The organism is Roseateles sp. P2_H4, assembly GCF_056403315.1.
Genome location: NZ_JBFUFR010000005.1, coordinates 108,621 through 221,443, shown reverse-complemented (window position 1 = coordinate 221,443; position 112,823 = coordinate 108,621). Strand labels below are relative to the sequence as shown.

Below are 112,823 nucleotides of genomic sequence, written 5' to 3'. Positions count from 1 at the left end.
GCGCTGCACACTCGTGGCAGCCACGGCGTGGCCGCGGCGATGGCGACCTTCCTGCCGGAGCGTTAAAGAGGCGCGTCGGCCTTCACTCGCATTGCACGGGCAGCGGCTCGGTGTAGCGGACGAACTCGTCCAGCTTGCCTGCGGCGTTCACGAACTGCAGGCGCGCGCCCATCATGCGAATGGGGATGGCCTCGTCGAAGGTCTTGTCGCCAATGGTGGTCTTCAGGCGCAGCTTGCCGTCCTTGGACAGGCTCCAGTCGCCCGGGATGAACAAGGTCTCGCCGCGGGCCTTCAGGTCGTCGCGCCGCGACCCGCAGGGGGCGTGCAGCCGGAGTTCGTGATCGGCCTGGAATTCGAGGATGGAGTCATTGCGCTTGGGTTCCACCACCTCCTTGCCACCCGGCCCCTTGGTGAGGGTGACGGCCTGCCACCCGCCCACCAGGCGCAGCTCGCTGGGCGCGCCGGAGGCAGGACTGGCAGGATCGGCCGCCAGGCAGAACAAGGGAGAGGTCAGCAGGCAGGCGGCGGCAAGGTGGTGGGAAAGCTTCATGGAGGGCAGGTGAAGGGTGGTTTTCGAGTCTATGGCTCGAAACCCGCACCCCGGGCCCGACCAAGGTAAGGCTGAGGTAAAACCGCGAAGCGCCGCTGGAAGGCGCAGGGGGGCGGACCAGGGCCATGGGTCGAATGAAAGCAGACGAGTTGCCGCCGGAACAGCGCGAGCTGATGTTTCCGCCGCCGCTGCCGGCCGCGGATCTCGCCCGTATCGCCCGGTTTGCGCAGCCGCGCTCCTTCAAGGCCGGCGAGTTGCTGAGAAAGGCGGGGCAGGCCCCGGAGGGCATGTTCGTGCTGCTCAGCGGCCACGTGGTGCTGCACCGGCGCAACCTGCAGGGCACGGTCGAGCACCTCGTCGAATGCCGCGCGGGGGAATACATCGGCGAGGTGGGCCAGCTGGCCAACGTGACGTCGCTGGTGGACGCCGAGGCCATGGAGGACACCGAGACCCTGCTGGTGCCCACCGAAGGCCTGCGCGCCCTCATCATCAGCGAGGCGGAACTGGGCGCACGCATGATGCGCACGCTGATCCAGCGCCGCATGATGATGGTGGAGTCCGGCTTGAGCGGGCCGGTCGTCGTCGGGCGCCTCGGCGCGCCCCAGGTGGTGAGGTTGCAGGGCTTCCTGCGCCGCAACGCCCAGCCGCACCAGCACCTCGCGCCCGACGACTCCGACGCGACGTGGACGCTGGTGCAGCGCTACGGCGGCAGCGCCGACGACGCGCTGGTGATCTGCCCCGGCGGCGCCGTGCTGCTGAACCCGTCCGAGGCCGAGATCGCCCGCGCCATCGGCATGGTCGACACGCGCGACCGCAGCGAAGTCTTCGACGCCCTCATCGTGGGCGCCGGCCCCGCAGGCCTGGCCGCGGCCGTGTATGCCGCGTCCGAAGGCCTCAAGGTCGTCGTGCTGGACAGCCGCCACCTCGGCGGCCAGGCCGGCGCCAGCGCCCGCATCGAGAACTATCTGGGCTTCCCCAGCGGCGTCTCGGGCGAGCAACTGGCCGCACTGGCCAGCGCACAGGCTCTGAAATTCGGCGCCGAGGTGATGGTGCCCGTGGAGGCGCGGTCGCTGGACTGCTCCCACGCCAACCCGCAGCAGGCCCTGCGCGTGCAACTGGCCGACGACCGCTGGCTGCAGGCACGCGCCGTCATCGTCGCCAGCGGCGCCCGCTACCGCCGCCCGCCGCTGGCCGGCCTGCGCGAGCTGGAGGGCCGCAGCGTCTGGTACTGGGCCTCCGCCAGCGAGGCGGGCCTGTGCGCCGGCCAGGAGGTGGCCCTGGTGGGCGGCGGCAACTCGGCCGGCCAGGCTGCGGTGTACCTGTCGCAGTTCGCCTCCCGGGTGCGCATGCTGGTGCGCGGCGAGAGTCTCGCCGCCACCATGTCGCAATACCTGATCGAGCGCATCGCCAATCAGGCCAACATCGAGGTGCTGACGCACACCGAGCTCACCGCGCTGCACACCGGCGACGGCGGCGGCCTCGTCGAGGGCAGCTTGCGCGACCGCCACAACGGCGACACGCGCAGCTGCCCGATGCGCCACCTCTTCCTCTTCGTCGGCGCAGACCCCGAGACCGCCTGGCTGGAAAGCTGCGGCGTGCGGCTGGACGACAAGGGCTTTGTGCTGACCGGCACCGAGGCTGGCGGCGAGGCGCTGGCGATGGAGACCAGCGTGCCGGGCGTGTTCGCCGTGGGCGACGTGCGCTCGGGGTCGGTCAAGCGGGTGGGCGGGGCGATCGGCGAGGGGGCAGCGGTGGTGGCGACATTGCATCGCTACCTGACGAAGGATTTTTCCTGATCGGCCCGCACTGAAGGATGGGTTGCCATTGAATTCCTGACCCATGAGCCAGCCCCGAGTCATCCACATCCACCCCGACGCGCCACCCAAGCCGGCGCTGGGCCAGCCCTGCAACGGCTGCGGCGTCTGCTGCCTGGCCGAGCCCTGCCCGCTGGGCGTCATCCTGAGCCGGCGCACCCAGGGCGCCTGCGTCATGGTGCGCTGGGACGGTGCACGCTATGTGTGCGGCGCACTGACCGCCCAACCCAGTGGCGTGCGTGGCTGGCTGGTGCGACGCTGGATCGCGGCCGGCGCCGGTTGCGATTGCTCACTCGAACCCGCGGGCAAGCCCTAGCGGACACCCCCGGGGGCAAGGCTACATTTTTCGGCTTCTGCAGTCCCTAGGAAGCCGCATGAAATCCCTGCTCCGACTCCTGCCCCTGCTCGCCGCGCTGACGCTGGGCTCGGCCACCGCCGTCCCGTTGCGCTGGGCGGCGCAGAACGACATCCTGACGCTGGACCCGCACTCGCAGGACCACAACACCTCCAATGCCATCGGCACCCACATCTACGAGGGGCTGACGCGCCTGGGGCAGAACTACCGCCCCGAGCCGTCGCTGGCCACCAAGTGGACCTATCTCTCCCAGACGCAGGTGCGCTTCGAACTGCGCAAGGGCGTCAAGTTCCACGACGGCTCGCCGTTCACGGCCGACGACGTCGTCTTCAGCTTCGGCCGCATCACCCAACCGCAGGGCACCAAGCAGACCTATGTATCGGGCATCAAGGAGGTCAAGAAGGTCGACGACCACACCGTCGACCTGCTGCTGGAGGCGCCCACGCCGATGCTGCTGCAGAACATCATCAGTTTCCCCATCATGAGCAAGGTCTGGTCGACCAAGAACAACACGACCAACACCCAGGACTACAAGGCCAAGGAAGAGAACTACGCCTCGCGCAACGCCAACGGCACCGGCCCCTACAAGCTGGTGAGCTGGCAGCCCGACCAGGCCGTGAAGATGGTGGCCAACAAGGACTGGTGGGACAAGAACCCGAGCAACGTCACCGAGCTGAGCTATCTGCCGATCAAGTCCGCGCCGACGCGCGTGGCGGCGCTGCTGTCGGGGGATGTCGACATCGTCACCGACCTGCCGCCGCAGGACTTCTTCAAGCTCAAGGAGGAAGGCAAGGTCAAGCTGCTGGAAGGCTCCGAGATCCGCACCGTCTTCTTCGTCATGGACCAGGGCAGCGAAGAGCTGCGCGAGTCGAGCGTGAAGGGCAAGAACCCGTTCAAGGACAAGCGCGTGCGCGAGGCGCTGAACCTGGCGCTGGACCGCGAGGCCATCAAGCGCAGCATCATGCGCGGCCTGTCGGTGCCGGCGGCGCTGATGATCGCGCCGGGCGTCAACGGCTATGACGCGGCGCTCGATGCACCGCTGAAGCCCGACCTCGACAAGGCGCGCAAGCTGCTCGCCGAGGCCGGCTACCCGCAGGGCTTCGAGGTGCCGCTGCACTGCCCCAACAACCGCTACGTCAACGACGAGCAGGTCTGCCAGGCCGCGGTGTCGATGTGGGCCAAGATCGGCGTCAAGGTGCGCCTGATCGGCGCCCCCTTCGCCACGCACAGCCAGACCTTCCAGCGCGGCGAATCGCCCTTCTACATGCTGGGCTGGGGCGTCTCCACCTACGACGCGCTGTACGGCATGCAGGCCTGGGGCCACACGCGCACCAATGGCGCCGACGGCAACTTCAACTTCGGCAAGGTCAGCGACGCGACGCTGGACGGCCTGATCCAGAAGATCAAGTTCGAACCCGACGTGCCCAAGCGCAATGCCCTCATCAAGGAGGCCCTGCTGCGCATCCGCGACGAATACCTCTTCGTGCCCATCCACCACCAGATCCGGCCCTGGGCGATGAAGCCGGGCGTGGACACCCTCCACCGCTCCAACGACTACTTCGAGGCCCGCTACACCACCGTGAAATGAGGCTCGCCGCCCTCCTGGCCTGCGGGCTGCTCACCGCGCTGTCGGTGAGCGCGGCGCCGCTGCGCTGGGCCGCGCAGAACGACGTCCTGACGCTGGACCCGCATTCGCAGAACCACACCACCTCGCTGACCATCGCCGCCCAGGTCTATGAGGGACTGCTGCGGCGCGCCGAGAACAACCAGCCCGAGCCATCGCTGGCGACGCGCTGGACCTATGTCTCGCCGACGCAGGTGCGCTTCGAGCTGCGCCGCGGCGTGAAGTTCCACGACGGCAGCCCCTTCACGGCGGACGACGTCGTCTTCAGCTTCGGCCGCATCCGCGAAACCCAGGGTGCGATGCAGGCCTATGTGTCGGGCATCCGCGAGATCCGCAAGCTGGGCGACCACAGCATTGATGTGATGCTGGAGGCGCCAGCGCCGCTGCTGCTGCAGAACCTGGTCAGCTTCTGCATCATGAGCCGGGCCTGGGCACTGAAGCACAACGCGGTGCATGTCGAAGACTTCAAGGCCAGGGAGGAGAACCACGCCTCGCGCAACGCCAACGGCACCGGGCCCTACAAGCTGGTGAGCTGGACGCCCGACCAGGCCGTGCAGATGGTCATCAACAAGGACTGGTGGGACAGCAACAAGGGCAATGTCACCGAGCTGACCTATCTGCCGATCAAGTCGTCGCCGACGCGCGTGGCGGCCCTGCTGTCGGGCGACGTCGACCTCGTCACCGACGTGCCGCCGCAAGACTATCAACGCCTCAAGGCCGATGCACGGATCAAGCTGATGGAAGGCACCGAGGTGCGCACCGTCTTCTTCGCGATGGACCAGAGCAGCGAGGAGCTGCGCGACGCCGGCGTCAAGGGGCGCAATCCTTTCAAGGACAAACGCGTTCGCGAGGCCCTGAATCTGGCCCTGGACCGCGAGGCCATCAAGCGCAGCATCATGCGCGGCCTGTCGGTGCCCGCGGCGCTGATGGTGGCGCCGGGCATCAACGGCCATGACGCGGCCCTGGACTTGCCCCTCAAACCCGACCCCGACAAGGCCCGCAGGCTGCTCGCCGAGGCCGGCTATCCGCAGGGCTTCGACGTGCCGCTGCGCTGCCCCAACAACCGCTACGTCAACGACGAGCAGATCTGCCAGGCCGCCGTCGCCATGTGGGCGCGCATCGGCGTGCGGGCTCGGCTCAACGCCCAGCCGATGAGCCTGCACATCCAGGCGCTGGAGCGCTTCGAGTCGCCCTTCTACCTGATCGGCATCTCCATGCCGACCTACGACGCCCACCAGGGTCTGCAGGGTTGGGGCCACAGCCTCGACGCGCGCGGCAATGGCGGCCAGAACTTCAGCCGCCTCGCCGACCCGACGCTGGACAGCCTCGTCGAGCGCATCCAGTTCGAGCCCGACATCCCACAGCGCAACGCCCTCATCCGCGAGGCCCTGCTGCGCGTGCGCGACGAGCACTTCTTCATCCCGGTGCATCACCAGATCCGCCCCTGGGCCATGAAGCCCGGCGTGAACACCCTGCACCGCTCCAACGACATTTTCGAAGCCCGCTTCACCACGGTGAAGTAGAACGCCGCCAGTCCACAGAACAGCAACCCACCAGAAACCTGCCAGCAATCAGCGATCATCACGTTTTCGAATCAACGAGGATTCCAAAGATGAAACTGCGTCTGGCCGCTGCCGCCTTGCTGGCATGCGCTTCCTTCACCGTCTCTGCACAAACGCTGCGCTGGGCCGCGCAGAACGACATCCAGACGCTGGACCCGCATTCGCAGAACCATTCGGCCACGTCCACCATCACGGGCTATGCCTATGAGGGCCTGACGCGCTACACCGAGAAGTTCGAGGTCGAGCCGGCACTCGCGGCGAAGTGGACTTTCGTGACGCCGACCCAGGTGCGTTTCGACTTGCGCAAAGGCGTCAAGTTCCACGACGGCACGCCCTTCACGGCCGACGACGTCGTCTTCAGCCTGCAACGCATCAAGCACCCGTCCAGCAACATGATCATCTACGCCTCCGGCATCAAGGAGGTGAAGAAGATCGACGACCACACGGTGGACTTCGTGCTGGAAGGCCCCAACCCCGTGCTGGCGCGCAACCTCACCTATGTGCGCATCCTGAGCAAGGCCTGGGCGGCCAGGAACCGCTCGGAGAACCCGCAGGACTTCAAGGCCAAGGAAGACACCTACGCCTCGCGCAACGCCATGGGCACGGGCCCGTTCAAGATCGTCAGCTGGACGCCGGATCAGAAGATCAGCATGGTGGCCAACAAGGACTGGTGGGACAAGCCCAAGGGCAATATCAGCGAGGTCACCTACCTGCCGATCAAGTCGGACGCGACGCGCGTGGCCGCCCTGCTCTCCGGCGACCTCGACCTGCTGACCGACCTGCCGCCGCAGGACGTCGCCAAGCTCAAGGCCGACCCGCGCCTCAAGGTCATCGACGGGCCGGAGAACCGCACCATCTTCTTCGCGCTGGACATCGGCAGCGACGAGCTCAAGGGCTCGAACGTGAAGGGCAAGAACCCGCTGAAGGACAAGCGCGTGCGCGAGGCCATGTCGCTGGCCATCGACCGCGAGGCCATCAAGCGCAGCCTGATGCGCGGCCTGTCCATCCCGGCCGGCATCATGGTGGCGCCGGTGGCCTATGGCTGGTCCCAGGAGCTGGACCAGGTCGCCAAGCCCGATCTGGCGCGCGCCAAGCAACTGATGGGGGAAGCCGGCTACCCCGACGGCTTCGAGACGCCGCTGGCCTGCCCCAACGATCGCTACGTCAACGACGAGGAGATCTGCCAGGCGGTCGTCTCCATGTGGGCGCGCGTCGGCATCAAGGCCAAGCTCAGCACCCAGCCGATGACGCAGCACTCGGCCGCCATGCAGCGCTACGAGCTGCCGCTGTATATGTACGGCTGGGGCGTGACGACGTTTGACGCGCAGTACACGCTGCAGGACATCGTCCACACCAAGACCGGCGGTGCCGACGGCAAGGGCAACTACTCGCGCGTCAGCGATGCCAAGGTCGATGCGCTGGTGCAGCAGATGAAGGTCGAGACCGACGTGCCCAAGCGCCTGGCGCTGATGCAGGAAGCGCTGAAGCGCACGCGCGACGAATACCTTTTCATCCCCATCCACCACCAGGTGCGGCCGTGGGCGATGAAGGCCGCGGTGACCATTCCGCACTCGGCCAATGACGCGCCCCAGGCGAAATGGGCGACGGTGAAGTGATGCTCCTCGCCCAGTCTCGCCCTGCTGGACGCGGGCGCGCCTGGTCGGTCTTGCAGACCGCGCTGCGGACCAAGCCGCAGCTCTTCGGCAGGCACATGCCGCCCACTGGGCGCCATGTGTCCGGCCTCAGCCCCCGAGGCGACGGCGATGCTTGCCGGATCGACCGGCAAGCACATCGCCCAAGGCGGGCCGGCTAGGGAGCGGCCCGTCGCTCGGCCCGCAAATCACAGCCATCGGGCGATGATGCCGGTGTGAAACCTCCCATCCTGAACTTCTCGACGATCCAGGCCGTCGTCGAGATCACCGCCACCCTGGCCTTCGCGCTGTCCGGCCTGCTGGCCGGCGCGCGCAAGCATCTCGACGTCGTCGGCCTGTGCATCGTCGCGGGCCTGTCGGCCTTTGGCGGCGGCACGCTGCGCGACGTGCTGCTGGACCGCCGGCCCTTTTTCTGGGTCGAGCATGCAGACTGGCTGTGGGCGCTGATGGCGCTGTCCTTCGCCGCCATGCTCTTCCTGCGCCGCCGCCATCTGGCGCTGACGGAGAAGGCCATCCAGTGGCCCGACGCGCTCGGCCTGGGCCTGTTCACGGCCAACGGCGCGCTGATGGCACTGGACATGGGCCAGCCGCCCATCGTCGCGGTGCTGATGGGCGTCATCACGGCCACCTTCGGCGGCGTGCTGCGCGACATCGTCTGCAACGAGATCCCCGCGGCCTTTCACGACCACCGGCCCTATGCGCTGTGCAGTTTTGTCGGCGGTTGGGTGCTGGTGGGGGCGGTGCAACTGCAAGCGCCGCAATGGGCCGTCATCAGCGCTGCGGCCGGCACGGCCGTGCTGCTGCGCGGCGTGGCGCTGTGGACGGGGTGGACGCTGCCAGCCTGGCGGATCAACGCCAAGCGCTGAACAGAAAGAGGCCCCGCACTGCGGGGCCTCTTTGTTGACGGGGCCACTGCGGGCCGGAAGGCTTACCAGCCGATCGTGTAGGTCACCGTCGTCGGCGCCGTCGTGTGCAGCGACGGGCTGAAGTCACCCACGTCGTCGTAGGCGAAGCCATAGGCCTTCTTGTTGATGCTGTGGTCGTGCCAGAACTTGGCGTACCAGTTGCCCAACTGACCGGCCGGGTAGTGCGCGGTCTGCACATACCAGTTGGCCGGCTGCTCGATCACATGGCGGTTCAGCGCGGCGCAGACCTGGGCCTGCAGCTGCAGCTGCGTGCCGATGTTGGTCGGGCCGCCGCTGGCGTCCGCCAGCAGGCCGGCGCCCAGCAGCACCATGGCGGTATCGGGCTTGCCATTGATGTAGAAGGTGCCGGCCGGCGAGCCGCCCGTGAACGTGAAGCGGTCACCGCTGACGCGGCCGCGGAAGGTGCCGAGGTTCTGCAGCGTGAAGACGAGGTCTTCGTTGCGGTAGCGGGCCCAGACGGCGTCGATATAGGGCTGGAGATAGTTGGCGTTGGCCTGGCCGGGTTTGAAGGTGCCGTGGGCCGGGGCCATGATGCGGTAGGGCGAGTACGGTGCCTGCGCGAGGGGCTTGAACTGCGCCGGCACTTCAGCGATGAACTTGCTGAAGAGCTGGTCGCGGGTTTCGGTCAGCGCTTCGCCGACGGTCTGGTCATAGCCGCCACCGCCCTGCACGCGCAGCTTCAGCGGGAAGCCGAAGTGGTCGACACGCGTGGTGTTGATGAAGATGCCCTGGTCCGGCTGGCCCAGCGGGATGATGGCCATCTCGCCGAAGTCGAAGTAGACGTCGATGTTGGGGTCGGTCGGGTTCTCGATGTTGGCGCCGGCGTAGCCGATGTTGCCGTTGCCATCGACGACGACCTTGATGTACATCGGCGAGCCCACCGACATCAGGATGCGGGCCGAGTTCAGCGCCGGGATGGTGATCGAGCGCGTGGCGCTGAGCTTGTGGAAGTAGTTGGTGTAGGTCTGGCCACCCTTGGTCAGCGCGCCGTTGTCGGCGGTGGACATGGGGATGAAGTTGCCCGCGGCATCCACGCGCACGAACTTGCCGGTGGCCCAGTCCTTGCCAATGATGGCCCAGTAGACCTGGTCATCGGGCCAGCGGCCGCCGGTCTGGTTGACGATGTTGAAGGTCGTGCGGCCGTTCCAGGCACCCGTGTTGGTGCTGGTGCCGACGCGGTAGGACGAGGTCAGGTCGTTGAAACCGCGGTTGACGAGATTGGGCTCGTTGGCCGTCAGCACCAGCGAACCGCCGCCGTAGCTGACGTCGTTGAACAACGTGGCCTGGTAGCCGGCCTGCACCTTCACGGACGACACGCGGTCGTTCCAGGCGGCGCCTATCCAGCTCGAATCCGCGCTCGCGCAGAAGCTGTCGCCGGTGTAGTTGATGTCGGCGTAGAAGCAGACCGGCCCGCTCGCCACCGGGGGCGTGCCGACGGTGTAGCTGAACTTGGGCGTGTCGTAGGCCGGAGTGCCGTTGTTGTAGGTGAACCAGTAGCCGATCACATTGCCCGTGGCGACGGTGATCTTCTGCTCATGGCGGCCATTGGCAGCCGTCATGCGGATGTTCTGCTGCGGGCCGTTGTTGACGGTGTAGTGGGCGTCGACCCAGGTGGTCGACACATTGGACTTGAACCAGATCGTGGCGGTGGTGCCGCTGACGTCCACACCCTGGGTGTAGTCCTGGGCCAGAGCCGGAGTCGCGCCGAGCAGGCCGAGCACCAGCAACCAGCACGCGCCGAGCAGGCGCAAGCAACGCAAAACAAGATTCACCTTTGTCTCCTTGCCCGCTCGTCGTCAAGGATCGGCGGGTCGTTCGGGGTCCCAACGCTGGGAGAGGGCGGAATGGCCCATCCCTGGCCGGTGTCTCGACTGCGATGACCTACTGCCGGCCACGGCATGCAGTCGCTGCCGGGTCAGGTCGCCATCCGAAAACCACATGAAAGCGCTTTCAGAATTGCTCGGCATCGTCCCGGGAGACGCGAGAAAGCGCTTTCATGGAAAACCCGTGCGAGACGTTTTCATGAGTCGCTCGCTTTAGGGACAGGAAATCCACCAAAGCAAACGGCCGCCTCAGGGGCGGCCGTTGATGGGCGAAAGCTGTTCAGCGGAACTCGCTCATTCCTTGATCGCCGACAGCAATTGCGACAGTGCCTGTTTCGCCACCGATTCGCACAGGCTGTTCATGCCCTGGAAGGCATTGGCCGAATAGTCGCTGGCGACGTATTCCTTGCCGCGAAAGCTCAGCTTGGTGGCCAGCTTGTCCTTGCCCGCAAAGATGCCCAACATGACCCGCGCAGCCGGCGGGCGCTGGCGGTATTCCTTGATGACGATCTCGGCACTCTCGGCAGGGGCGACGGTGAACCCCTTGGACGTCGCCTGGGTTTCGTAGCTCTGCTCGATCAGCGGGCCGACCTTGGGGTTCTGCTCGCAATCGCCGCAGTCCCAACGCACGGACAGACGGGGCAGCACCTTGGCGTCGCTCGCCGAAGCGGGCCTTGCTGCCGGCTCTGCCGCAACCACGGGGGCCGACGCGGGCGGGGACGGCTGGGCCTCCTGGGCGGCGGCCTGGAGGCTGAGCAGCAAGGCGGCGCTGGAAACGAGGACGGCTCTGGACATCAAGGGCATCTGCGGATCGGTGGGAGCTGTTGAGGGGCGCGATGGTAGCAACGGCACCGCCCTCATTTGAGGCTTCACTCCCCCTAGGCTTGCAAGCATCGGGTGACGCGATCAACTGAGTTCTCGCCAAAAAAAATGGCCGCCCGAGGACGGCCGTGATGCAGTGATGCCTGGCGCCGGCTCAGAGTGCCAGGCGCGCGCGCGCTGCCGCGTATTCGCGCTTGAGGCGGCTGATGAGTGCTGACGCCGGCACGATCTCCTTGACCGCGCCAACGCCCTGGCCGCTGCCCCAGATTTCCTTCCAGGCCTTGGCCGCGCTGCCGCCGAAGTTCATCGCGCTCGGGTCGCTCTCGGGGAGGTTGTCGGGGTCCATGCCAGCGGCCACGATGGAGCCGCGCAGGTAGTTGCCGTGCACGCCGGTGAAGAGGTTGCTGTAGACGATGTCGTCGCTGTTGCTGGCAACGATCATCTGCTTGTACTCGTCGCTGGCGCGCGCCTCTTCGGTCGCGATGAAGGCCGAGCCGATATAGGCCAGGTCGGCCCCCATCGCCTGGGCGGCCAGGATGGCATCGCCCGTCGCCATCGAGCCCGACAGCGCCACGGGGCCGTCGAACCATTCGCGGATCTCGTGGACCAGTGCGAAGGGGCTCTTCACGCCGGCATGCCCGCCCGCGCCGGCCGCCACGGCGATGAGGCCGTCGGCGCCCTTCTCGATGGCCTTCTTCGCGAACTTGTTGTTGATGATGTCGTGCAGCACGATGCCGCCCCAGGCGTGTACCGCGTTGTTCACGTCCTCACGCGCGCCCAGGCTCGTGATGATGATGGGCACCTTGTACTTGGCGCAGACCTGCATGTCGTGCTCGAGCCGCTCATTGCTCTTGTGCACGATCTGGTTGATGGCGAAAGGCGCGGCCGGTTTGTCCGGGTTGGCGCGGTTGTAGGCCGCCAAGGTCTCGGTGATCTCGGCCAGCCACTCGTCGAGCAGCTCGGCGGGCCGGGCGTTGAGCGCCGGCATGGAGCCGACGATGCCGGCCTTGCACTGCTCGATGACGAGCTTGGGGTTGCTGATGATGAACAGCGGCGAGCCGATGGCCGGCAGCGGCAGGTTCTTCAGGATGGGGGGCAAAGCCAAATCAGTCTCTCCTAGTCAGTTGAGGTCGGAGCACGCGCACGGTGCGCGTGTGGTCCAACCCGCAAGATCATCAGAATGCTTCAAGCGACAGTTCGGTCACGCTGTCCGCGCCGTCCACGATGGCGGCCCGCAGCGATGCGGTGCGCGGCAGGATGTGCTCGGCATAGAAGCGCGCCGTCGTGATCTTGGCGGCCATGAATTCCTTGTCAGTCGCCAAGGCGTCTTCCGCAGCCATCAGCGCGCGCGCCAGTTGCCAGCCGGCGACGAGATTGCCCGCCAGCATCAGATAGGGCACCGAGCCAGCGTAGGCCGCGTTGGGGTTGCTCTTGGCCGAGCCGGCGATGAAGCCGACGGCGGCGAGGAAGTCCTCGCGCGAGGCGCGCAGCGCCTTCAGCACGGCACGCGCGGCCACGCTGTCGCGCTTGGCGAGTTCACCCTCAGTCACCTCGATCTGCCCGGCCACAGCGCGAGCGAGCTGACCACCGTCACGCGAGGTCTTGCGGCCCACCAGGTCGTTGGCCTGGATGGCCGTCGTGCCCTCGTAGATCGTCAGGATCTTGGCGTCGCGGTAGTACTGGGCCGCGCCGGTCTCCTCGATGAAGCCCATGCCGCCATGCACCTGCACGCCCAAGCTGGTGACCTCCAGGCTCATCTCGGTGCTGTAGCCCTTCACCAGCGGCACCATGAAGTCGTAGAAGGCCTGGTTCTGCTTGCGTGCGTCCGCATCGGGGTGGTGATGCGCCGCGTCGAACGCCGCCGCCGCGGTGCTCGCCATCGCGCGGCAGCCCTCGGTCAGCGCGCGCATCGTCATCAGCATGCGGCGCACATCGGGGTGATGAATGATGGCGGCGCTGCCGGCCACCGAGCCGTCCACGGGGCGCGACTGCACGCGGTCCTTGGCGTAGCCGACGGCCTTCTGGTAGGCGCGATCGGCCACCGCGATGCCCTGCAGGCCCACGCCGTAGCGGGCTGCGTTCATCATGATGAACATGTACTCCAGGCCGCGGTTCTCCTGGCCGATCAGCGTGCCGATGGCGCCGCCGTGGTCGCCGAACTGCAGGACAGCGGTTGGGCTGGCCTTGATGCCCATCTTGTGTTCGATCGACACGCAGTGTGCGTCGTTGCGCGCACCCAGAGTGCCATCGGCATTCACCATGAACTTGGGCACCAGGAAGAGGCTGATGCCCTTCACGCCCTCCGGCGCGCCCACCACGCGGGCCAGCACGAGATGGACGATGTTCTCGGCCATGTCGTGCTCACCGTAGGTGATGAAGATCTTGGTGCCGAAGACCTTGTAGGTACCGTCGCCCTGCGGTTCGGCACGCGTGCGCACCAGGGCCAGGTCGGAGCCGGCCTGTGGCTCGGTCAGGTTCATCGTGCCGGTCCACGAGCCGTCCAGCAGCTTGGGGATGTAGACCGAGCGCTGCTCGTCGCTGCCCGCGGTCAGCAGCGCCTCGACGGCGCCGTCGGTCAGCAGCGGGCACAGCGCGAAGCTCATATTGGCCGACTGCAGCATCTCGTTGCAGGCCGCGGCAATCGTCTTGGGCGCGCCCTGGCCACCGAACTCGGTGGGATGCACCAGGCCCTGCCAGCCGCCCTCGGCGTAGGCGCGGAAAGCCTGCTTGAAGCCGGGCGTCGTCGTGACCACGCCGTCCTTCCAGCTCGACGGATTCTTGTCGCCCTCGAAGTTCAGCGGCGCGATGACGTCCTCGGTCAGCTTGGCGCACTCTTCCAGCACGGCGGCGGCGGTGTCCAGGCCGAAGTCGGCGAAGGCAGGGACTTGTTGAGTCAGGGTCTCCAGGCCAGCCAGGTGCTGGATGTTGAAGAGCATGTCCTTGACGGGAGCGCGGTAACTCATCTGTTACTCCATGAGAAAACAAAACGGGCGCCGCGACAGGTCCAGTCGGGGCGCCCGGAGTGGGGTCAGTGCAGCGAATTACAGGCTGGCAACCAGCTCGGGCACGGCCACGAACAGGTCGGCTTCCAGGCCGTAGTCAGCCACCGAGAAGATCGGGGCTTCGGCGTCCTTGTTGATGGCGACGATGACCTTGGAGTCTTTCATGCCGGCCAGATGCTGGATGGCGCCCGAGATGCCGCAGGCGATGTACAGCTGCGGCGCGACGATCTTGCCGGTCTGGCCGACCTGCCAGTCGTTGGGGGCATAGCCCGCGTCGACGGCAGCGCGCGAGGCACCGAGGGCGGCGCCCAGCTTGTCGGCCAGCGGCGTCAGCACTTCCATGAACTTGTCGTTGGAGCCCAGGGCGCGGCCACCGGACACGATGATCTTGGCGGCAGTCAGTTCGGGGCGGTCGCTCTTGGTCACTTCACGGCCGACAAAGCTGCTCTTGCCGCTGTCGGCAGAAGCGGCCACGGTCTCGACGGCAGCGGCGCCACCGGTGGCGGCAGCCGGGTCGAAGCCGGTCGTGCGCACGGTCAGCACCTTGGTCGCGTCGCTGCTCTGCACGGTGGCAATCGCATTGCCGGCGTAGATGGGGCGCTCGAAGGTGTCGGCGCTGATGACCTTGGTCACGTCGCTCAGTTGAGCCACGTCCAGCAGCGCGGCAACGCGCGGCGCGACGTTCTTGCCCGCAGCGGTGGCGGGGAACAGCAGGTGGCTGTAGCCCGAGGCCAGCGCGATCACCTGCGCTGCGACGTTCTCGGCCAGGCCTTCGGCGAGGGCCGCGGAGTCGGCGTGCAGCACCTTGGTGACGCCGGCGATCTGCGCAGCAGCGGCGGCAGCGGCGGCGGCGTTGTGGCCGGCGACCAGCACATGGACTTCGCCGCCCGTGGCAGCGGCGGCGGTGACGGTGTTCAGCGTGGCGCCCTTGATATGGGCGTTGTCGTGTTCAGCAATGACGAGTGCGGTCATCTCAAAGTCTCCAAATCGGGGGCGAGCGGTCAGATGACCTTGGCTTCGTTCTTCAGCTTGGCGACGAGGGCGGCCACATCGGCCACCTTCACGCCAGCGCCGCGCTTGGGCGGCTCGCTGACCTTCAGCGTCTTGATGCGCGGCGTCACGTCCACGCCCAGGTCGGCCGGCTTGACGATGTCGAGCTGCTTCTTCTTGGCCTTCATGATGTTGGGCAGCGTGACGTAGCGCGGCTCGTTCAGGCGCAGGTCGGTCGTGATGACGGCCGGCAGGCTCAGGGAGACGGTCTCCAGGCCACCGTCCACTTCACGCGTGACGGCCACCTTGTCGCCGGCCACTTCCACCTTGGAGGCGAAGGTGCCTTGCGGCATGCCGGTCAGCGCGGCCAGCATCTGGCCGGTCTGGTTGCAATCGTCATCGATGGCCTGCTTGCCGAGGATGACGAGCGAGGGGCCTTCCTTGTCGACCAGCGCCTTCARCAGCTTGGCGACGGCCAGCGGCTGCAGCTCGACGTCGGCCGGCGTCTCGACCAGGATGGCGCGGTCGGCGCCGATGGCCATGGCAGTGCGCAGGGTTTCCTGGCACTGCGTGACGCCGCAGGACACGGCGATCACCTCGGTGACGACGCCCTTCTCCTTCAGGCGCACGGCCTCTTCGACGGCGATCTCGTCGAAGGGGTTCATCGACATCTTCACATTGGCGATGTCGACGCCCGTGCCGTCGCTCTTGACGCGCACCTTGACGTTGTAGTCGACGACGCGTTTGACAGGAACCAAGACCTTCATCGGAAACTCCAGCTCGAATTGACGTAAACGTTAACCAGATTCTAAGGGGCGCTCCCCGTGGGAGCCGCGCTTAAAAAAGCACGATCGTTCGATTCTAGCCAGACCCTTGTTGACGGCGGGCGAAGCTTTTTTGGAGAGGYCTCTCGAATTCGTGAAGCTAGACTGCTTTTTGCCCATGCAGATTGATTCCCACACGCGCCGCGAGATCGGCGTCTTCGACTCCGGCGTCGGCGGCTTCACCGTGCTGCGCGAATTGCGCGCGCTGCTGCCCACGGCCCGGCTGCGCTATGTGGCCGACACGGCCTACGCACCCTATGGCAATCGCAGCCCCGAGGACATCCAGGCGCGCAGCATCGCGATCACCGAGCATCTGATCGCCCAGGGCGCGGAACTCATCGTCGTCGCCTGCAACACGGCCACGGCTCACGCCATCGAGACCCTGCGGGCCCGCTGGCCCGCCCTGCCCTTCGTCGGCACCGAGCCCGGCATCAAGCCTGCTGTCGCGGCAACACGCAACGGCCGCATCGGCCTGCTGGCCACGCCGTCCACGGCCGCCAGCGCCAGGCTGCGGGCCTTGATCGAGCGACATATCGGCGATAGCGAAGTCATCGTGCAGGGCTGCCCCGGCGTCGTCGACCGCATCGAAGCCGGCGACCTGGACAGCGCCGAACTGCAAGCCCTCGTCAGCCGACATTGCGAGCCCTTGCGCGCCGCCGGCGTGGACACGGCGCTGCTGGGCTGCACGCACTACCCCTTCATCGAACCCCTGTGGCAGGCAGCACTTGGCCCCGGCGTCGAACTGTTGCGCATCGAAACCGCCGTCGCACGCCGAGCAGCCAACTTGTGGCCCCAGGCTGAGAGCGAGCCGGCGCTGGACATCGAGACCAGCGGCGATCCGGTCGCGCTGCAGAGCTGGATCGGCCGCGTGCTGGGCTGGCAAGGCATGGCCGTGCACGCCTGGCAACCGGAAAACAAAAACGGCCAGCAGGTGCTGACCGTATAGAAGACTGGTGCGCGGGACGGGACTTGAACCCGTACGCCCCTTTCGAGGCGGCGGATTTTAAGTCCGCTGCGTTTACCGATTTCGCCACCCGCGCGGCGAGCGGATTATCCGGGCCGCACAAAAGAAAACGGGAGACTCGATTGCTCGAATCTCCCGTGAATTTGGAGCGGGTAACGAGGCTCGAACTCGTGACCTCAACCTTGGCAAGGTTGCGCTCTACCAACTGAGCTACACCCGCGCATTTCGCTTGATCTTGCGATCAAACATCGGTGCGACCGATTTTTTTGGAGCGGGTAACGAGGCTCGAACTCGTGACCTCAACCTTGGCAAGGTTGCGCTCTACCAACTGAGCTACACCCGCATGGTGCTTTTGGAGGCGCGATCCGGAGTCGAACCGGACTAACCGGATTTGCAATCCGGGGCATAACCGCTTTGCTATCGCGCCGTCGCCAACTTTTGAATCTCGCCCGTCATGGCCGTTGGTGCGACCTTGACGAAAATGGGAAGCCTGGGCTTCCCATTTAGGAAAAAACTGGAGCGGGATAAGAGGCTCGAACTCTCGACCTATACCTTGGCAAGGTATCGCTCTACCAACTGAGCTAATCCCGCTTTGTTCCGTCAGGCAAACAACTCTGCAGCTGCCTGTCTAGCGAAGCTGGCATTGTAATCCAATTTTTGGTCGGATGACAAGCCAACCGCACTCAATGTGGCACCACGGTGCTCTTGGCCGCGCCCTCTTCCGGCTTGGCCGCGCTAACGGGCGTTTCTTCGTCGGGCAGCGGTGACGGCATGGATTCCAAGGCGACCTCGAGCACGCGCTCGATCCAGCGCACGGGCACGATCTCGAGCTGGTTCTTCACGTTCTCCGGAATGTCCTGCAGGTCCTTGACGTTCTCTTCCGGGATCATCACGGTCTTGATGCCACCGCGGTGAGCGGCGAGCAGCTTTTCCTTCAGGCCACCGATGGCGGTGACTTCGCCGCGCAACGTGATCTCGCCGGTCATGGCGACGTCGGCGCGCACCGGAATGCCGGTCAGTGCAGACACGAAGGCAGTGGTCATCGCGGCGCCCGCGCTCGGGCCGTCCTTGGGCGTGGCGCCGTCAGGCACGTGCACGTGCACATCGCGCTTCTCGAAGACCTCGTCCTTGATGCCGAGACGACGGGCGCGTGAGCGCACCACCGTACGAGCAGCCTCGACGGATTCCTTCATCACATCGCCCAGCGAACCGGTGCGGATGATGTTGCCCTTGCCCGGCATCGCGGTGGCTTCGATGGTCAGCAGATCGCCGCCCACTTCGGTCCATGCGAGGCCGACGACCTGGCCCACCTGGTTCTTCTTCTCGGCACGGCCAAAGTCGTATTTGCGCACGCCCAGGAAGTCGTTGAGGTTGTCCTCGGTGACCGTGACCTTGCCTTCGTAGGTCTTGAGCTGGATGCCCTTGACCACCTTGCGGCAGATCTTGGACATCTCGCGTTCAAGCGAACGCACACCGGCTTCACGCGTGTAGTAGCGGATGATGCCGCGCACGGCAGACTCGGTGACATCCAGCTCCTCGTCCAGCACGCCGTTGTTCTTGCGTTGCTTGGGCAGCAGATAGGTCTGGGCGATGTTGACCTTCTCGTCCTCGGTGTAGCCCGACAGGCGGATGACTTCCATGCGGTCCAGCAGGGCCGGCGGGATGTTCATCGAGTTGGACGTGGCCACGAACATCACATCGGACAGGTCGAAGTCGACCTCGATGTAATGGTCGCCGAAGGTGTGGTTCTGCTCGGGGTCCAGCACCTCCAGCAGCGCCGACGACGGGTCGCCGCGGAAGTCCATGCCCAGCTTGTCGATCTCGTCGAGCAGGAACAGCGGGTTGCGCGTACCGACCTTGGTCAGCGACTGCAGCACCTTGCCCGGCATGGAGCCGATGTAGGTGCGGCGGTGGCCGCGGATCTCGGCTTCATCGCGTACGCCGCCCAGGGCCATGCGGATGAACTTGCGGCCGGTGGCGCGCGCCACGCTCTGGCCGAGCGAGGTCTTGCCGACGCCCGGAGGGCCGACCAGGCACAGGATGGGCGCCTTGACCTTCTCGACGCGCTGCTGCACCGCGAGATATTCAAGGATGCGGTCCTTGACCTTCTCGAGGCCGTAGTGGTCTTCGTTCAGCACATCCTCGGCATTCTTGAGGTCGTGCTTGATCTTGGTCTTCTTGCTCCAGGGCAGGTTGACCAGGGTGTCGATGTAGTTGCGCACCACCGTCGCTTCGGCGGACATGGGCGACATCAGCTTGAGCTTCTTCAGCTCAGCGTCGGCCTTCTTGCGCGCTTCCTTGGGCATGCGGGCCGCGAGGATCTTCTTCTCGAGCTCCTCCATGTCGGCGCCTTCTTCGCCGTCGCCGAGTTCCTTCTGGATGGCCTTGACCTGCTCGTTCAGGTAGTACTCGCGCTGGCTCTTCTCCATCTGGCGCTTGACGCGGCCACGGATGCGCTTTTCGACCTGCAGGATGTCGACTTCGTGCTCGAGCAGGTCGAGCAGTTTTTCCAGGCGCTTGGCCACTTCGGCCAGGTCCAGCACGGCCTGCTTGGCGTCGAGCTTGAGCGGCAGGTGGGCGGCGATGGTGTCGGCCAGGCGACCCGGATCGTCGATGCCGCCGATGGACGTGAGGATCTCGGGCGGGATCTTCTTGTTGAGCTTGACGTACTGGTCGAACTGCTGCGTCACGGCGCGGCGCAGGGCTTCGACTTCGGGCGCATGCTCGGTCTCGGGCGGGATGGGCGTGACTTCGGCAACGAAGTGCTCACCCGGCTCGGTGATGGAGCTGGTGGTGGCGCGCTGCAGGCCTTCGACCAGCACCTTCACGGTGCCGTCAGGCAGCTTGAGCATCTGCAGGATGCTGGAGACGCAGCCGACCTCGAACATGTCTTCGGGCTTGGGCTCGTCCTTGCCGGCGGCCTTCTGGGCGACCAGCATGATCTGGCGGCCCGCTTCCATCGCGGCTTCCAGGGCCTTGATGGACTTGGGCCGGCCCACGAACAGCGGGATGACCATGTGCGGGAAGACGACGACGTCACGCAGCGGCAGCAGCGGCAGCGTGATCGGGTCGGCGGGGAGGATGGGATGTCCGGACATGAAGACCTCTCTTTCTCAGGCCGATATCAGGCCTGAGGTGGCGATTGCAAGTTGAGGGCTTAGGCGCTGGCCTTTTGTTCGCGATAGACCAGCAAGGGACGTGCCGAGGCGTCCTCGATGTTGTGTTCATCCAGCACGACCTTCTCCACGCCATCCAAGGCGGGCAGGTCGAACATGGTGTCGATCAGCGACTGCTCCATGATGGAACGCAGACCGCGGGCGCCGGTCTTGCGGGCCAGCGCCTTGCGGGCGATGGCGGCCAGGGCCGGCTTGCGGATTTCCAGCTCGACGCCGTCCATCTCGAACAGCTGCTGGTACTGCTTGACCAGCGCGTTCTTGGGCTCGGTCAGGATCTGCACCAAGGCGTCCTCGGTCAGCTCGCCCAGCGTCGCGACGACGGGCAGGCGGCCGACGAGCTCGGGGATGAGGCCGAACTTGATGATGTCCTCGGGCTCGCACTCGCGGAAGACCTCGGAGACGCGCTTCTCGCTCTTGGTCTTCACCGTGGCACTGAAGCCGATGCCGGACTTCTCGCTGCGGTTCTGGATGACCTTCTCCAGGCCGTCGAAGGCGCCGCCGCAGATGAACAGGATGTTGGTCGTGTCGATCTGCAGGAAGTCCTGGTTGGGGTGCTTGCGGCCGCCCTGCGGAGGGACGGAAGCCATCGTGCCTTCGACGAGCTTGAGCAGGGCCTGCTGCACGCCCTCGCCCGACACGTCGCGCGTGATGGAGGGGTTGTCGGCCTTGCGCGAGATCTTGTCGATCTCGTCGATGTAGACGATGCCGCGCTGCGCACGCTCGACGTCGTAATTGCAGTTCTGCAGCAGCTTCTGGATGATGTTCTCGACGTCCTCGCCGACATAGCCCGCTTCGGTCAGCGTCGTCGCGTCGGCGATCACGAAGGGCACGTTCAACAGGCGCGCCAGCGTCTGCGCCAGCAGCGTCTTGCCGGAGCCGGTCGGGCCGATCAAGAGGATGTTGCTCTTGGACAGCTCGACCGAGTCCTTGCTCGACGCCATGTGGCGCAGGCGCTTGTAGTGGTTGTAGACCGCCACGGCCAAGGTGCGCTTGGCAACGTCCTGGCCGATGACGTACTGATCGAGACTCGACTTGATCTCGCTCGGCACGGGCAGGTCGGACTTGCCGGCACGCGCGGCAGGCGCCGGCGCCGGGATCTCGTCACGGACGATGTCGTTGCACAGCTCGATGCATTCGTCGCAGATGAAAACCGAAGGTCCGGCGATCAGCTTTTTGACTTCATGCTGGCTTTTGCCACAGAACGAGCAGTACAGAACTTTTTCGCTGGAGGTGCCTTTTTTGTCGGCCATGGGTCTGCTCGGGAATGCCAGTGAACAGGCGGGTGCCTGAAATGATGATAGTCCAAACGATCTCGGGGCCCTTGTGGGGATAAGGGCCCCGATTCCGCTGCGAATCCGGGTGCCAGTTACGGCCCCTCACAACTCAGGGGCGGTGTTCCAGCACCTGGTCGATCAGGCCATAGCCCTGGGCTTCGGCAGCCGACATGAAATAGTCGCGCTCGGTGTCCGACTGGATTTTCTCCAGGGTCTGGCCGCTGCGCTCGGCCAGGATGCGATTCAGGGTCTCGCGAGTCTTCAGGATTTCACGCGCATGGATCTCAATATCCGTGGCCTGGCCCTGCGCGCCGCCCAGGGGCTGGTGGATCATGATCTTGGAGTTCGGCAGCGAGAAGCGCTTGCCCTTGGCGCCGGCCGCGAGCAGGAAGGCGCCCATGCTGGCCGCCAGGCCCATGCACAGCGTCGAGACCTGCGGCTTGATGAACTGCATGGTGTCGAAGATGGACATGCCGGCCGACACGCTGCCGCCCGGGCTGTTGATGTACAGCGAGATCTCCTTGTCGGGGTTCTCGCTCTCCAGGAACAGCATCTGCGCAACGACCAGATTGGCGACGCCGTCATTGACGGGACCGACCAGGAAGATGATCCGCTCACGCAGCAGGCGCGAGTAGATGTCGTAGGCACGCTCGCCGCGACCGGACTGTTCGATGACCATGGGCACGAGCCCGAGGTTGCTGGTGTCGAGAGCGCTCATTCAGATCCTTGGAAATCAATACGTCTGTTATGGGGACGGATTATGGCCACGCAAGTAAAAAGGCGCCGGGCCTTGCGGCACGGCGCCTTCGTCAGGCGAAGGGCTCTCAGTTGCCCGCAGCCATCAGCTCGTCGAACGGCAGGGCCTTGTCGGTCACCTTGGCCGTGGCCAGCACGAAGTCCGTGACATTGTTCTCGACGACGACGGCCTCGACTTCAGCCATGCGCTCGCGGTCGGTCAGGTACCAGCGCATGACTTCGGCGGGCTTCTCGTAGCTCTGCGACAGCTCTTCAATGTGCGACTGCAGCTGGGCCGGCTTGGCCTGCAGGTTGTTGGCGCGCACCAGCTCGGAGACGACCAGACCCAGGCGCACGCGGCGCTCGGCTTGGGGCTTGAAGATGTCGGTGGGGATCTCGGCCTTGTCGGCGTCCTTCACACCACGCTTCTTCAGGTCCTCGCGGGCCTGCTCGACCATGCGGGCGGCTTCGCCCTCGATCAGCGCGTTGGGCACGTCCAGCTCGGAAGCAGCAACCAGAGCGTCCATGACGGCGCCCTTGTTGCGAGCCAGCACGCGGAACTTCACTTCGCGCTCGAGGTTCTTCTTGATGTCGGCGCGCAGGCCGTCCACCGTCGCATCCTTGATGCCCAGGGACTTGGCGAAAGCCTCGTTCACTTCGGGCAGATGCTGGGCTTCGATCTTCTTGACCGTGACGAGGAAGTCGGCTTCCTTGCCGGCCACGTCCTTGCCGTGATAGTCCTCGGGGAACTGCAGCGGGAAGGTCTTGCTCTCGCCGGCCTTCATGCCGCGCACGGCAGCGTCGAACTGCTCCAGCATCTGGCCTTCGCCGATGAGGAACTGGAAGCCTTCGGCCTTGCCGCCGGGGAAGGGCTCGCCGTCGATCTTGCCTTCGAAGTCGATGCTGACGCGGTCACCGGCCTGGGCCACATCGGCGGCCGGGCGCTGGGCGAAGGTGCGGCGCTGCTTGCGCAGGATCTCGACGGTCTTGTCGATGGCTTCGTCGGTGACTTCGCTGGTGACGCGCTCGACGTCGGCTGCGGCCAGGTCGCCGATCTTGACTTCGGGGTAGACCTCGAAGGTCGCGTCGAAGGCCATCTGGCCCTCAGGCGCTTCGTTCTTCTGCTCGATGCGCGGGGCGCCGGCGACGCGCAGTTGCGCTTCGTTGGCGGCGCTCATGAAGGCGTTGCCGACCTTGTCGTTCACGACTTCGTATTGCACCGAATAGCCGTAGCGCTGGGCCACGACGTTCATCGGCACCTTGCCAGGACGGAAGCCGTCGGCCTTGACGGTGCGGGCCAGCTTCTTGAGGCGGGCTTCGACTTCGCTGTTGATCTCAGAGGCCGCCACGTGCAGGGTGATGCGGCGTTCCAGCTTTTCGAGGGTTTCGACGGTGACGGCCATGATGGACTCGGAAACAGTTGAAGGACAGTAGTGGTGCGCGGGGCCGGACTCGAACCGGCACGCCCGTGAAGGCGTCAGGACCTAAACCTGGTGCGTCTACCAATTTCGCCACCCGCGCAACGGGTTGGTTCAGGTTGGGCTGCTCAGGAGCAACCCATTTAGAGACGATTCAGGCGATTCGGCAAACCGGCGATTGTAGCGACCTCGCACGGTTTGCCCGCCGCCCCGATGCAAGGGGCGGCAAAACCCTAGAGAAAGTGAGCCCCTCGTCCAGCCGCACGCCGCTGAACGCGGTGCGTCTGACCGGTCCCCCGAGGGGACAAGGCTGCTCGCGGCATTGAGCCGCAAGCAGCCTCAAGCGGGCCGGCTCGGGAGCGGCCCAGCGCTCGGCCCGGAACACCTAGCCAAAAACGCTCAGGCCGGATCGGCGGCTTCGGTGTCGACGAAGCGGCTGTGCAGGCGGCTGTGCTCCTCTTCCTTCGGCCGCATGACGCGGAACACGACGGAGTACATCGCCGGCAGCGCCAGCAGCGTCAGGGCCGTCGCAACGATCAGCCCCCCCATGATGGCGACGGCCATCGGGCCCCAGAACACGCTGCGGGACAGCGGGATCATGGCCAGCACCGCAGCAGCGGCCGTCAGCACGATGGGGCGGAAGCGCCGCACCGCGGACTCCACGACCGCCGACCAGTCCGGCACGCCGCGGGCACGGTCCTGCTCGATCTGGTCGATCAGGATGACCGAGTTCCGGATGATCATGCCGAACAGCGCGATCACACCGAGCAAGGCGACAAAGCCAAACGGCCGGTTCAGCACCAACAGCGCGAACGCGACACCGGCGATGCCGAAGAAGCCTGTCAGGAAGGCCAGCGCCGAGCGCACGAAGCTGTGCAGCTGCAGCATCAGCAGCGTCAGCATGATGAAGAGGGCGATGGGCACGCCCGCGCCGATCGAGCCCGTTCCCTTGTTGCTCTCCTCCACGGCACCCGCGATCTGGATGCCGTAGCCGACGGGCATCTGCTTCTGCAACTCGTCGAGCTTGGGCCAGACTTCCTTGGTGACCGTCGCGCCCTGCAGGCCCTCGGCCACGTCGCCCTGCACCGTCACGGCATAGAGGCGGCCTTCGCGCCACATGACGCCCGGCTCCCAGTCGAACTCGACCTTGGCGATCTGCGTCAGCGGAATGGAGCGGCCGGTGCTGGTTGGCACATAGGCATTCGCGATGTCGGTGATGACGGCGCGTTCGTCCTTGGGCTGGCGCAGCACGATGTCGATGAGCTTGTCGGCCTCGCGGTACTGGCCGATGACGCTGCCCGACAGCAGCGTGCGCGCCGACTGCGCCAGGCTCTGGCTGGAAACACCCAGGGCCCGCGCCTTGTCCTGGTCGACCTTGAGACGCAGCATCTTGACGTTCTCGTTCCAGTTGTCATTGACGCCACGCATATTGGCGTTGGAACGCAGGATGTCCTTGGCCTTGTCGGCCCAGTCGCGCACGATCTTGGGGTCGGCTCCCGTCACGCGGAACTGCACCGGATAGGGCACGGGCGGGCCGTTGGGCAGCAGCTTGACGCGGCCACGCGCCTCCGGGAACTCCTCGGCCAGCACGGCCGGCAGGCGCTTGCGCAACTCCTCGCGGGCCACCAGATCCTTGGGCAGCAGGATGGACTGCGTGACATTGGCCTGCGGGAAGATCTGGTCCAGCGGCAGATAGAAGCGCGGCACGCCGGAACCGATCCAGCTCGTCACGGTCGCGATGCCGGGTTCCTTCAGCATGCGGGCCTCGAAGCGCTTGGCCAGGGCCTCGGTCTCCTGGATGGTCGAACCCTCGGGCAGCCACAGGTCGACCAGCACCTCGGGGCGGCTGGAGTCGGGGAAGAACTGCTGCTGCACCCGGCCCATGCCGAAGATGCCCAGCGCAAACACCAGCAGCGTGATGGCAATGGTCTTCCAGCGGTTCTCCACGCACCAGCGCACGACGCCGCGGAAGCGGTTGTAGAACGGCGTGTCAAAGAGCTCGTGGACCTCGCCGTCCGCGGCCGGCTTGCTCTTCAGCAGCAGGGCGCCGAGATAGGGCACGAAATAGACCGACACGACCCAGGAAATGATCAGCGACGCGGCCGTCACCGCAAAGATCGCGAAGGTGTATTCGCCCACCGTGGACTTGGCCAGGCCGATGGGCAGGAAGCCCACCGCCGTGATCAGCGTACCGGTCAGCATGGGCATGGCCGTCACGTCGTAGGCGAAGGTGGCGGCGTGCATCTTGTCGTAGCCCTCTTCGAGCTTGCGCACCATCATCTCGACGGCAATGATGGCGTCGTCCACCAGCAGCCCGAGCGCAATGATCAGCGAGCCCAGCGAGATCTTGTGCAGGCCGRCGCCCCAATAGAACATCGTCGTGAAGGTGATGGCCAGCACCAGCGGGATGGTGATGCYGACGACGAGGCCGGGCCAGATGTCGATGCGCAGCGGCTTGGTGTGCAGGCCCAGCGAGATGAAGCTGACCGCCAGCACGATGACGACGGCTTCGATGAGCACATGCACGAACTCGCCCACCGAGGTCGTCACGGCCTTGGGCTGGTCCTGCACCTGCTCGAGCTGGATGCCGGCCGGCAGCGCGCGCTCGATGCCCTTGAGGGCCACGGCGAGCGCCTTGCCCATCGCGATGATGTCGCCACCCTTGGCCATGGACACACCCAGGGCCAGCACTTCCTTGCCCTGGTGGCGCACCTTGGTGGCCGGCGGGTCGACGTATTCGCGCTTGATGGTGGCGATGTCGCCCAGGCGCATCTGGCTGGCCACGCCGGTGGCCGGGTTGATGGCGCGGATGGGCACCTCGGCCAGGGCCTGGGCGGTCGTGAACTGGCCCTGCACCCGCACCTGGAAGTTGGCGCTGCCGGCGTTCAGCAGGCCCGCGCTCTCCACGGCGTTCTGCGCGCCGATCTGGTTGATGACCTGGCTGAAGTCCAGGCCCAGCTGGGCCAGTCGCTTCTGCGAAACCTCGATGAAGAGCTTCTCGGGCTGGATGCCGAAGATCTCGACCTTGGCCACGTCCTTGACCTGCAGCAGGGCCTGGCGCACGCGGTCGGCGTGCTCGCGCAGCTCCTCACGGCTGAAGCCATCGGCCGACAGCGCGTAGATGGAGCCGTAGACGTCGCCGAACTCGTCGTTGAACACAGGCCCCAGCACACCTGACGGCAGCGACGAGCGCATGTCGCCGATCTTCTTGCGCGTCTGGTACCAGAGGTCGGCGACCTCCTTGGGCGGCGTGTTGTCCTTGACCTGGAAGACCGTCAGCGACTCGCCCGGCTTGGTGTACGAACGGATCTTGTCCGCGTGGTTCACTTCCTGCAGCGTCTTCTCGATCTTGTCGGTGACCTGGTCGGCCATCTGCTGGGCCGTGGCGCCCGGCCAGAAGGCCTGGATGACCATGGCGCGGAAGGTGAACGGCGGGTCCTCGTCCTGGCCGAGCTGGAAATAGGCGACGAAGCCCATCAGCATCAGCACCACCATCAGGTAGCGCGTCAGGGCCGGATGCTCCAGCGCCCAGCGCGACACGTTGAAGCCGCCGACGTGGAGTTCCTTGGTGATCGGGGAAGTCATGTGCAGCCCCGGCTCAGCGTGAGGCCGCAGAAGCCACGGGAGCTGCCGGCGCTGCCGCGGTCCGCGGCGGCACATAACGCTTGACCTTCTGGCCAGGGTTGAGCACGTGCACCCCCGCGACGACGACCTCCTGGCCCTGACTCAGTCCACCCGCGATGACGACGTCATTGCCTTCGGCACCACCGATCTGCACCGCCACCGGCTTGACCGTCATCGACGCGCCGTCCAGGACCCAGACCGAAGTCTTGCCACCCTGCTGCAGCACGGCCGCGAGCGGCAGCTTCATGACGCCGGCAATCTGCGGCAGGTCCAGCACGACGGTGGCCGACTGGCCCAGCCGCACGTCCAGCTTGCCGGCGTCGGCCTTGATGAGGAAGGTGCGCGTGACCGGGTCGGCGGCGGCGGACACCTCGCGCAGCGTCAAGGGGTAGGTCTTGTCAGCGCCCCACAGCCGCACCTTCAGCGCGCCGGGCACACCGGCGGCGGCCTTGACACGCGCGACCTGGTCCTCGGGCACCGAGAAAACCAGGTCGCGCGGGCCGTCCAGGGCCACGCTCACCACCGGCGTGCCAGCCGCCAGCACCTGTCCGGGCTCGGCGTTGACACCGGTCACGACGCCTGCACCGTCGGCCATCAGCTGGGCATAGCCGGATTGGTTGCCCTGCACATCGGACTGGGCCTTGGCCTGTTCCAGCTGGGCCTGGGCCGCCTTGAAGGCCGAGTCGCGACGCTCCAGTTCGGCCGCGCTGATGAAGCCCTGGCGCTGCAGGTCGACAAAGCGCTTGTAGTCGGCACCGGCCTGGTCGCGGTTGGTGCGCGCGGCCATGACGGCGGCACTGGCGGCGGCTTCGGCCAGCTTCAGGTCCTGGGCGTCGATGCGCGCCAGGGCCTGGCCGGGCTTGACCGTGTCGCCGAGGTTGACCGAGCGGCTCAGCAGCTTGCCGCTGACGCGGAAGGACAGGCGCGACTCGATGCGCGGCTTCACCTCGGCCGCATACTCATGGCTGGCACTGGCCGAACCGGCGCTGACGAGTTGCGTGCGTACCGCGCGTTCCGGCTCGGGAGCGGCGGGCTGCTTGCCACACCCGGACAACAGGGCGGACAGCAGTGCCGCCGACAGCAGGGGCGGTGCGAGACGCAGAAGATGGGACATGCAGACCTCGAAGCGTGAAACGACCAGCCCTGAAATTTAATGACCGGCGGGTCAGTAATGTATTCAGACCCTGTGACAACTGTCAAACCTCGCAGAATTTCGCTGTTACGCCGGGGCTTTGCAAGCGGAACTTGAGAAAAAGCTTGAGCGTCGACCATTACGAGAACTTTCCCGTCGCATCCATGCTGTGCCCGCCCGCACTGCGGCCGGCGGTGGTGGCGATCTACCACTTCGCGCGCACGGCGGACGACCTGGCCGACGAGGGCGACGCCAGCACCGCCGAGCGCGTCCAGGCGCTGCAGGCCTACCGAGCCGACCTGGCCGCGGTGGTGGCCGGCCAGACGCCCTCGCTGCGCTGGCCCCAGGTCTACACCCCGCTCGCCCGGGAGATGCACCGCCTGCAGCCGACGCTGCTGCACGACCTGATCTCCGCCTTCGAACAGGACCTGGCGCCGCCGCGCTACCGCGACCACGAGCACCTGCTGGACTACTGCCGCCGCTCGGCCAACCCGGTGGGCCGGCTGCTGCTGGGCCTGTACGGCGTCAGCGACGCGGCCTCGCTGCGCCGCTCGGACGCCATCTGCTCGGCACTGCAGCTCATCAATTTCTGGCAGGACTTCAGCCGCGACGGCCCCAACGGCCGGCTCTATGTGCCGCAGAACGACCTGGATCGTCACGGCGTGCGTGCCGAGGATGTGCTCGCTTGCCGCGACGGCCCGGCCGCCCGCGCCTTGATCGCCGACCTCTGCGCCTGGGCGCGCCGGCTCATGCTGGAGGGCGCACCACTGGCCCTGAGCCTGCCCGGCCGCGCCGGCTGGGAGCTGCGCCTGGTCGTGCAGGGTGGCCTGCTCATCCTCGACAAGATAGCGGCGCGTCATCACGACAGCCTGCTGCACCGCCCTGCTTTAAGGGTTTGGGACGGTCCTCGCCTGCTGTGGCGCGCCCTGACAATGCGGGCCGCACCATGAGCCCAGAGCCGTGACTCCCGAACAGTACGTCCAAGAGAAAGCCGCCGCGAGCGGCTCGAGCTTCTATTACGCCTTCCTCTTTCTGCCGCTGCCGCGGCGGGCCGCGATCACGGCCTTCTATGCCTTCTGCCGCGAGGTGGATGACGTCGTCGACGAGACCCAGGACGCCGGCGTCGCCGCGACCAAACTCGCTTGGTGGCGCAAGGAAGTGGCCAGCGCCTTCGCGGGCCAGGCCAGCCATCCCGTCATGAAGGCGCTGATGCCGCACACGGCCAGCTACGACATCCGGCTGGAGCACCTGAACGCCGTCATCGAGGGCTGCGAGATGGACCTGCAGCAGACGCGCTATCTCGACTTCCCGGGTCTGCAGCGCTACTGCCATCTGGTGGCCGGCGTCGTCGGCGAGGTGGCGAGCAGCATCTTCGGCCGCAGCCAGCCTCAGACCGTCGAGTACGCCCACAAGCTGGGCCAGGCCATGCAGCTGACCAACATCATCCGCGACGTCGGCGATGACGCGCGGCGCGGGCGCATCTATCTGCCAGTGAACGAGTTGCAGCAGTTCGGCGTCAAGGCCAACGAGATCCTGCTGCGCAGCAAGCCCTGGGGCTATTCGGAGCGCTTCACCACGCTGATGAAGTTCCAGGCCGAGCGCGCGCACCGGCTCTACGACGAGGCGCTGGCGCTGCTGCCCGACGGCGACCGTGCCGCGCAGAAGCCGGGGCTGATGATGGCCAACATCTATCGCGCCCTGCTCGTAGAGATCGAACGCGAAAACTTCCAGGTGCTGCACCAGCGCATTGCGCTGACGCCGCTGCGCAAGCTCTGGATCGCGATGAAAACCAACTGGCGCGGCAAGTGAGCCGCGTCGCCATCGTCGGTGGCGGCTGGGCCGGCATCGCGGCGGCCGTCGCGCTGGCCGATGCGGGCCACGACATCACCGTCTTCGAGATGGCGCCCCAGCTGGGCGGCCGGGCGCGCAGCGTGGCCGGCGAGCCGCCGTACGACAACGGCCAGCACATCCTCATCGGCGCCTACCGCGACAGCCTGGCGCTGATGCGTCGGCTGGGCATCGCCCCCGAAGCCGTGCTGAAGCGCCTGCCACTGGCCCTGCCCTACCCCGGCGAGCCCGGCCTGAAGCTGCCGCCGGGGCCACCTCTCATCGCTTTCACGCGCGGCGTGCTGTCGCACGGCGGCTGGCCGCTGACGGCACGGCTGGGCCTGCTGATGGCGGCTGGCGGCTGGCTGGCACGGGGCTTCCGCTGCGACGCCCGGCTGGGCGTGGCCGAACTCTGCGCCGGCTTGCCCGCGGTCGTGAAGCGCGACCTCGTCGAGCCGCTGTGCGTGGCTGCGCTGAACACGCCCGCCCCCCAGGCCAGCGCCCAGGTTTTCCTGCGCGTGTTGAAGGATGCCCTCTTCAGCGGCGCCGGCAGCGCCGACCTGCTGCTGCCACGACGGCCGCTGTCCGAACTGCTGGCCGGCCCGGCCACGGCCTTGCTGGGCGAGCGCCTGCGCCTGGGCGCTCGCGTGCAGAAGATCGAGCCCGGCTGGCGCGTCGATGGTGAAGCCTTCGACGCCATCGTGCTGGCCTGCACCAGCGTCGAGGCCGCGCGGCTGACCGCCGACCTCGCACCGGGCTGGTCGGCCACCGCCGGCGCGCTGGGCTTCGAGCCCATCATCACCGTCTACCTGAGCAGCCCCGGCAGCGCCCTGCCCGCGCCCATGCTGGCGCTGCGCGAGGGGCCGGATGCGCCGGCCCAGTTCGTCTTCGACCACGGCGCCCTGGGCGGGGCACCGGGGCGCTTCGCCTTCGTCGTCAGCGGCGCCGCGCCCTGGGTCGAGCGCGGCGGCTGTGCCGAGGCCGTGCTGGCCCAGGCGCAACGCGAGCTGGGTTGGGCCACGCCGCCCGTCATCGACAAGGTGCTGACCGAAAAGCGCGCGACCTTTGCCTGCACGCCCGGCCTGCAGCGAGCCTCCGCCCGCATTGCACCAGGCCTGTGGGCAGCCGGTGACTACATTGCCGGCCCCTACCCCGCCACGCTGGAAGGCGCGGTGCGCTCAGGCCTGGCGGCCGCTCAAGGCGTGGGTGCGGAGGCCGGAACGGGCGCGAACGGCGCTGCCAGCGGTTCGCCGACAAACACGCCCTGAGCCGGCCAGGCCACGCTGTGCCAATAGGCCTCCAGCGCGCTCAGGCCCTGGGCATAGGCCTGGATCAGCATCTGCGGGTGGGGGAACTTCTGCAGATGGTTGCAGGGCTCGCTGACCGTGCCGTAGCTGGCCGTCGCACCGGCGTCTATCCAGTCGAGGATATTCATCTGGCCTTCGTCGGCCGGTGGTTTATCGAGCACGCCGCCCGCTGACGTCAGATGATCGGCCAGAGCGCCGGGCAGCCATTCGCCGCCCAGCGGCCTGGGCACGCGGATGAGGCCGGTTTCGTAGATCAGCGTGCGGCGCAGCGCGGGCAGCGCGTCGCTCTTCACGCGCGCCACCTCGAAGCCCGCAACGCCCGGCACCGGACCGGCCGGCGGGAACAGGCGCTCACGCACATTGCGGGCCGCGTCCGGCGTCGAGGCCAGATAGACCATGGCCGGCTCGGCTGCGCCGGCCGCCAGCGTGTGGTCGGCGGCGATGCCGCGCTCGATCATGGCCATGGCCGCCGGCACCGAGCGGGCCGCCAGCTGCATCGTCGGGCGCACGCCGATGACCAACCAAGGCTTGGCGCCGAAATAAGCCGTGTAGGGGCTGATGCGCGTGGCGGCACAGGACTGGGCGCAGACATTGGGCTGCAAACCCACGCCCAGCGCACTGGTCAGCGAATTGCAGTCGACGGCATAGGGCTGCACCCAAGCCAGGGCCAGGCCATTGACGTGTTCCGGCATCTGGCTGCGGAGGGCCTGGTCCAGCGCCGAGAACTCCTCGCGCGTGAGGCTGGCCCGCAGCGGCAGTTGCACACGCAGCACCTGCTCCGGCGGAATGCCGCGGCGCCTGGCGTAGTACTCGCCCACGCTGACCGAATAGGGGTCGGCCGTGTTGATGACCAGGCCGAGCTCATTGGCCGTGATGCGCCCGTAAAGCCGCGGCGCGCGGGCCCAGCGGGCCTCCCCTGGCGCAGCGGGCATGGCAGCCGGCTCCGCCGCCTGGATCGCACCCATGCAGGCCAGCGCCAGCGCCAGCCCGGCTTGCCACCTCCTGAAGCCCGCTTTCGCCATACAAAACACAGGCAATCTCCCCCACAATGACGGCATGAAATCCAAAGAGGCCCAGCAGACCCCGGCGATCCAGGTGCTGGAGCGCATGTTCTCGCTGCTGGACGTGCTGGCCCAGCACCAGGACCCGGTCTCGCTGAAGGCCCTCTCCGAGGCCACCGGCCTGCACCCCTCCACGGCGCACCGGATTCTCAATGACCTGACCCTCGGTCGATACGTGGATCGCCCCGAAGCCGGTAGTTATCGACTCGGCATGCGCATGCTGGAGCTGGGCAATCTGGTGAAGGCGCGCCTGGACGTGCGCGACGCCGCCCTGCCGGCGATGCGCGAGCTGCACAAGTTCACCCACCAGCCCGTCAACCTGTCCGTGCGCCAGGGTGACGAGATCGTCTACATCGAGCGCACCTACTCGGAACGCTCGGGCATGCAGGTCGTGCGCGCCGTCGGCGGCCGTGCGCCGTTGCACCTGACGTCGGTGGGCAAGCTCTTCCTGGCCAGCGACGACAGCCCACGCGTGCGCGCCTACGCGACGCGCACCGGCCTGTCGGGCCACACGCGCAACAGCCTGACCGACATCGGCTCCCTCGAGCGCGAACTGGCCATGGTGCGCCAGCGCGGCATCGCCCGCGACGACGAGGAGCTGGAACTGGGCGTGCGCTGCATGGCCGCCGGCATCTACGACGACCAGGCCAAGCTGGTGGCCGGCCTGTCGATCTCGGCACCGGCGGACCGGTTGGAGGAAAGCTGGGTCGTCAGGCTGAAGGAGACGGCGGCGCAGATCTCATCGGCGTTGGGACACCGGGCCTAGAAAGCAAAACGCGGCGCCAAGGCGCCGCGTTCTTTATCGGGAGTCAGCCGTCAGAGCTTGGCCGACGGCGCTGCGCTGTCGCCCTGGCTCGCCAGCCATTTGCGCATGCGCTCGGCGTCGGCAATCCGCGAGGCCTTGCCGCTGGAATCCAGGAACACCATGATCAGCTTGCGGCCGGCCATGCTGGCCTGCATGACGAGGCATTTGCCGGCCTCGTTGATGAAGCCGGTCTTCTGCAGGCCGATGTCCCACAGCGGGTTGGACAACAGGCCATTGGTGGAGCGGAACTGCACCAGGCGCTTGCCCAGGGCCACGCGAGCCTCGCGCGACGTGGACAGGTCGCGCAGCAGCGGCACCTGGCTGGTCGTGTTGACGAGCTTGGCCAGGTCAGCGGCGCTGCTCTGATTGCGACTGGACAGGCCGGTGGGCTCGACGTAATGGGTGTCGGCCATGCCCAGCGTCTGGGCCTTGGCGTTCATCGCGGCCACGAAGGCCTCCAGGCCACCGGGGTAGTTGCGACCCAGGGCATGGGCCGCGCGGTTCTCGCTGGCCATCAGGGCCAGGTGCAGCATGTCGCCACGCGTCAGCGTCGTGCCGACGGTCAGGCGGGAGCGGGTGAACTTCTCGGTGTCGATGTCCTCGTCGGTCACCGTCAGCTTGTCGTCCAGCGACAGGCCGGCCTCGACAACCACCAGGGCCGTCATCAGCTTGGTGATGGAGGCGATGGGCAGCACGGCCTGGGGATTCTTGGAGAACAGCACCTCGTTGGTGTCCTGGTCCAGCACATAGGCCACGCTGGACTTCAAGGCCAGCGGGTCGTCCACGGCGTGCAGGCCGGCAACCTGGCCGAAGGTGGCGACAGCCGGGATGACCGGTGCGGCGGCCTTGCGCAGCACGACGGAGCGCACCTTGCGTGCGGGCGTCGCGGCGGTCTTGGCGGCGGTGCGGGTGGCCTTGGGCTTGGCGTCAGCGGCAGCAGCCGTGGCGGCGCCGGGCAAGGCGGCCAGGAAGGCGAGGCTCAGAAAAGCGGCAGCAAATGTCTTCAACGGAGGTCCCCAACGCAGGGCGGCAGTGTACGTGACGCCAAAAGTACCGACAAGATAAGAACTTAAGTGAGATACCTCAAGTGAACTCTTGTCCCGTTTCGACGGGCCGTCACCCCAGGCTTGCCACCGGTTCTTTCGCTTCGCAGCGGGCTCCAAACGCTCTCAAGTAGGCCTCGGCTGACAAGCTAGGGATATTGGGATCAGCCCCAAACCGCTCGCCGCCCACCTGCGCGCTGCTCGCGGGTGACCTCTGGACGAGATTCTGAGGGCGGGGCCGGTGATCTGTGCCCGGAGCACCGGGGCGTTTACGCGCCAGATTCCACGGGGACATGGAAACGGTTGCAACCGTCGTGACCGGGATCACGACGGTTACAGCGGCAACGGCGGTAGGTTGGCGCGACCCGGCGCCATCCGGAAAGACGCTCAGGAAGCGCGGCGGCGCGCGAGGCCGAGACCTGCCAGCGCCAGGCCAACCAGGGCAAGGGAGGCCGGCTCAGGCACGGCGTTCGGGGTGAACACCGCGAAGGCCCAATTGTTCTCGGCGCGGTTGGCCGACTTCGTGTCCACGAACGAGCCGAAACGCTGCCAGTTGGTGCCGGTGCCGTCTTGATAACCCGTCTGCATTGCCTGGTACTGGCCGATATTGCCTTGGAACTGGTCCGCGTACGGCACCCAAAGGATGCCGCAGCACTTCGACGGGTCGCCAATGCGAACGGGAGCCGCATCCAGAACCGTCAGCAGGGCATCCGCCGCCTCATCCGCCAGGGCCGCATCGCCCAGGAAGGACGGGGCGTCAGAGGCGAAGACCGTGTTGTAGGACCCAAAGGCAAAGGAAACGTTGTAGGACAGGCCATCCACCACCAGGTCCTGGATGCCGACAGCAACGCCGCCCGAATAGCTGATCGTGGGTGCTGCGCCAGCCAAACCACCAGCCAGGAGGCCGACGGAGAGGGTGAAGGCTTTCAGCAGGCGGGCGATCGACGTCATGGCTACTCCAGGGTTTCGGATGCGAATGCCGACACGGTGCAATTTCCGAGCCATCCACAAGATTGTGGAGAAAACCCCGAGCAATCAACGGCTTAGCAAAAGGCGCGGCCGACGCAGTGCCGTGACTGTCAAGAATCTCGACGCTGGGTTGACGGCGAACTAACCTTGCGCCGCCACCCGCTCGGCCTTGCTCTGCAGCTTGTTCAAGGCGCTCAGATAGGCCTTGGCCGACGCCACGATGATGTCCGGGTCGGCGCCCACGCCGTTCACCACCCGGCCGGCGTGCTGCAGCCGCACTGTCACCTCGCCCTGGGATTCGGTGCTGCCGCCGGTGATGGCGTTGACCGAATACAGCAGCATCTCGGCGCCCGACTGCACGACCGATTCGATGGCCTGCAGCGTCGCGTCGACGGGACCATTGCCATCGCTTTCCGCACGATGCTCCTGGTGGCCGACGGCGAAGACGATGGCCGCGTGCGGGCGCTCGCCGGTCTCGCTGCGCTGGGACAGCGACAGCAGCCGGTAGTGCTCCGCGTCGTTGATGACGGACTCGTCCATGACGAGGGCGACGATGTCCTCGTCGAAGATCTCGTTCTTGCGGTCGGCCAGGTCCTTGAAGCGCACGAAGGCGTTGTTGACCTCGGCCTCGCTCTCCAGTTCGATGCCCAGTTCCTGCAGGCGCGCCTTGAAGGCGTTGCGGCCCGACAGCTTGCCCAGCACGATCTTGTTGGCGGCCCAGCCCACGTCCTCGGCGCGCATGATCTCGTAGGTGTCGCGGGCCTTCAGCACGCCGTCCTGGTGGATGCCGCTGGCATGCGCAAAGGCATTGGCGCCGACGACGGCCTTGTTGGGCTGGATGACGAAGCCGGTCGTCTGCGACACCAGCTTGGAGGCCGGCACGATCTGCACGGTTTCGATGCCGACATCCAGGCCGAAGTAGTCGCGCCGTGTCTTGACGGCCATGACGACTTCCTCGAGCGAGCAGTTGCCGGCGCGCTCGCCCAGGCCGTTGATGGTGCATTCCACCTGGCGCGCGCCGCCGACCTTCACGCCGGCCAGGGAGTTGGCGACCGCCATGCCCAGGTCGTTGTGGCAATGCACGCTCCAGATCACCTTGTCCGAGTTGGGCACCTTCTCGCGCAGGCGGCGGATGAAGTCGCCATACAGCTCAGGGATCGCATAGCCGACGGTGTCGGGGATATTGATGGTGCCCGCGCCTTCCCTGATGACGGCCTCGCAGACGCGGGCCAGGAAGTCGATGTCGGAGCGGTAGCCGTCCTCGGGCGAGAACTCGATGTCGCCACACAGGTTGCGCGCGAAACGCACCGCCAGCGTGGCCTGCTCGAGCACCTGCTCACGGCTCATGCGCAGCTTCTTCTCCATATGGAGTTCGCTGGTGGCGATGAAGGTGTGGATGCGCGCGCTGTTCGCGCCGGCCAGGGCCTCGGCGGCGCGGGCAATGTCACGGTCGTTGGCGCGCGCCAGCGAGCAGACGGTGCTCTCCTTCACGGCCGCGGCGATGGCCTTGACGGCCTCGAAATCGCCATTGCTCGATGCCGCGAAGCCGGCCTCGATGATGTCCACGCGCATGCGCTCGAGCTGGCGGGCGATGCGCAGCTTTTCCTCACGCGTCATCGACGCGCCGGGCGACTGCTCGCCGTCGCGCAGCGTGGTGTCGAAGATGATGAGCTTGTCTGTCATCGCACGTTCTCCTCTCGAATCTGGGGCACTGCCACCGGTGCGCGCGACAGGCCGGACAGGATGGCCTGCATGGACGCACGCACGATGCTGCCATCAATGCCGACGCCGTGGCGCGTCACGTCGCCCACGCGCAGTTCCAGATAGGCCACGGCGCGCGCATCGGCGCCGCTGCCGATGGAGTGCTCGTGATAGTCCAGCACGCGCACCTCCTGCCCCAGGCGGGTCGACAGCGCGTTGACGAAGGCGTCGATGGGGCCGTTGCCCTCGCCCTGCACATGGCCCATCCAGCCGCCCAGCACGACCTCGGCAGACAGCCGCATCGCACCACCGGCCACCTCGGTCATCTGCGGCTGCACGACGGAGGCGCCGGCGTTGCCAATGCCGTACTCGCGTTCGAAGATGGCGTAGATGTCGGCCGCGGTCAGCTCCTTGCCGGCGTCGTCCATGACGCGCTGCACGACCTGGCTGAACTCGATCTGCAGGCGGCGCGGCAGCTCCAGGCCGTATTCGGCTTCCAGCAGATAGGCGATGCCGCCCTTGCCGGACTGGCTGTTCACACGGATGACGGCGTCATAGCTGCGGCCCAGGTCCTTGGGGTCGATGGGGAGGTAGGGCATGTCCCAAATCTCTCCCTCCTGGCGGGCCGAGAAAGCCTTCTTGATGGCGTCCTGGTGGGAGCCCGAGAAGGACGTGTAGACGAGGTCGCCCACATAGGGGTGACGCGGGTGCACGGCAATCTGCGTGCAGTGCTCGACGCAGCGGCGCACCTCGTCGATGTCGGAGAAGTCCAGCTGCGGGTCGACGCCCTGGGTGTAGAGGTTCAGCGCGATGTTGACGAGGTCGACATTGCCGGTGCGCTCGCCATTGCCGAACAGGCAGCCTTCGACGCGGTCGGCGCCGGCCATCAACGCGAACTCGCCGGCGGCCGTGCCGGTGCCGCGATCGTTGTGCGGGTGGACGGACAGCACGATGCTGTCGCGGCGCTCGAGGTGGCGGTGCATCCACTCGATCATGTCCGCGAAGATGTTGGGCGTGCTGTGCTCGACGGTGGACGGCAGGTTGATGATGCACTTGCGTTCGGGCGTGGGCGCCCAGACCGCGGTGACCGCATCGACGACGCGCTTACTGAACGCCAGTTCGGTGCCGGAGAACATCTCGGGCGAATACTCGAAGCGCCAGTCCACGCCCGGACGTGCGGCAGCCAGTTCCTTGATCTGGCGGGCGTGCGAACTGGCCAGTTCCACGATGCCATCCTCGTCGGTGCCCAGCACCACGCGACGCATGATGGGCGCGACGGCGTTGTAGACGTGGACGATGACGCGCTTGGCGCCGTCGAGAGATTCAAACGTGCGCTCGATCAGGTGGGCACGCGCCTGCGTCAGCACCTGGATGGTCACGTCGTCGGGGATGTGGCCGCCTTCGATGAGCAGGCGCACGAAGTCGAATTCGGTCTGCGACGCAGACGGGAAACCGACCTCGATCTCCTTGAAGCCGATCTTCACCAGTTGCTGGAACATGCGCAGCTTGCGGGCGATGTCCATGGGCTCGATCAGGGCCTGGTTGCCGTCACGCAGGTCGGTGCTCAGCCAGATCGGCGCGCGGGTCAGCACGGCGTCGGGCCAGCGGCGGTCCGGCAATGCGATCGGGGCGAAGGAGCGGTACTTTTGCTGCGGTTGCTTCAACATGGGTGTCCATCCGAGGGTGGGTGGCGCAACCAGCAGCCTTTGAAAACACGAACGGCCCGCTGCGGTTGCATACGGGCCGTTGGGGTCAGGTGTGAGCGTACGTGCGCGACTGACTAGCGAACCCGTGGTTCCTCTAGGACTGGTAGCAGGCTAATTCGCGCGTTGCGGCTCATGGGGACGGAATCTAGCACGGATGTCTATTGATGCAAGCCACGTTCATCGGGCTCATCGGTGCTGGTGGAGATGACGCTGACCTGCTTGCCCTTGGACTTGCGCCAGCCGTAGATGACATAGCCGGACAGCCCGTACACACAGAAGATCACGAACAACACAGTGGGCGGGTCGAGTGCGATGAGGCCGATGCCGAGCATGATGGCCACCAGCACGATGAAGGGAACACTGCGCCGGCGGTCGAAGACTTTGAAGCTGTAGAAGGGCGCATTCGTGACCATCGAAAGCCCGGCGAACAAGGTCACGCCAAACGCGACCCAGCGCAGCCAGGGCATGTTGCTCACGCCGGAGTACCAGGGCGCGTCGATCGCACACCAGATCAGTCCCATGACGATGGCCGCTGCCGCGGGGCTGGGCAGGCCCTGGAAGAAGCGCTTGTCGACGACGCCGATGTTGACGTTGAAGCGCGCCAGCCGCAGCGCCGCGCCGGCGATGTAGACGAAGGCCGGGATCCAGCCCGGCTTGCCCATGTCCTTCAAGGCCCACATGTAGATGATGAGCGCCGGTGCGGCGCCGAAGGCGACCATGTCGGACAGGCTGTCCATCTGCTCGCCGAAAGCCGACTGGGTGTTGGTCATGCGCGCGACGCGACCGTCCAGGCTGTCGAGGATGGCGGCGGCGAAGATGGCGACGCAGGCCACTTCGAAACGGCCATTGATTGCCATGACGATGGCATAGAAGGCGCTGAACAGCGCGCTCAGCGTGATCGCGTTGGGCAGGGCGTAGATGCCTTTGCGGCGGGGGCGGACGGACGTGCTGGGCTCGTCGTCCTCAGTGGGCTCAGGGGTCATAGTTCGTCAGGATAGCTGACAGATCCCGGCAAATGACGCTCCTAGGATTGCCGAAAACGACAGGAGACGCCATGAAACTCATCGAAGTCCGCAGCTACCGCCTCAAGCCCGGCTGCGCGGACCGCTTCGTCGCCGCCGTCCGCGAAGCCCTGCCGCTGGTGCGCGCCAGCGGCATGGATGTCGTCGCTTTCGGTCGCTCCGACCACGAGCAGGAAAGCTTCTTCCTGATCCGCGCCTTCGACAGCCGCGAACAGCTCGTCATGCAGCAGGACGCCTTCTACGGCTCGGCCGTGTGGCGAGAAGGCCCGCGGCAGGCGCTGGTTGATTGCCTGGACACCTATCTGAACACGCTGTTATGGCTGCCCGGGGATGCCGTCGAGGCGTTGCGGGCCAATCACCAGCCCTGAACGAAAAAGGCCGGCATGCGCCGGCCTTTCAGTGTGCTGAACCCGTGGCTCAGTTCTTCGCCTTGTCGACCAGCTTGTTGGCCTTGATCCAGGGCATCATTTCACGCAGCTTCTCGCCGACCTGCTCGATGGGGTGCTCGGCGGTCAGGCGGCGGCGGCTGATCAGCGTCGGGGCGCCGGCCTTGTTTTCGAGGATGAAGGACTTGGCGTACTCGCCGGTCTGGATGTCCTTCAGGCACTGACGCATCGCGTTCTTGGTGTCTTCGGTGACGACCTTGGGACCCGTCACGTACTCGCCGTACTCGGCGTTGTTCGAGATCGAGTAGTTCATGTTGGCGATGCCGCCTTCGTAGATCAGGTCCACGATGAGCTTGAGTTCGTGCAGGCACTCGAAATAGGCCATCTCGGGCGCATAGCCGGCTTCCGTCAGCGTCTCGAAGCCCGCCTTGATCAGCTCGACGGCACCGCCGCACAGCACGGCCTGTTCGCCGAAGAGGTCGGTCTCGGTTTCTTCGCGGAACGAGGTCTGGATGATGCCGGCCTTGCCGCCGCCATTGGCTGCGGCATAGCTCAGGGCCAGGTCACGCGCCTTGCCGGTCTTGTCGGCGTAGATGGCGATCAGGTGAGGCACGCCGCCGCCTTGGCGGTAGGTGTTGCGCACCGTGTGGCCGGGGGCCTTGGGGGCGACCATCCAGACGTCCAGGTCTTCGCGCGGCTGCACCTGGCCATAGTGGACGTTGAAGCCGTGGGCGAAGGCGAGCGATGCGCCCTGCTTGATGTTGGGCTCGACTTCCTTCTTGTAGACGTCGGCGATCTGCTCGTCGGGCAGCAGGATCATGACCACGTCGGCAGCCTTCACGGCCTCGGCGATCTCGGCGACCTTGAGGCCAGCGCCTTCGGCCTTGGACCAGGACGCGCCGCCGCGACGCAGGGCGACGGTGACCTTGCAGCCGCTGTCGTTCAGGTTCTGCGCGTGGGCGTGGCCTTGTGAGCCGTAGCCGATGATGGTGACGTTCTTGCCCTTGATGAGGCTGAGATCGGCGTCCTTGTCGTAGTAGACGTTCATGATGGGTCGCTCCAGGAAAAAACTGCTGAGTTGGGGGGTGTGAGGACGGGTCAGACGCGCAGGATGCGCTCACCGCGGCCGATGCCGCTGGCGCCGGTACGGACGGTCTCGAGGATGGACGCGCGGTCGATCGCGTCGATGAAGGCGTCGAGCTTGCTCGCGTCGCCGGTCAGCTCGATGGTGTAGGTCTTCTCGGTGACGTCGATGACGCGGCCGCGGAAGATGTCGGCGGTGCGCTTGATTTCCTCGCGCTCCTTGCCGACGGCACGCACCTTGATGAGCATCAGCTCACGCTCGGTGTAGTTGCCCTCGGTCAGGTCGACGACCTTGACGACCTCGATGAGACGGTTCAGGTGCTTGGTGATCTGCTCGATGACCTCGTCGCTGCCGGTGGTCACGATGGTCATGCGCGACAGCGAGGCGTCTTCCGTCGGCGCGACGGTGAGGCTTTCGATGTTGTAGCCGCGGGCCGAGAACAGTGCCACGACGCGCGACAGCGCGCCTGGCTCGTTCTCGATGAGCAAAGCAATGATGTGTTTCATGGGTTCTTCGTCCTTCGCGCTCTTCAGTGCCGCTGGCGGTAACCAGCGGACCTTGGCTGCGGGTTCGAGTGGAGTGAATCGCCGTGGATGTCGGACTGATCGCGTCTTCCGCCGGGAGCCCCGGGTGGCGCGGTAACGCCAGCCAGAGCCCTCGGCTTCAGGCGCTCACAGGTCTTCCGAACCCAGCAGCATCTCGGAAATGCCCTTGCCCGCCTTGACCATGGGCCAGACGTTCTCGGTCGGATCGGTACGGATGTCCAGGAAGACGGTGCGGTCCGTGAGGCGCATCGCTTCCTTCAGCGCCGGCTCGACGTCGCTGGGCTTCTCGACCAGGATGCCGACGTGGCCATAGGCCTCGGCCAGCTTCACGAAGTCGGGCAGCGCGTCCATATAGCTGTGCGAGTAGCGGCCGCCGTAGTCCAGTTGCTGCCACTGGCGCACCATGCCGAGGTAGCGGTTGTTCAGCGAGACGATCTTGACCGGCGTCTTGTACTGGAAGCAGGTCGACAGCTCCTGGATGCACATCTGGATGCTGCCTTCGCCGGTGATGCAGAACACGTCCGAATCCGGCTTGGCCAGCTTGATGCCCATCGCATACGGCAGGCCCACGCCCATCGTGCCCAGGCCACCCGAGTTGATCCAGCGGCGCGGCTGGTCGAAGCGGTAGTACTGCGCAGCCCACATCTGGTGTTGGCCAACGTCCGACGTGATGTAGGTGTCACGGTCGCGCGTCAGCTTCCACAGCGTGTCCACCACCATCTGCGGCTTGATGACTTCGTCCGAGCCCTTGAAGGCCAGGCAGTCGCGGCTGCGCCATTCGTTGATCTGGCTCCACCAGGCGCTGACCGCATTCGCGTCCGGCTTGGCCTGGGCTTCCTTCAGCTGGGCGATCAGCTCCTGCAGCACGTCCTTCACGTCGCCCACGATGGGAATGTCGACGCGCACGCGCTTGGAGATCGACGAGGGGTCGATGTCCACGTGGATGATCTTGCGCTCGACCGAGCCGAAGTGCTTGGGGTTGCCGATGACGCGGTCGTCGAAGCGTGCACCCACGGCCAGCAGCACATCGCAGTGCTGCATGGTCATGTTGGCCTCATACGTGCCGTGCATGCCGAGCATGCCCAGGAAGCGCGGGTCGGTGCCAGGCATGGCGCCCAGGCCCATGAGCGTGTTCGTGCAGGGGAAGCCCAGCAGGTCGACGAGCTGGCGCAGTTCGGCCGTCGCTTCGCCAAGGATGACGCCGCCACCGGTGTAGATATACGGGCGCTTGGCCTGCAGCAGCAACTGCACGGCCTTGCGGATCTGGCCGCTGTGGCCCTTCTTGACCGGGTTGTAGGAGCGCATCTCGACGCGCTCGGGGTAGTGGAAGCTGGTCTTGGCCAGCGACACATCCTTGGGGATGTCCACCACCACCGGACCGGGGCGACCGGTGCGGGCGATGTGGAAGGCCTTCTTCAGCGTCAGCGCCAGGTCGCGCACATCCTTGACCAGGAAGTTGTGCTTGACGATGGGGCGCGTGATGCCGACCGTGTCGCACTCCTGGAAGGCATCCAGGCCGATCGCCGGCGTCGGGACCTGACCCGTGATGATGACCATCGGGATCGAGTCCATGTAGGCGGTGGCGATGCCGGTCACGGCATTCGTCACACCCGGGCCCGAAGTGACCAGGGCCACACCGACCTCACCGGTCGCGCGGGCAAAGCCGTCAGCGGCGTGGACGGCAGCCTGCTCATGACGCACCAGCACGTGCTGGATGCTCTCTTGCTTGTAGAGGGCGTCGTAGATGTAGAGCACCGCGCCGCCGGGGTAACCCCAGAGATGGCGCACCCCTTCGGCCTGGAGGCAACGAACGAGGATCTCGGAGCCGTTGAGCTCCGCGGTGGGGGAATTGGGGGATTGGGAATTCGGCTGCGCCAGGGCGGCGCGCTTGATATCCGCGGCAGACATGTCCATTTTTCGAACCTTTGTGAATTTCTCTAACGAAAAACCATTGGTGCCCCTCTTCTCGCTCTCGTGAAGCGGATTCGGAACCTGCGCGATCAACCGTTGGGACCCCAGTCGGGCGGCCACGGTGAGAGCTTTGACTCTTTGTGCGAAGCAGCATTATGCCGAGCAAAAACCGTTAAGCCTTCGTATCAGACGAATGCCATAATCCGAGCTGCCGCCCGGACCCGCTCCAAGCCTTGGCCACCGACAAAGAACTCAACGACTTTCTCCGTTCCGTGGAYCGCCGCGCCTTCAAGCGCACGGCGTATGTGGTTCGAGACGACGATGGTGCCCTGGACATCGTCCAGGACGCCATGATCAAGCTGGCCGAGAACTATTTCGACCGCCCGGCGGCCGAACTGCCTCTGCTGTTCCAGCGCATCCTGTCGAACGCGACGATGGACTATTTCCGTCGCCAGAAGACGCGCCGGGCGGTCATGACGAATATGTCGGACTTCGAGGGCGGCGGCGACGGCGACGGTGATTTCGACCTGCTGGAGATCCTCGAAACCCAGGAAGGCGCCATGGGCGCCCTCAGCGCCGCGGATGAAGTCAGCCGGGCGCAGATCTTGCAGCGCATCGAGACGGAAGTCGAACAGTTGCCGACGCGTCAACGGGAAGCCTTCCTGTTGCGTTACTGGGAGGAACTGGATGTTGCAGAGACCGCCTCTGTGATGGGTTGCTCGGAAGGCAGTGTCAAAACTCACTGTTCCCGTGCCGTCCACGCGCTGGCGAAGTCGCTCAAGGCCAAGGGGATCACGCTATGAAGTCGCCGTCGAAGTTTTCCACCCTCCCTGCCGATTTGGATGCCCGTGTCACGCGCTTTGGCCTGCGTGTCGCTGCCGGCCTGACCGAGCGCAACGCCGCCCTGCCCCATGACGTGTCCGAGCGCCTGCGTTTTGCACGCGAGCAGGCTCTGGCCCGCGCCGTCCAGGCCCGCGCTGCACGCACCTCGATGAGCACCGCCAGCCCTGGCGTGGTGCAGATGGGTTCGACACTGGCCCTGAGCGGCGGCCCGCGCGGTACCGGCGGCGACAACGGTCTGTGGTCCAAACTCGTATCTGCCCTGCCCCTGCTGGCCTTGTTGGCCGGCCTGCTGCTGATGCAGCAAGGCCAGATCCACGAACAGATCGTCGCTGCCGCCGAGGTCGACACCGCACTGCTCAGCGACAACCTGCCGCCCTCCGCCTTCAGCGACCCCGGTTTCGCTGAATTCCTGAGGGATGGGCAAGAATGACCGGATGCCCATGAGCCGAGCCGCGCGGACACCCTCCGCCTCTCTCCGTCTGCTGATCACCCTGCTGCTAGCCGCAGCGGGGTTTTCTGCTTTTGCGCAGGCGCAGGAAGCGGCTTCGGCGCCGGAGGCCATTGCTGCGAGCGCGTCCGTTGCACCCCCGGTGGCTCGTCCGGCTGCGCCCGTCATGTCGCCGGTCTCCGCCCTGGCCGCCGCGCCGACCTGGCAGGCACTGACGCCCGTCCAGCGCGATCTGCTTGCGCCATTGGCGAAGGATTGGGACAAGCTCGGCCCCAACCAGCGCAGCAAATGGCTGAATGCGACACCGCGTCTGGCCGTGCTGCCCCCCGCTGAACTCAGCCGCCTGCATGAACGCATGCGTGACTGGGCCAATCTGACACCGGCCGAGCGGGTCGATGCCCGCATCGGCTTCCAGGTGGCCAAGCAGGTGGATTCCGAGCAGCGACAGGCCAAGTGGGAGGCCTACCAGGCGCTGCCGCAGGAAAAACGCCAGGAGCTCGCTGACAAGGCCGTCGCGCGCCGCCAGGCTCAGACCAAGGCGACCAGCCCGACGCCCAAGCCCCTGGCCGCGGCGCCCAAGTCCAATATCGTGCCCGCCGCACCCAAGCTCGTCACGCCGACCCCCGTGACCGGCAGCCTGATCCAGGCCAAGCCTGGTGCCACGACGGTGCTGATCACGCGCGGGCTCACCTTGCCTCCGCACCACGTCGCGGGCGAGACCAAGGTCGTGGCCGATCCGGCCCTGGTCGACCCCAAGACGTTGCTGCCCAAGTCGCTGAAGGCGCCGCCCGCGTCCGTTCCGCGCACATGACAGCGGCGATGGACACGAACGCCGCGCCTGCGGGCCTGGCGAGGCGTTTCGCGGCCTTCCTTTATGAAGGCGTGCTGCTGTTCGGCGTGGTCTTCTTCGCCGGCTTCCTCTATTCGGTGCTGACGCGCCAACAGCATGCGCTCGAGGGCCGCACGGGCCTCGGCGTCAGCCTCTTCATCGTGCTGGGCCTGTACTTCGTCGGCTTCTGGACTCGCTCGGGCCAGACGCTGGCGATGAAGACCTGGCATCTGCGCGTCACCGACGCCGTCGGCCGTCCGCTGGGCTGGGGCCGCGCGCTGCTGCGCTATCTCCTGAGCTGGCTGTGGTTCCTGCCGGCGCTGATCAGCGTCTGGGCGCTGGGCCTGCATGGCGGCGGCGCCATCATCGGCAGCCTGATGGCCGGCATCGCGGGCTATCTGCTGATCGCGCGACTGCACCCGCAGCGACAATTCCTGCACGACGCGATCTGTGGTTCGCGCGTCATCACTCAACTTCCCGTGCGCTCATGAGCGCAGCGCCGGGCCGTCCCAAGCAAGCTCGCTCCCGCCTGGCGGGACAAGGCCGCAGGCCTAAGGGTGCCCCATGACCAACCCGCACAAGGGACGGACCGGCCTGGACCGCGTCATCCACGCCGCCGGCTACTCCTGGGCCGGTCTCAAGGCCGCCTACACGGGCGAAAGCGCCTTCCGCCAGGAAACCTGGCTCTGCGTCATTGCCGCACCGCTGACGTTCTGGCTGGCCAGGACCTGGGAGCAGGCCGCCCTGCTGCTGGGCTCGCTGCTGCTGGTGCTCATCGTCGAACTGCTGAATTCCGCCATCGAGGCGGTCGTCGACCGCGTGTCCTTCGAGCGGCATGAACTCTCCAAGCGCGCCAAGGACATCGCCAGCGCCGCCGTGCTGATGGCCCTGGTGCTGGCGGCCGGCATCTGGGGTGCCGCGGTCTGGCAGCACCTGCGCTGACGTGACACCATCGGGGCCCATGACCAGGAGCCCCGGTTTTCGACTGCTGCGCTGCGGCCTGCCCGGCGCCGAGGCCGTGCTGGCCGACTCGGCCCACGCCTTCGGCCGCCACACGCATGACCAGTTCGGCATCGGGCTCATCGAGCGCGGCGCGCAGAAGTCTGCCAGTGGGCGAGGCCTCGTCGAGGCTGGCGCCGGCGACATGATCACCGTCAACCCCGGCGAGGTGCACGACGGCGCGCCTTTTGACGCGAGCGGCCGGCGCTGGCGCATGCTCTACCTCGACCCCTCCCCGGTGCTGGACGCGGCCCGCGACATCGCGCCGGCAGACCAGGGCTTCGAGTTCAAGGCCCCGGTCATCCGCGACGCTGCGTTGACGACCCGCTTCCAGCAGTTGTTCGACGCCGCCACGGCCGATGCCGACACCTTGCGATCTGACTCGGCCTTGCTGACCCTCGTCGCCCAGCTGCTGAGGCCCAGGCCCGCCGGGCGCCCCGCCCTCGTGACTGGCGTCAGCGCGGCGCGCGAGCGCATGGACGACGACCCCGCCGCTTCAACGACGCTGGCCGATCTGGCACGAGACGCAGGCCTGAGCCGCTACCAGTTCCTGCGCGCCTTCACCCATTTCACCGGCCTGCCGCCGCACGCCTATCTGCTGCAGCGCCGCGTGCAGCAGGCCCGCCGCCTGGTGCGCGCCGGCGTGGCGCTGGCGGATGCAGCCGCCGCCAGCGGCTTCGCGGACCAGAGCCATATGACGCGCTGCTTCACGCGCAACTTCGGCCTCACGCCGGGAGCCCTGGTGCGCGGCCGCTGAAATTTCGTTCAAGACCTGGCCACGACGGCCTTGCAGCATGGCGCCTCCCAACAAGGAGTGCGCTTTTGAACCTCGAATTCCTGACCCTCTCGCTGCTGGTCGTCGCCTCGCCGGGCACCGGTGCCGCGGTGACCGTGGCCACCGGCCTGTCGCGCGGCACGCGCATGGCCACCATCGCGGCTTTCGGCTGCACCCTCGGCGTTGTGCCCCATATGCTGGCGGCCGTGACGGGCCTGGCGGCGCTGCTGCACGCCAGCAACCTGGCCTTCGAGACCGTGAAGTTCGCGGGCGTGGCCTATCTGCTCTACATCGCCTGGATGACCTGGCGCGAGCAGGGCGCGCTGAAGATCGAGCCCGATGGCGCGCAGCGTTCGAGCGGCGAGGTCATCCGGCACGCGGTGCTGGTGAACCTGCTCAACCCCAAGCTGTCGATGTTCTTCCTGGCCTTCCTGCCGCAGTTCATCGCCAAGGATGAAGCAGCACCGACGCTGGCAATGCTGCAGCTGTCGGCCATCTTCATGGCCATGACCTTCGGAGTGTTTGCGCTGTACGGAGCCTTCGCGGCCAGTATGCGGGACCATGTACTGGGCAACATGACCGCCATGGCTTGGCTGCGGCGGAGCTTTGCGGCGACCTTCGTGGCCCTGGGCATCGAGCTCGCGCTGACGCAGCGCTGAGGTGGCACCGCATGGCGCCCGGCGCGCCAGGCCGCTATGCTGAACTGCAAACCCGCCGAGGCCGGCCGTGTCAAGAGAACTGCTGCTGCATTGCTGTTTCGCTGCCTGTGCATCGAGCGCGGGCGCTGAGCCGTTGCGCGAGGTCGATTTCGGAACGCAACTGTTCCCACCCTATATCGTGGAACTGCAGGGGCGCGCCTCCGGACCGATGGTCGACGTGCTGAACGCGGCCTGCCGAAACCTGGGCTGGAACTGCAACTCGCGCATCTACCCCTGGCGCCGCGCCATCGACTTGATGGAGAAGGCCGAAGTCGATGGCCTCTTTCCGGTGCTGGATGTGCCGTCGCGCCACGCCCGGATGTGGATGAGCGTGCCCGTCGTCGACGGTCGCTATGTCTTCTTCTCGCGCCGCGGCGTGGACTTCGTCTACCGCGGCCCCGAGTCCCTGGCGAGCCACGAGATCGGCGTCTACGGTCCTTCGGGCACCTCGATGACGCTGCAGGACCTGGCTGCCGGCGGACCGGCGAAGATCAGGTTGGAGCGAGACAACCTGGTCGCTCTGAAGATGCTCGCCGCGGGCCGCTATGGCGAGCAGGGCCTGGTGTTCGCCAACGAGCAGGTGGCGCTGTGGCTGTTGGCCAGCAATGCGATGACCGGCCTGCAATCCTCGGGCGGCGCCAAGGACATCTACTACGTCTTCGGGCTGACGCGCCGGCGCATGTCCAAGGTGGACTTCCATGCCTTCGACGAGGCGCTCAAGGAGTTGTGCCGCACGGGCCAGACGGCCGACCTGGTCAAGCCCTACGGCGTACCGGCCTCGGCCTGCACGGCAGCGCCGGCGCGGCATTGAGCCTCAGACTGCGGCTTCGTCCGTCTCGCCGGTGCGGATGCGCACGACCTGCTCGACCGGCAGCACGAAGATCTTGCCGTCACCGATCTTGCCGGTCTTGGCGGCCTTCAGGATGGCATCGATGCAGCGGTCGACTTCGTCGTCCTTCACGACGACCTCGACCTTGACCTTGGGCAGGAAGTCGACGACGTACTCGGCGCCGCGGTAGAGCTCGGTGTGGCCCTTCTGGCGGCCAAAGCCCTTGACCTCGGTGACCGTCAGGCCCGAAGCGCCCACCTCGGCCAGCGCCTCGCGCACTTCGTCGAGCTTGAAGGGTTTGATGATGGCGGTGATCTGCTTCATGACGGGCTCCGGTTGACTGGCTTGAGTTTACGCACGGAACTTGGACGTGATGGGGTAACGCCAATCCCTACCAAAGCCGCGGTGGGTGATGCGGATGCCCACCGGCGCCTGGCGGCGCTTGTACTCGTTGATCTTGATGAGCCGGGTGACGCGCTCGACGTCCTCCGGCTTGAAGCCGGCCGCGACGATCTCGGCGATGGACTGGTCCTGCTCCATGTAGAGCGCCAGGATGGCGTCCAGCACGGCATAGGGCGGCAGGCTGTCCTCGTCCTTCTGGTCGGGGCGTAGCTCGGCCGAAGGCGGGCGCGTGATGATGCGATCGGGGATGACCTCCTGGCCCTGCGCATTGCGCCAGCGCGCCAGGCGGAAGACCAGCGTCTTGGCCACGTCCTTGATGACGGCGAAACCGCCGGCCATGTCGCCGTAGAGCGTGCAGTAGCCGGTTGCCATCTCGCTCTTGTTGCCGGTCGTCAGCACGATGCTGCCGAACTTGTTGGACAGCGCCATCAACAGCGTGCCGCGCACGCGCGCCTGGATGTTCTCCTCGGTGGCATCCAGCGGCAGGCCCTTGAACTCGTCGGCCAGTGTGTCGTTGAAGGCATCGAACATCGGCACGATGGACTTCTCGTCGTAGCGCACGCCCAGGCGCTCGGCCATGTCGCGGGCATCGATCCAGGAGATGTCGGCCGTGTAGGGCGACGGCATCATCACCGTGCGCACCTTGTCGGCGCCGAGCGCATCCACCGCGATGGCCAGCACCAGGGCCGAGTCGATACCGCCCGACAGGCCGATGAGGGCGCCGGGGAAGCCGTTCTTGCCGAGGTAGTCGCGCACCCCGGTGACCAGCGCCTGCCAGACCTGGGCCTCGTACTCGGGCACCGGCACGATGTCGCCGCGCAGCCGGCCGGCATCCAGCTCGAGAATGGGCAGCGCCTCCTCGAACATCGCCGCGCGGGCGGCCAGGCTGCCGTCGGCCTGCACCGCGAAGGATGCGCCGTCGAACACCATTTCGTCCTGCCCGCCCACAAGGTGGGCATAGAGCAGCGGCAGTCCTGAGGCACGCGCACGCTCCGCCATGCGGTCTTCGCGCTCCTCCACCTTGCCGATGTGGAAGGGCGAGGCATTGATGACGCACAGCAGCTCGGCGCCCGCGGCCTTGGCGGCAGCGGCGGGCTCGTCGAACCAGGCGTCCTCGCAGATCAGCAGGCCGACCTGGGTGCCCTTGACATCGACCACCACGGCGCCCAGGCCCGCATCGCGGCCGGAATAGAAGTAGCGGCGCTCATCGAACACCTGGTAGTTGGGCAGTTCTCGCTTGGCATAGCTGGCGACGACTTGACCGCCCACGAGCACCGAAGCCATGTTCAGGCATGGCGGCAGCGACCAGCTCCGTTCGCGCGCCACCCCCCCCTCGCGCTCCCGCGGGTGGCCAACGACGACATGCAGGCCCTGCAGGTCAGCCAGCTCGGCCGCGATGCGCTGCAACTGCTCGTCGCAGCCTTCGAGGAAAGCCGGGCGCAGCAGCAGATCCTCGGGCGGGTAGCCGCACAGCGCCAGCTCGGGTGTGACGAGCAGATCAACCCCAGCCGTGTGCGCCGCGCGCGCTTGGGCAATGATGCGGTCCGCGTTGCCCACCAGATCGCCGACGACGACGTTGATCTGGGCCAGGGCAATCTTCAAGGGCGAGGGCATGGGCGACAGCGATTCAGAACACGAGAGCAGCATTGTCATTCGGGTCGACGCCAGTCCCGAGGCCTTGCCGCAAGACCGTTGGGACGCCCTGCTTTCCACCCAGGCACGGCCGACGCCCTTCATGCGCCTGGCCTATCTGCGCGCCCTGCATGCCAGTGGCAGTGCCGTCGCCAAGACGGGCTGGCAGCCGCAGTTCGTGTCGCTGTGGCGGGGCGAGGATCTGCTGGCGGCCTGCCCGGCCTATCTGAAGACCCACAGCTATGGCGAATACGTCTTCGATTGGGCCTGGGCCGACGCCTACCAGCGCCACGGGCTGAGCTACTACCCCAAGCTGCTGGTGGCGGTGCCTTTCACGCCCGTGCCGGGCAGCCGGCTCTTGGCCGTCAACGACGACGCGCGAATGTTGCTGGCGCAGGCGTTGCGGGCGCTGGCGAAGGAGACCGAGGCCTCTTCGCTGCATGTGCTGTTCGGCGACGAGGCCGACCAGGCGGCGCTGGCGGCGGCCGGCTGCATGGCCAGGGCCGGCGTGCAGTTCCACTGGACGGCCGAGGGCGATGCCGACTTCGCCGGCTTTCTGGGCCGCCTGCAGCGCGACAAGCGCAAGAAGATCCAGCAGGAACAGCGCCGCGTGCGCGAGGCCGGCATCGTCTTCGAGGCCCGGGCGGGCGCTGACATCACCGCTGAGGACTGGGACTTCTTCTACCGCTGCTACCAGCAGACCTACCGCGAACACCACAGCAAGCCCTATCTGAGCCGCGACTTCTTCGCCCGCATGGCGAGCGACATGCCCGAGCACTGGCTGATGTTCACGGCCCGATGCGCGCGCGAACGCGTCGCCATGTCGCTGATCGCACTGGATCCCGGCCGCCGCGCCGCCTTTGGCCGCTACTGGGGCGCCGTCGAGCACATCCCCAACCTGCACTTCGACGCCTGCTACTACCAGCCGCTGGCCTGGTGCATCACCAATGGCTACCAGCGCTTCGAGGGCGGCGCCCAGGGCGAACACAAGATGGCGCGTGGCCTGATGCCCACGCCCACCGCTTCCAGCCACTGGCTGGCCCATCCATCCTTTGCCGACGCGGTCAACGACTTCCTGGCTCGCGAGGGCGAAGCCATGTCGGGCTATATCGACGAGCTGGGCGAGCACGCCCCCTTCAAAAAACAAAACGCCGCGGATGCGGCGTCTTGAGCAGGGCGAAACGAGTGATCAGGCCTTGGCGTAGTTCGCCATGCCTTCGCGGATCTCGGACTTGGCCTTCTCCGGGCCTTCCCAGCCCTTGACCTTGACCCACTTGCCCTTCTCCAGGTCCTTGTAGTGCTCGAAGAAGTGCTGGATGGCGGCCAGGCGGGCCGGGTTCACGTCCTCGATCTTCTGCCAGTGGTCGTACATGGGCAGGATCTTGCTGGTGGGCACGGCCAGCAGCTTGGCGTCGCCACCGGCTTCGTCGTCCATCATCAGCACGCCCAGGGGGCGGCAGGTCACGACGACGCCGGGCGTCAGCGCGAAGGGGGTGATGACCAGCACGTCGACCGGGTCGCCGTCATCCGCCAGGGTCCTGGGGATGTACCCGTAGTTGCACGGGTAGTACATAGGCGTCGTCAGGAAGCGGTCGACGAACAGCGCACCGCTCTCCTTGTCCACCTCGTACTTGATCGGGTCGGCATTCATCGGGATTTCGATGATGACGTTGAACTCGTCAGGCACCTTGGCGCCGGGGGTCACGTTGTGCAGGCTCATGGTCGTCTTTTAGGGCTAAGGAAAACCCGCATTCTAGGTTTCCCCAACATCGCTGGTAAACGTGCAATCCAGCCGTCAAACCCGGCCCTTAAGCTCGGCCGCCGAGCCCGGCATACCCTGCCGCCGGGCCACAGATCACACGCTGAACAGGAGACTCATACATGTCGACGGAAATGGCGCTGTATTTCGCGCTGGCTTGCGGCCTCGCGGCCGTTCTTTATGGCTTCATCCAACGAAGCTGGATCCTGAGTCAGGATGCAGGCAATGCCCGCATGCAGGAGATCGCCGCGGCGATCCAGCAAGGTGCCGCCGCCTACCTGGGCCGGCAGTACCGCACCATAGCCATGGTCGGCGTCGTGCTGGCCATCGCGATCGCGGTGGTGCCGGGCCTTGGCATGACGACGGCCGTGGGCTTCGTCATCGGCGCGGTGCTGTCGGGCATCTGCGGCTTCATCGGCATGAACATCTCGGTGCGCGCCAATGTGCGCACCGCGCAAGCGGCCTCCAAGGGCATAGGCCCGGCGCTGGACGTGGCCTTCAAGGGCGGCGCCATCACCGGCATGCTGGTGGTGGGTCTGGGCCTGCTGGGCGTCGGCGGCTTCTACATGGCCATCGGCGGCGGGCATGACAGCGCGACGCTCAAGCCCATGCTGGGCCTGGCCTTCGGCTCGTCCCTCATCTCCATCTTCGCCCGCCTGGGCGGCGGCATCTTCACCAAGGGTGCCGACGTCGGCGCCGACCTGGTGGGCAAGGTCGAGGCCGGCATCCCCGAGGACGACCCGCGCAACCCGGCCGTCATCGCTGACAACGTCGGTGACAACGTCGGTGACTGCGCCGGCATGGCCGCCGATCTGTTCGAGACCTACGCCGTCACGCTGATCGCCGCGATGGCGCTGGGCGCCCTGATGATCACCGGCTCCAGCGCGCTGGCCGGCGTCGTCTATCCGCTGGCGCTCGGCGGCGTGTCCATCATCGCCTCCATCATCGGCTGCTACTTCGTCAAGGCCAGCCCCGGCATGAAGAACGTGATGCCGGCGCTGTACAAAGGTCTGATCGTGGCCGGCGTGCTGAGCCTGATCGCCTTCTTCTTCGTCACCAAGGCGATGTTCCCCGGCCCCATCGAGCTGAGCACCGGCGGCACGACCAACGCGATGGCCCTGTTCGGCGCCTGCGCGGTCGGCCTGGTGCTGACGGCGGCCATGGTCTGGATCACCGAGTACTACACCGGCACCCAGTACCACCCGGTGCAGCACGTGGCGCAGGCCTCCACCACCGGCCATGGCACCAACGTCATCGCCGGCCTGGGCGTGTCGATGAAGTCCACCGCCTGGCCGGTGCTCTTCGTCTGCGCGGCCATCTACTCGGCCTATGCCTTGGCTGGCCTGTACGGCATCGCGGTGGCCGCCACCTCCATGCTGAGCATGGCCGGCATCGTCGTCGCTCTGGACGCCTACGGCCCCATCACCGACAACGCCGGCGGCATTGCCGAGATGGCCGAACTGCCCGCCAGCGTGCGCGACGTCACCGACCCGCTGGACGCCGTGGGCAACACGACCAAGGCCGTCACCAAGGGCTATGCCATCGGCTCGGCCGGCCTGGCAGCCCTGGTGCTGTTCGCCGACTACACGCACGCGCTGGAAGCGCGTGGCATGCATGTCGCGTTCGACCTGTCCGACCACAAGGTCATCCTGGGCCTCTTCCTCGGCGGACTGATTCCCTATCTGTTCGGCGCCATGGCCATGGAAGCCGTCGGCCGCGCCGCCGGTGCCGTCGTCGTCGAGGTGCGCAAGCAGTTCGCCGACGGCGCCATCATGGCTGGCCAGCGCAAGCCCGACTACAGCGCCGCGGTCGACATGCTGACCACCGCCGCGATCAAGGAAATGATCGTGCCGTCGCTGCTGCCGGTGGCCGCGCCCATCATCGTCGGGCTGACGCTGGGCCCCGCGGCGCTGGGTGGCCTGCTGATGGGCACCATCGTGACGGGCCTCTTCGTCGGCATCTCGATGTGCACCGGCGGCGGCGCCTGGGACAACGCCAAGAAGCTGATCGAGGAAGGCTTCACCGATGCCGCGGGCGTGCTGCACAAGAAGGGCGGGGAAGCGCACAAGGCCGCCGTCACCGGCGACACCGTGGGCGACCCCTACAAGGACACCGCCGGCCCGGCCGTGAACCCGTTGATCAAGATCATCAACATCGTCGCCCTGCTGATCGTGCCGCTGCTGCCGATGCAGGCCGGCAGCAAGGCGCCCGAGCCCGTGGCGGCTGCGGCCGTCGTGGCGGCACCTGCCGCCAGCACGGCGGAGATGCCGGCTTCGGCGGCCTCACAGTAAATCTCTCGTAAACCCGGTAAATAACGGCCCGTTCGCGGGCCGTTCCCACGTCCGGGCACGGCAAAATCGCAGCTCATGGCGAGCATGGCAATCACGAGGCACGAGCTGACGCGGCGACGCGAACAACTGCAGGATCTGCAGCGCTACCTGGCCGTGCTGGAAGCCGACCACGACGGCGCCCGCGCCAAGCTGCTCGGCTTTCGCCAGCGCTATCTCGAGGCCCTGGGCCCGCTGATGCGCGAACTCGACGAGATCGACGCCCAGTTGCACCAGGCCACGGCCCTGCTGTCGGAAGCCCTGAAGCGCCAGGGCGTCGACGCCCCGGTGTCGGCATCGCAGCGCGCCAAGGCCTGGCCCGATATTCCCGCCCTGCCCGACGCGACGCCGCTGCCGCCCGAACCCACCGGCCCCCTGACCGACCTGCCGCCACCCAGCCTGAAGACGCTGTACCGGCGCGCGGCGATGCGCTTCCACCCCGACCTGGCGCCTTCCGGCCCGGAGCGCGAGGTCTGCGAGCAGCGCATGATGGTCGTCAACGAGGCCTACGCTGGCGGCGACCGCCACCGGCTCGAAACCCTGCTGCTGGCCGCCGGTGAGCTGCCCGAGAGGGTCATCGGCGGGCCGGCCGACGCCGTGCGCGCCTGGCTGGGGCTGTGCGAACACCTCGTGCAGGGCCGCATCCGCGTCGTGCAGGCCCAGACTGCCTTGCTGCACAACCTGCAGATGCACCAGCTGCGCATCGCCATCGAGCGCGCCGAAGTGGGCGGCATGCGCCCGCTGGACATCATGGCCGGGCGGCTGCGCGCCCAGATCACCGAGCGCCGCCAGGAGCTCTACATCGGCGAGCGCGTCGGTGGCGACGCCAAGCTGGCCGCCGATTTCCTGCGCAAGCGTTATCAGCGCCTGACGGGGCTGGGCCTGGGCTGAGCTCCGCCGGCGACTGCGGGCCTCAGATCGGATCGTTCTGGGTTTCCGGGTCGGCGCTCGGGACGAAGTTCACCATGTTGCCGTTGTTGTCGACAACGGCAAACAGCAGCACCACGCCGCGCGCCGTGTACATGTCCGCTGCCCAGGGCACCGACAGGTAGTCGACCCAGTCCCCCTTCTCCGACTGCTCGCGCGTCGAGTAGAGATAGTTGTAGGGTTGCATCGCGGGGTCGTTGCCCACCGTCTTGACCGCGGCACCAAGCAATCGCAGATTCTGGCCATCCACGACCGTCTCACCGAAGTCGAATTCGAGGCTGCCCGCCTCCCCGGCCGGTGTCTGGGTGGTCAGGGTCGCGCCGGACGGCACGGTCACGCCGTTGCCGTCGACATAGGTGCACGCAGCAAGACCGCCCGCCGTGGAGGTGACGGTGACTTGATAGGGGGAGACATAGGTCGTCATCAGATGGTCCTGAGGGTTGAGAAATCAGCGCGCCCGCTGCTGCTGGAGCCAATCACGGGTGGCCAGCCAGTCTGCACGCTGGGAGGCCGAGGGGTCCAGGCACTCCTTCACATTCAGCCACCGTCGAGTTAGATCTGCGTTGACGCGCAACCAGCCCTCGCGCTGCGACAGCAGGCCATCAGCCACGCTGCAGCCCCCCTTGCGATCGGCAGCGGCGTCGCCTCGCAACTGGGATAGATGGACCGCCGCGGCCAGCAGCAACTGGTCGCCCGGGCTGCGTTTCAAGGCGCTGTCCAGGCGCTCCTGCAAGCGTGAGTGCCAGACGCAGTCCGCGCTGTCGCAGGCGAGGCGCCCTGCCGCTTCGAGCAGCTTGACCTGGCGCGGCAGCGCGCTTTCGGGAGGTGCCTTGCCGGGCCGAAGGGATTCAATCAGCCCGAGCAGCCGAAGCGCCTCGCGCTCCCGGGCCTGCGCGTTGACCGCGCGCAGGGTCAGCCATTCGGCATCGATGTGGATGGCGAGCAGGGCCCAGGCCAGGTTGGCGGGATCACCGCGTGTCAATCCCTGCGCCACCTCATGTGCCTTCTCCAGCATGGCCGCGCCCGTACCGTTGAGCTCCTGCTGGGTGAGGCCCAGGTAGAAACGCACGCTGGCTTCCTTGGCCAGCCAGGCCATGTCCCGGGGCCGCTTCTCGCGCAGCTTGCCGACTTCCGCCAGCGCCGATTCGTAGTGCGCCCGCGCGGCCTGCAACCGCCCCATGCGCGTCAACGTGGTGCCCAGCCAACTGGCCGTGTTCGCCCAGTTGTTCTGCAGCTCGGCGTCATCAGGGCGGCTTCGCAAGGCCTGCTCCTTGAGGGCGAGCGACTCGCTCAGCGCCCGTTCCGCAGCCTCGAGGCGGCCCTGATTCAGCTGCAGGACGCCGAGGCTGCTCTGGGCATAGGACACCTCCATCAGTGCATCGGAGGAAGCGGGCGCCGCGATCTGCCAGCGGCGCGAATAGTCGAGGTAGCGTGCCCACGCCCGTTCGGCGGCGCTCAATTCGCGTTTCTGGTGGTGGACCTCGCCAATCCAGAAAGCCGCTGCACCCTGGGCCTTGCGCCAATCGGCCATGAGCCCGGGGCTTGGCGGCTCACCCTCCAGCAATTGCGCGGCGAGCCGCAAGGGCTCCAGCGCCCCGTCCAATTCTCGTTTGGCCACGCGGACCTCGGCCACCACCGTCAACGCCTTGGCGCGTTGCAATCGCTCCATCGAACCTGGGTCCCGGCCGGTCCGGTCGAGCAGCAGCAGCGCCTTGCCGCCGATGCTGTCCAGCAGCTCCAGCCGCCCGATGGGGCGCAGCTTGTCGGCGAACTCGCCCAGCATGAAGCTCAGCGTGGCCTCGGCCTCCTGGCGCTTGGCCTGGGCTTCGCGCTCCGCCTCGGCAGCTCGCTGCGCCTGCCAGGTGCTGAACACCGTCAGGCCCACCAGCGCCAGGCCCGCGAGACTGCTGAGCGCGACGGCCCAACGGTGGCGCTGCACGAAGCGACGCAACACATAGAGGCGGCTGTCGGGATGCGCCTGGATGGGCTCGTGATCCAGCCAGCGCTGCAGTTCGTCGGCGAGAGCCTGGGCGTTGACATAGCGCTCGCCCGGTGCCTTCTTCAGCGCCTTGGCAATGATGGTGTCGAGGTCGCCGCGCAGCTGTTTGGCCTGGTGGGCGACGGAACTGTCGGCCTGGCCGGCTGCGACGTCGGACAGCCGCCGTGGCACATGGTCGACGACGGCCTTGAGCCGGTCGAGCTGGGTCTGGGTATCGTCGGCCGTGGGGTGGCTGCCGCCGAGCAGCAGATAGAGCAGCACGCCGAGCGAATAGACGTCGGTCGCGGTCGTCACGTCCGCCTGCTGCACCTGCTCGGGCGCGGCAAACTGCGGCGTGAAGGCGCTGCCGGCGCGCTGGGTCAGCTCGGTGGCGGCGGCGCCCTCGCTGGCCTGGCTCGCGTCGGCCATCAGCTTGGCGATGCCGAAGTCCAGCAGCTTCACCTCGCCATCGCGCGTCACCAGGATGTTGCTGGGCTTGAGGTCGCGGTGCAGGATCAGCCGGGCCTGCGCGTGGGCCACCGCAGCCAGCACGTCCAGGAAGAGGCGCACACGGGCCTCGATGTCGAGTTGCTGCTGGCGGCAATAGACGTCGATGGGCTGGCCGTCGACGTACTCCAGCACCAGATAGGGCTGCTGGCCCTGGTGCACACCGGCATCCAGCAGGCGGGCGATGTGCGGGTGGGACAGCCGCGCCAGGATCTCGCCCTCGCGCGCGAACCGCCCCGCGTCGCCACGGCCGAGCAGGCCGGCCATCAGGAACTTGACCGCCACCTGGCCTTCGAAGCGACCGTCGGCGCGGCGCGCCAGCCAGACCGTGCCCATGCCGCCCTGCCCCAGCTGGCGCTCCAGCAGATAGGGGCCGATGGCCTGGCCGGCGAGGTCGGGGGGCGGCGCTGCGTCCTCGGGCATCGCCGCCAGCGCTTCCTGCCATTGCGCGACGACGGGTTCGCTCAGGAAGCCCTGCTGCTGCAGCTCCTGAGCGCGCGCCAGCATGCGCCTCAACTGCTCGGCCGCATCGGGGTCCTCGGTCTGCAGCCGCTCCAGACGATGCTCGCGAGCTGCCGGCGGCAGATCGAGCAACTCATCCAGCAGGGGGCTCAAGGAGAGCCAGCGTTGCCTGTCCATGGATCAGGCCAGGCTCATGGACAGGAACAGCCGGGCCTTCTGCCAGTCGCGCTGCACGGTGCGCTCGGTCACGCCCAGGGCCTCGGCGATCTCCGGCTCCCGCAGGCCCGCGAAATAGCGCATCTCGACGACCTGGGCCAGGCGCGGCTCCAGCTGGGCCAGCTCGTCCAGGGCCTCATGCACGCGCAACACTTCGTCGTCGCTCTGAGGCAATTGGTCGGCAATGGCCGTATCCAGCGTCAGCTCGGCCTGGCCGCCGCCGCGCCGCTCGGCCCGCCGGGCGCGCACCAGGTCGACGACGACGGAGCGCATGGCCTGGGCGGCGTAGGCGAGGAAGTGGCGGCGATCGGGGAATTCGGCCCCGGGTGCGCCGGCCACGCGCAGCCAGGCCTCGTGCACCAGCGCCGTCGTGTCCAGCAGCGTGAGATGACCCGCGTCGCGCACCTGCCGGCGCGCCAGGCGCTGCAGGTCGGTGTAGAGCTGGGCCACCACCGCGTCGGCGGCGGCGCGGTCACCCAGCCGGGCGGCCTGCAGCAATTGGGTGATGGCTTGCACCGGCCGCACTCTAACGGCTGGCAGCGCCAGCTCGCGGGCCGGTGACGCGGCGGCGGCCGGCAGCGAGCATTTTTTTTGATCCCGATGTCGGGATTGGCGGAGATCCGCCGTTTTGAGTTGATGAGGACCGATGGCGAGCCAAGCCAGGGAGCCGGCACAGCCGGGGCCGCCGCCCGCCATCGCTCCTCACCCGCTGCGAACCGGCCCGCTGGCCGCGAGCGCATCTCAACCCAACGTGATTGACGCGATGTCTCAAGCTCCCCTGCTCGCCAACGATCCCCCCTCGCCCCCTCGCACCGGCACGTTCACGCGCCTGCCCCAGGCGGACTCGCTCGCGGCTTTCGGCCTGCGCGTGTCGCGCCAGTTTGCGCAGTGCCGGCGCGAGGGCGAGCAACTGGCCCTGCTGTGGCTGGAGGCCGAGGTGCTGGTGCGGCCCGACGGCAGCGTCGGCGATGCCGAGCGGGACAACCTGATCCAGACGGTGAGCCTGCGCCTGCGCAACCGCGTGCGCGGCGCGGACGAGGTCGTGTACATGGGCGGCCACAGCTTTGCCGTGCTGCTGCTGGCCGCTGGTGCGCCCGAGGCCCGCCTCGTCGAAAAGCGGCTGCAGCAGGCCCTCAGGGGGGCCTACGGCGTCGACGGCCGGCTCATGCAGATTGGTGTACGTCTGGGCACGGCGATATTCCCGCAGGCCGGGCGCAATGGCGTCGAGCTGGCCGAAGCCGCACAGGCCAACCTGGCCGAGTCAGCGGGCGACTGACTGCCTCCCCGCAGGACTCATGCCGCCCGGCCTGCATGCCGGGCGTCGTTCGATAGGCGTCAGAGAGCGTGCAGGCGCTGAGCCCGGACTCAAGCAGTCCAGTGGACTGCTTGTGCCTGGCGAAGGACAGGGCCACTGGCCCTGGCATGTCCTCGGTCCCATCTCACACTTCCAGCCACTCCTTGCGGATGTAGGCATTGGCACGCAGGTCTGCCGGTGAGCCCTCGAAGACGATGCGGCCGTGGCCCATCACATAGCAGCGCTCGGAAATCTCCATCGCGATGGCCAGCTTCTGCTCGACCAGCAGCACCGCGATGCCGCGGTTCTTCAGCTCCTTGAGGTACTCGGCCACCAGCTCGACGATCTTGGGCGCCAGGCCCTCGGTGGGCTCGTCGATCATGATGAGGTCGGGGTCGCCCATCAGCGTGCGGCAGAGCGTCAGCATCTGCTGCTCGCCACCGGACAGCACGCCGGCCTCGGTGTGCTGGCGCTCACGCAGCCGCGGGAACATCTTGTACATGTCCTCGAAGCCCCAGCGCGGGTTCTTGGCTTTGGACTTCTGCCCCAGCATCAGGTTCTGGTGCACCGTCAGCTTGGGGAAGATGTCGCGGTTCTCGGGCACATAGCCCAGGCCCATGTGGGCGATCTCGTAGGCCTTGCGGCCGACCAGCTCCTGGTCGCCCCACATGACCGAGCCCTTGACGTCGACCTGGCCCATGATGGTCTTGACCGTCGTCGAGCGGCCGGCGCCGTTGCGGCCCAGCAGGCTGACGATCTCGCCGGGATTCACTTCCATGCTGACGCCGTGCAGCACATGGCTCTTGCCGTAGAAGGCGTGGACGTTGTCCAGCTTGAGGATTCTTCCTTGCGTCATGCTGCCGCTGCCTGTGTTTCCGCGAGCACCGAGCCCAGATAGGCTTCCTGCACCCGCGCATTCGCGCGCACGGCCTCCGGCGTGTCGAAGGCGATGACCTCGCCGTAGACCAGCACGGCGATCTTGTCGGCCAGGCCGAAGACGACGCCCATGTCGTGCTCCACGGTCAGCAGGGTCTTGCCGACGGTGACGTCGCGAATCAGCTGGATGAAGCGCTTGGTCTCGCTCTTGCTCATGCCGGCCGTGGGTTCGTCCAGCAGGATGACGCTGGAGCCGCCGGCGATGGTGATGCCGATCTCCAGCGCCCGCGCCTCGGCATAGGTCAGGTTCATGGCCAGCACGTCGCGCTTGCGATCAAGCTTGATCATCTCGAGGATCTGCTCGGTGCGGTCGTTGGCGTCCTCGAGGTCGGCGAGGAATTTCCAGAAGGCGTAGCGGTGGCCCAGGCTCCACAGCACGGCGCAGCGGATGTTCTCGAACACGCTCAAGCGCGTGAACAGGTTGGAGACCTGGAAGCTGCGCGACAGGCCCAGGCGATTGATCTCGTACGGCTTCTTGCCGTCGATGCGCTGGCCGTGCAGATGGATCTCGCCCGAGGTCGGCGCGAAGCGGCCGCTGATCAGGTTGAACAGCGTGCTCTTGCCCGCACCGTTGGGGCCGATGATGGCGACGCGCTCGCCGGCCTGCACGGCCAGGTTGGCGCCGCGGATGATCTCGCTCTTGCCGAAGCTCTTGCGCAGGTCGCGCAGTTCAAGCGCAAAGCTCATAGCGCTTCCCTCCGCTTGATCTCTTTTTCGATGTCTTCCTGGATCTCGCCCCACTCGTGCACATAGTGGCGGCGCACCAGCTCGAAAAGACCCGCACCGACGACGATGAGGAAGCCGGCACCGAACCAGGCATCCAGCGCGCCGCTGTTCAGCGTGGCGCCCATGAAGCGCAGCTCGGGACCCAGGGCCTCGTTGAGCTGGCGGTGGTAGAGCATCTCGATCATGGTCGCCGCGCCGATCAGCGCCGCCAGCGCCGTACCGGCCAGCGCCAGATACGAGGTCCACAGTTTCTTGAGCTTGCCGAAGGCCGCCACGCGCAGGTTCATCAGGATGAGGCTGGCGAAGCCGCCCGGTGCGTACATGACCATGAACAGGAAGATCAGGCCGAGGTAGAGCAGCCAGGCCTTGGTCAGCTCCGACAGCAGCACGCCGCAGATGACCATCAGCACCGCGCCGATGATGGGGCCGAAGAAGAAGGTCGCGCCGCCCAGGAAAGTGAACAGCAGAAACGCCCCCGAGCGCGCCGCGTGCAGCACGTCGCTGCCGTTGACGATCTCGGCATTGATGGCGCCCAGGCCGCCCGCCACGCCGGCGAAGAAGCCCGAGATGGCGAAGGCCATGAAGCGCACCCAGTGGGTGTCGTAGCCGACGAACTCGACACGCTCGGGGTTGTCACGCACGGCGTTCAGCATGCGACCCAGCGGCGTGCGCGTCAGCGCGAACATGGCCGCCGTGCAGATGAAGCAGTAGACGGCGACGAGGTAGTAGACCTGGATCTGCGGGCCGAAGCTGATGCCCATGAAGGGCTGGCCGATGACGCGGTTGCTGGACACGCCGCCCTCGCCGCCCGAGAACTCGGGCAGCATCAGCGTCAGCGCGAACACCAGCTCGCCAATACCGAGGGTGATCATCGCGAACGGCGTGCCGGCCTTCTTCGTCGACACATAGCCCAGCAGCGCCGCGCAGACCAGGCCAGCGAAACCACCGACCAGCGGGATCAGGCTGACGGGGATGCCCAGCGTGCCGGCGCCGGCCAGGTTCAGCGCATGGATGGCCAGGAAGGCGCCCATGCCGCTGTAGACGGCGTGGCCGAAGCTCAGCATGCCGCCTTGCCCGAGCAGGATGTTGTAGGCCAGGCAGGCGATGACGCCGATGCCCATCTGCGTGAGCATGGTCTGCGCCAGACCGGTGGTCCAGATGCGCGGGGCGACGAAGAGGATCAGGGCGAAGAAGCCCCAGATGAACCAGCGCCCGACGTTGTGGGGCTTGAAATGAAAATCCTTGGACTTGCTCATCAGTCTTCCCGCGTGCCCAGCAGGCCCTTGGGCCGGAAGATCAGGATCAGCACCATCAGCAGATAGGGCAGGATGGGCGCCACCTCGGCCATCGTCAGGCGCAGCAGCGGGTAGCCCGGCGTGGCCTGGGTGACGGTGAAGCCGAGGCTGCCGAGCAGCGTGGCGAGCGAGCCGTTGATGGTCAGGGGCAGCGTCTGCAGCAGGCCCACGACGATGGAACCGACGAAGGCGCCGGCCAGCGAGCCGATACCGCCGACGACCACGACGACGAAGATGATGGCGCCGATGAAGGCGGCCATATTGGGCTCGGTCACGAAGGTGATGCCACCGATGACGCCGGCCAGGCCGGCCAGCGCGCAGCCGCTGCCGAACACCAGCATCAGCACGCGCGGCACGTTGTGGCCCAGCGCCTCGACCATCTCGGGATGCGTCAGCGAGGCCTGGATGATCAGGCCGACGCGGGTGCGCGTCAGCAGCAGCCACAGCGCCAGCAGCATCAGCAGGGCCACCAGCATCATGAAGGCCTTGGTGGCGGGGAAGGTTGAGCAGTTGGCCAGCGCGCAGACCTCGGGCGAGGCCTTGCCCAGTACCAGGGACATGCCGTCCTGAGCGCGCGAAACGATGGTCAGCGCCGAGCCCTCCAGCAGCGCCGGCGGCGTGAAGGTCACGGCGGTGCGGCCCCAGATCAGCTGCACCAGCTCCAGCACCACATAGGACAGGCCGAAGGTGATCAGCAGCTCAGGCACATGGCCGAACTTGTGCACCCGCCGCAGCGCCAGCCTCTCGAAGCCCGCGCCCAGCACGCCAACGGCCAACGGCGCGAACAGCAGCGCCAGCCAGAAGCCCATGATGCCCACCAGCGAGTAGGCGATATAGGCACCCACCATGTAGAAGCTGGCGTGGGCGAAGTTCAGCACGCCCATCATGCTGAAGATCAGCGTCAGGCCCGAGCTCAGCATGAAGAGCAGCAGGCCGGACGACAGGCCGTTCAGCAGATTGATGAAGACTTGATCCAAAACTCGATCCTCAGCGAAACCGCGCTCCGGGCTGAGCCGGATTGCGTCGCGAGCAAGCCAAGCTTGGGCAGAAGCGCGGAGCCGTACACCCATACGGCGAGCACTGCAGGCCCAAGATTGGTTTGCGCAGCAGCAAGACGGCTTAGCCCGGACGCTTCATCTGGCAGGACGTGGGCGTCGACGACACATAGCTGTCGTACTGCTTCACCGGCGCCAGCGTCATGCCCGTCTTCTCGGGGCTGTAGGGATATTTGGCATCGGCCTTCTGCCAGACCGAGATAAACAGCGGCTGCTGCAGTTGGTGGTCGGTCTTGCGCATCGTCACTTCGCCGTTGAAGCTCTTGACGGACAAGCCCTCCATCGCCGCCGCGACCTTCACCGGGTCCGTCGACTTGGCGTTGGCCATGGCCTGGCTCAGCAGCGTGTAGATGTGCTGCACGCTGAGCGTGTACATGTCGTCGTTGAACTTCTTGTTGTACTCGTCGGCGTTCTTCTGTGCCTCGCCGCCCATGTTGTAGTGGCTGTAGGCAACCTGGAAGACGCGGCCCGCACCGCCCGTGCCCAGCGCCGTCGGCGTGCCGGTCACGCCGGTGTAGTAGGTGAAGAACTTGCCGTTGTAGCCCGCCTCGTTGGCGGCCTTGACGAGCAGGGCCAGGTCCGAGCCCCAGTTGCCGGTGATGACGGTGTCGGCGCCGCTGGCCTTGATCTTGGCGACATAGGGCGCGAAGTCGCGCACCTGGGCGAGCGGGTGCAGGTCCTCGCCGACGATCTGCACGTCGGGGCGCTTGCGGCCCAGCATCTCCTTGGCGTACTTGGCGACCTGGTGGCCGTGGGCGTAGTTCTGGTTCAGCAGGAAGACCTTCTTGACGTCGGCCTGGTCCTTCATGAAGGTCGTCAGCGCCTCCATCTTCATGGACGTGTCGGCGTCGAAGCGGAAGTGCCAGTAGCTGCACTTGCTGTTGGTCAGGTCGGGGTCCACCGCCGAGTAGTTCAGGTAGACGATTTCCTTGCCCGGGTTGCGCTCGTTGTGCTTTTGCACGGCGTCGCTCAGCGCCAGCGCGACGCTGGAGCCATTGCCTTGCATGATGTAGCGGATGCCCTGGTCGGCCGCGGCCTTCAGCAGGTTCAGCGACTCGGCGGGGCTGAGCTTGTTGTCGAAGGTGACGATCTCGAACTTCACGCCGGCGGGGTTGCTCTTGTTGAACTTCTCGCCGAGGAACTGGAAGGTCTTGACCTGGTTCTGACCCACCGGACCCATCAGGCCCGACAGCGCGTCGATATAGGCCAGCTTGACCGTCTCGCCCTTCTGGGCCTGGGCACCGGCGGCCGCCAGCACCAGCGTGGCGGCTGCGATCGCGCGCAGTGGGGAGCGGGTCGAAGTGATGTCGAACATGCTTGTCTCCTGTTGTGGGTCTGAATGTGAACGGAAGTTAATCGAGCCGGGTCGCGATGACGTCCCGTGCTTACCCGAGACAACTCAGGTCGTCGGCAGCTTGTGGCTCAGGAACTGGTCGCGCAGCTTGAGCTTCTGCACCTTGCCGGTGGCCGTGTGCGGAATCTCGGTGACGAAGACGACGTCGTCCGGGATCTGCCATTTGGCGATGCGCCCCTCGTAGAAGGCCAGCAGCTCCTCGCGCGTCACCGCCGCGTCGGGCTTCTTCACGACGACCAGCAGCGGCCTCTCGTCCCACTTGGGGTGGCGAGCCGCGATGACGGCAGCCTCGTGCACGGCCGTGTGGGCCATGGCGACGTTCTCGAGGTCGATGGAGGAGATCCACTCGCCGCCGGACTTGATGACGTCCTTGCTGCGATCGGTGATCTGCATGAAGCCGTCGGCATCGATGGTGGCCACGTCGCCGGTCGGGAACCAGCCGGGCTCGCCGTCCACGCTGACCAGCGGCGATTCGTCGTGATTGAAGTAGCGGGAGATGACCCAGTGGCCGCGCACGACGAGATTGCCCGAGCTCTGCCCGTCCCAGGGCAGGGAGCGGCCCTCGTCGTCGATGATGGCCATGTCGACGCCGTAGACGACACGGCCCTGCTTCTCGAGCAGGCGCTGCTGCTGTTCAGCCGGCAGGTCGAGCTGGCGCGTCGTCAGCTTGGACAGCGTGCCCAGCGGCGACATCTCCGTCATGCCCCAGGCGTGGATGACCTCGACGCCATAGTCCTGCTGCAGCGACTTCATCATCGCCGGCGGGCAGGCCGAGCCGCCGATGACGGTGCGCTTGAAGCTGCTGAACTTCAGGTTGTTGGCCTTGACGTAGTTCAGCAGGCCCAGCCAGACCGTCGGCACGCCGGCGCTGAAGTTGACCTTCTCGGATTCGAACAGCTCGTACAGGCTCTTGCCGTCCAGGTGCGGCCCGGGCAGCACGAACTTGCAGCCGACGATGGCCGCGCTGTAGGGCAGGCCCCAGGCGTTCACATGGAACATCGGCACGACGGGCAGGATGACGTCGCGGCTGGAGCAGTCCATCGCATCCGGCAGGGCCGCGGCATAGGCATGCAGCACCGTGGAGCGGTGGCTGTAGACGGCGCCCTTGGGGTTGCCCGTGGTGCCCGACGTGTAACAGATGCTGGAAGCGGTGTTCTCGTCGAACTGCGGCCAGACATAGTCGCCGGTCTCGGCGGCGAGCAGGTCTTCGAAGCACAGCAGGTCGGGGATGGCCGTGCTGGCGGGCATGTGGGCCCGCGAGCTCATCAACACGAAGTGCTTCACCGTCTTCAGCGCCGGTGCGATCTTCTCGACCAGCGGCAGGAAGGTGGCGTCGAAACACAGGACACGGTCCTCGGCGTCGTTGGCGATCCAGACAATCTGCTCGGGGAAGAGGCGCGGGTTGATCGTGTGGCAGACCAGGGCCGAGCCCGAGCTGCCGTAGTAGATCTCCATGTGGCGGTGGCCATTCCAGGCCAGCGTCGCGACGCGGTCGCCGGACACGCAACCCAGGCGTGCAAAGGCCTGCGCGGCCTGGCGCGAACGGCGCGCCACCTCGCGCCAGTTGCTGCGGTGCAGGTCGCCCTCGACCCGCTTGCTGACGATCTCGGTCTCGCCCGAATGCCGCTCGGCGTGCTTCAGCAACGACGAGATCAGCAGCGGATCCGACATCATCCGGCCCATCAATGCCATGGTTGTCTCCTGGCGGTCTTATCGACCCAGTCTAGCCCCCGGTTCAGACACCTGAACGTCACAACCGCGACCCTCGGACCCCGGGGAAACACCCGGGTGAGCGAGGTAAAAGCCCCCCTCACTAAACTGGTGCGATGAACCCCTTAGCCGGCCTCGCCTGGACCAATCGTTTCGCCACCCTGGGGCCCGACTTCTTCACCGAGCTGCCGGCCCAAGGCCTGCCCGACCCACACTGGGTGGCGCAAAGCGCAGCTTGCGCCCAGTTGCTGGGTTTGCCCGCCGACTGGGCCGCACGGGCCGAGGCGCTGGCCGCCTTGTCCGGCAATGGCGCCTGGCCCGGCATGCGGCCGCTGGCGTCGGTCTACAGCGGCCACCAGTTCGGCGTCTGGGCGGGCCAGCTCGGCGATGGCCGCGCGCTGTGGCTGGGCGAGCTCGACACGCCGAGCGGCCCACAGGAGCTGCAGCTCAAGGGCGGTGGCCAGACGCCCTACTCCCGGCGCGGCGACGGCCGCGCGGTGCTGCGCTCGTCCATCCGCGAATTCCTCTGCTCCGAAGCCATGGCCGCACTCGGCGTGCCGACGACGCGCGCGCTGTGCATCACCGGTTCGCGCCTGCCCGTCATCCGCGAGACGGTCGAGACCGCTGCGATCGTGACCCGCGTCGCGCCCAGCTTCGTGCGTTTCGGCCACTTCGAGCATTTCGCCCACCACGACCAGCTCGACGCGCTGAAGCGCCTGACGGACTGGTTCATTGCACACCACGCCCCCGAATGCGCCGACGCGCCCGAGCCCGCCGTCGCGCTTTTGAAGAAGGTGTCGCTGCAGACCGCTGACCTGATCGCGCATTGGCAGTCCATCGGCTTCTGTCATGGCGTCATGAACACGGACAACATGTCCATGCTCGGCCTGACGCTGGACTACGGCCCCTTCGGCTTCATGGATGCCTTCGACCCCGGCCACATCTGCAACCACAGCGACGACCGCGGCCGCTATGCCTATGCGCGCCAGCCAGCGGTGGCGTTCTGGAATCTGCATGCACTGGCCCAGGCCCTGGTGCCGCTGCTGGAGGGTGAGCAGGAAGCCGCCGGCGAGCGCCTGCTCGAGGCCGTGGAGGCCTACCGCGAGCGCTTCGCCAGCCAGATGCTGGGCCGGCTGCGCGCCAAGCTCGGCCTCGACGGCGAAGAGGCCGGCGACCAGGCCCTGGCCGACGACTTCCTGAAGCTGATGGCGGCCTCGCGCGCCGACTTCACGCAGAGCTTTCGCCGCCTGTCGCGCGCGCAGTCCACGCCCGAGCCACTGCGCGACCTCTTCATCGACCGCGAGGCGCTGGACGCCTGGCTGGCCCGCTGGCGCACGCGCGTCGCCCCGGGCGCCGAGGTGCAGATGCTGGCCGTCAACCCGGCCGTCGTGCTGCGCAATCACCTGGCCGAGGGCGCCATCCGCGCCGCCCAGCAGAACGATTTCACGGAGATCGAACGACTGCTGAAAGTTCTGAGCCGCCCGTTCGACGAACCCGCAGTCCCCAGCGACGCGGCCCTGCCGCCCGACTGGGCCCAAAGCCTCGAAGTGTCCTGTTCATCATGAGCCACGATTCCAGCAAGACCTACCCCGTCCAGAAGACCGACGCCGAATGGCGCAAGCAACTGGACGCCACGCAATACCAGGTCGCCCGCCACGCGGGCACCGAGCGTGCCTTCAGCGGCAAGTACTGGGACCACTTCCAGGACGGCCACTACAACTGCATCGGCTGCGGCACGCCGCTGTTCGAGGCCGACACCAAGTTCGACGCCGGCTGCGGCTGGCCGAGCTACTGGGCGCCGGTCAACAGCGAGGTCATCGAACGCATCGTCGACCGCAGCCACGGCATGGTGAGAGTCGAAGTGAGATGCAACAAATGTGGCAGCCATCTCGGCCATGTCTTCCCGGACGGCCCCGAGCCGACGGGAGAGCGTTACTGCATCAACTCGGCCTCCATCGATTTCGTCAAGGACAATCCGGGCGCATGAAGTTATTGCTCGATTTCCTGCCGCTGATCCTGTTCTTCGTCGCCTTCAAGGGCGCCGAAGGCAACCCGGACGCCGCCGCCGCCTTCGCGACCCAGCATTTCGGTTTTCTCGTCCAGGGCGGTGTCGTCGGCCCGCAGGAAGCGCCGGTGCTGCTGGCCACCGTCGTCGTCATGATCGCGACGCTGGCCCAGGCGGCCATCCTCAAGGCCCGCGGCAAGAAGATCGACCTGATGCTGTGGATCAGCCTGGCCCTGGTCGTCGTGCTGGGCGGCGCCACGATCTGGTTCCACAACGAGACCTTCATCAAGTGGAAGCCCACCGGCCTGTACTGGGCCATGGCGCTGACGCTGTGGATCTCGCAGGCATGGTTCGGCAAGAACCTGATCCAGTCCATGCTGGGCGCCGAGCTCGCCCTGCCCGACCTGATCTGGCTCAAGCTCAACCGCGCCTGGGTGCTGTTCTTCGCCGCGATGGGGGTGGTCAACCTCTATGTGGCCTATCACTTCTCGACTTCGGCCTGGGCCAACTTCAAGGTGTTCGGCGTGACCGGCCTCATCGTGCTGTTCACGCTGGCCCAGGGGCTCTACCTCGGCAAGCACCTGCCGCCGGAAGAGGACAGCAAGACATGAGCATCGCTACAGAGATCGATGCCCGGCTGCGCGCCGAACTGGCACCGCTGGAACTCAGCATCCGCGACGACAGCGCCCAGCACGCCGGCCATGCCGGCGCCCGCGAAGGCGGTCACTTTCATGTGGCTGTCGTGTCGGATCGCTTTACCGGCCTGCAAAGATTGGCCCGCCACCGCCTCGTTTATCATTGTTTGTCCGACCTGATGCAGCGCGGTATCCACGCGCTGGCCATCGACGCCCGCGCCCCGGGTGAACCCTGATCCAGGTCGAGCGTGATGGAACCGCGCGCCCCGCACCGGGCGCGATTTTTTTAGCCTGACTCAAATTCCCCACCCATGAAGAAGCTTGCGCTCGCCGCCGTTGTCGCGGCCACCTTCTCGGCTCTCGTGCCGGCTGTCGCAACCGCGCAGAACATCGCCACCGTCAACGGCAAGGCCGTGCCCAAGGCGCGCGTCGAAACGCTGATCCAGCAGGTCACCAAGAGCGGCCAGCAGCAGCGCTCGCCCGAACTGGAAGCCCAGGTCAAGGACGAAGTCGTCCGCCGCGAGATCTTCATCCAGGAAGCCGAGAAGCGCGGCGTTCCCCAGACGTCCGACTACAAGACCCAGATGGACCTGGCCCGCCAGATGCTGCTGATCCGCGGCCTGATGGAAGACTTCAAGACCAAGAACCCGGTCAGCGACGCCGACGCCCAGGTCGAGTACGACAAGTTCAAGACCGCCAACACCGGCAGCGAATACCGCGCCCGCCACATCCTGGTCGAGAAGGAAGAAGACGCCAAGGCCCTGATCGCCCAGATCAAGGGTGGCGCCAATTTCGAGGAACTGGCCAAGAAGAACTCCAAGGACACCGGCTCCGCTGCCAACGGCGGCGACCTGGACTTCGCCAACCCGAACAACTTCGTGCCCGAATTCAGCAAGGCCATGGTCGCGCTGGAAAAGGGCCAGATGACGCAGGAGCCGGTGAAGAGCCAGTTCGGCTATCACATCATCAAGCTCGAAGACACCCGCGCCGCCACCTTCCCGGCCTTCGACGACGTCAAGGCCCAGATCAAGCAGCGCATCGAGCAGCAGAAGATGGCCGAGTTCCAGCAAGGCCTGGTCGAGAAGGCCAAGACCGACTACAAGTTCAGCAAGTAAACCGCCGAGCGGTTCGCTTCTGCCAAGACCCGCTCCGGCGGGTCTTTTGCCATCTGGACCCGATCAAACCATGTCCGACGCCCTCAGCACCCGCCTCGTCCACGCCACCGGCGGCGACCGCCAATCCGGCGGCGTCCATCCGCCCGTGCACCCCTCGGTGCAGTACGCCTACGAGAAGGTCGAGGACCTGATCGCCGTCTTCCAGGGCAAGAGCAAGGGCAGCTTCAACTACGCCCGCCAAGGCACGCCGACCACCGCCGCGCTCGAGGCCGTCGTCACCGAGCTCGAAGGCGGCGTCGGCACCATCAGCTTCGCCACCGGCATGGCGGCCCTGAGCGCCCTCTTCCTGACGCTGCTCAAGGCCGGCGACCATCTCGTCACCAGCTCGCGCATCTTCGGCAATACCAACAGCTTCCTGCAGACGCTGGAGGGCCTTGGTGTGGCCGTCACTCGTGTCGACGCGGGCCAAGCCGCCGCCGTCCAGGCCGCGCTGCGACCCGAGACGCGCATGGTCTTCGTCGAGACCATCGCCAACCCCAGCACCCGCATCCCCGACCTCGAAGGCATAGGCACGCTGTGCCGCGAGCGTGGCCTGCTCTATGTGGTCGACAACACCGTCACCTCGCCGGCGCTGTGCCAGCCCAAACGCTTTGGCGCCGGCCTGGTCATGAACTCGCTGACCAAGACGCTGGCCGGCCACGGCGAGGCGCTGGGCGGCGCCGTCACCGACACCGGCTGCTTCGACTGGTCGAGCTATCCCAACATCTTCCCCGCCTACCGCCAGGGCGACCCGCGCGGCTGGGGCCTGCAGCAGATCCGCAAGAAGGGCCTGCGCGACATGGGCGGCACGCTGTCCAGCGATGCCGCCCACCGCATCCTCGTCGGCGCCGAGACGCTGACGCTGCGCCTGCAGCGCAGCAGCGATACGGCCCTCACGCTGGCCCGCCACCTGGCGGCTCATGCAGCCGTCGAGCGCGTTCACTACCCGATGCTCGAAGGCCACCCCGAGCACCAACGCGCGCGGGATTGGTTCGGCAGCGGCTCCTGGATGCTGAGCTTCGAGCTGCGCGACCCCGAACGCCTCGTCGAGGTGCTGAACCGCCTGCGCCTGCCGCTCAAGGCCACCGGCCTGGCTGACACGCGCACGCTGATCATCCCGGTGGCACCGACGATCTTCTGGGAAATGGGCGCCGAGGCACGCGCTACCATGGGCATTGCCGAAGGGCTGGTGCGGCTGTCGGTGGGCCTGGAAGCGGCTGAAGACCTGATTGCCGACTTCGACCAGGCGCTAGGCGGCTAATCGGCCAGCTTCGATGCGCAGTTGGCGCTCGCAGCGCGCCGCGATCTCGCGATCGTGGGTGACCAGCACCAGCGTCGTGCCGGCCTCGCGGTTCAGTTCGAACATCAGCTCCATCACCGAAGCGCCGGTCGCGAAGTCCAGGCTGCCCGTCGGTTCGTCCGCCAGCAGCAGGGCCGGGCGCAGCACGAAGGCGCGCGCCAGCGCCACGCGCTGCTGCTCGCCGCCCGACAGCACGCGCGGATAGTGGCCCAGGCGTTCGCCCAGGCCGACGCGGGCCAGCATGGCTGACGCCTGCTCGCGGGCATCGCGCGCACCGCGCAGCTCCAGCGGCAGCATGACGTTCTCCAGCGCCGTCAGATTCGGCAGCAGCTGGAAGCTCTGGAAGACAAAGCCCAGCTCGCGGGCGCGTACGGCGGCGCGCTGATCCTCGTCCAGCGTGAAGAGGTCCTGGCCGCGCAGCTTGACGGTGCCGCTGCTGGGCGTGTCCAGACCAGCCAGGATGGCCAGCAGCGTGCTCTTGCCCGAACCGGAAGCACCGACGATGGCCACCGACTCCTGCGCGGTCAGCTCGAAGCTGATGTCATGCAGAATCGTCAGCTCCCCGGTCGCGTCGCGCACGCGCTTGGTGATCTGGTCAACTTGAACAAGGGCTTCGGGCATGTCGGGACTGCGGCGGCGATGGGTGTTGGCGCACTTTAGCCTGGGGGTGCTGGCCAGCCTCTCGTCAGGGATCTCAGGGGCGGCCGCGGCCGCCGAGGCSCCSRTCATCCTGGTCGTCGGCGACAGCCTGTCGGCCGAATACGGCCTGAAGGCCGGCGACGGCTGGGTGGCCCTGCTGCAAAAGCGCCTGGCCGAGCAGAAGAAGCCGCATCGCGTCGTCAATGCCAGCATCAGCGGCGACACGACCTCGGGCGGGCGCAGCCGCTTGCCGATCGCCTTGCGCACGCACAAGCCGGCCATCGTCATTCTTGAGCTCGGCGGCAACGACGCGTTGCGTGGCCTGCCGCTGGCGAGCACGCGCGACAACCTGCTAGCGATGGCGCGCGCGGCCCAGGAGGCCGGCGCCAAGGTGGTGATCGCCGGCATGCAGGTGCCGCCCAACTACGGCACTGCCTACGGCAAGGAATTTGCCGACCTGTTCGAGCAGGTCGCCAAGCAGACCCGTGCCGCCTTCGTGCCCTTTCTGCTCAAGGGCGTGGCAGACCGGGCGGACGCGATGGACTGGTTCCAGGGCGACCGCATCCACCCGCTGGGCAAGGCGCATCCGCTGATGCTGGACAACGTCTGGCCAGCGCTCAAACCGCTGCTCTAGCGCTCGTTCTCTTTCTTGTCGCCGCGCTTGTCCTGACGCACCGGCACGCCGTCCTGGCGGCCGCGCTGCGGGCCTTCGTCGCGCGGCTGGGCACGAGGTTGGGCCTGCGGCTGCGGCTGCGGTTGTGGCTGCTGCTGCTGCGGCACCTGCACACGCTGAGGCTCGGGCTGCGCCGTGCGGCGCTGTTGCTCGTCGCGGCGTTGCTGCATCTCACGTTGCTGGGCTTCGCGCTGCTGCATGTCGCGCTGCTGCATGTCGCGTTGCTGCGCCTCGCGCTGCTGCATTTCCTCGCGGCGCTGCTGCATCTCGCGCTGCTGGGCCTCGCGGTGCTGCGCGTCGCGTTGCTGCATGTCGCGCTGTTGTGCCTCACGCTGCTGCGCTTCACGTTGCTGCTGCTGCTGCTGTTGTTGTTGTTGCTGCTGCTGCTGCACGTCGCGCTGCTGCGCTTCGCGTTGCTGCTGCGCGCGCCAGGGCATGTTGTCGCCACCCCGCTGCGGCTGCTCCAGGCCCGGGCGGGGCTGAGGCTGCTGCTGCGGCTGGGCTACCTGAGGCTGCGGCACGACGACCGGAGCCGCCGGCTGCGCCACCGCAGGCACATGTGCCTGGGGCTGCGGCTCGGCGCCACGCGGGTCACGGCGCAGCGGCAACTGGCCTTCGCTGCGCCAGCCCATATTGCCCTCGGGCGGGCGGGTGCGGCGCGGCAGCTCGGCCTCGGGCGGCCGGGTCGGCGCCGCCGGCAGCACGGCCGCCAGATCGCCACGGCCCGGCGCGGTGGGCAGCGGGCGGTTCCAGCCCGGCTCGGGGCGACGGTCGGGGCCGCGCACCGGCATGGGCTGGATGGCCGCACCCGGCGCCGGCAGCGTGCTGACGGCCGCCGGCACATCGCGGTAGCGGTGTGGGCGTTGCACGGTGACGGGGTCGCGTACATCCCTCGGATCATTGATGCGGTTCACATAGCGCGGGCTGTGGTGGTAGCCCGGCCGGTAGACCTCGCGCGGTGCGAGCGGATACCAGCCATAACGCGGCGGCGCCGGGCGGCCGCCCACGCTGATGCCGACGCTGACGGAACCGCCGCCCACCCACCCGACCAGCGCGGGCGCATAGACGGGGCGATGCACATAGGAGCCCGGCGCCCAGCACCAGCGCCCACCCCAGCTGACCCAGCGGCCGTAGTGGAAGGGGGCGAAGCCCCAGGGCGTGTCGTCGACCCAGGTCCAGCCCCAGTGTCGCGACCAGGTCCAGCGGCCATAGCGGTAGGGCGCCCAGTCGGCAACGGCGATGGTGGTCGGGATCCAGACCGTGCCGTACTCGGGGGCGGTCTCCCAGCGGCCATAACGGTCCAGATCCTCGGCGCCTGTCATCTCGGGAGAGACATAGCGGGCGACGGGACGGTCACCTTCTTCCCGGTTCTCGGCCAGCACCCAGTCGCCGAAGCCGTCGCTGAACAGCGGGCCGCGCTCGGCGCGCGGGCCGTCGGGCCACCACAGCTCCACCTGTTCGCCCGTACCCAGCAGCACGGGCGAGGCGGAACGGGCCCACTCGAAGCGCATGCGGCCCTGCCAGACATAGACCTTGCTGCCGCGGTCGAGCTGCTCCACGCGATAAAGGCCCTCGCGTTCGGGCTGGGCCGTGCCTTCGCGGGTGCGGAGTCGTGTCTCGGCGACGTTCTCGGGGTTGCGCAGGCGCAGCGCGACGTCACCGCGGTCGAGCTGCAGCAGGGTCTGGCCCTCGTCGAGCTGGCTCAGCTCGAGGTCGCTGCGCTCGTCGACCCAGATGGTCGTCGAGCCGGCACGCAGGCTGATGCGGGCGCGCTCGTCGGTGCGCACGCGGTCACCCTCGCCCACCGTCTGGTTGCGCAGCAGGCGCGTCCATTCGCGGGTGTCGTGGTCGAACAGCCAGGCGTCGCCGACAACGCTGACGACGCGGGCCGCACGGGTCGGTGGGTCGCGGTCGGTGTCCTGCGCCTTGACGGCCGGCGCAATGGCGATCAGCAGCGTCAGGGCCAGCATGCGCCAGCTGCGGCGGTTCAGGACAAGCTTGGATTCAATGGACGTGGTCATGAGCCAATGCTCCTTTTCGCCTGCGCAACGCGCAAGCCCCGGGTGCGGTGCACCGCGCTTACAAGTGTTTCCATCTCTCAATCGTCGTCGGACGATGGATCGAGGTCGGGGAACAGCACGGACGTGAAACCGAAGCGCGTGAAGTCGGTGACGCGCATCGGGTAGAGGACGCCGTCCAGATGGTCGCACTCATGCTGCACGACGCGGGCATGGAAGCCGTCGGCGATGCGGTCGATGGGGGCGCCATCGGCATCGAAGCCGGTGTAGCGGATGCGCTCGTCGCGTTCGACAACGCCGCGCAGCCCGGGCACCGACAGGCAGCCCTCCCAGCCCTCGGTGCGGCCGCCGTCCAGCACTTCGATGGTCGGGTTGATCAGCACCGTCGGCGGCACCGGCGGTGCGTCGGGGTAGCGCACATTCTTCGTGTAGCCAAAGATGACCAGCCGCAGGTCCACGCCGATCTGCGGCGCCGCCAGGCCGGCGCCGTTGGCGGCGGCCATGGTCTCGAACATGTCGGCGATCAAGGCCTTCAACTCGGGCGTGCCGAACGCGGCCACCGGTTGGGCAACCCGCAGCAAGCGCGGGTCGCCCATCTTCAGAATCTCGTGAACGGCCAAGCGGGCCTCCTTGGGCTATCGTGAGTATCGATTCTTGCAAACGCCCTCCATGCTGCCCGATTTCCTCGAAGACCTTGGCCACGGCATCTACGCCATCGACACCGGCTTCCAGCGCCCGCGCTTCGATGCCGCCTATCTGATGGTCGAAGACGGCCGCGCCGCCTTCATCGACACCGGCACCAACCACGCGGTGCCGCGCTTGCTGGCTTCGCTGACGGCGCTGGGCCTGACACCGGCCTCGGTGGACTGGGTGATTCCGACGCATGTCCACCTCGACCATGCCGGCGGCGTCGGTCTGCTGATGCAGTCCCTGCCCCAGGCCCGCGCCCTCGTCCACCCGCGCGGCCTGCGCCATATGGTCGATCCCAAGGCGCTGTGGCTGGGCGCGCTGGCCGTCTACGGCGATGAGGAGATGCAGCGCAGCTACGGCAAGCTGGTGCCGGTGCCAACCGAGCGGGCCGAGGCCAGCCATGACGAGCAGGTCATCTCGCTCGCCGGCCGGCCGCTTCGACTCATCGACAGCCCGGGCCACGCCAAGCACCACCACGCCATCTGGGACGCGCGGAGCCGCAGCTGGTTCACCGGCGACACCTTCGGCCTGTCCTACCGGGCCTTCGACGTCGACGGCCGCGCCTGGATCCTGCCGACCAGCACGCCGGTGCAGTTCGAACCCGAGGCCCTGAAGGCCACCGTCGCGCGCCTGCTGGCCGCCGAGCCGTTGGCCATGCAGGTCACGCACTACGGGCGCATCGGCGGCTCGGTGGCGGAGGTGCAGCGGCTGGCGGCCGTGATGCTGGAACAGGTCGACGAGATGGTCGCCCTGGCCCAGTTGCTGAAAGACGTGCCGGACCGCCACGAAACGCTCAAGGGCGGCCTGCTGGCCGCCTACCTGGCCCGCGTGCAAGGCCACGGCTACCGCGGTGACATGGCGGCGGCCGCAGACTGGCTCGCGCTGGATGCCGAGCTGAATGCCCAAGGCCTCGAGGTGATGCTCGACCGCCCGGCTCGCTGACGGGGCGACTTGCCCCGGCGCGGTGCATCTCGCCGCACCGCGGCAGTGCCATGGGGTACCGGCGCACGGGCGTTCTCATGGAAAGCGGCTTTTGAGCGAAACAGGCACGCGTCTTGCGTTGAACTGAGCGGAGCCCGCGCCGCAGCGGCCTCCCATCGCCAACGACGGCGAATCTCAGCGCTCAAGCGCACCCGCTGGCCCCGCCCGACAGACAGCTGTTCGCGGGGCCTTCTCTTTTGCGCCACCGACCTGGCCGCCCACGGCCCGGTCGGTGGCGCCTGTCCGCAGTCAAGACCATGCACATCGTCCTCATCGGCCACGGAATGGTGGGCCAGAAATTTCTCGAGTCCCTGGCGGAAGGCCCTGCCGCGGCCGACGTGCAGGTGACGGTGCTGTGCGAGGAACCGCGCCCGGCCTACGACCGCGTGCACCTGTCCGAGTTCTTCTCGGGCAAGTCGGCCGAGGACCTGTCGCTCGTCCCGCCAGGCTTCTTCGAGAAGACCGGTTTCAAGTTGCGCCTGGGCGCCAAGGCCGTGGCCATCGAGCGCCGCGACCACAGCATCACGCTGGCCGACGGCGAGGTCGTCCACTACGACAAGCTGGTGCTGGCCACCGGCTCCTACCCCTTCGTGCCGTCGGTGCCGGGCCGTGACCGCCCGCATTGCCATGTCTACCGCACCATCGAGGACCTGGAGGGCATGCAGGCCAGCGGCAAGGTGTCCAAGACCGGCGTCGTCATCGGCGGCGGCCTGCTCGGCCTGGAATGCGCCAAGGCGCTGCGCGACATGGGCCTGCAGACCCATGTCGTCGAGTTCGCGCCGCGCCTGATGGCCGTGCAGATCGACGAGGGTGGCGGCCGCGTGCTGCGCAAGAAGATCGAAGACCTCGGCGTGCAGGTGCACACCGGCCGCAACACGCTGGAGATCACCGACGGCGCGATGGCCCGCCACCGCATGGTGTTCGCCGATGGCACCTGGCTGGAGACCGACATGATCGTGTTCTCCGCCGGCATCCGCCCGCGCGACGAGCTGCCCCGTCAATGCGTGTTGGCCATCGGCCCGCGCGGCGGCGTCGTCGTCGACGACCATTGCCGCACCAGCGACCGCAATGTCTACGCCGTCGGCGAGGTCGCGGCCTGGAACGAGCAGACCTATGGCCTCGTCGCGCCCGGCTACGAGATGGCCCGCGTCGCGGCCCGGCACATTGCGGGCGATGCCACAGCCGCCTTCCCCGGTGCCGACCTGTCCACCAAGCTCAAGCTGATGGGCGTGGACGTCGCCAGCATCGGCGACGCCCACGGCAAGACGCCCAACTGCCGCAGCTACCAGTTCGTGGACGAGCGCAAGCAGGTCTACAAGAAGATCGTCGTCAGCGAGAACGGCGAGAAGCTGCTCGGCGCCGTGCTGGTGGGCGATGCCGCCGAGTACGGCACGCTGCAGCAGATGGCGCTGAACGGCATCAAGTTGCCGGCCGACCCCGAATTCCTGATCCTGCCCAGCAGCGATGGCAAGGCCAAGGTCGGCATCGGCCCTGACGCCCTGCCCGACAGCGCCCAGCTCTGCTCGTGCAACAACGTCACCAAGGGCCAGATCTGCGCGGCCGTCGGCGACGGTGCAACGACGATCGGCGCCCTCAAGGCCTGCACCAAGGCCGGTGCCACCTGCGGCGGCTGCGTGCCCCTGGTCACCCAGGTCATGAAGTTCGAGATGGCCAAGCGCGGCATGGCCGTCAACAACCACATCTGCGAGCACTTCCCGCATTCGCGCCAGGAGCTCTACCACCTCATCCGCGTGGGCGGCATCAAGACCTTCAGCGACCTGATGGCCAAGCACGGCAAGGGCCTGGGCTGCGACATCTGCAAGCCCGCCGCGGCCAGCATCTTCGCGTCCTGCTGGAACGAGTTCGTGCTGGAACCCAAGCTGGCCGCGCTGCAGGACAGCAACGACTACTACCTCGGCAACATCCAGAAAGACGGCAGCTATTCCGTCGTGCCGCGCATGCCCGGCGGCGAGGTCACGCCCGACGGCCTGATCGCCGTCGGCCAGGTGGCCAAGAAGTACGGCCTGTACACCAAGATCACCGGCGGCGCTCGCGTCGACATGTTCGGCGCCCGTGTCGAGCAACTGCCCTTCATCTGGGAGGAGCTGATCGCCGCCGGTTTCGAGAGCGGCCATGCCTATGGCAAGTCGCTGCGCACCGTGAAGAGCTGCGTGGGCAGCACCTGGTGCCGCTACGGCGTGGACGACTCCGTCGGCCTGGCCGTCGAGATCGAGAACCGCTACAAGGGCCTGCGCGCGCCGCACAAGATCAAGTTCGGCGTTTCCGGCTGCACGCGGGAATGCGCCGAGGCCCAGGGCAAGGACGTCGGCATCATCGCCACCGACAAGGGCTGGAACCTGTATGTGGCCGGCAACGGCGGCATGAAGCCGCGTCACGCCGAGCTGATCGCCAGCGACCTGAGCAAGGCCGACCTGATCAAGTACATCGACCGCTTCCTGATGTTCTATGTGCGCACGGCCGACCGTCTGCAGCGCACCAGCACCTGGCGCGACAACCTCGAGGGCGGTCTGGACTACCTGAAGGCCGTGGTCATCGACGACAGCCTGGGCCTGGGCGCCGAACTGGAAGCGCAGATGCAGGCCGTCGTCGACACCTACCAATGCGAATGGAAGACGGCCGTCACGACGCCCGAGGTGCGCCAGCGCTTCCGCTCCTTCGTCAACAGTGACAAGCCGGACGAGCGAATCATCTTCGTGGAGGAGCGCGGCCAGATCCGTCCTGCACGCCCCGATGAGCGTGCCGAAGAGCGCGAAGAAGAAGCCACGGCCTGATCAAGGAAACGACATGACCTACACCCCCATCTGCAGCGTCGACGACATCCTGCCCAACACCGGCGTGGCCGCCCGCGTCGGCGACCGCCACGTGGCCGTGTTCCGCGTCGGTGCCGAGAGCTTTCACGCCATCGACAACATCGACCCGCGCTCGGGCGCCAGCGTGCTGGCCCGCGGCCTGGTGGGCAACCTCGGCGAGCGCATCGTCGTCGCGTCGCCCCTCTACAAGAACCATTTCGACCTGAGCACCGGCGAGTGCCTGGAGGCGCCCGAGCAGTCGGTGCGCGCCCATGCCGTACAGGTGCAGGACGGCCGCGTGCTCGTCGCGCTGCGCTAACGAATATTTGATTGGCGAAAGAGGAGACAAACCATGGCCTACGTCGTACCCACCGAGTTCGTGACCAAGATGGTCGATGCTGGTGAATCCAAGCTGCTGATGTCCACCCGCGACACGCTGATCCGCTCCTATATGGCGGGCGCCATCCTGGCGCTGGCGGCGGCGTTCGCGGTGACGGTCAGCGTCAACACCGGCAACCCGCTGCTGGGCGCGGTGCTGTTCCCGGTCGGCTTCATCCTGCTCTACCTGATGGGCTTCGATCTGCTGACCGGCGTGTTCACGCTGGTGCCGCTGGCCGTGCTGGACAAGCGCCCCGGCGCCACCTGGGGCGGCGTGTTCCGCAACTGGACGCTGGTGTTCTTCGGCAACTTCGCCGGCGCGCTGACGGTGGCCGTCTTCATGGCCATCATCTTCACCTTCGGTTTCAGCGAGGCACCCAATGCGGTGGGCCTGAAGATCGGCACCATCGGCGAAGGCCGCACGGTGGGCTATGCGGCCCACGGCGCCGCCGGCATGCTGACGCTCTTCATCCGCGGTGTGCTGTGCAACTGGATGGTGTCCACCGGCGTCGTCGCGGCCATGATGTCGACCTCGGTGTCGGGCAAGGCCATCGGCATGTGGATGCCGGTCATGGTGTTCTTCTACATGGGCTTCGAGCACAGCATCGTCAACATGTTCCTGTTCCCCTCGGGCCTGATGCTGGGTGGCAAGTTCACGATCATGGACTACCTGATCTGGAACGAGATCCCCACCGTCGTCGGCAACCTCGTCGGTGGCCTGACCTTCGTCGGCCTGTCGCTGTACTCGACGCATTACAAGACCGCCCCGAAGCGCATCATCGTGTGAGCCCCTCGTCCAAGGAGGACCTTGACCGGTCCCCCAAGGGGACGGCGATGCTTGCCGGTTCGACCGGCAAGCACATCGCCAGGCGGTCCGGCTAGGGAGCGGCCCGGCGCTCGGCCCGCAATACGGCGCAGCCACTGACATGACGCTGAAGATCGTAGTCGGCCAGCACTCCGAGGCTGGCACCAAGCCGCTGAACCAGGACTTCCACGGTGCGGCCCTGCCGACCGATGCGCAGCGCCGCTCGCGCGGCATCGCGCTGGCGATCGCCGACGGCATCAGCAGCAGCCCCGTCAGCCAGGTCGCGAGCGCGGCCGCCGTGCGCGGCTTCCTGGAGGACTACTACGGCACCTCCGAGGCCTGGACGGTGCGCCGCGCGGCCCAGTGCGTGCTGGCCGCCACCAATGGCTGGCTGCATGCCCAGACCCAGCGCGGCGACGGCCGCTTCGACAAGGACCGCGGCCATGTCTGCACCTTCAGCGCCCTGGTCTTCAAGGGCCGCGAGGTGCATCTGCTGCATGTCGGCGACACGCGGGCCTACCGCATCCACCCCGCGGCGCTTGAGCAACTGAGCAACGACCACCGCGTGCGCCTGGACGGTGGCCAGACCTATCTCGGCCGCGCCTTGGGCATCAGCCCGCACCTCGAGATCGACCACGCCTGCTGGCCCACCGAGGTGGGCGAGACCTATCTGCTGGCCACCGACGGCGCCTATGAGCATCTCGATGCTGCGTTCGTCGTCAACACCGTCAGCCGCCATGGCGCCGACCTGCAAGCCGCCGCGCAGGCGCTGGTGGCCGCAGCACTGGCACGGGGCAGCCAGGACAACGCCACCGTCATGCTGGCGCGCGTCGAGTCCCTGCCCGACCAGCTCAGCCCCCCGGTGCGGCGCGAACGCCTGCGCCTGCCGCCGCGGCTGGCGCCACGCATGGAGTTCGAGGGCTACCGCGTCGTCCGCGAGCTGTACGCCAGCGCACGCAGCCAGGTCGTGCTGGCCGTCGACGCCGAGCAGCGCGAATGGGCCATCAAGCTGCCCTCCGCCGACATGGGCAGCGACAGCCGCGCCCTGGACCGCTTCGCCATCGAAGAGTGGGTGGCGCGGCGCGTCGACAGCCCGCACGTCATCAAGGCCGCGCCGGCCGAGAAGCGGCGCGAGCACCTCTTTACCGCGATGGAGTTCATCACCGGCCAGACCCTGGCCCAGTGGATGACCGACCACCCCAAGCCCGGCCTGGACGAGGTGCGCCAGCTCGTCGACCAGATCGCCCGCGGCCTGCAGGCCCTGCATCGCAAGGAGATGCTGCACCAGGACCTGCGGCCCGAGAACCTGATGATCGACCGCCAGGGCACCGTCATCCTCATCGACCTGGCCTCGGCCCATGTGGCCGGCCTGAACGAGGGCCTGGGCGACGGCCTGGGTGGCCGCGCCACCGACATCGCCGGCAGTCTGCAGTACACCGCGCCCGAATACTTCACTGGCGACGGCGGCACGCCGGTGTCCGAGCTGTTCTCGCTGGCCGTGCTGGCCTACCAGATGCTGACAGGCGCCCTTCCCTACGGCCTGCAGGTGCCGCTGGTGCGCGGCCCGCGCGACCTGCACAAGCTGCAGTACGTGCCGCTGCGCACCCGCCGCCCCGACCTGCCCGAATGGCTGGACCGCGTGCTGCGCAAGGCCTTGCAGCCCCAGCCGGCGCGGCGCCAGCAGGCGCTGTCGGAGTTCGCGCACGACCTCTACGCCCCCGGCCCCGAATTCATGAGCCGCGACCGCACACCGCTGCAGCAGCGCCACCCGCTGCTGTTCTGGCGCGTGCTGACACTGGGCTTCGGGCTGGCAACGCTGCTGCTGCTGGGATTGCGCGTGGCGGGGCGCTAGCGGCAAGCCGCGTTCCTTCCCCCCGATGAAGGGAAACCCCCTAATCTTTGGCCGCCCTGCCCATTGGTCAAACAGCCTGCTGCTCACAGAATCAGGATGTCACTGGCCAGATGCCGGTGCCCGTCCGCTTTTGTCGGCCCCAGCCAGGAGTTCGCCATGTCCGCACAGTCCCAAGCCTCGTCGACCTCCTGGCTTCAGCGCGGTCTGCTGGCAGCCGGTTTGCTGGCGGCCTCGGCCAGCGCCAGCGCACTGAACAACTTCACCTTCGACCCCAGCGCCGTCGGGCTCGCGGGCGCCACATTCACGGCCGACAACCTGCTGATCTCCGACTACGCGACGGTGACGCGCACGTCGGCGACGACCTTCACGGAGACCGGGTTCCTGGCCATCACCGGTGCTCAGCTGAACAGCGTCATCCAGGCGACGCCCGGGCTGAACAGCGCCTACGGCCTCTACATCGCCTTCACAGGCAGCGGCACGACCGACGGCAACAACCCGCTCACGCAGGTCTCGGTCGGCAGCTTCTCGTCGCTGACCTACACGCTGTACGGCTACAACGGCACGGCCAGCTTCGGCTTCGCCGGCACGACGCCCACGACGACTGCCGTCGCGCCGATTGCGCTGGCCACGGGCAGTCTGATCAGCGGCGGCGTCGCCAGCATCCCTGGCGGCGGGGCTTTCTCGCCACTGGCGACTGCGAACGTGACGGTCGGCACCAGCCCGGGGGCGGCGTCCTTCTTCGTCACGCCGTCGGCTTTCTACAACCAGGCGTCCACGTCGTTCACGAACACCAGCTCACAGGTGCAGCTGTTCGCGGGGGGCTTCATGGTCCAGCAGGGTGGTGGCTCGATCAACTTCGCCACGGCCGTGCCCGAACCGATGACACCGGCCCTGCTGCTGGGTGGCCTGGGCGTGATCGGCTTCATCGCACGCCGCCGCGGCGCCAAGCGCTGACACGCGCGCCGTCGGGCGGCGCCTCGTTCAAGTCATCACGGCGACTGAGCGCTGACCCTCAACCGAGGGAAGCACCGGTGGTCATCGTCGGCCAATGTGTTTCAGAATGTGCTCATCCCCGCAGCACGCACCGCAAGTGCTGCACCGCAGCTTCGCGGTGGGGGCGTGGAGAGCATGAATGGGCAGTACGCCTTGGTTTCTGGAGAGCGTGGGCGCCGATGGCTCGCGCGTCACGCATCGCATCGACCGGTTGCCGTTCAGCGTGGGTCGCGATCTGGGCAACAACCTGACCATCGAGGCGCAGGGCCTGTCGCGTCGGCATGCCGAGCTGCAATTGGATGAGCAAGGCAGCCTGCAGGTGGTCGACCTGGGCAGCACCAACGGCACTTTCGTGAACCACGAGCGTCTGAAGGGGCCGCGGCAGCTGGCGCCCAACGACATCATCCATTTCTGCAGTGCCGAGTTCCGCCTGACCCACGACGAGACATTGGCCGCAGCCACCGTGGCAGAGCCGCGGCCGATGCGCACGATGGTGGTGTCGCCGGGCAGCAACCCGCTCAGCCAGCACTTCGTCCGCCAGGAGGCGCAGTTCCTGGAGTTCCTCGCCGGCCGCGGCCTGACCGGGGCGGCCCAGCCCATCGTCGACGCCCACACAGGCCAGTTGTTCGCCTACGAACTGCTGGGCCGCTGCACCCACCCCGAGCTGCCCGGCTCGCCCATGCATCTGTTCAAGATGGCCGCCACGTTGCGGCGCGAGGCCGAGTTGAGCGAGGCGTTCCGGTCGCACGGCGTGGCGGCGCTGGCACCCAAGGCGCAGGGGCTGCATATCTTCGTCAATGCCCACCCGAGCGAGACCTTCACGGAAGAGTTCTTCCAGTCCCTTCATGGGCTGCTGGCGCTGCCGGTGCCTCCCAAGCTGGTGGTGGAGGTGCACGAAAGCGCGGTGGTCGAGGTCGACCGCATGCGCGAGCTGGCCGAGCGCCTGAACGGCATTGGCGTGGCTTTCGCCTATGACGACTTCGGCGCCGGCCAGGCGCGCCTGAACGAGATCGCCGAGGTGCCGGCGCACTTCGTCAAGTTCGACATGGGCATTGTGCGCAATCTGCATGAAGCCAGCGAGCGCAAGCAGCGCATGGTGCGCGACCTGGTGCGCATGGTGCTGGAGCTGGGCTCCATTCCCTTGGCCGAAGGCGTGGAGCAGGAGGCCGAGGCCGAGATCTGCCGCGACATGGGCTTCCGCCTGATCCAGGGCTATCTGACCGGCAAGCCCATCATGCTGGACAAGCTCTAGCGGTTGTCAGCTTCCCCCGCGCACGGCGCGCAACAGCACCGCCACGCAGGCCACGAAGCCCAGTCCGGGTATCAGCGCCAGGGCACTCACCAGCAGGCGCTTGGCGCCGCCCCAGTCCCAGTCGGCCGTCGTGCGCCAGACGCCAAAGGCGCCGATCAGGCCGATCAGCACGGCCAGCGCCTTGAAGCTGCCCTTGCCCAGCGACGGTATGAGTACCAACAGGATCGCCAGGCCCAGGGCGCCCAGCACCAGTGCCACATGCCCGGCGTGCAGCTGAAAGCGCGGCGGCGGCGCGGCCTCATCCTCATCGTGGGCTTGCGGCGCGCGCCGCGAGGATGCTGTGCGTGGCTCCGTACGGGACATGGGCGCGGCAGCGGCAGCGGGCACGACTGCCGGCGGCATGGCTGCGGCCCTGGCCGCCAGCCGGGCATTCAGAAGCTCGGGCAGGCGCTTCAGGTCGGCGCCGAGCTGGCGCGCCAGCGCCATCACCTCTTCGGAGTCCGCCGGCGTGGGCAACATCAGCGCCAGCGCTTCCGGCTGCTCCACACAGAGTTCCGGCGTGCGGGTGCGGGCCAGCTGCATGACGGCCTTGGCGGCCACGTCGTCGCGCGGTATGCCGATCTCGTCCCACAGCCGCACGGCCAGCCAGAGCAGGCTGCGCTTGCTGCCCGCTGCGACGGCCCGCATCAGCAGCTGCGGTATGCGCACCTGGTTGCGTTGGCTGGCAGGATCCGTGAGCTTCTTGAGCGTTCCGTCAGGGAGGCGGTGCACGCTCTTGGTGTAAAGGAAGTCGGCCAGGAAGCTCAGCCCATCCATGTCGTCGGCGGCCGCCGCCTCTTCGAGCAGTGCCAGGCCGCGCTCCATGTCGACCGGCAGGCCACCGATGCCGCGCAGCAGCATGTCGCCCATCACCGCCTTGGCGATGACCTGTCCCTGAGCGGCGGAGAGCTCCAGCCATTGCACAGCGAGGCGGGCGCGCGCCAGCGAGAGGGAACCGGGCGCGTGGATGAAGCGGCTCGCCAGGTCGAACTGCGCCTTGGAGCTCCCGGCGATGGCAAGCTCCACCAATTGCGGCTCGATGCCGGCGGCCTGGGCCGCCTCCTTGGTAGAGGCCACGAGTGCGGGATCGGCCGCCACGGTCCCGGCCGCCATCCCAGCCGGAATGGCCGCGGCGCGCTCCGCTTCGGCATCGACGGCCGCGAGCAGGTCGGGCGCGCCACGCAAGTACTGGAGCAGCTGCGCCTGCCAAGGGCGCTGTGCCACCGGCACCTTGGCCAGGCAATACCGGATGCGCCTGTCCTGCGCGGGGTCGGTGCCACTGAGCTGCGCCAGGGCGCCGCCCAGGGCGGGGTTGGGGGCAGCACAGCGGCCGTCGGCGGTCAGCAATGCCCAGATGGTCAGGGCCTCGGGCAGGCGCCTGGGCGCGAGGCGCCGGCACTCCTGCCAGGCCGCCGGCCAGTCCTTGCGCGACACCGCATCGTCCAGCCGCGCCGTGTGCGAGGCGGTCGAGGCGGGGTCGAGCTCGAGCACATCGCCGTTGGCCAGGTAGACGACACCGTTCTGGCCGTCCATCACATGCAGACCCAGGTCGTTGGCCTGCACGACGGCATGGTTGAAGCTCACGGTGAAGCGCTCGTCGCGCGCCCACAGGCCGATGTTGTAGTAACGGTCGTTGTCGGGCTGCGTCTCCAGCGTCCTCAGGCCATGGTCGTAGATGTCGGCCGGACCGTCTTCGGTGTCCGGCCAGCGCGCGGCCAGCGTGCGCGCCAGGGCGAGAAAGCGCGGCTCGGGCGCGGCACCGGGGTTGCGCTCGACCTCGGTGAGCTGGGCCTGGGCCTGCATCACGTCGCTGGGCAGGGGTCGGTCGGCGGGCTGTGCCCAGGCGGTCAAGGTGAAGCTCATGGGGCTCCCGGTGGATACAGACCGCAGGATATGCGGCTTGCCTGCCTCAGCGCCTGCGCCCTGCCACGGCCGAGCCCACGACCACGAGGGCTGCACCGGCCCAGAAGCTGATGGGCAAGGCCGTGCTCAGCCACAACGAGGCGAACAGCGCCGACAGCAGCGGCGTGGCATTGGCCGCCAGACCCAATGCACCCACGCTGCCGTGCAGGATGGCCAGGTTCCACAGCGCATAGGCCGCGCCGACGGCGCTGCCGGCCAGCAGCACCTGAACCAAAGCCGGCAGGGACCAGTGCATGGCGAAGGAGCCGGGCTGCAGCGCATGCAACACCCAGAAAGCGACGGCACTCAGGGCCATGAAGAGCCAGACCCCATTGCAGCCCCGGGCCAGCCGGCTCGTGATGACGCAGTACAGCGCCCAGGTGATGGCAGCGCCCAGGGCCAGTCCATAGCTGCGCGGGTTGCCCGCGGCATGGGCGAGGAAGCCGGTCAGCGTGAAGCCTCTGGCCGGCATGCAGGCGACGACGACGCCGGCGAAGGCCAGGGCGAGACCCACCAGCATCACGGCGCCGACGCGCTGGCGCATCGCGAGGGCGGAGCACACCACCGTCAGGCTGGGCCAGAGGTAATTGACCATGCCGACCTCGATGGCCTCGCTGCGGCTGCGGGCCAGACCCACGGCCAGCGCAAAGCAGAGCTGGTAGCCGACGAAGAGCGTCGCGCCCAGCAGCAGATAGGCCGGCGGGAAGGCCTTCAGCGGCGTGCGCTTCGTCACCGCGAACAGCAGCAGCGCGCTCAGCGTGTACAGCACGGCTGCACCGCCGGTCGCCCCCAGATGCTCGGTGATGCCGCGCATCGTGCCGACCGACGTGCTCCACAACAGGATGGCGCCCAGGCCCATGGCCAAGGCAGCGCGCGACGAAACAGCCACTTCAACAACTCCCCGGGCAGACCGGGGAGTCGGTCATGCGCTCAAACGTCCAGACCCAGCTCCTGGATCTTGCGCGTGATGGTATTGCGGCCGATGCCGAGCTTCTGCGCGGCCTCGATGCGGCGGCCGCGCGTGATGTCCAGTGCGGTCAGGATGAGCTGGGCCTCGAATTTCTTGGTCAGCGCATCCCAGACATCGGTCTCGCCAGCCGCCAGGCGGGCGCGGGCGTCGGCCGCCATGTCGGCCAGCCAGCCTTCACCGCTGCTGGTGCTGGCCGGTGCGGCGGCCGGCAGAGGCGCCGCGGCGCTGGGCTGCGCCGTCGGGGCGCTCGTCATCGCCGTCGTCGACGGCGCGGCGACATAGCCGGGCTGAACCTCATCCGGCAGGTCCTTGGGCTCGACGACCTGGCTGGGCGCCATGACGCTGAGCCAGTGGCAGATGTTCTCCAGCTGGCGCACATTGCCGGGGAAGTCGAAGTTGGTCAGCACGACAAGCGCCGCATCGGACAGCCGCTTGGCCTCGACACCCAGCTCCGTCGCGCTGCGCTGCAGGAAATGGCGGGCCAGCGAGGGCACGTCCTCGCGGCGCTCGCGCAGCGGTGGCAGGCGCAGGCGGATGACGTTGAGGCGGTGGAACAGGTCCTCGCGGAACACGCCCTGGCGCACGCGGTCTTCCAGGTTCTGGTGGGTGGCCGCGATGACGCGCACATTGCTGCGCATCGGGCTGTGGCCACCGACGCGGTAGAACTGGCCGTCGGACAGCACGCGCAACAGCCGCGTCTGCAACTCGAAGGGCATGTCGCCGATTTCGTCGAGGAAGAGGGTGCCACCGTCGGCCTGCTCGAAGCGGCCGCGCCGCGAGGCCTGCGCGCCGGTGAAGGCGCCGCGCTCGTGGCCGAAGAGTTCGCTCTCCAGCAGATCCTTCGGAATGGCCGCCGTGTTGATGGCGACGAAGGGGCCTTCGCCGCGCGGGCTGTGCTTGTGCAGCGCACGCGCGACCAGCTCCTTGCCCGAGCCGCTCTCGCCCGTGATCATCACGGTGACATTGCTCTGCGACAGGCGCCCGATGGCGCGGAAGACGTCCTGCATGGCGGGCGCCTGGCCCAGCATCTCGGGCACCTGGGCCGCAGCTTCCTGTTCGCCCGCCTCGCGCTGGCTCTCTTCCTGCGCGCGGCGGATCAGCTCCACGGCGCGCGGCAGGTCGAAGGGCTTGGGCAGGTATTCGAAGGCACCGCCCTGGAAGGCCGACACGGCGCTGTCCAGGTCGGAGTAGGCCGTCATGATGATGACGGGCAGGGCCGGCAGGCGGGCCTTGACCTTGGCCAGCAATTCCAGGCCCGAGCCGCCGGGCATGCGGATGTCGGACACCAGCACTTGCGGACTGTCGTCCTCGAGAGCGGCGAGCATGTCGCGCGCATTGCTGAAGCTGCGCACCGGCAGCCCTTCGCGGGCCAGGGCCTTCTCGAGCACGAAGCGGATCGAGTGGTCGTCGTCAACAACCCAGATGGATTTCATGCGGTTCCTCAGCCCTTCCCGTCGGCTTGTGGCGTCAGGGCAAGGGCAGCGTGATTCGGAAATTCGTCAGGCCCGGCTCGCTCTCGCAATCGATCATGCCCTGGTGCTGTTGGGCGATCGTCTGCGCGAGCGTGAGTCCGAGTCCCGAGCCGCCCTCCCGCCCTGAGACCAGGGGAAAGAAGATGCGATCCCGGATCTCGGCGGGGACGCCGGGACCGTTGTCCTCGATATGCAATTCCAATGCCAAGCGCCAGCGCTGCTTGCCGATGGTGACCTGGCGAGAGACGCGGGTGCGCAGCACGATCTGGGCGTCGCCGGCCGCGATGCGCGAACCCAGCACCTGGGCGGCGTTCTGCACGATGTTCAACACCATCTGGATCAGCTGCTCGCGGTCGCCGCGGAAATCGGGCAGGGAGGTGTCGTAGTCGCGCGGGATGATCAGGCCCTTGGGATGCTCGATCAGCACCAGCGCCCTCACCCGCTCGCAGATCTCGTGGATGTTGACGTCGCCGACGACATGGGCCTTGCGGTGCGGCGCGAGCAGGCGGTCCACCAGGCTCTGCAGCCGGTCCACCTCGTGGACGATGACCTGGGTGTATTCGATCAGTTCGGGGTTGCTGTCCTGCACTTCCAGCGCCAGCAGCTGGGCCGCGCCGCGGATGCCGCCCAGCGGATTCTTGATCTCGTGGGCGAGGTTGCGGGTCAGCTCCTTGGTCGCCTGGACCTGGTCGAGACTGCGCTCGTCGCGGTCCTGGCGAGCCTGCTGGGCAATCTCGATGAGCTCCACCAGCACGCGCGGCGTGCCGTCGTCGGCCGCGTCCATCTGCGAGACGATGGCGTGCACGGGCAGACCGTCCTCGTGGGCCCAGGAGCCGCGACGCAGCAGCGCATCGAAGCGGCTGCTGGAGTATTGGTTGGCGGCGACACCTGCCAGGGTCTCGGTGAGGCGCTGGGCGTCATCGAACCAGTCGGGCAGCTGAGCCCTTTGCACGCTGCGGCGCGACAGCCGCATGACGTTCTCGAAAGCGGCATTGGCGAACAGGCATTCGCCGTCGGCCCTGACGACGACGACCATGGTCGCCAGCAGATCCAGGCCGGCGAACTCGGCCGGCAGCAAGGGGGTATCAGTCATGGCGCACATCGGCGCCGGGCCGATGACTAGGGCAGTTTGGCGATCTCGCGCTTGAGCGCCTGGATGTCGGACTCGTGGCGGGCGATGCTGTCCTTGAGCTCGGCCATGCGGTCCAGATACTTCTGGTAGTTGCGCTCGTCGCCGCGGCGCTCGCCCTGGCCGTTGTTGAATTCCTTCTGTGCATTGGCGAGGCGCTCTTCGGCCTGGCGCAGCTCGGTCTGCAGCACGCGGCGGCGCTCGTCGTCGCGGGCGCGCTGCTGGCCGGCATCGACACGGCTTTCAGCACCGCGTGGCACCTCGGCCACCGGCGCGGCCGCAGCCCGCGGCTTGGGTGCCTGCAGCACAGTGATGGGCGTGCCCTCGATCGTGCGGCAGCCCTTCTCGTTGGCTTCCTTGGCCGACAGCGCGTCGGTGTAGAGCACCGGCGGCCCGGGGCAGCGGTAGACCGTGCCCTGGGCTTGCGCGCCCAGGCTGGCCAGAACGAGCAGCGGTGCCAGCAGTCGATTCAGCATGGCGGGATTGTGGCCCAGACACGTCAACGAAAAAGGGGCCGCAGCAGCGGCCCCCTTCAGCGGGGATGACAAAGGCAGCGTGAGTGCTGCCCATGGCCATCACAGCGCGTAGTACATGTCGAACTCGACCGGGTGGGTCGCCATGCGGAAGCGCGTCACTTCCTGCATCTTCAGCTCGATGTAGGCATCGATATAGCTGTCGGTGAACACGCCACCCTTGGTCAGGAAGGCACGGCCCTTGTCCAGGTAGTCCAGGGCCTGGTCGAGGCTGTGGCAGACGGTCGGGATCTTCGCGTCTTCTTCCGGCGGCAGGTGGTACAGGTCCTTGGTCGCGGCTTCGCCCGGATGGATCTTGTTCTCCACACCGTCCAGGCCGGCCATCAGCAGCGCGCTGAAGGCCAGGTAGGGGTTGGCGGAAGGATCCGGGAAGCGCGCTTCGATGCGGCGGCCCTTGGGGTTGGCGACGTAGGGGATGCGGATCGAGGCCGAGCGGTTCTTGGCCGAGTAGGCCAGCTTGACCGGGGCTTCGAAGCCGGGCACCAGACGCTTGTACGAGTTCGTACCCGGGTTGGTGATGGCGTTCAGCGCGCGCGCGTGCTTGATGATGCCGCCGATGTAGTACAGCGCGAACTCGCTCAGACCGGCATAGCCGTCACCGGCGAACAGGTTCTTGCCGTCCTTCCAGACGGACTGGTGAACGTGCATGCCGCTGCCGTTGTCGCCGACCAGGGGCTTGGGCATGAAGGTCGCGGTCTTGCCGTAGGCATGGGCGACGTTCTGGATGATGTACTTCTGCAGTTGCAGCCAGTCGGCGCGCTGCACCAGCGAGCTGAACTTGGTGCCGATTTCCATCTGGCCGGCGTTCGCCACTTCGTGGTGATGCACTTCGACCGGGATGCCCATCTGCTCAAGGATCAGGCACATCTCCGAGCGCATGTCCTGGCCGCTGTCGACCGGGGGCACGGGGAAGTAGCCGCCCTTGACGGTGGGGCGGTAGCCGCTGTTGCCGTGCTCGTATTCCTTGGAGGAGTTCCAGGCGCCTTCTTCGGACTCGATCTTGAAGAACGAGCCGGACATTTCATTGCCCCAGCGCACGCTGTCGAAGATGAAGAACTCGGGTTCCGGGCCGAAGTAGGCCGTGTCGCCCAGGCCGGAGGCCTTCAGATAAGCCTCGGCGCGCTTGGCGAGCGAACGCGGGTCGCGCTCATAGGCCTTGCCGTCGGCGGGGTCGACGACGTCGCAGGACAGGATCAGCGTCGGCTCTTCAAAGAAGGGGTCGATGTTGGCCGTGTTCGGATCGGGCATGAGGAGCATGTCCGAGGCTTCGATGCCCTTCCAGCCGGCGATCGAGGAGCCGTCGAAGGCGTGGCCCGAAATGAACTTGTCTTCGTCGAAATGGGAGACGGGCACGGAGACGTGCTGCTCCTTGCCACGGGTGTCGGTGAAGCGGAAGTCGACGAACTTGACTTCGTTTTCCTTAACGATGCTCATCACATCGGCGACGGTCTTGGCCATCAATAGCTCCTAGCGGGATCGGACAGGGGTGGGATGCCGCCACCGACGCACACGCGCCAGCGGCCACGGGGGTATTCAAAGCAGGTTGCATGCCAGATGCACCGACATGGGTTGCTGCCCGGCAGCGCCGGGCATTATGTGGCGGCCCCGGTTACGGCGCGAGAACTATCGCACCAGCTCGGTGCTGATGGTTGCACCAAACTGGATCACGCCCCGCTTCAGGGCGTCATAGGCGCTGTCGAGGCGTTCTGCATCGCCCAAGCCGATCGACGGGCCGCTCCCTAGATCGGCTGCGCCCCCTCGGGGGGCCGACTGCGTACTCGCAGGCGGGGGGCCCCACTTCACGCCCAGCTCGATGCAGCGGCCCCACTGCGGGTGGTCGACGCTCGGCAGGCTGAAAACCTTGATGCCGGCGAACTCGGCCTCGACGGCTTCCATCAGAGGCGTGAGGCTGGCTTCCATCGCACCCTGGACGATCAGGGAGCGCTCGATGACGCCGACCTGGCGGTGCAGTTGCGGGAAGCGATCCAGCACCCAGGCCATCATCGGATGGGCCATGACGGGGAAGCCCGGCACGAAGTGAACGTTGCCGACGAAGAAACCGGGAATCTTGTTGAAGGGGTTGGGCACGATGCCGGCGCCCTCGGGGAAGACGCCCATCTCCAGGCGGCGCAGCGTGTCGGGCTCGTCGAGCGTGACCGTCTTGCCCTGCTCGGCGGCCATCTGCTGGATGCGCTGCCAGATCAGCTCGCGCGCCTCGGGGTGCAGGGCCAGTGGGCGGCCCAGCGCGGCGGCCGCCGACTGGCGGGTGTGGTCGTCGGGCGTGGCGCCGATGCCGCCGCAGCTGACGATGAGGTCACCGCTCGCGAAGGCCTCGCGCAGTTTGGTGACGAGTTGCTCGCGGTCGTCACCCAGGTATTGGGCCCAGGAGAGCTGCATGCCGCGCTCGGACAGCAGCTCGATGAACTTGGCCAGGTGCGAGTCCTGGCGCTTGCCGGACAGGATCTCGTCGCCAATGATGATCAGTCCGACTTGCATGCGTTTCAGTTCTCCAGGAGGACCGCAGATTCGGCCACCGGCTCCGCCGCCCTTCGCGCCTGCAGGGCCGCCAGCGCGTAGTGCGTGAACCAGGCGGTGGAGAAGGCGAACACCAGCGTGTAGAGCCAGATCGCCAGCAGCACGACGAAGGGGGCGAAGATGATGGCCGTCACGCCTGCAACGGCCCAGATCAACGACGGCACGGCGCCGAGATAACCACAGACGACCCCGATGGCCAGCATCGGGATGCGATGCTCCTTCAGCAGCGCGCGGCGCTCCTCGGCCGAGGCATGGTCGGCCAGCACGTCGAAGCCGAAGACGCGGTAGGTCAGCCAGCCCCAGATCAGCGGTGGCAGCACCATCACCAGCGGCGGGATCAGCCACAGCGGCATGGACAGGATGATGAGCACCAGCGCGATGAAGGTGGCGCCGAGCGAGGCGGCGACGCTCTCCAGCAGCGTGCCGCCGCGCTTCTTCTCCAGCAACGGGAAGCGGCGCTGCGCCACCAGCCGCACGATGGCCGGCGTCATCAACAGTGCGACCAGCAGCAGGCTCAGCAGGATGACGACCGGCAGCACGCCGGCCAGCACGACGATGGCTGCCAGCGCGCTGCGGAAGGCCTGCAGGCCGAAGGAGTCCAGCCATTGCAGCAGGCTCTCGATGAGATGCCAGCTCTCCAGTGTCGCGCGCACGCCGGCGATCGCGCCCTCCCAGAAGAAGAACATGAAGCCGAACACCAGCACACCGCAGATGACCAATGGCAGCAGCGACAACCCGATGACGCGCGGGTGCAGGCAGTAGGCGGCGGCGCGCCAGAAGGAGTCGACGAGGCTTTGCATCAAGCAGTTTTCCTGAACGAGCCGAACAGGCGGGTCAGCCCCAGCCATTGCTGATGCCAGAAGCCGGCGCCGTAGTCGCGGCCGCCCTCCTCGGGCAATTGGTCGCGCACGCCGGTGGCGTCGAAGCGGTTCTCGAAGTTGGCGGTGCGAAACAGCAGGTCCCACAGCGGCAGCAGCACGCCGAAGTTGTGGCCGCCCAGCGTGCCGCGGCCACCCGATTCATGGCCGATGCCGATGCTGTGATGCAGGCGATGAAAGCGCGGGCTGATCAGCAGCTTTTCACCGATGCGGCCGAAGCTGATGCGCGCGTTCGCATGCTGCAGGCTTTCGTGCAGCTGGGTGATGACGGTGATGGCGACGAACTGGCCCGGCTCGACGCCGATCAGGCGGGCCAGCAGGGCCAGCGCGGTGCCCAGCAGCACGTCGTCCAGCAGGTGATTGCGGTTGTCGCTCCACATCGTCATCTGGCGCTGGCTGTGGTGCAGGCTGTGCAGGGCCCACCACCAGTTGAACTGGTGCTGGGCGCGGTGCAGCCAGTAGCCGACGAAGTCAAAGACGACGAGATACAGCAGCAGGCTGACCCAGCCGATGTCGGTGACGCCGGACCAGATCGCATCGAGCTGCCAGGTCTGCAGGCCGGCCATGCGCAGTTCGCTGGCGATGCCGTCCCAGACCGGCTCGATGCTGAAGAACATCAGCAAGCGCACGAGGCCAAGGCGGTGGATCAGTGTGTAGATGACATCGGTGCGGACGGCCCCGTGGTCGGTGACGGGCTCGACCGGCCAGCGTCGCTCCAGCATGCCGATGCCCAGCAGGATGACGGCGATCTGCACCAGGCCGAGCAGCAGCCAACCGGTCGCGTCGAAGGCGTCCTCCAGCAGATTGCCCAGCCCCAGGCCGAACACCACCGGCTGCACGATGGACTCATAGAGCCACAGCTGCGCAGCGTCGAAGATGTTGGAGATCCAGTCGATCACGGCTTGCGGGCGTAGGTCTTGGTGCCCGACTTCAGGGCGACCTTGGTTTCAACGGTCTTGAACAGGCTGGCGAAGCGGGGATGCTCGCGCAGCGGTGCAAAGCATAGGCCCCGCTGCTCCAGGCCCGTCATCAGCGGCTCCAGCACCGCGGGCGCCCAGGGGTCCTGGCGCTCCCAGATGCCCAGGTGGGCGATCAGGATGTCGCCCTGCTTGATGTCGCGCAGCGCCTTTTCGAGCAGTTGCGCGTTGGGATTGCTCTGGCTGGGCAACTCATCGCCCAGAAAGCCAGCGCGGCTCCAGCCCACATGCGTGAAGCCGCAGGCCTTGGCGGTGTTCAGCAGCGCCGTCGACGAACGCCCGGCCGGCGCGCGGAAGACGGGGCCCAGCGGCTTGCCCGTCATGGCCGTGAAGCGTTCGCCCACCTTCTTCAGGCTCTCGCAATACTGCTCGGGCGTGACCTCGCGCACCACGGGCGGATTGACGCCGGCCTGCGTCTTCACCTTGAAGCGCACCACCTTGCCGTCTGCGTCCAGCACGTCTTCCATGAAGATGTCGTGGTCCCAGGTGTGGGAGCCGAAATCATGGCCTTCGGCGGCGCGCTCGCGCCACCAGGGCGCCCAGGTCTCGTCCAGCGTCGTGCCGCCGGTCAGCGTGGGCTCGCTGGCGAGGAAGAAGGTCGCTTTCGCGTTGTGCTTCTTCAGCGTCTCGGCGATCAGCGGCGCGACACCCATGTGGCCGGTGTCGAAGGTGAGATAGACCGGCTTGTCGCAAGACGGTTGCGCCGCGGCCGTCGTGACCGTAAGAGCCAACAGCAGCGCCTTCAGGCGTGTTCGACCGCGGGACCAGCGCTGGGCCGCTCCCGAGCCGGCCCGCGGGCGATGTGCTTGCGGCTCAACGCCGCAAGCATCGCCGTCCCCACGGGGGACCGACCGGGCACGCCCGCGTTCAGCGGGACGAGACTGGGCGAGGGGCATCACAGCCTCGGCTGGTGATCCAGCGTCCAGATGCCGTGCGGCGACTTGCCCACCTTGACCTGCTTGACGACCTTGCGCGTGGCGGTGTCGATCTGCGTAAGCTTGCCGGCCCAGCGCGAGGTGACGAGCAGGGTCTTGCCGTCGGTCAGCAGTTCCATGTCGTCGGGGCCTGCCGGCGCGGGGAACTGGTCGACGACGGCCAGCGTCGTCAGGTCGATCTTGCTGATGGTGTTGGCCGCGCGGTTGCTGACCAGCACATGGCGCTTGTCGCCCCAGGCGCGGAAGGAGTGGGCGCCGGCGCCGGTCAGGATGCGCTTGGCGAGCTTGGGCGCGCCGGCGCCGCTGACGTCCCAGACCTCGACGAACTTGTCGCCCGTCAGGCCGACGAGCAGGAAGCGGTCGTCCGGCGTCAGGTAGATGTCGGCCGGCATCTTGCCGACGGCCTGCTTCCACTTGATGTTCTGCGTCGCCAGGTCGATGGCCAGCAACTCGTCGCTGTCCTGCAGGCTGGCATAGAGCGTCGTGCTCTTGCTGTCGATGTTCAGGTGACTCGGCGTCTTGGGCGCCGGGATGCGCTTGACCAGTTGCAGCGGCTCGGTGGCGGCGCTGCCCTGCCAGCGATAGAGGTCGACGCGGTCCAGCCGGTTGGAGGCGGTGATGAACCACTTCATGTCCGGCGAGAAACGCAGGTGATAGGGGTCGGGGATGCCGCGCACGACGCGCTGGACCTCGGCCGTGCGCGGGTCGATGAAGGTCAGCGAATCAGCCAGCGCATTGGCGACGATGAGGGACTTCTCGTCGGGCGACAGATAGAGGTGGTGGGGCTCCTTGCCCGTCGGGATGCGCTTGACGACGGTGAAGCTGACCGGGTCGACGACCGAGATGTCGGCGTCCAGGGAATTCAGCACGAAGACCGGCGGGCGGCCATTGCTCTGGGCATTGGCCTGGGCCAGGCCGGCCAGGACCATCAGGAGCGCGAACGCGCTGCGACGAAACATTCCAGGAGTCCTTAAAAGCAAAAAGGGCGGCAGCCGCCGCCCTCCACAACGTCGCAGTTTACCGGGGCGTCTACTCGTCATCGCCTCCAAGCAGCCCACCCAGCAGTCCGCCGCCGGCAAAACCACCGAGAACCGAGCCCTCTTCCTTGTGGCCGCCCATCTGCGGCGCCGCCGCGAAGATGCGCGAAGCCAGGCGCGAGAAGGGCAGGCTCTGCAGCCAGACCTCGCCCGGGCCGGTCAGCTTGGCCAGGAACAGGCCTTCGCCGCCGAACAGCGCCGTCTTGATCTTGCCGACGTACTGGATCTCGAAGTTGACGTTGGGCGTGTAAGCCACGACGCAACCCGTGTCGACCAGCAGGGTCTGGCCCGGCTGCAAGCTGCGGCGCACGATGGTGCCGCCGGCATGCACAAAGGCCAGGCCGTCGCCCTCCAGGCGCTCCATGATGAAGCCCTCGCCGCCGAAGAAGCCGGCCGACAGCTTCTGCTGGAAGGCGATGCCCAGGGAGACGCCGCGCGCCGCGCACAGGAAGGCGTCCTTCTGGCAGATCAGCGTGCCGCCGAGGGCCGCCAGATCCATGGGGATGATCTTGCCCGGGTAGGGCGCCGCGAAGGCCACGCGCTGCTTGCCCGTGCCGTTGTTGGTGTAGATGGTGGTGAACAGCGATTCGCCCGTCAGCAGGCGCTTGCCGGCGCCCAGCAGCTTGCCGAGGAAGCCGCCCTGGTTGGCCGAACCGTCGCCGAAGACGGCATCCATGCCGATGGACGAATCCATGAAGAACATCGAACCGGCCTCGCCGATGGCCGCCTCGCCGGGATCGAGTTCGATCTCGACGAACTGCATCTCGGCACCCTTGATCTCATAGTCGACAACATCCATGGCCATGGCGGCTCTCCCATATCAAAAAAACGGTGCGCATGATAGCCACGGCTGGCGCCTTCAAATTTTATTTCTGTATTGACAGAAATTACAGACGGCGTACGCTTGCGGCCATGGAACTCACCGACATCGCCCGCCGCTTCATCGTCCACTGGGGCGAGATGGGCTCCAACTGGGGCGTCAACCGCAGCGTCGCCCAGATCCACGCCCTGCTCTTCGTGCACGGCCAGCCCCTGCATGCCGAGGACATCGCCGACACCCTGGTGCTGGCCCGCTCCAATATCAGCAACAGCCTGAAGGAGTTGCTGAACTGGCGGCTGATCCGCGTCACCCATGTGCTGGGCGACCGACGCGATTACTACGAGACCTCGGGCGATGTCTGGGAGCTGTTCCGCACCATCGTGCGCGAGCGCAAGGAGCGCGAGTTCGACCCCACCGTCGCCCTGCTGCGCGAGCTGTCGCGCGACCCCGGGCTCGACAAGGAGTCCCCCGCCCTGCAGGACCGGCTGCGCAGCACGCTGGATTTCATGCAGACCCTGGGCAGCTGGAGCGACGAGATGCTGCGCCTGTCGCCGGCCACGCTCGAGAAGATCCTGCGCCTGGGCTCCCAGGTGCAGCGCTTTGTGCGGCCGGGGGATGCGATCCAGGCGGCCGATGCTGCGGCACCCAATGTCTTTCCGGTCACGCCACCGATGCCGCCCATGGGGTGACCAACGGGCGCCCGGTCGGCGCCCTTTTTTTGCCTCTCAATTTCACTTTAAACAGAAATAACCGCCGTGACTGCAAACACCCTGCCAGTCCACACCGTCTATTTCGATGGCGCCTGCCCGCTGTGCCGCGGCGAGATGGCCCTGCTGGAGGCGCGCAACAGCGCCGGCCTGCTCGAGTTCATCGACATCGCCGCACCCGGCTTCGATGCAGCAGCACTGGGCGTCAGCCTGGACGCGATGCTGCAGCTCATCCACGTGCGCCGGCCCGACGGGGGCTGGCTCATCGGCATCCCGGCCTTCGAGGTCATCTACGCGGCCACCGGCTTCACCAACGTGGCCCGCTGGCTGCGCCGCCCCTGGTTCGCGCGCCTGGCCGCACGGGCCTACCCCTGGCTCGTCAAGCACCGCTACCAGATGCCCCACACGCTAGTGCGAACCGCCTTTCGCATCCAGGAGCGCGCCTGCCCGGTCGACGGAGCCTGCCGCATTCATTGACTCAACCAAGGAGAGAAAACCGTGTCCGAACTGAACTTTTCCCTGACCCTCGTCATCGCCGTCCTGGGTCCCATGCTGGCCATCGGCTATATGCAGCCCATCCTGCTGGTGGTGCTGGACTCGCTGTGCATCGAGCCGCTGCCTGGCAAGGTCGGCGCCCACTTCTGGGTGCGCAGCGCCTATGTACTGGCCATCGCCGGCACCCTGGTGCTGGCCCTGACCTTCGGCGACTTCCACGGCAGCACGCTGGACGCCGTGCACCGGGCGTTGTGGCTGACCGCGGCCGGCAGCTTCGTCAGCATCGCCATCATCACGCGCCGCGTCTGGGCACCGACGCAGGACAAGCTGGCCCGGCAGCAGGTCGCCTTGTTCAAGCCCCTGGGTCCTGTCGCCACAGCGGCGGCCCGCACGGGAGGCTGAGCCATGAAGATACTCGTCATTGGCGCCGGCGGCTTCGTCGGCCGCCACCTGCTCACGGCGCTGGCCGCGGCCGGGCATGAAGCGGTCAGGGCCGACCTCCACCCCGTGGATTGCTGGGACCTGCCCGAAGCCTGGGAGACCCAGCTCAAGGGCGTGGACGGCGTCGTCTACACCGCCGGCTGCCTGCGCGACCAGGCCGGCGGCGTGAGCGACCTGCTGGACCTGATGCACCACCGCGCGCCGGCTGCGCTGGCCGACGCCTGCGAGGCCCGCGGCATCAACCGCCTCGTGCATGTGTCGGCGCTGTGCGGCGGCGTCAGCGCCTATGCACGCAGCAAGCAGGCCGGCGAGATCGCGCTGGCCGGGCGCGCCTGCATCGTGCGGCCCAGCCTCATCATCGGCGTCGGCGGCATCAGCAGCCGCCTGCTGGACCGGCTCAGCCGCCTGCCCTGGCTGCCCCTGCCGGCCGCTGTCGCCCGCTGCCGCGTGCAGCCCATCCGCGTCGAGGATCTGGCGGCCGGCATCGTGGCGACGCTGGCCGTCCCGCAGGCCCCGTCATGGACCGCCGTCGGCCCCGAAGCCGCCACGGTCGCCGACTGGATTGCGCGCCGCCGCGCCGCCCGCGGCCTGAGCCCCGCACGCCAGGTCGAACTGCCCCACGCCCTGACCCGCGCCTCGGCCCGCCTGGGCGACCTCATCCCCCTGGGCCCCTGGTGCAGCACGGCCCTGGACCTGCTGGCCCACGACAGCGCCGAGCCCGCAGAAGCCTCGCCGCTGGGCCGGCCGCTGCGCAGCGCGATGGAAGGCGCCTGGGCATGACGGCTTCCGGCGCTCGCTCTGGGCTTGAAACCGACTATGGGCCTTTGCTCGCGCCGGGCGCGCAAGCGGGCCTGCCCTTGCCCGCGACCCATTCGACCGCCTGTTCGAGCAGCCTCACATGCGAGGGCTCTGCATAGCTTTCCGGCCGGTGGCCGATGGCGGAGTAAAAGGAACGGCCGCGGCCGACGCAGCGGGTCCAGGCGATGGGGTGGTCACCCATGGCCAGGTCGCCGGGCGCGTAGCTGCGCTCGTCGAGCGTCGCCAGCACGGTCGCGCCGCTGCGCGGGTTGTTCTTGAACGAGTACCACTCGTCCTTCATCGTCCAGCCGCTGCCCAGGCCTGCAGTGATGGGGTGGGTGGCGTCTTCGACGACGACACGGGCGTCCTGGAACTGCGGGTTGCCCGGATGGCCCTTGAAGCGGGCGCCGACCAGGGTGTCGAGGTACCAGTCCCAGAAGGCCTCCGGGTCGCCGGCCGAGCCGTGCATGCCGACATAGCCGCCGCCGTTCTCCACAAAGGCCCGAAAGGCCGCGCGCTGGGAGAGCGTCAGCACGTCGCCGCTGACGTTGTTCCAGACGACGACGTCGAACTGCCGCAGCAGGGCCGGCGTCATCGCGCCGCCCTTGTCCGTGAAGCTCAGCGACCAGCCGCGCTTGCTGGCCATCACCTGGATGGCCGCGTGCGCGGCGTTCACCGAAGGGCCGTCGCGAAAGCCGTTGATCTTCTCGAACACCAGCAGTCTGGGCGAGCCCGGGCCGATGCTGAGCTGCGGCGGGTCGTTGTCGTAGCGGGCGCAACGGGCGGCGCGGTCTGCATCGGTCACGGCCACGGCGCGCAGGGCGGCGTCGAGCCGCGCCAGCGGCGGGAAGTCGGGCCTGTCGGCCAGGGAGCGCACCCGCAGGATGGCCGAGAAGGTGGGCGCCTCGGTGCCGCTCAGCCAGGCATCCAGCGAGCGGGCGCCGGGCCAGGCCTTTTGCAGCGCGTCGACCGCGGCGGGCGACAGCAGGACGTCGATGAGGGGGCTGTCGATCGAGAAGGGCGCGTCGCGCAGCGGGCAGTCCTTCACCGGCTCGGCCAGCGCCACCGCGGCATGACAGGCCAGCAGGACCGCCGCTGCGGCGCCCCGAAAACCGGTGGCAACGACGTTCATCATCCGTTCACTCCCGACTGCCTGGCGAGACGCCCGCGCCGGAGGGTATCAATCTTCAACCGCCAGGGCCAAAGGCCCACGCCGCCGGCGCTGTGAGGCCGATCAGGCGGTCGCGACGCGAAAGCGCGACGCCGCGTCGCGCAACTGCCCAGCCCGGTCTTCCAGCAACGAAGCGGACGCCGCCGTCTCCTCGACCAGCGCCGCGTTCTGCTGCGTCGTCGAGTCCACCTCGCGGATGGCCGCGGCCAGCTGGCGCACCTGGTCGGCCTGTGACGAAGACTGGCTGCTGATGTCGCCGACGATGGCGGCCACGCGATGGATGGCCTGCACGATCTCGCCCATGGAGCCGCCCGCCTGGGCCACATAGGCCTCGCCCTGGTGGACGGTCTCGATGGACGTGTTGATCAGCGTCTTGATCTCTCTTGCTGCTTCCGCTGACCGCTGGGCCAGCGAGCGCACCTCGCTCGCCACCACGGCAAAACCCCGCCCCTGCTCGCCCGCGCGCGCGGCTTCGACGGCGGCGTTCAGCGCCAGGATATTGGTCTGGAAGGCGATCGAGTCGATGACCTGGATGATGTCGCCGATCTTGCGCGAGCTGGCGGTGATCTCCTCCATGGAATCGACGGCGCGCTGCACGATGGCGCCGCCACGGCCGGCCAGGTCGGCCGCGCCCTGCACGAGGTCATGGGCCTCGCGGGCGCTGCTCATGTTGTGGTCGACGGTCTGCTCCAGCATGCCGGTACTGGCGCTGGTCTGCTCGACGACCGAAGCCATCGCATTGCCACGCGCCGACAGGTCCTGGTTGGCGCCCGAGATCTGCGTGGCCGAGCTGGAGATGTGCTCGGCGCCGGCACGCACCTCGTGCACCAGGCCGCTCAGCCGCCGCATGGCCTCGCGCAGGGAATTCGTGGCCAGCACGACCTCGTCGCGGCCGTCCAGCGCCGGGCTGTCGCTGAGGTCGCCCGCGCCGAGGGCCTCGATGCGCCGACCCAGCGCCGCGCAGCTGCTGCGCGAGGCCAGGTAATAGCTCACCAACGCATAGACGGCGATGGCGACGAAGGCGATGGCCAGCACCATGGCCGTCCACAGCTCGCGCGTCAGGCGCTTGACCCGCACCTCGACCAGCTCGGCCAGCTTGGCCTCGGCGGCGCGCTCCAGCTTGTCGGTGGCGGCGATCTGTGCCGTGCCGAGGGCGAACCACTCGGCCGCATCGACCTTGGGCGCCTCGCCCAGTACAAAGCCCTGGGCGAACTTCTCGCGATAGTCCTTGCGGATGCGATCGGGCAGCTGAACGTCCAGGCCCTTGACGGCGTCGGGATTGGCCGCGGCGACGCGGTTCAGCGCGCCGGTCAGGCGCGTCAGATATTCCTCGGCCAGCGTGTCGGCCTGGTGCAGGCGCTGCAGCACGCCTTGGGGCGGCGTGCCCATCTGCGCGGCCGCGGAACCCAGGGCGCGCATGCGGCCGACGGCATCGCGCAGATGCGGCAGGGCGTCGGTCACGCTCAGCATCAGGTAATAGGTGTCGGCATCGGGGTCCAGGGCCAGATTGGACTCGGACGAGGCCTGCTCGACGAGGGACTGGACGCTGTCGGTCAACGCAAAGCTGGCCATGATGACGGCCTCGGGCTCGGCCGCACCGAGGGCGACCAGGGCCTTGGCCTTGGCACGCGCAGCGGCCAGGCCGGCAGCGAGCTTGAGCGGATCCTGGTCGGTGGCGATCTCGCGTTCCAGCGCCTGGGCCTGACTGTCGAACTTGGCCAGGGCCTCGTCACGCTTGGCCTCGGCGCCGGGCGTCTTGGCACTCAGGCCGATGGAGGTGCCGCGCAGCACCATGGCCGCGTTCAGCAGGCCGCTGACCTGGCGCACCTGGGCGACACCGACCAGTTCCTTGGCCGAGAAGTCACGGGCGTCCGAGCGGTCGCCCGCCAACGACACCAGCAGGTAGACCAGCGGAATCGCGAAGCACAGGCAGACGATGAAGAACTTGTGCGCCATCGGCAGGCGGCGCATCAGCCTCACGGCGGGTAGGAAGACAAAGTTCATGCGACTCATCCCTATTGCTAATGCGCCAGCTGTGCGGCGCTGGATCGGGAATGTAGTCAGGCCAAGCCCCTGATTCAGGGGACAAGTTCACAGACACGCGTCTATCCCCGTGCAAGCGTGGAATTGTTGCCATGGCGCCCCAAGGCGGTGCGGAAATGAAAAAGCCGGCATCGCTGCCGGCTCGGGTCGAGGCGCGCTGCCGCGATCACCCCATGTGCATGCCGCCATTGCAGGAGAAGTCGGCACCGGTCGAGAAGCCCGAATCGCCGCTGGCCAGCCAGGCGACGATGGAGCCGATCTCCTCGGGCGTGCCCAGGCGCTTCACCGGGATGGTCGCGACGATCTTCTCCAGCACTTCCGGCTTGATGGCGCGGACCATGTCCGTGCCGATGTAGCCGGGGCTGACGGTGTTGACCGTCACGCCCTTGGATGCCACCTCCTGCGCCAGCGCCATCGTGAAGCCATGCATGCCGGCCTTGGCGGCCGAGTAATTGGTCTGGCCGGCCTGGCCCTTCTCGCCGTTGACCGAGCTGATCTGGATGATGCGGCCCCAGCCCTTTTCCACCATGCCCGGCACCACCTGCTTGGTGACGTTGAACATGCTGTTGAGGTTGGTGTCGATGACCGCATGCCAGTCGTCTGGCGTCATCTTCAGGAACATGCGATCCTTGGTGATGCCGGCGTTGTTGACCAGCACGTCGATGGCGCCATGCTCGGCCACGGCCATGGAGAAGGCCTGGACGGTGGAGTCCCAGTCGGCCACATTGCCGACCGAGGCGTAGAAGCTATAGCCCAGCGCCTTCTGCTCGTCCAACCACTTGGTGTAGTCGCGGCTCGGGCCGCAGCCGGCGATGACCTTGAAACCTTCCTTGTGCAGGCGCTGGCAGATGGCGGTGCCGATACCGCCCATGCCACCCGTGACGTAGGCAACTTTTTGGCTCATGGATGTCTCCTGGTTGTTGTGGGGAATCAGCGTTCAACGGTCAGGGCCACGCCCATGCCGCCGCCAATGCACAGGGATGCTATGCCCTTCTTGGCATCGCGCTTGATCATCTCGTGCAGCAGCGTGACGAGCACGCGGCAGCCGCTGGCGCCGATGGGGTGGCCGAGCGCAATGGCGCCGCCGTTGACGTTGACCTTGCTCATGTCCCAGCCCATCTCGTTGTGCACGGCGCAGGCCTGGGCCGCGAAGGCCTCGTTGATTTCCAGCAGGTCGAGGTCGGCGGGCTTCCAGCCGGCGCGCTCCAGGGCCTTGCGGGCGGCCGGCACGGGGCCCATGCCCATCAGGGCGGGATCCAGGCCGGCGCTGGCGTAGGACGCGATGCGCGCCAGCGGCGTCAGGCCCAGGGCCGCGGCCTTGGCGGCAGTCATGACCACCACGCCGGCAGCGCCGTCGTTCAGGCCCGAGGCGTTGCCGGCAGTGACGCTGCCGGCCTTGTCGAAGGCGGGGCGCAGGCCGGCCAGCGCTTCGGCGTTGGACTTGCGGTTGATGAACTCGTCGGCGGCGAAGACGATGGGGTCGCCCTTCTTCTGAGCGATGCTGAACGGGACGATCTCGTCCTTGAAGCGGCCGGCGTCTTGCGCGGCAGCAGCCTTCTGCTGGCTGCCCAGGGCCAGCGCGTCCTGCTGCTCGCGGGTGATGCCGTACTTCTTGGCGACGTTCTCGGCCGTGATGCCCATGTGGTACTGGTTGTACACGTCCCACAGACCGTCAACGATCATCGTGTCGACCATCTTCCAGTCGCCCATGCGCTGGCCATCGCGCGAGCCCGGCAGCACGTGGGGGCTCATGCTCATGCTCTCCTGGCCGCCGGCGATGACGATCTCGCTGTCGCCGTCTCGGATGGACTGGACCGCCAGCATCACGGCCTTGAGGCCGGAGCCGCAGACCTTGTTGATGGTCATGGCCGGCACCGAATTCGGCATGCCGGACTTGATGACGGACTGGCGCGCCGGGTTCTGGCCCACGCCGGCGGTCAGCACCTGGCCGAGGATGACCTCGCCGATCTGGTCGCCTTGCAGGCCCGTGCGGCGCAGCAGGTCCTGGATGACGGCCGAACCCAGTTCGGTGGCGGGCGTCTTGGCGAGCGTGCCGCCGAACTTGCCGATGGCGGTGCGTGCGGCTGCGACGATGACGATGTCTTCTTTGCTCATGGATGTCTCCTTAAAAACGGTCAGGCTTTGACTTTGACGTAGCGACCGGGCGCAGGCTCGATCGCCTTGAACTTGCGATTGCCCGGCGTCTTGGGCGCGGGCTTCCTGGCGCCGGCATGCGAGGCCAGCCAGGCGGACCAGTCCGGCCACCAGCTGCCCGGGTGCTCGGTCGCGCTTGCGAACCAGGCGTCGGCATCGGCCGGCAATGCGGCGCCCTTGGCAATCCAGTGGCTGCGCTTGCCCTTGGCCGGCGGGTTGATGACGCCGGCGATATGACCCGAGGCGCCCATCACGAAGCGCTTCTTGCCCTTCAGGATCTGCGTGCTGCGGTAGGCGGCCTGCCAGGGCACGATGTGGTCCTCGCGCGAGCCGTAGATGTAGACGGGCGCTTCGATCGCGCCGAGGTCCAGCTTCTCGCCGCAGACGGTCAGCTTGCCCGGCTGCTTCAACTCGTTCTGCAGATAGGTGTGGCGCAGATACCAGCAGTACATCGGGCCGGGCAGATTCGTGGAGTCGCCGTTCCAGTACAGCAGGTCGAAGGGCGGCGGCTGCTCGCCCTTCAGGTAGTTGCCGACGACATAGTTCCAGACCAGGTCGTTGGGGCGCAGGAGGCTGAAGGTGGTGGCCAGCTCCTGGCCGTGCAGCAGCTGCGGGCCCTTGGGCGACTCGGGGCCGAGGGTGGCCTCGCGCAGGCGCACGCTGGCCTCGTCGACAAAGATGTCCAGGATGCCGTTGTCGGCAAAGTCCAGCAGCGTGGTCAGCAGCGTGACGCTGGCGGCCGGCTGCTCGCCGCGCGCGGCCAGTACGCCCAGGGCCGTGGCGAGGATGGTGCCCCCGACGCAGAAGCCCAAGGCGTTGATCTTGTCCTGGCCGGAGATCTCCTGCACGACGCGGATGGCTCGAACAGCGCCCTGCTCGATGTAGTCGTCCCAGGTCAGCGCCTTGACCGACTCGTCCGGGTTGCGCCAGCTGACGACGAAGACGCGATGGCCCTCGGAGACGGCGTAGCGGMTCAGCGAGTTGTCCGGCTGCAGGTCGAGGATGTAGAACTTGTTGATGCAGGGCGGCACCAGCAGGAAGGGCCGCGCATGCACCTCGGCCGTCAGCGGCGCGTATTCGATGAGCTGGAAGAGGTCGTTCTCGAACACCACGCTGCCGGCGGTGGTGGCGACGTTCTTGCCGACCTCGAAGGCGCTCTCGTCCGTCTGCGACACATGGCCGCGCTGCACATCGCCCCACAGATGCTGCAGGCCACGGGACAGCGTTTCACCCTTGCTGTCCAGGGCCAGCTTCTGCGCTTCGGGATTGAGCGCCAGGAAGTTGCTGGGCGAGGCCGCGTCGACGAACTGCTGCACGGCGAAGCGGATGCGTGCCTTGGTCTTGTCGTCCGCCTCGACCTGCTCGGCCATCCTGCCCAGCGTGCGGCCGTTGAGCAGATAAAGCTGGCTCATGAAGTTGGCGGCCGGGTTGGACCGCCATTCGGGTGCGGCGAAGCGGCGGTCGCCGATGGCCGGAGCCTCGGCCTGTCCCAGTGAGGTGTTCCACAATGCCGTGGCCTGCTTCAGATAGTCGGCCTGCAGTTCGGCCAGTGCCGCTGGCGAGATCTGCGGCAGATGGGTCATCTGCTGCATCAGGTCGGCGAAAGCGGCCTGCCCCTCCATCGCGGGCTGGGCGTCGTTCTTCTTGCGTGTGGCCATGTCTTCCTCGGAGCTCCCGCGTCAGCGGTGTTGTCTCGATCCGTTGCAATAAGCTTGCCACATCTCGCAGACCCTGTTTGTACTCTTGCGCACTGACGCGCCAATGACACCCCCATCATGTACCTTGTCGCTATTGCGTGGGCCTACGTCGCGTTGATGATGGCCGCGGCCGAAGCAATCAGCCCTCAGGGCACGCTGTTCGGCGCCTTCGTCACGCTGATGCTTTACGGCGTCCTGCCACTGGGCCTGTTGCTCTACATCCTCGGCACACCGGGCCGCAAGCGGCGCCGTCGCGCCGCCGAGGCTTCAGCGCAGGCTGACGCAGGCGGCCATGCGGCCGCGGGGTCGCCCGAGAGCCTCGCCGCGGAACGAGAAGAAGCGTGAATCATCGGTCAGCGTGCACCAGGATCCGCCGCTGATTTGAGTGACATTGACCGAGGTCAAGCTTTCGCGAGCCAGCAAGGCCAGGTCGGCGCGCCAGCGAGGCTCGGGGTTGGGGCGGTACAGAAAGCCGGGCTGGTCGCGCGCCATGGGCTCGCGGCCGAAAGCGGCAACGACTTCGGGACCGACCTCGAAGGCCTCGGGGCCGATGCAGGCGCCCAGCCAGGCTTTCACTTCATGCGGCTCGCAATTCGCTGCCTTGCAAAGCTCGGCCACCGTGTTCTGCAGCACGCCGGCTGCCAGGCCGCGCCAGCCCGCATGCGCACCGGCCACGCCGCCTGGCGCCGTGAACAGCACCGGCAGGCAGTCGGCGACGAGGATGGCCACGGCCAGTTCGGGGTCGGTGGACACGGCCGCGTCGGCTTTGGGCGCGTTGTCGTCATGCCAGTCGGCGCGCAGGCGCACGACGTCGGCGCCATGGACCTGATCGAGGGAGACGGGCCGGGCGCCGAGCAGTTCGGCCAGGCCGGCGCGGTTGGCCTTGGCGACGTCGGGGTCGCCCGCCTTGCGGCCAAAGTTGGGGCCGCGCGTCGTCATGAAGGCCGTCACACCCGGCCAGTCGGGCCGCAGCCAGTTCCTCGGATCAAGCGGCATCGGGGCAGACGCTGGGGTGGGTGTTGGCGAAGGCCGGCAGGGCCAGGCAAGCTGCATTGACGCGCATCACCGTCGGGTAGTCGCCCAGCGGGCATTCGAAGCGCTCGGCGTTGTAGATCTGCGGCACGAGCAGGCAGTCGGCCAGGCCCGGCGTGTCGCCGAAGCAGAACTGCCCTGCCGTTGCCGCCAGGCGCTGCTCGACGATGGCCAGGCCCGTCGCCACCCAGTGGCGGTACCAGCGGTCGACGGTGGACTGTTCCTGGCCGAGGTCGTTCTTCAGATAGCGCAGCACGCGCAGGTTGTTGATCGGGTGGATGTCGCAGCCGATGTCCTGGGCCAGCGCCCTCACCTGCGCGCGCGCGATCGCCCCCTGGGGCAGCAGCGGCGGCTCGGGGTGGGTCTCGTCCAGGTATTCCAGGATGGCCATGGACTGGCTCAGCCACTGGCCATCGTCCAGCACCAGGGCGGGCACGAGGTGGGAGGCCTGCCGGGCTGCGAAGTTGCCGGCGAACTGCTCGTTCTTGGCCAGGTGGATGGCCGCGTAGTCGTAGTCCAGGCCCTTCAGCGCCAGGGCGATGCGCACCCGCCAGGAGGCCGACGAACGAAAGTAGTTGTAGAGCTTCATGACCGGGATTCTGGTCCCTTCTAAACTGGCTCGCATGCCCTTCCCCGCCCCCCTCAGACATTGCCCTGCCTGCGGCACGGCCGTGGAATACCGCGTCCCCGCCGACGACAACCGCGAGCGCGCGGTCTGCCCGGGCTGCAGCACCATCCACTACCAGAACCCGCTGAACGTGGTCGGCACGCTGCCCGTCTGGGAAGCCGACGGCCGCGTGCTGCTGTGCCGCCGCGCCATCGAGCCGCGCCACGGGCTGTGGACGCTGCCGGCCGGCTTCATGGAACTGAACGAGACCCTGGCCGAAGGCGCCTGGCGCGAGACGCGCGAGGAGGCCGGCGCCGACATCGAGATGGGGCCGCTGTACACGGTGCTGAATGTCGTGCGCGTCGGCCAGATCCATGTGTTCTACCGGGCGCGGCTGCGCTCACCCGACTTCAACCCAGGCCCGGAGTCGCTGGAGGCGCGCCTGTTCGCCGAGGACGAGATCCCCTGGGACGACATCGCCTTCAAGACGACGCGGGAGACGCTGCGCTGCTTCTTCGAGGACCGCCGCGCGGGCCGCGGCTACGGCCTGCACGAGATCGACATTCCCTGATCCTGCGCGCATCATCGACACCATCTCCGGCGGAGGGGTAAGCCATGTCGACGCGACGCGTTTGGTGCAAGGCGGGGCTGGGTTGGATGGCGGGCCTGGGGCTGGCAGGCCCCGCCCACGCCACACCGCTGCGCGCGGTCGGCTCACAGTTCGCGCGCATCTTCGAAGGCGCCGAGGGCCAGGCGCCCAAGGGACTGGCCGTGGAGCTCCTGGGCATGCTGTTCGGCGACAACGTGCGCTGCGAATGGCTGCCCTGGTCGCGCGCCCAGTTGATGATCGAACAGGGCGAAGCCGACATCCTCATCGGCCCCTACCGCACGCCTGAGCGCGAGGCCCGCATGCTGTTCAGCGTGCGCTCCTTCTATTCGGACGCCATGGTCTGGTATGCCCGCCGCGGCGAGGAGGCGCGCTGGACGGGCGAGTTCGCCGAGCTGGCCCAGACGCCCGTGGCCGCCGTGCGCGGCTGGGCCTATGGCAGCCGCTTCGAGCGCATGAAGACGTCGATGAACCAGCTGACCTGGGTACAGAACGTCGACGCCGGCCTGCAGATGCTGATGAAGCGCCGCGTCGAGTTGTTCGCGGCCAATGACCGCAACTGTCAGCCGGTGCTGCAGAAACTCAATCTCGCCGATGCCGTGGCGCGTTGCTCGCCGCCGCTGGACGTGCTGCACGGCCACATGGCTTTTGCACGCAGCGCCGCCGGCGAGGGTCTGTCGCAGCGCTATGACCAGGCCTTCGAGCAATGGCTGCGCACCGGTTCGGCGACCGAGCTGTATCGCCGCTGGGGCGTGGACCGCCCGTCGACGCCACTCTGAAGGCCCGCGCAGCCTCGCCCCGCGGCGCCGACACGCGGGCGCACGCCATTCCGTGCTGCTGTTGGCAGCGCGGCCCTCGTGCCCGTCCGACAGCTTGATCGAAATCAAACCCGGGGTGCAGGGGCGCACCTACGCTGAAGGCCATCTTGCAAGTCAAGCAGGGAGGCCAACACATGACCGCAATCTCACTCATAGAACGAAGTGCCGTTGGCGCGGCAAGCCCACCCCGCCAGGTGCTCAGCTCGCGGCTGGGAGCCGAGGAGTACGGCATCGACATCCTGGCTGTCCAGGAGATCCGCCGCTATGAGCCGCCCACCCGTATTGCCAATGCGGCCACCCATCTGCTGGGCGTCATGAACCTGCGCGGGGTCATCGTGCCCATCGTGGACCTGCGTGACCGCCTCGGCCTGCAGGCCGTCAACGGCACGGACACCGTCACCGTGGTCGTCAACCTCGGTGGGCGCACCGTCGGGCTGGTGGTGGACGCGGTGTCCGACGTCGTGGCCCTGGCACCCGAGCAGATCCAGCCGCGGCCCCGCCTGGGCGATCGGGTCGACGCGGGATTCATCGTTGGCGTGGCCTCGCTGAACGCTGCCACCGGGCAGCGCCTGCTGCTGCTGATCGACCTCGTCGCGCTGCTGCGCGATCTCTGACCCGCAACGGGGACACTGGGAGAACAGACATGAACGCATTGAAGAACCTGCGCATAGGCGCACGCCTGACCATCGCCTTCGCCCTGGTGGCAGTGCTGATGGCGGCCACGGCCCTCAACACCCGCCTGGGCCTGGCCAATGTCCGCGACAACATGGAGGGCGTGCTGCACGACCGCTACGCCAAGGTCAAGATCGTCAACGACATCGGCGACCACGTGAACCTGCATGCCCGCATGGTGCGCAACCTGGTGATCTTCGACAGCGAGGAACAGCGCCGCCAGGAGATCACCTCGCTGCTGGACTCGCGGCAAGCCGTCTCCAAGGCCTACGACGATCTGCGCGGCCGCCTGAATTCGCCTGAGGGCCGCGCCCTGTTCGACAAGGTGCAACTGGAACGCGCCGGCTTCGTCGCGGAGGAAGACGAGCTCGTGAAGCTGGTGCAGGCCGGCGATCAGGCCGGTGCCAAGGCCGTGCTCATCGACAAGCTTCGCCCTCGTCAACTGGCCTACCAGAAGCGCCTGGCAGAGCTGACAGACCTCGAGGAGCAACTGATGGAGACGGCGGGTGCCGACACGATTGCCACCATCGGCAA

General features: G+C 67.3%; 103 protein-coding genes and 6 tRNA genes (1 of these 109 only partly in view). 47 read left to right on the top strand and 62 right to left on the bottom strand.

Annotated elements, in window-relative coordinates; all coding sequences use genetic code 11:
• Positions 1-82: 82 nt before the first annotated feature.
• Positions 83-550: a hypothetical protein gene (locus AC1DW3_RS06075; RefSeq protein WP_477929561.1), complete on the bottom strand. Its 468-nt coding sequence runs from the start codon at positions 548-550 to the stop codon at positions 83-85.
• 134 nt (positions 551-684) lie between these two features.
• Between AC1DW3_RS06075 and AC1DW3_RS06070 the strand changes: the two genes are divergently transcribed.
• From AC1DW3_RS06070 to AC1DW3_RS06045, 6 genes are all read left to right on the top strand, one after another.
• Positions 685-2,346 carry an FAD-dependent oxidoreductase gene (locus AC1DW3_RS06070; RefSeq protein WP_477929559.1) on the top strand — a complete coding sequence of 554 codons (1,662 nt, stop codon included), beginning with the start codon at positions 685-687 and terminating at the stop codon, positions 2,344-2,346.
• Between the two features lie 43 nt (positions 2,347-2,389).
• Positions 2,390-2,680: a hypothetical protein gene (locus tag AC1DW3_RS06065; RefSeq protein WP_477929558.1), complete on the top strand. Its 291-nt coding sequence runs from the start codon at positions 2,390-2,392 to the stop codon at positions 2,678-2,680.
• Between the two features lie 58 nt (positions 2,681-2,738).
• Complete coding sequence (locus AC1DW3_RS06060) at positions 2,739-4,307, top strand: ABC transporter substrate-binding protein (protein ID WP_477929556.1); 1,569 nt, start codon at positions 2,739-2,741, stop codon at positions 4,305-4,307.
• On the top strand, positions 4,304-5,866 hold the full coding sequence (locus AC1DW3_RS06055) for an ABC transporter substrate-binding protein (protein WP_477929554.1): 1,563 nt from the start codon (positions 4,304-4,306) through the stop codon (positions 5,864-5,866). The genes AC1DW3_RS06060 and AC1DW3_RS06055 overlap by 4 nt, the downstream gene beginning before the upstream one ends.
• Before the next feature lie 89 nt (positions 5,867-5,955).
• Positions 5,956-7,521, top strand: a complete 1,566-nt coding sequence (locus AC1DW3_RS06050; RefSeq protein ID WP_477929552.1) for an ABC transporter substrate-binding protein — start codon at positions 5,956-5,958, stop codon at positions 7,519-7,521.
• Between the two features lie 251 nt (positions 7,522-7,772).
• Positions 7,773-8,423: a trimeric intracellular cation channel family protein gene (locus tag AC1DW3_RS06045; RefSeq protein ID WP_477929550.1), complete on the top strand. Its 651-nt coding sequence runs from the start codon at positions 7,773-7,775 to the stop codon at positions 8,421-8,423.
• Positions 8,424-8,485: 62 nt separating this feature from the next.
• Here AC1DW3_RS06045 and AC1DW3_RS06040 read toward each other — a convergent pair whose 3' ends face one another.
• The 6 genes from AC1DW3_RS06040 to AC1DW3_RS06015 all read right to left on the bottom strand — a co-directional run bounded on the left by AC1DW3_RS06040 (position 8,486) and on the right by AC1DW3_RS06015 (position 15,887).
• Positions 8,486-10,255 carry a beta-1,3-glucanase family protein gene (locus tag AC1DW3_RS06040; RefSeq protein ID WP_477929548.1) on the bottom strand — a complete coding sequence of 590 codons (1,770 nt, stop codon included), beginning with the start codon at positions 10,253-10,255 and terminating at the stop codon, positions 8,486-8,488.
• 345 nt (positions 10,256-10,600) lie between these two features.
• Positions 10,601-11,101, bottom strand: coding sequence for a hypothetical protein (locus AC1DW3_RS06035; RefSeq protein ID WP_477929546.1), 501 nt, complete (start codon positions 11,099-11,101; stop codon positions 10,601-10,603).
• A gap of 181 nt (positions 11,102-11,282) precedes the next feature.
• A complete protein-coding gene (locus tag AC1DW3_RS06030) occupies positions 11,283-12,233 on the bottom strand; it encodes an NAD(P)H-dependent flavin oxidoreductase (protein ID WP_477929544.1) in 951 nt (316 codons plus the stop codon).
• A 70-nt stretch (positions 12,234-12,303) separates the two neighbouring features.
• Positions 12,304-14,091, bottom strand: a complete 1,788-nt coding sequence (locus AC1DW3_RS06025) for an acyl-CoA dehydrogenase (RefSeq protein WP_477929542.1) — start codon at positions 14,089-14,091, stop codon at positions 12,304-12,306.
• A 78-nt stretch (positions 14,092-14,169) separates the two neighbouring features.
• Positions 14,170-15,102: an electron transfer flavoprotein subunit alpha/FixB family protein gene (locus tag AC1DW3_RS06020; RefSeq protein ID WP_477929541.1), complete on the bottom strand. Its 933-nt coding sequence runs from the start codon at positions 15,100-15,102 to the stop codon at positions 14,170-14,172.
• Positions 15,103-15,131: 29 nt separating this feature from the next.
• Positions 15,132-15,887: an electron transfer flavoprotein subunit beta/FixA family protein gene (locus AC1DW3_RS06015; RefSeq protein ID WP_477929539.1), complete on the bottom strand. Its 756-nt coding sequence runs from the start codon at positions 15,885-15,887 to the stop codon at positions 15,132-15,134.
• Positions 15,888-16,062: 175 nt separating this feature from the next.
• Here AC1DW3_RS06015 and murI point away from each other — a divergent pair, with 175 nt between their 5' ends.
• The gene (gene murI / locus AC1DW3_RS06010; protein WP_477929537.1) at positions 16,063-16,890 is read left to right on the top strand and encodes a glutamate racemase; all 828 of its coding nucleotides are present in this window, start codon (positions 16,063-16,065) and stop codon (positions 16,888-16,890) included.
• A gap of 5 nt (positions 16,891-16,895) precedes the next feature.
• Here the strand turns inward: murI and AC1DW3_RS06005 are convergent.
• From AC1DW3_RS06005 to AC1DW3_RS05950, 12 genes are all read right to left on the bottom strand, one after another.
• Positions 16,896-16,984, bottom strand: a tRNA-Leu gene (locus AC1DW3_RS06005).
• Between the two features lie 68 nt (positions 16,985-17,052).
• A tRNA-Gly gene (locus AC1DW3_RS06000) sits at positions 17,053-17,128 on the bottom strand.
• 47 nt (positions 17,129-17,175) lie between these two features.
• A tRNA-Gly gene (locus AC1DW3_RS05995) sits at positions 17,176-17,251 on the bottom strand.
• Between the two features lie 10 nt (positions 17,252-17,261).
• Positions 17,262-17,335 (bottom strand) — tRNA-Cys (locus AC1DW3_RS05990).
• A gap of 88 nt (positions 17,336-17,423) precedes the next feature.
• Positions 17,424-17,499: transfer RNA gene (locus AC1DW3_RS05985), tRNA-Gly, on the bottom strand.
• Positions 17,500-17,591: 92 nt separating this feature from the next.
• Entirely contained in the window at positions 17,592-20,006 is a 2,415-nt protein-coding gene (gene lon / locus AC1DW3_RS05980) for an endopeptidase La (protein ID WP_477929535.1), read from the bottom strand.
• A 59-nt stretch (positions 20,007-20,065) separates the two neighbouring features.
• On the bottom strand, positions 20,066-21,334 hold the full coding sequence (clpX, locus tag AC1DW3_RS05975) for an ATP-dependent Clp protease ATP-binding subunit ClpX (RefSeq protein WP_477929533.1): 1,269 nt from the start codon (positions 21,332-21,334) through the stop codon (positions 20,066-20,068).
• 133 nt (positions 21,335-21,467) lie between these two features.
• Positions 21,468-22,076, bottom strand: coding sequence for an ATP-dependent Clp endopeptidase proteolytic subunit ClpP (gene clpP / locus AC1DW3_RS05970; protein WP_477929532.1), 609 nt, complete (start codon positions 22,074-22,076; stop codon positions 21,468-21,470).
• Between the two features lie 106 nt (positions 22,077-22,182).
• Entirely contained in the window at positions 22,183-23,496 is a 1,314-nt protein-coding gene (gene tig / locus AC1DW3_RS05965; RefSeq protein WP_477929530.1) for a trigger factor, read from the bottom strand.
• Between the two features lie 31 nt (positions 23,497-23,527).
• Positions 23,528-23,614, bottom strand: a tRNA-Leu gene (locus AC1DW3_RS05960).
• A gap of 296 nt (positions 23,615-23,910) precedes the next feature.
• A complete protein-coding gene (locus tag AC1DW3_RS05955; protein WP_477929528.1) occupies positions 23,911-27,096 on the bottom strand; it encodes an efflux RND transporter permease subunit in 3,186 nt (1,061 codons plus the stop codon).
• A gap of 13 nt (positions 27,097-27,109) precedes the next feature.
• Positions 27,110-28,249, bottom strand: coding sequence for an efflux RND transporter periplasmic adaptor subunit (locus AC1DW3_RS05950; RefSeq protein WP_477929525.1), 1,140 nt, complete (start codon positions 28,247-28,249; stop codon positions 27,110-27,112).
• 143 nt (positions 28,250-28,392) lie between these two features.
• Here AC1DW3_RS05950 and hpnC point away from each other — a divergent pair, with 143 nt between their 5' ends.
• Genes hpnC through hpnE form a run of 3 tightly spaced genes read left to right on the top strand, consistent with a single transcriptional unit; the run spans position 28,393 to position 31,362 of the window.
• Positions 28,393-29,217, top strand: coding sequence for a squalene synthase HpnC (hpnC, locus tag AC1DW3_RS05945; protein WP_477929524.1), 825 nt, complete (start codon positions 28,393-28,395; stop codon positions 29,215-29,217).
• 10 nt (positions 29,218-29,227) lie between these two features.
• A complete protein-coding gene (gene hpnD / locus AC1DW3_RS05940) occupies positions 29,228-30,076 on the top strand; it encodes a presqualene diphosphate synthase HpnD (protein WP_477929522.1) in 849 nt (282 codons plus the stop codon).
• On the top strand, positions 30,073-31,362 hold the full coding sequence (hpnE, locus tag AC1DW3_RS05935; RefSeq protein WP_477929520.1) for a hydroxysqualene dehydroxylase HpnE: 1,290 nt from the start codon (positions 30,073-30,075) through the stop codon (positions 31,360-31,362). The genes hpnD and hpnE overlap by 4 nt, the downstream gene beginning before the upstream one ends.
• Here the strand turns inward: hpnE and AC1DW3_RS05930 are convergent.
• Complete coding sequence (locus tag AC1DW3_RS05930) at positions 31,290-32,333, bottom strand: TIGR03790 family protein (protein WP_477929518.1); 1,044 nt, start codon at positions 32,331-32,333, stop codon at positions 31,290-31,292. The two genes, hpnE and AC1DW3_RS05930, sit on opposite strands and share 73 nt — an antisense overlap.
• Before the next feature lie 124 nt (positions 32,334-32,457).
• Here AC1DW3_RS05930 and AC1DW3_RS05925 point away from each other — a divergent pair, with 124 nt between their 5' ends.
• Complete coding sequence (locus tag AC1DW3_RS05925) at positions 32,458-33,228, top strand: IclR family transcriptional regulator (RefSeq protein WP_477929516.1); 771 nt, start codon at positions 32,458-32,460, stop codon at positions 33,226-33,228.
• 50 nt (positions 33,229-33,278) lie between these two features.
• On the opposite strand, the gene pbpG is transcribed toward AC1DW3_RS05925, so the two are convergent.
• From pbpG to pssA, 5 genes are all read right to left on the bottom strand, one after another.
• Positions 33,279-34,274 carry a D-alanyl-D-alanine endopeptidase gene (pbpG, locus tag AC1DW3_RS05920; protein WP_477929514.1) on the bottom strand — a complete coding sequence of 332 codons (996 nt, stop codon included), beginning with the start codon at positions 34,272-34,274 and terminating at the stop codon, positions 33,279-33,281.
• A 423-nt stretch (positions 34,275-34,697) separates the two neighbouring features.
• Entirely contained in the window at positions 34,698-35,261 is a 564-nt protein-coding gene (locus AC1DW3_RS05915; RefSeq protein WP_477929512.1) for a PEP-CTERM sorting domain-containing protein, read from the bottom strand.
• A gap of 159 nt (positions 35,262-35,420) precedes the next feature.
• Positions 35,421-36,962, bottom strand: a complete 1,542-nt coding sequence (locus tag AC1DW3_RS05910) for a 2-isopropylmalate synthase (RefSeq protein WP_477929510.1) — start codon at positions 36,960-36,962, stop codon at positions 35,421-35,423.
• Positions 36,959-38,647: a 2-isopropylmalate synthase gene (gene leuA, locus AC1DW3_RS05905; protein WP_477929508.1), complete on the bottom strand. Its 1,689-nt coding sequence runs from the start codon at positions 38,645-38,647 to the stop codon at positions 36,959-36,961. Before leuA ends, AC1DW3_RS05910 begins: the two co-directional genes overlap by 4 nt.
• Before the next feature lie 197 nt (positions 38,648-38,844).
• Positions 38,845-39,669, bottom strand: a complete 825-nt coding sequence (pssA, locus tag AC1DW3_RS05900; RefSeq protein WP_477929506.1) for a CDP-diacylglycerol--serine O-phosphatidyltransferase — start codon at positions 39,667-39,669, stop codon at positions 38,845-38,847.
• A gap of 71 nt (positions 39,670-39,740) precedes the next feature.
• On the opposite strand from pssA, the gene AC1DW3_RS05895 reads away from it, so the two are divergent.
• Positions 39,741-40,076: an NIPSNAP family protein gene (locus AC1DW3_RS05895; protein ID WP_477929504.1), complete on the top strand. Its 336-nt coding sequence runs from the start codon at positions 39,741-39,743 to the stop codon at positions 40,074-40,076.
• Between the two features lie 49 nt (positions 40,077-40,125).
• Here AC1DW3_RS05895 and ilvC read toward each other — a convergent pair whose 3' ends face one another.
• The 3 genes from ilvC to AC1DW3_RS05880 form a co-directional block, all read right to left on the bottom strand.
• Positions 40,126-41,142 carry a ketol-acid reductoisomerase gene (gene ilvC / locus AC1DW3_RS05890; RefSeq protein WP_477929502.1) on the bottom strand — a complete coding sequence of 339 codons (1,017 nt, stop codon included), beginning with the start codon at positions 41,140-41,142 and terminating at the stop codon, positions 40,126-40,128.
• 50 nt (positions 41,143-41,192) lie between these two features.
• Positions 41,193-41,684, bottom strand: coding sequence for an acetolactate synthase small subunit (ilvN, locus tag AC1DW3_RS05885; RefSeq protein WP_119045327.1), 492 nt, complete (start codon positions 41,682-41,684; stop codon positions 41,193-41,195).
• Between the two features lie 165 nt (positions 41,685-41,849).
• A complete protein-coding gene (locus AC1DW3_RS05880; protein ID WP_477929499.1) occupies positions 41,850-43,637 on the bottom strand; it encodes an acetolactate synthase 3 catalytic subunit in 1,788 nt (595 codons plus the stop codon).
• 230 nt (positions 43,638-43,867) lie between these two features.
• Here AC1DW3_RS05880 and AC1DW3_RS05875 point away from each other — a divergent pair, with 230 nt between their 5' ends.
• From AC1DW3_RS05875 to AC1DW3_RS05840, 8 genes are all read left to right on the top strand, one after another.
• The gene (locus tag AC1DW3_RS05875) at positions 43,868-44,437 is read left to right on the top strand and encodes an RNA polymerase sigma factor (protein ID WP_477929497.1); all 570 of its coding nucleotides are present in this window, start codon (positions 43,868-43,870) and stop codon (positions 44,435-44,437) included.
• Entirely contained in the window at positions 44,434-44,907 is a 474-nt protein-coding gene (locus tag AC1DW3_RS05870; RefSeq protein ID WP_477929495.1) for a DUF3619 family protein, read from the top strand. The genes AC1DW3_RS05875 and AC1DW3_RS05870 overlap by 4 nt, the downstream gene beginning before the upstream one ends.
• Before the next feature lie 184 nt (positions 44,908-45,091).
• Positions 45,092-45,736 (top strand): DUF3106 domain-containing protein, encoded by a 645-nt coding sequence (locus AC1DW3_RS05865; RefSeq protein WP_477929493.1) that lies wholly within the window; start codon positions 45,092-45,094, stop codon positions 45,734-45,736.
• Positions 45,737-45,744: 8 nt separating this feature from the next.
• On the top strand, positions 45,745-46,245 hold the full coding sequence (locus tag AC1DW3_RS05860; RefSeq protein WP_477929491.1) for an RDD family protein: 501 nt from the start codon (positions 45,745-45,747) through the stop codon (positions 46,243-46,245).
• Between the two features lie 73 nt (positions 46,246-46,318).
• Positions 46,319-46,696 (top strand): diacylglycerol kinase, encoded by a 378-nt coding sequence (locus AC1DW3_RS05855; protein WP_477929489.1) that lies wholly within the window; start codon positions 46,319-46,321, stop codon positions 46,694-46,696.
• Positions 46,697-46,715: 19 nt separating this feature from the next.
• On the top strand, positions 46,716-47,510 hold the full coding sequence (locus AC1DW3_RS05850; RefSeq protein WP_477929487.1) for an AraC family ligand binding domain-containing protein: 795 nt from the start codon (positions 46,716-46,718) through the stop codon (positions 47,508-47,510).
• A gap of 65 nt (positions 47,511-47,575) precedes the next feature.
• Positions 47,576-48,187, top strand: a complete 612-nt coding sequence (locus AC1DW3_RS05845) for a LysE family translocator (RefSeq protein ID WP_477929485.1) — start codon at positions 47,576-47,578, stop codon at positions 48,185-48,187.
• A gap of 67 nt (positions 48,188-48,254) precedes the next feature.
• The gene (locus AC1DW3_RS05840; protein WP_477929483.1) at positions 48,255-49,037 is read left to right on the top strand and encodes a substrate-binding periplasmic protein; all 783 of its coding nucleotides are present in this window, start codon (positions 48,255-48,257) and stop codon (positions 49,035-49,037) included.
• A gap of 3 nt (positions 49,038-49,040) precedes the next feature.
• Here AC1DW3_RS05840 and AC1DW3_RS05835 read toward each other — a convergent pair whose 3' ends face one another.
• Both AC1DW3_RS05835 and AC1DW3_RS05830 read right to left on the bottom strand, forming a co-directional pair.
• Complete coding sequence (locus AC1DW3_RS05835) at positions 49,041-49,379, bottom strand: P-II family nitrogen regulator (protein ID WP_056198291.1); 339 nt, start codon at positions 49,377-49,379, stop codon at positions 49,041-49,043.
• A gap of 27 nt (positions 49,380-49,406) precedes the next feature.
• On the bottom strand, positions 49,407-51,071 hold the full coding sequence (locus tag AC1DW3_RS05830) for an NAD+ synthase (protein WP_477929481.1): 1,665 nt from the start codon (positions 51,069-51,071) through the stop codon (positions 49,407-49,409).
• Between AC1DW3_RS05830 and AC1DW3_RS05825 the strand changes: the two genes are divergently transcribed.
• The gene (locus AC1DW3_RS05825; RefSeq protein WP_477929478.1) at positions 51,070-52,260 is read left to right on the top strand and encodes a GNAT family N-acetyltransferase; all 1,191 of its coding nucleotides are present in this window, start codon (positions 51,070-51,072) and stop codon (positions 52,258-52,260) included. The genes AC1DW3_RS05830 and AC1DW3_RS05825 overlap by 2 nt on opposite strands.
• A gap of 18 nt (positions 52,261-52,278) precedes the next feature.
• Here the strand turns inward: AC1DW3_RS05825 and ppa are convergent, their stop codons facing one another.
• On the bottom strand, positions 52,279-52,809 hold the full coding sequence (ppa, locus tag AC1DW3_RS05820) for an inorganic diphosphatase (protein WP_477929476.1): 531 nt from the start codon (positions 52,807-52,809) through the stop codon (positions 52,279-52,281).
• Between the two features lie 161 nt (positions 52,810-52,970).
• On the opposite strand from ppa, the gene AC1DW3_RS05815 reads away from it, so the two are divergent.
• Entirely contained in the window at positions 52,971-55,139 is a 2,169-nt protein-coding gene (locus AC1DW3_RS05815; RefSeq protein ID WP_477929474.1) for a sodium-translocating pyrophosphatase, read from the top strand.
• Positions 55,140-55,223: 84 nt separating this feature from the next.
• Positions 55,224-56,066 (top strand): J domain-containing protein, encoded by an 843-nt coding sequence (locus AC1DW3_RS05810; RefSeq protein WP_477929472.1) that lies wholly within the window; start codon positions 55,224-55,226, stop codon positions 56,064-56,066.
• Between the two features lie 22 nt (positions 56,067-56,088).
• Here AC1DW3_RS05810 and AC1DW3_RS05805 read toward each other — a convergent pair whose 3' ends face one another.
• From AC1DW3_RS05805 to AC1DW3_RS05795, 3 genes are read right to left on the bottom strand one after another with little or no spacing between them, the layout of a single operon-like run.
• Positions 56,089-56,526, bottom strand: coding sequence for a hypothetical protein (locus AC1DW3_RS05805; protein WP_477929470.1), 438 nt, complete (start codon positions 56,524-56,526; stop codon positions 56,089-56,091).
• A gap of 24 nt (positions 56,527-56,550) precedes the next feature.
• Positions 56,551-59,226 carry a protein kinase domain-containing protein gene (locus tag AC1DW3_RS05800; protein WP_477929469.1) on the bottom strand — a complete coding sequence of 892 codons (2,676 nt, stop codon included), beginning with the start codon at positions 59,224-59,226 and terminating at the stop codon, positions 56,551-56,553.
• Positions 59,227-59,229: 3 nt separating this feature from the next.
• A complete protein-coding gene (locus AC1DW3_RS05795) occupies positions 59,230-59,781 on the bottom strand; it encodes an ECF-type sigma factor (protein WP_477929467.1) in 552 nt (183 codons plus the stop codon).
• 247 nt (positions 59,782-60,028) lie between these two features.
• Here AC1DW3_RS05795 and AC1DW3_RS05790 point away from each other — a divergent pair, with 247 nt between their 5' ends.
• Positions 60,029-60,541: a diguanylate cyclase domain-containing protein gene (locus AC1DW3_RS05790; RefSeq protein WP_477929465.1), complete on the top strand. Its 513-nt coding sequence runs from the start codon at positions 60,029-60,031 to the stop codon at positions 60,539-60,541.
• A gap of 163 nt (positions 60,542-60,704) precedes the next feature.
• Here AC1DW3_RS05790 and AC1DW3_RS05785 read toward each other — a convergent pair whose 3' ends face one another.
• The 6 genes from AC1DW3_RS05785 to AC1DW3_RS05760 all read right to left on the bottom strand — a co-directional run bounded on the left by AC1DW3_RS05785 (position 60,705) and on the right by AC1DW3_RS05760 (position 67,617).
• A complete protein-coding gene (locus AC1DW3_RS05785; protein ID WP_477929463.1) occupies positions 60,705-61,415 on the bottom strand; it encodes an ABC transporter ATP-binding protein in 711 nt (236 codons plus the stop codon).
• Positions 61,412-62,182 (bottom strand): ABC transporter ATP-binding protein, encoded by a 771-nt coding sequence (locus tag AC1DW3_RS05780; RefSeq protein WP_477929461.1) that lies wholly within the window; start codon positions 62,180-62,182, stop codon positions 61,412-61,414. Before AC1DW3_RS05780 ends, AC1DW3_RS05785 begins: the two co-directional genes overlap by 4 nt.
• Positions 62,179-63,477 (bottom strand): branched-chain amino acid ABC transporter permease, encoded by a 1,299-nt coding sequence (locus AC1DW3_RS05775; RefSeq protein WP_477929459.1) that lies wholly within the window; start codon positions 63,475-63,477, stop codon positions 62,179-62,181. The genes AC1DW3_RS05780 and AC1DW3_RS05775 overlap by 4 nt, the downstream gene beginning before the upstream one ends.
• Positions 63,477-64,436, bottom strand: coding sequence for a branched-chain amino acid ABC transporter permease (locus tag AC1DW3_RS05770; RefSeq protein ID WP_477929568.1), 960 nt, complete (start codon positions 64,434-64,436; stop codon positions 63,477-63,479). The genes AC1DW3_RS05775 and AC1DW3_RS05770 overlap by 1 nt, the downstream gene beginning before the upstream one ends.
• A 199-nt stretch (positions 64,437-64,635) precedes the next feature.
• Positions 64,636-65,886: a branched-chain amino acid ABC transporter substrate-binding protein gene (locus AC1DW3_RS05765; protein ID WP_477929457.1), complete on the bottom strand. Its 1,251-nt coding sequence runs from the start codon at positions 65,884-65,886 to the stop codon at positions 64,636-64,638.
• 84 nt (positions 65,887-65,970) lie between these two features.
• Positions 65,971-67,617 (bottom strand): 3-(methylthio)propionyl-CoA ligase, encoded by a 1,647-nt coding sequence (locus AC1DW3_RS05760; RefSeq protein WP_477929455.1) that lies wholly within the window; start codon positions 67,615-67,617, stop codon positions 65,971-65,973.
• 134 nt (positions 67,618-67,751) lie between these two features.
• On the opposite strand from AC1DW3_RS05760, the gene AC1DW3_RS05755 reads away from it, so the two are divergent.
• The 6 genes from AC1DW3_RS05755 (at position 67,752) to AC1DW3_RS05730 (ending at position 72,690) form a co-directional block, all read left to right on the top strand.
• Positions 67,752-69,200, top strand: a complete 1,449-nt coding sequence (locus AC1DW3_RS05755) for a protein adenylyltransferase SelO (protein WP_477929453.1) — start codon at positions 67,752-67,754, stop codon at positions 69,198-69,200.
• Positions 69,197-69,622 carry a peptide-methionine (R)-S-oxide reductase MsrB gene (gene msrB, locus AC1DW3_RS05750; RefSeq protein WP_477929450.1) on the top strand — a complete coding sequence of 142 codons (426 nt, stop codon included), beginning with the start codon at positions 69,197-69,199 and terminating at the stop codon, positions 69,620-69,622. Before AC1DW3_RS05755 ends, msrB begins: the two co-directional genes overlap by 4 nt.
• Positions 69,619-70,251: a septation protein A gene (locus tag AC1DW3_RS05745; RefSeq protein ID WP_477929448.1), complete on the top strand. Its 633-nt coding sequence runs from the start codon at positions 69,619-69,621 to the stop codon at positions 70,249-70,251. Before msrB ends, AC1DW3_RS05745 begins: the two co-directional genes overlap by 4 nt.
• The gene (locus AC1DW3_RS05740; protein ID WP_477929446.1) at positions 70,248-70,511 is read left to right on the top strand and encodes a BolA family protein; all 264 of its coding nucleotides are present in this window, start codon (positions 70,248-70,250) and stop codon (positions 70,509-70,511) included. Before AC1DW3_RS05745 ends, AC1DW3_RS05740 begins: the two co-directional genes overlap by 4 nt.
• Before the next feature lie 75 nt (positions 70,512-70,586).
• On the top strand, positions 70,587-71,390 hold the full coding sequence (locus tag AC1DW3_RS05735) for a peptidylprolyl isomerase (protein ID WP_477929444.1): 804 nt from the start codon (positions 70,587-70,589) through the stop codon (positions 71,388-71,390).
• Positions 71,391-71,460: 70 nt separating this feature from the next.
• Positions 71,461-72,690 (top strand): cystathionine gamma-synthase family protein, encoded by a 1,230-nt coding sequence (locus AC1DW3_RS05730; protein WP_477929442.1) that lies wholly within the window; start codon positions 71,461-71,463, stop codon positions 72,688-72,690.
• On the opposite strand, the gene AC1DW3_RS05725 is transcribed toward AC1DW3_RS05730, so the two are convergent.
• A complete protein-coding gene (locus tag AC1DW3_RS05725; protein ID WP_477929440.1) occupies positions 72,679-73,350 on the bottom strand; it encodes an ABC transporter ATP-binding protein in 672 nt (223 codons plus the stop codon). The genes AC1DW3_RS05730 and AC1DW3_RS05725 overlap by 12 nt on opposite strands.
• On the opposite strand from AC1DW3_RS05725, the gene AC1DW3_RS05720 reads away from it, so the two are divergent.
• Positions 73,349-74,002: an arylesterase gene (locus AC1DW3_RS05720; protein ID WP_477929438.1), complete on the top strand. Its 654-nt coding sequence runs from the start codon at positions 73,349-73,351 to the stop codon at positions 74,000-74,002. The two genes, AC1DW3_RS05725 and AC1DW3_RS05720, sit on opposite strands and share 2 nt — an antisense overlap.
• Here AC1DW3_RS05720 and AC1DW3_RS05715 read toward each other — a convergent pair.
• A complete protein-coding gene (locus AC1DW3_RS05715) occupies positions 73,999-76,062 on the bottom strand; it encodes a DUF6600 domain-containing protein (protein WP_477929436.1) in 2,064 nt (687 codons plus the stop codon). The genes AC1DW3_RS05720 and AC1DW3_RS05715 overlap by 4 nt on opposite strands.
• Positions 76,063-76,139: 77 nt before the next feature.
• Positions 76,140-76,679, bottom strand: a complete 540-nt coding sequence (def, locus tag AC1DW3_RS05710) for a peptide deformylase (protein ID WP_477929434.1) — start codon at positions 76,677-76,679, stop codon at positions 76,140-76,142.
• A 34-nt stretch (positions 76,680-76,713) separates the two neighbouring features.
• On the opposite strand from def, the gene AC1DW3_RS05705 reads away from it, so the two are divergent.
• The 7 genes from AC1DW3_RS05705 to AC1DW3_RS05675 all read left to right on the top strand — a co-directional run bounded on the left by AC1DW3_RS05705 (position 76,714) and on the right by AC1DW3_RS05675 (position 85,820).
• Positions 76,714-77,691: an MBL fold metallo-hydrolase gene (locus tag AC1DW3_RS05705; protein WP_477929432.1), complete on the top strand. Its 978-nt coding sequence runs from the start codon at positions 76,714-76,716 to the stop codon at positions 77,689-77,691.
• Positions 77,692-77,987: 296 nt separating this feature from the next.
• A complete protein-coding gene (gene nirB, locus AC1DW3_RS05700) occupies positions 77,988-80,522 on the top strand; it encodes a nitrite reductase large subunit NirB (RefSeq protein ID WP_477929430.1) in 2,535 nt (844 codons plus the stop codon).
• Between the two features lie 13 nt (positions 80,523-80,535).
• The gene (gene nirD / locus AC1DW3_RS05695) at positions 80,536-80,859 is read left to right on the top strand and encodes a nitrite reductase small subunit NirD (protein ID WP_477929428.1); all 324 of its coding nucleotides are present in this window, start codon (positions 80,536-80,538) and stop codon (positions 80,857-80,859) included.
• A 33-nt stretch (positions 80,860-80,892) separates the two neighbouring features.
• Positions 80,893-81,705 carry a formate/nitrite transporter family protein gene (locus tag AC1DW3_RS05690; protein ID WP_477929426.1) on the top strand — a complete coding sequence of 271 codons (813 nt, stop codon included), beginning with the start codon at positions 80,893-80,895 and terminating at the stop codon, positions 81,703-81,705.
• Between the two features lie 139 nt (positions 81,706-81,844).
• Positions 81,845-83,575, top strand: coding sequence for a bifunctional protein-serine/threonine kinase/phosphatase (locus AC1DW3_RS05685; protein ID WP_477929424.1), 1,731 nt, complete (start codon positions 81,845-81,847; stop codon positions 83,573-83,575).
• A 156-nt stretch (positions 83,576-83,731) separates the two neighbouring features.
• The gene (pepA, locus tag AC1DW3_RS05680) at positions 83,732-84,529 is read left to right on the top strand and encodes a flocculation-associated PEP-CTERM protein PepA (protein WP_477929422.1); all 798 of its coding nucleotides are present in this window, start codon (positions 83,732-83,734) and stop codon (positions 84,527-84,529) included.
• A 178-nt stretch (positions 84,530-84,707) separates the two neighbouring features.
• Entirely contained in the window at positions 84,708-85,820 is a 1,113-nt protein-coding gene (locus AC1DW3_RS05675; protein ID WP_477929420.1) for an EAL domain-containing protein, read from the top strand.
• A 6-nt stretch (positions 85,821-85,826) separates the two neighbouring features.
• On the opposite strand, the gene AC1DW3_RS05670 is transcribed toward AC1DW3_RS05675, so the two are convergent.
• From AC1DW3_RS05670 to AC1DW3_RS05615, 12 genes are all read right to left on the bottom strand, one after another.
• Entirely contained in the window at positions 85,827-87,722 is a 1,896-nt protein-coding gene (locus tag AC1DW3_RS05670; protein WP_477929418.1) for an SEL1-like repeat protein, read from the bottom strand.
• Positions 87,723-87,768: 46 nt separating this feature from the next.
• Entirely contained in the window at positions 87,769-88,650 is an 882-nt protein-coding gene (gene yddG / locus AC1DW3_RS05665) for an aromatic amino acid DMT transporter YddG (RefSeq protein ID WP_477929416.1), read from the bottom strand.
• Between the two features lie 41 nt (positions 88,651-88,691).
• The gene (gene ntrC / locus AC1DW3_RS05660) at positions 88,692-90,164 is read right to left on the bottom strand and encodes a nitrogen regulation protein NR(I) (protein WP_477929415.1); all 1,473 of its coding nucleotides are present in this window, start codon (positions 90,162-90,164) and stop codon (positions 88,692-88,694) included.
• Positions 90,165-90,198: 34 nt separating this feature from the next.
• Positions 90,199-91,305 (bottom strand): nitrogen regulation protein NR(II), encoded by a 1,107-nt coding sequence (gene glnL / locus AC1DW3_RS05655; protein ID WP_477929413.1) that lies wholly within the window; start codon positions 91,303-91,305, stop codon positions 90,199-90,201.
• 17 nt (positions 91,306-91,322) lie between these two features.
• On the bottom strand, positions 91,323-91,808 hold the full coding sequence (locus AC1DW3_RS05650) for a hypothetical protein (protein WP_477929411.1): 486 nt from the start codon (positions 91,806-91,808) through the stop codon (positions 91,323-91,325).
• A 99-nt stretch (positions 91,809-91,907) separates the two neighbouring features.
• Complete coding sequence (gene glnA / locus AC1DW3_RS05645) at positions 91,908-93,323, bottom strand: type I glutamate--ammonia ligase (protein ID WP_477929408.1); 1,416 nt, start codon at positions 93,321-93,323, stop codon at positions 91,908-91,910.
• A 165-nt stretch (positions 93,324-93,488) separates the two neighbouring features.
• Entirely contained in the window at positions 93,489-94,361 is an 873-nt protein-coding gene (locus AC1DW3_RS05640) for a competence/damage-inducible protein A (protein ID WP_477929406.1), read from the bottom strand.
• Positions 94,362-94,366: 5 nt separating this feature from the next.
• Positions 94,367-95,200 (bottom strand): EI24 domain-containing protein, encoded by an 834-nt coding sequence (locus tag AC1DW3_RS05635; protein ID WP_477929405.1) that lies wholly within the window; start codon positions 95,198-95,200, stop codon positions 94,367-94,369.
• A complete protein-coding gene (locus AC1DW3_RS05630; RefSeq protein ID WP_477929566.1) occupies positions 95,200-96,174 on the bottom strand; it encodes a sterol desaturase family protein in 975 nt (324 codons plus the stop codon). Before AC1DW3_RS05630 ends, AC1DW3_RS05635 begins: the two co-directional genes overlap by 1 nt.
• Positions 96,174-96,986: a polysaccharide deacetylase family protein gene (locus tag AC1DW3_RS05625; protein WP_477929404.1), complete on the bottom strand. Its 813-nt coding sequence runs from the start codon at positions 96,984-96,986 to the stop codon at positions 96,174-96,176. The genes AC1DW3_RS05630 and AC1DW3_RS05625 overlap by 1 nt, the downstream gene beginning before the upstream one ends.
• 164 nt (positions 96,987-97,150) lie before the next feature.
• Entirely contained in the window at positions 97,151-98,149 is a 999-nt protein-coding gene (locus AC1DW3_RS05620; protein ID WP_477929402.1) for a YncE family protein, read from the bottom strand.
• A 70-nt stretch (positions 98,150-98,219) separates the two neighbouring features.
• Complete coding sequence (locus tag AC1DW3_RS05615) at positions 98,220-99,032, bottom strand: TIGR00266 family protein (protein ID WP_477929400.1); 813 nt, start codon at positions 99,030-99,032, stop codon at positions 98,220-98,222.
• Between the two features lie 107 nt (positions 99,033-99,139).
• On the opposite strand from AC1DW3_RS05615, the gene AC1DW3_RS05610 reads away from it, so the two are divergent.
• The 4 genes from AC1DW3_RS05610 (at position 99,140) to AC1DW3_RS05595 (ending at position 101,470) form a co-directional block, all read left to right on the top strand.
• Complete coding sequence (locus AC1DW3_RS05610) at positions 99,140-99,736, top strand: GbsR/MarR family transcriptional regulator (RefSeq protein ID WP_477929398.1); 597 nt, start codon at positions 99,140-99,142, stop codon at positions 99,734-99,736.
• 66 nt (positions 99,737-99,802) lie between these two features.
• Positions 99,803-100,231, top strand: coding sequence for a thiol-disulfide oxidoreductase DCC family protein (locus tag AC1DW3_RS05605; protein WP_477929396.1), 429 nt, complete (start codon positions 99,803-99,805; stop codon positions 100,229-100,231).
• Between the two features lie 21 nt (positions 100,232-100,252).
• Positions 100,253-100,651: a hypothetical protein gene (locus tag AC1DW3_RS05600; protein ID WP_477929394.1), complete on the top strand. Its 399-nt coding sequence runs from the start codon at positions 100,253-100,255 to the stop codon at positions 100,649-100,651.
• Between the two features lie 3 nt (positions 100,652-100,654).
• Positions 100,655-101,470 carry a sugar nucleotide-binding protein gene (locus tag AC1DW3_RS05595; RefSeq protein WP_477929392.1) on the top strand — a complete coding sequence of 272 codons (816 nt, stop codon included), beginning with the start codon at positions 100,655-100,657 and terminating at the stop codon, positions 101,468-101,470.
• A 34-nt stretch (positions 101,471-101,504) separates the two neighbouring features.
• On the opposite strand, the gene AC1DW3_RS05590 is transcribed toward AC1DW3_RS05595, so the two are convergent.
• The 5 genes from AC1DW3_RS05590 to phaC form a co-directional block, all read right to left on the bottom strand.
• Positions 101,505-102,623, bottom strand: a complete 1,119-nt coding sequence (locus tag AC1DW3_RS05590) for a ThuA domain-containing protein (RefSeq protein WP_477929390.1) — start codon at positions 102,621-102,623, stop codon at positions 101,505-101,507.
• Between the two features lie 99 nt (positions 102,624-102,722).
• The gene (locus AC1DW3_RS05585) at positions 102,723-104,663 is read right to left on the bottom strand and encodes a methyl-accepting chemotaxis protein (protein WP_477929388.1); all 1,941 of its coding nucleotides are present in this window, start codon (positions 104,661-104,663) and stop codon (positions 102,723-102,725) included.
• Between the two features lie 205 nt (positions 104,664-104,868).
• Entirely contained in the window at positions 104,869-105,606 is a 738-nt protein-coding gene (gene phbB / locus AC1DW3_RS05580; RefSeq protein ID WP_477929386.1) for an acetoacetyl-CoA reductase, read from the bottom strand.
• Between the two features lie 26 nt (positions 105,607-105,632).
• Complete coding sequence (locus AC1DW3_RS05575) at positions 105,633-106,817, bottom strand: acetyl-CoA C-acetyltransferase (protein ID WP_477929384.1); 1,185 nt, start codon at positions 106,815-106,817, stop codon at positions 105,633-105,635.
• A 20-nt stretch (positions 106,818-106,837) separates the two neighbouring features.
• Positions 106,838-108,514, bottom strand: a complete 1,677-nt coding sequence (gene phaC / locus AC1DW3_RS05570; protein WP_477929382.1) for a class I poly(R)-hydroxyalkanoic acid synthase — start codon at positions 108,512-108,514, stop codon at positions 106,838-106,840.
• Positions 108,515-108,631: 117 nt separating this feature from the next.
• On the opposite strand from phaC, the gene AC1DW3_RS05565 reads away from it, so the two are divergent.
• On the top strand, positions 108,632-108,898 hold the full coding sequence (locus tag AC1DW3_RS05565) for a hypothetical protein (protein WP_477929380.1): 267 nt from the start codon (positions 108,632-108,634) through the stop codon (positions 108,896-108,898).
• Here AC1DW3_RS05565 and AC1DW3_RS05560 read toward each other — a convergent pair.
• Positions 108,821-109,549 carry a purine nucleoside phosphorylase YfiH/LACC1 family protein gene (locus tag AC1DW3_RS05560; RefSeq protein WP_477929378.1) on the bottom strand — a complete coding sequence of 243 codons (729 nt, stop codon included), beginning with the start codon at positions 109,547-109,549 and terminating at the stop codon, positions 108,821-108,823. The two genes, AC1DW3_RS05565 and AC1DW3_RS05560, sit on opposite strands and share 78 nt — an antisense overlap.
• Positions 109,539-110,174 (bottom strand): maleylacetoacetate isomerase, encoded by a 636-nt coding sequence (gene maiA / locus AC1DW3_RS05555; protein ID WP_477929376.1) that lies wholly within the window; start codon positions 110,172-110,174, stop codon positions 109,539-109,541. The genes AC1DW3_RS05560 and maiA overlap by 11 nt, the downstream gene beginning before the upstream one ends.
• Before the next feature lie 34 nt (positions 110,175-110,208).
• Here maiA and AC1DW3_RS05550 point away from each other — a divergent pair, with 34 nt between their 5' ends.
• From AC1DW3_RS05550 to AC1DW3_RS05535, 4 genes are all read left to right on the top strand, one after another.
• A complete protein-coding gene (locus AC1DW3_RS05550; RefSeq protein ID WP_477929374.1) occupies positions 110,209-110,763 on the top strand; it encodes an NUDIX hydrolase in 555 nt (184 codons plus the stop codon).
• Between the two features lie 44 nt (positions 110,764-110,807).
• Complete coding sequence (locus AC1DW3_RS05545) at positions 110,808-111,578, top strand: substrate-binding periplasmic protein (RefSeq protein WP_477929372.1); 771 nt, start codon at positions 110,808-110,810, stop codon at positions 111,576-111,578.
• A 173-nt stretch (positions 111,579-111,751) separates the two neighbouring features.
• Positions 111,752-112,231 (top strand): chemotaxis protein CheW, encoded by a 480-nt coding sequence (locus AC1DW3_RS05540; protein ID WP_477929370.1) that lies wholly within the window; start codon positions 111,752-111,754, stop codon positions 112,229-112,231.
• 29 nt (positions 112,232-112,260) lie between these two features.
• Positions 112,261-112,823, top strand: the 5' portion of a protein-coding gene (locus AC1DW3_RS05535) for a methyl-accepting chemotaxis protein (RefSeq protein WP_477929369.1). It continues 1,129 nt past the right edge of the window; only the first 563 of its 1,692 coding nucleotides appear in the window; it begins with the start codon at positions 112,261-112,263; the stop codon falls past the right edge of the window.

Coding starts and splice junctions, on each gene's coding strand:
- AC1DW3_RS06075 (WP_477929561.1), bottom strand. CDS start 550: ATGAAGCTTTCCCACCACCTTGCCGCCGCCTGCCTGCTGACCTCTCCC.
- AC1DW3_RS06070 (WP_477929559.1), top strand. CDS start 685: ATGAAAGCAGACGAGTTGCCGCCGGAACAGCGCGAGCTGATGTTTCCG.
- AC1DW3_RS06065 (WP_477929558.1), top strand. CDS start 2,390: ATGAGCCAGCCCCGAGTCATCCACATCCACCCCGACGCGCCACCCAAG.
- AC1DW3_RS06060 (WP_477929556.1), top strand. CDS start 2,739: ATGAAATCCCTGCTCCGACTCCTGCCCCTGCTCGCCGCGCTGACGCTG.
- AC1DW3_RS06055 (WP_477929554.1), top strand. CDS start 4,304: ATGAGGCTCGCCGCCCTCCTGGCCTGCGGGCTGCTCACCGCGCTGTCG.
- AC1DW3_RS06050 (WP_477929552.1), top strand. CDS start 5,956: ATGAAACTGCGTCTGGCCGCTGCCGCCTTGCTGGCATGCGCTTCCTTC.
- AC1DW3_RS06035 (WP_477929546.1), bottom strand. CDS start 11,101: ATGTCCAGAGCCGTCCTCGTTTCCAGCGCCGCCTTGCTGCTCAGCCTC.
- AC1DW3_RS06025 (WP_477929542.1), bottom strand. CDS start 14,091: ATGAGTTACCGCGCTCCCGTCAAGGACATGCTCTTCAACATCCAGCAC.
- AC1DW3_RS06020 (WP_477929541.1), bottom strand. CDS start 15,102: ATGACCGCACTCGTCATTGCTGAACACGACAACGCCCATATCAAGGGC.
- murI (WP_477929537.1), top strand. CDS start 16,063: ATGCAGATTGATTCCCACACGCGCCGCGAGATCGGCGTCTTCGACTCC.
- lon (WP_477929535.1), bottom strand. CDS start 20,006: ATGTCCGGACATCCCATCCTCCCCGCCGACCCGATCACGCTGCCGCTG.
- clpX (WP_477929533.1), bottom strand. CDS start 21,334: ATGGCCGACAAAAAAGGCACCTCCAGCGAAAAAGTTCTGTACTGCTCG.
- clpP (WP_477929532.1), bottom strand. CDS start 22,076: ATGAGCGCTCTCGACACCAGCAACCTCGGGCTCGTGCCCATGGTCATC.
- tig (WP_477929530.1), bottom strand. CDS start 23,496: ATGGCCGTCACCGTCGAAACCCTCGAAAAGCTGGAACGCCGCATCACC.
- AC1DW3_RS05950 (WP_477929525.1), bottom strand. CDS start 28,249: ATGTCCCATCTTCTGCGTCTCGCACCGCCCCTGCTGTCGGCGGCACTG.
- AC1DW3_RS05930 (WP_477929518.1), bottom strand. CDS start 32,333: ATGCCCGCTGCGCCAGGGGAGGCCCGCTGGGCCCGCGCGCCGCGGCTT.
- AC1DW3_RS05925 (WP_477929516.1), top strand. CDS start 32,458: ATGAAATCCAAAGAGGCCCAGCAGACCCCGGCGATCCAGGTGCTGGAG.
- AC1DW3_RS05915 (WP_477929512.1), bottom strand. CDS start 35,261: ATGACGTCGATCGCCCGCCTGCTGAAAGCCTTCACCCTCTCCGTCGGC.
- AC1DW3_RS05910 (WP_477929510.1), bottom strand. CDS start 36,962: ATGACAGACAAGCTCATCATCTTCGACACCACGCTGCGCGACGGCGAG.
- leuA (WP_477929508.1), bottom strand. CDS start 38,647: ATGTTGAAGCAACCGCAGCAAAAGTACCGCTCCTTCGCCCCGATCGCA.
- pssA (WP_477929506.1), bottom strand. CDS start 39,669: ATGACCCCTGAGCCCACTGAGGACGACGAGCCCAGCACGTCCGTCCGC.
- AC1DW3_RS05895 (WP_477929504.1), top strand. CDS start 39,741: ATGAAACTCATCGAAGTCCGCAGCTACCGCCTCAAGCCCGGCTGCGCG.
- ilvC (WP_477929502.1), bottom strand. CDS start 41,142: ATGAACGTCTACTACGACAAGGACGCCGATCTCAGCCTCATCAAGGGC.
- ilvN (WP_119045327.1), bottom strand. CDS start 41,684: ATGAAACACATCATTGCTTTGCTCATCGAGAACGAGCCAGGCGCGCTG.
- AC1DW3_RS05880 (WP_477929499.1), bottom strand. CDS start 43,637: ATGGACATGTCTGCCGCGGATATCAAGCGCGCCGCCCTGGCGCAGCCG.
- AC1DW3_RS05870 (WP_477929495.1), top strand. CDS start 44,434: ATGAAGTCGCCGTCGAAGTTTTCCACCCTCCCTGCCGATTTGGATGCC.
- AC1DW3_RS05865 (WP_477929493.1), top strand. CDS start 45,092: ATGTCGCCGGTCTCCGCCCTGGCCGCCGCGCCGACCTGGCAGGCACTG.
- AC1DW3_RS05860 (WP_477929491.1), top strand. CDS start 45,745: ATGGACACGAACGCCGCGCCTGCGGGCCTGGCGAGGCGTTTCGCGGCC.
- AC1DW3_RS05855 (WP_477929489.1), top strand. CDS start 46,319: ATGACCAACCCGCACAAGGGACGGACCGGCCTGGACCGCGTCATCCAC.
- AC1DW3_RS05850 (WP_477929487.1), top strand. CDS start 46,716: ATGACCAGGAGCCCCGGTTTTCGACTGCTGCGCTGCGGCCTGCCCGGC.
- AC1DW3_RS05835 (WP_056198291.1), bottom strand. CDS start 49,379: ATGAAGCAGATCACCGCCATCATCAAACCCTTCAAGCTCGACGAAGTG.
- AC1DW3_RS05825 (WP_477929478.1), top strand. CDS start 51,070: ATGGGCGACAGCGATTCAGAACACGAGAGCAGCATTGTCATTCGGGTC.
- AC1DW3_RS05830 (WP_477929481.1), bottom strand. CDS start 51,071: ATGCCCTCGCCCTTGAAGATTGCCCTGGCCCAGATCAACGTCGTCGTC.
- ppa (WP_477929476.1), bottom strand. CDS start 52,809: ATGAGCCTGCACAACGTGACCCCCGGCGCCAAGGTGCCTGACGAGTTC.
- AC1DW3_RS05815 (WP_477929474.1), top strand. CDS start 52,971: ATGTCGACGGAAATGGCGCTGTATTTCGCGCTGGCTTGCGGCCTCGCG.
- AC1DW3_RS05810 (WP_477929472.1), top strand. CDS start 55,224: ATGGCAATCACGAGGCACGAGCTGACGCGGCGACGCGAACAACTGCAG.
- AC1DW3_RS05805 (WP_477929470.1), bottom strand. CDS start 56,526: ATGACGACCTATGTCTCCCCCTATCAAGTCACCGTCACCTCCACGGCG.
- AC1DW3_RS05800 (WP_477929469.1), bottom strand. CDS start 59,226: ATGGACAGGCAACGCTGGCTCTCCTTGAGCCCCCTGCTGGATGAGTTG.
- AC1DW3_RS05790 (WP_477929465.1), top strand. CDS start 60,029: ATGTCTCAAGCTCCCCTGCTCGCCAACGATCCCCCCTCGCCCCCTCGC.
- AC1DW3_RS05785 (WP_477929463.1), bottom strand. CDS start 61,415: ATGACGCAAGGAAGAATCCTCAAGCTGGACAACGTCCACGCCTTCTAC.
- AC1DW3_RS05780 (WP_477929461.1), bottom strand. CDS start 62,182: ATGAGCTTTGCGCTTGAACTGCGCGACCTGCGCAAGAGCTTCGGCAAG.
- AC1DW3_RS05775 (WP_477929459.1), bottom strand. CDS start 63,477: ATGAGCAAGTCCAAGGATTTTCATTTCAAGCCCCACAACGTCGGGCGC.
- AC1DW3_RS05770 (WP_477929568.1), bottom strand. CDS start 64,436: ATGCTGAGCTCGGGCCTGACGCTGATCTTCAGCATGATGGGCGTGCTG.
- AC1DW3_RS05765 (WP_477929457.1), bottom strand. CDS start 65,886: ATGTTCGACATCACTTCGACCCGCTCCCCACTGCGCGCGATCGCAGCC.
- AC1DW3_RS05760 (WP_477929455.1), bottom strand. CDS start 67,617: ATGGCATTGATGGGCCGGATGATGTCGGATCCGCTGCTGATCTCGTCG.
- AC1DW3_RS05755 (WP_477929453.1), top strand. CDS start 67,752: ATGAACCCCTTAGCCGGCCTCGCCTGGACCAATCGTTTCGCCACCCTG.
- msrB (WP_477929450.1), top strand. CDS start 69,197: ATGAGCCACGATTCCAGCAAGACCTACCCCGTCCAGAAGACCGACGCC.
- AC1DW3_RS05745 (WP_477929448.1), top strand. CDS start 69,619: ATGAAGTTATTGCTCGATTTCCTGCCGCTGATCCTGTTCTTCGTCGCC.
- AC1DW3_RS05740 (WP_477929446.1), top strand. CDS start 70,248: ATGAGCATCGCTACAGAGATCGATGCCCGGCTGCGCGCCGAACTGGCA.
- AC1DW3_RS05735 (WP_477929444.1), top strand. CDS start 70,587: ATGAAGAAGCTTGCGCTCGCCGCCGTTGTCGCGGCCACCTTCTCGGCT.
- AC1DW3_RS05730 (WP_477929442.1), top strand. CDS start 71,461: ATGTCCGACGCCCTCAGCACCCGCCTCGTCCACGCCACCGGCGGCGAC.
- AC1DW3_RS05725 (WP_477929440.1), bottom strand. CDS start 73,350: ATGCCCGAAGCCCTTGTTCAAGTTGACCAGATCACCAAGCGCGTGCGC.
- AC1DW3_RS05715 (WP_477929436.1), bottom strand. CDS start 76,062: ATGACCACGTCCATTGAATCCAAGCTTGTCCTGAACCGCCGCAGCTGG.
- nirB (WP_477929430.1), top strand. CDS start 77,988: ATGCACATCGTCCTCATCGGCCACGGAATGGTGGGCCAGAAATTTCTC.
- nirD (WP_477929428.1), top strand. CDS start 80,536: ATGACCTACACCCCCATCTGCAGCGTCGACGACATCCTGCCCAACACC.
- AC1DW3_RS05690 (WP_477929426.1), top strand. CDS start 80,893: ATGGCCTACGTCGTACCCACCGAGTTCGTGACCAAGATGGTCGATGCT.
- AC1DW3_RS05685 (WP_477929424.1), top strand. CDS start 81,845: ATGACGCTGAAGATCGTAGTCGGCCAGCACTCCGAGGCTGGCACCAAG.
- pepA (WP_477929422.1), top strand. CDS start 83,732: ATGTCCGCACAGTCCCAAGCCTCGTCGACCTCCTGGCTTCAGCGCGGT.
- AC1DW3_RS05675 (WP_477929420.1), top strand. CDS start 84,708: ATGGGCAGTACGCCTTGGTTTCTGGAGAGCGTGGGCGCCGATGGCTCG.
- AC1DW3_RS05670 (WP_477929418.1), bottom strand. CDS start 87,722: ATGAGCTTCACCTTGACCGCCTGGGCACAGCCCGCCGACCGACCCCTG.
- ntrC (WP_477929415.1), bottom strand. CDS start 90,164: ATGAAATCCATCTGGGTTGTTGACGACGACCACTCGATCCGCTTCGTG.
- glnL (WP_477929413.1), bottom strand. CDS start 91,305: ATGTGCGCCATGACTGATACCCCCTTGCTGCCGGCCGAGTTCGCCGGC.
- AC1DW3_RS05650 (WP_477929411.1), bottom strand. CDS start 91,808: ATGCTGAATCGACTGCTGGCACCGCTGCTCGTTCTGGCCAGCCTGGGC.
- glnA (WP_477929408.1), bottom strand. CDS start 93,323: ATGGCCAAGACCGTCGCCGATGTGATGAGCATCGTTAAGGAAAACGAA.
- AC1DW3_RS05640 (WP_477929406.1), bottom strand. CDS start 94,361: ATGCAAGTCGGACTGATCATCATTGGCGACGAGATCCTGTCCGGCAAG.
- AC1DW3_RS05635 (WP_477929405.1), bottom strand. CDS start 95,200: ATGCAAAGCCTCGTCGACTCCTTCTGGCGCGCCGCCGCCTACTGCCTG.
- AC1DW3_RS05620 (WP_477929402.1), bottom strand. CDS start 98,149: ATGTTTCGTCGCAGCGCGTTCGCGCTCCTGATGGTCCTGGCCGGCCTG.
- AC1DW3_RS05615 (WP_477929400.1), bottom strand. CDS start 99,032: ATGGCCATGGATGTTGTCGACTATGAGATCAAGGGTGCCGAGATGCAG.
- AC1DW3_RS05610 (WP_477929398.1), top strand. CDS start 99,140: ATGGAACTCACCGACATCGCCCGCCGCTTCATCGTCCACTGGGGCGAG.
- AC1DW3_RS05595 (WP_477929392.1), top strand. CDS start 100,655: ATGAAGATACTCGTCATTGGCGCCGGCGGCTTCGTCGGCCGCCACCTG.
- AC1DW3_RS05590 (WP_477929390.1), bottom strand. CDS start 102,623: ATGATGAACGTCGTTGCCACCGGTTTTCGGGGCGCCGCAGCGGCGGTC.
- AC1DW3_RS05585 (WP_477929388.1), bottom strand. CDS start 104,663: ATGAACTTTGTCTTCCTACCCGCCGTGAGGCTGATGCGCCGCCTGCCG.
- phbB (WP_477929386.1), bottom strand. CDS start 105,606: ATGAGCCAAAAAGTTGCCTACGTCACGGGTGGCATGGGCGGTATCGGC.
- AC1DW3_RS05575 (WP_477929384.1), bottom strand. CDS start 106,817: ATGAGCAAAGAAGACATCGTCATCGTCGCAGCCGCACGCACCGCCATC.
- AC1DW3_RS05565 (WP_477929380.1), top strand. CDS start 108,632: ATGTACCTTGTCGCTATTGCGTGGGCCTACGTCGCGTTGATGATGGCC.
- AC1DW3_RS05560 (WP_477929378.1), bottom strand. CDS start 109,549: ATGCCGCTTGATCCGAGGAACTGGCTGCGGCCCGACTGGCCGGGTGTG.
- maiA (WP_477929376.1), bottom strand. CDS start 110,174: ATGAAGCTCTACAACTACTTTCGTTCGTCGGCCTCCTGGCGGGTGCGC.
- AC1DW3_RS05550 (WP_477929374.1), top strand. CDS start 110,209: ATGCCCTTCCCCGCCCCCCTCAGACATTGCCCTGCCTGCGGCACGGCC.
- AC1DW3_RS05545 (WP_477929372.1), top strand. CDS start 110,808: ATGTCGACGCGACGCGTTTGGTGCAAGGCGGGGCTGGGTTGGATGGCG.
- AC1DW3_RS05540 (WP_477929370.1), top strand. CDS start 111,752: ATGACCGCAATCTCACTCATAGAACGAAGTGCCGTTGGCGCGGCAAGC.